Below are 113483 nucleotides of genomic sequence, written 5' to 3' on the forward strand. Positions count from 1 at the left end.
CGAGGCGGCCTGCTCGTACTCCTTGTAGTGACGCGAGACCAGCGTGCCGATCAGCTCGACCAGGTCGGCGGTCGCGGGATCGGCTGTCACGAGGTCGTCTGTCACGGGTTTCGGGGCGGAGCTGCTGGCGGCCATGTACTCCATCGTACCCATTTACTTGACACTATGAAATATCGAGGAGCATGGTTGTTTCAGTAAGTGAAGCAATCAGGAGGCCCCCGCCATGTCTGTCGACACCCCTCAGATCCCCGCCATGAGCCGCGAGTGGCAGCTGACCAGCCGCCCGGTCGGCTGGCCCAAGCCCGAGGACTTCCAGCTCAGCGAGGTGGAGATCGCCCAGCCCGGCGCCGGCCAGGTGCTCGTCAAGAACCTGTACGTGTCCGTGGACCCGTACATGCGCGGCCGCATGAGCGCCGCCAAGTCGTACGTCGCCCCGTACGAGCTCGGCACGGCGATGCAGGGTGGCGCGGTCGGCGTGGTCGTCGCCTCGAACGACGAGGGTGTGGCCGTCGGTGACCATGTGCTGCACTTCAACGGCTGGCGCGAGTACGCCACCTTCGACGCCAAGCAGGCCGTGAAGGTCGACCCTGAGGCCGCGCCCCTGTCGACGTACCTCGGTGTCCTCGGCATGACGGGCCTGACGGCGTACGCGGGTCTCCTGCGCACCCTGTCCTTCAAGGAGGGCGACACGGTCTTCGTCTCCGGCGCGGCCGGTGCCGTCGGCAGCCAGGTCGGCCAGATCGCCAAGCTCCTCGGCGCGGGCCGCGTCGTCGGCTCGGCGGGCTCGGCCGAGAAGGTCAAGCTCCTCGTCGAGGAGTACGGCTTCGACGCCGCCTTCAACTACAAGGACGGCTCCGTCTTCGAGCAGCTCAAGAAGGCGGCCCCCGACGGCATCGACGTCTACTTCGACAATGTCGGTGGCGACCACCTCGAAGCGGCGATCGGCCAGCTCAACCGCGACGGACGCATCGCGATCTGCGGCGCGATCTCGGTCTACAACAACACCGAGGCCGCCCCCGGTCCGCGCAACCTGTCCCGCCTGATCCAGACCCGCGGCCGGATCGAGGGCTTCCTCGTCGGCGACCACTACGACCTCCAGCCGCAGTTCGTGCAGCAGGTCGGCGCCTGGATCCGCTCCGGCGAGCTCAAGTACCGCGAGACCGTCGTCGAGGGCATCGAGAACAACCTGGAGGCGTTCCTCGGGGTTCTGCGCGGCGACAACATCGGAAAGATGATCGTCAAGCTGGGGGAGTGACCCCGGTCACGCTCGTTCCTTCCGGGATTCGGTAATCTCTTTCCGCCTATCGGATCGAATGAGGGAGCACGGGATGCCCATCCAGCAGTCGGACGTCGTCTACACCGCCGTGGCCACCGCGGAGAACGGCCGTGACGGCCGCGTCTCCACGGACGACGGCAAGCTCGACGTCGTCGTGAACCCGCCCAAGGAGCAGGGCGGCAGCGGCGCCGGCACCAACCCGGAGCAGCTGTTCGCCGCCGGCTACAGCGCCTGCTTCCAGGGCGCGCTCGCCGTGGTCGCCCGCCAGGAGAACGCCGACATCTCCGGCTCGACCGTCACCGCGCACGTGGGCATCGGCAAGAACGACGAGGGCTTCGGCCTCATCGTCGAGATCGCCGCCAAGATCCCGAACGTGGACGAGGCCACCGCCAAGTCTCTGGTCGAGAAGGCCCACCAGGTGTGCCCGTACTCCAAGGCCACCCGCGGTAACATCACGGTCACGCTCTCCGTGTGACCGATGCGACCCGGTCCCGGCCCGTACCCCGCGCAAGGGGTGCGGGCCGGTCCCCATAGGGTGTCCCCATGCATGATCTCGGGGCGGGCTTCGGCTACTTGGTGAAGGGCCAGCGCTGGGTCTCCCAGCACGGCAAGCAGTTCGGCACGGGGCTCCTGCCCGGCCTGATCACCCTCGTCCTGTACGCGGCCGCGCTGATCTGCCTGACCCGGTGGGGCGACGACTTCATCACCTGGGCGACCCCCTTCGCCGACGACTGGACCTCGCCGTGGGCCGGCCTGTTCCGCGGCTTCCTGACGGCCGTGCTCTTCGCCCTGGTCCTGCTCCTCGCCGTCCTCACCTTCACCGCCGTGACCCTCCTGATCGGCCAGCCCTTCTACGAGTCCCTGTCGGAGCAGGTCGACCTCGCCGAGGGCGGCCACGCCCCCGAGTCGGGCCTCACGCTCTGGCGTGAACTGTGGATCTCGGCCCGCGACAGCCTGCGCACCCTGGTCCGCGCCGCCGATTGGGGCATCCTGCTCTTCGCCCTCGGCTTCCTCCCGTTCGTCGGCCAGACCGTCGTCCCGGTGATCGGCTTCTTCGTCACCGGCTTCTTCCTCACCGAGGAGCTCACCGCGGTCGCGCTCCAGCGCCGCGGAGTCGATCTGCGTGAGCGCCTCGCCCTGCTGCACGCCCGCAAGGGCCTGGCCTGGGGCTTCGGCACGCCGCTCGCGGTCGCGTTCCTGGTGCCGTTCGTGGCGGTGTTCCTGATGCCGGGAGCGGTGGCCGGCGCGACCCTGATGGCCCGGGACCTGCTCGGCGAGACGACCCCGGAACCGGCGCCCGAGCCCGCCCCGCACCCCACCGGCGACCCGGTCACGCACTGACCCCGAGAGCCCGGTCCGATCCGGGCGGGACACGCTAGCGTCGGGGCATGGAAAAGATCGCCTTCCTCGGCCTCGGTCACATGGGCGCGCCCATGGCCCGCCATCTCCTCGACGCCGGACACCCGTTGACCGTCTGGAACCGCACCCCGGCGAAAGCCGCCCCGCTCGTCGAACGGGGTGCCGTCCTCGCCGACACCCCCGCCGACGCCGTGCGCGACGCCGACGTGGTCATCACGATGCTCGCCACCCCGGACGCCGTGTCCGAGGTCGCCGACGCCATCGCGCCCGAACTGCGGCCCGGCACGTACTGGGCGGAGATGTCGACCATCGGCCCCGACGCCGTACGGCAGCTGGCGGCGCGACTCGGTGACGGGGTGACCCTCGTCGACGCCCCGGTCATGGGCAGCACCGACAAGGCCGAGGCGGGCGAGCTCGGCATCCTGGCGGGCGGCGACGCGGACCGGATCGAAGGCGTACTCGCCCACCTCGGCACGGTCACCCGCACCGGCGCGCCCGGCTCCGGCGCCGCTCTCAAACTCGTCGTCAACACCGCGGTCATCGGCGGCGTCGGCCTGGTCGCCGAGGCCATGGCGCTCGCGGACGCGCTCGGCCTGCCCGAGGACGTCGCGAAGGGCGCCCTCGCCGCGGGCCCCCTCGGCGGAGCCGTCGCCCGCGCCTTCGCGCAGGGCGTGCACTTCGGCTCGGACCTCGCCGTCAAGGACATCGCCCTGGCCACCGAGACCACCGAACTCCCGGCCATGGAAGCCGTGTTGGGCCATTTCAAGCAGGCCGCGGCGGACCCGTCCCTCGTCCACGAGGACATCGCGCGGGCCGTGACCCGTATCCGCGAACGGTAGGCCGGGCCATACTGCGCGCATGAAGACGGCGAACCTGGGTGTGCTCTTCCTGATCGAACTGGCGGCCCTCGCGGCCGTCGGACGCTGGGGCTTCACCCGCGACGTCCCGGCCCCGCTCGCCTGGCTGCTCGGCCTCGGGGTCATCGCCGTGATGATCACTTCGTGGGCGCTGTTCGGGTCCCAGAAGGCGTCGCACAAAACGCGGGGCGCGGGCCGGGTCGCCTTCGAGCTGGTGTGGTTCGGGGCGGGCGCGGCCGCGCTCCTGCTGGCCGGGGCCGTCGGCTGGGCCGTCGCCTACGTCCTGGTGTGCGGGGTGAGCAAGACGCTCGCGGTCGTCTGGCGCCAGTAGCCGCCGCGCACGCGGGAGTTCACCCGGGGCCCGCGTCCCCCGCGTCGCCCTCGCCGCCCTCGATGAGCGCCAGGAAGTCGCGGAACGCGCCCGGCATGTCCACCGACTCGGGGTCCAGCAGCCACTGGTACTGCAGCCCGTCCATCACCGCCACGAGCAGCGGCGCCGCCCGCTCGGGCGTGAGGCCGCCGGGCAGCCGCTCCCCGTATTCGGTGCGCAGCACCGCGGCCATGCTCTCCCGCACGCTCCCGTACCGCTCGGTGAAGTAGGGCCGCGCCGGGTGGTCCTCCGTGACGCTCTCGCCGAGCAGTGCGGAGAACGTCTGCACGATGCTGGGCCGCATCGCGTTGTACTCGACCAGCGAGGCCAGCAGGTCGAGCCGCCACCGGCCGTCCGGCACCGCGTCCCACTGGTCGCGCTCCTCCAGGACCGCGACGAGCAGGGCCTCCTTGGTGCGGAAGTAGTGCAGCAGCCCCTGCTGCGTCAGCCCGACACGCTCGGCCACCGCCCCAAGCGTGGCACCGCGGTACCCGCGCTCGGCGATCACCTCCAGGGCGGCACGGAGGATCTCCGCGCGCCGTTCCTCGCTCCTGGCGGTTCTCGTACCCATGCCGTCACCGTACGACATCGTTTATAACGGCGACATAACGAAACCTACCGATCTACAGGTATTGGGTGCAGGATGGCGGCCAAGGGCCGGACTTCAACGAGGAGGCGCCGCCGTGGCGGAGACCCAGCAGGACCAGGCACGTGAGGCTGTCGTAGAGGCGGCGCTCGGCAAGCTCGACCTCGACACCAAGGCGAATCTCCTCGCCGGGCAGGACATGTGGTCCCTGCCCGCTGTCCCCGGCATCGGCCTCGGTTCGCTGGTGATGTCGGACGGCCCGATCGGTGTCCGCGGCATCCGCTGGACCGCCGACGACCCCTCGATCGCCCTTCCGTCACCGACGGCGCTCGCCGCCACCTGGGACCCCGAACTCGCCTGCAGGGCGGGTCGGTTGCTCGCCCAGGAGGCCCGCCGCAAGGGCGTCCACGTGCTGCTCGCCCCGACCGTCAACCTGCACCGCTCGCCACTGGGCGGCCGGCACTTCGAGGCGTACAGCGAGGACCCGTATCTGACGGGCGCGATCGGCACCGGGTACGTGCGCGGCGTGCAGTCCGGCGGCGTCGGCACCACCGTCAAGCACTTCGTCGGCAACGACGCCGAGACCGACCGCTTCAGCGTCGACAACACCGTCTCCGCCCGCGCCCTGCGCGAGCTCTACCTCGCCCCCTTCGAGGCCATCGTCGAGAACGCCCACCCCTGGGGCATCATGACCGCCTACAACAGGGTCAACGGCACGACGATGACCGAACACCGCTACCTCGTGAACGAGGTGCTCCGCGGCGAATGGGGCTTCGACGGCTTCAACGTCTCCGACTGGATGGCCGCCCGCTCCACCACCGGCGACATCGAGGGCGGCCTCGACGTCGCGATGCCCGGCCCGCGCACGGTCTACGGCCCTGCGCTCGCCGCCGCAGTCCGTGCCGGCGAGGTCGAGGAGTCCACCGTCGACGAGGCCGTGCGCAACGTGCTGCGCCTCGCCGCCCGCGTCGGCATCCTCGAAGGCGCCGAACCCGTGGTCACCGAGGCCCCGGAAGAGATCGACGGCGAGGCACTCGCCCGCGAGATCGCCCGCCGCGCCTTCGTCCTCGTACGCAACTCCGGTGCGCTTCCCCTCCGTTCGGGCGGCAGTGTCGCCCTCATCGGCGCCGCCGCACGCGACGCCCGCGTCCTCGGCGGCGGCTCCGCCACCGTCTTCCCCGCCCACGTCGTCTCCCCGCTCGACGGGCTGACCGCCGTGCTTCCCGAGGGCACGCTCACGTACGCCATCGGCGCCGACCCGAACGAGGAACTGGCCGCCGCGGGGGCCGGGTTCGAGCTGCGCGCCCGCTGCCTTGACGCCGTCGGCGACGTCATCGGCAGCGCGTCCGTGCCCGGCGGCCGCATCCAGTGGATCGGCGCCGACCTGCCCGACGGCGTCACCCACGACACCCTGCACACCGTCGAGATCACCGGCACCTTCACCCCGCGCGCCTCCGGGCCGCACACCTTCGGCACCCAGGGCATCGGCGGCTTCACTCTCACCGTCGCCGGACAGACCGTCTTCGACGGGGAGCAGCCGCTCGCCTCCGCCGCCGACCCGTTCGCGGCGTTCTTCGGCAGCCCCGTCGGCCGCGGAGACGTCGACCTCGTCGCCGACGAGCCCGTCGACGTCTCCCTGCGCTACGTCGTCTTCAAGCCTGAGGGCGCCCCGCTCCAGGCCATCGCGTTCTCGCTGGTGCACCGCGAGCCGCAGCGCGACCCCGACGAGCTGATCGCCGAGGCCGTCGAGGCCGCGCGCGCCGCCGACACCGCGGTCGTCGTGGTGGCCACCACCGAGCGCGTCGAGTCCGAGGGCTTCGACCGCAAGGACCTGTGCCTGCCGGGCCGTCAGGACGACCTCGTCCGCGCCGTCGCCGCCGCCAACCCGAACACCGTCGTGGTCGTGAACTCCGGCTCCCCGGTGGAACTCCCGTGGCGCGAGGACGTCGCGGCCGTGCTCCTGAGCTGGTTCCCCGGCCAGGAGGGCGGCGACGCCCTCGCCGACGTCCTCACCGGAGCCGAGGAGCCCGGCGGCCGGCTGCCCACCACCTGGGGCGCGTTCGAGGACGCACCCGTCACCGAGGTCACCCCCACCGACGGCCGGCTGGCCTACACCGAGGGAGTGTTCATCGGCTACCGCGCCTGGGAGAGGTCGGGCGCCACCCCGTCGTACGCCTTCGGCCACGGCCTCGGCTACACCGACTGGACGTACGAGTCGATCGAGGTGCGGGACGTGGGCGCGACGGCTGTGGTCCGGGTGCGCAACTCCGGTGAGCGGTCCGGTCGCGAGGTGGTCCAGGTCTATCTGGCTCCCGAACAGGCCGACCCCGCCCGCCCGGCCCGCTGGCTGGCCGGCTTCGCGGGAGCCGAGGCGGCACCCGGCGAGAGCGTCGAAGTCACCGTCCCGCTGCCGCGCCGCGCCTACGAGATCTGGGACGAGAACGCCAACGCGTGGGCACACCAGGCGGGCGCGTACGAGGTGGAAGCGGGCCGCTCGGTCATGGACCGGCGCGTGAGCACGCGGATCGAGGCCTGAGCGGATTCGCAGGGTCCGGGTCCAGGTCCGGGTCCGCGTCTGGGGGGGGCGGGCCCGGGGGGTGTTGGTGGTACGGGTTCCGGTTCCGAGGGTTCAGGCGCGGGTGCCGAACCCGTACACCGTCTCCGAACGGAACACCTGACCCGGCCTCAGTTCCGTCGACGGGAACTGGGGCCGGTTGGGGGAGTCCGGGAAGTGCTGGGTCTCCAGGGCGATCCCGGCGCCGGGCGCGAACGGCAGCGTCTCGTCGAAGTGGTCGCCCGTGTACAGCTGGAGCCCCGGCTCGGTCGTCGCGACGGTCAGCGTCCGCCCCGACGCCGGGTCGTGCAGCTCGGCGACCCCCGTCGGCACCTCGGTGACCCCCTTGTCGAGGACATAGTTGCGGTCGTGGCCGAGCCCCGGCTTCCGCGGCTCCCGGAAGTCGAAGGCCGTCCCCGCCACCTCGGTGAACTCACCGGTCGGGATCAGATCCCCGTCCGCCGCGGTGAACCGCGAGGCCGTGATGCGCACCTCGTGCCCGCCCGCCGCGTCACCGGAGCCCGCACCGCCCAGATTCCAGTACGAGTGGTTCGTCAGGTTCACGACGGTCGGCGCGTCGGTCACCGCCTCGTACGCGATCCGCAGCGCCCCGCCCTCGTCGAGCGTGTACGTCGCCGAGACCTCCATGCGCCCCGGGAAGCCCTCCTCGCCGTGCGGGCTCACCCGGTGCAGCCGTACACCGTGCTCCAGCGGGTCCGCGTCCCACACGCGCTTGTCGAAGCCGCGCTCGCCGCCGTGCAGCGCGTTCGTCCCGTTGTTCTGCGCCAGGTGGTAGGTCCGGCCGTCGAGCGGGAAGCGGCCGCCCGCGATCCGGTTCGCGTACCGGCCGACCAGCGCGCCCAGGAACGGCCCCGGATGGGCGAGGTACCCGTCCAGAGAGGGAAAACCGAGCGCCACGTCCGCCGTGGCACCGCCCCGGTCGGGAACCTCCGCCGACTGCACGATTCCGCCGTACGTCAGGACGCGCACCCGCACCCCGCCGCGTTCGAGAGTCCAGCGGTGGACGGGCGTGCCGTCGGGGAGCGTGCCGAAGAGTTCGCTGCGCATGATCGAGACCTTACGCCGGGGAGCCCCCGGTTCAGGTGATCGGCTCCGTGGCCGTCACCCGTCGGTACGCCATCGCCGCGAGCCGCGACTGGCCGTCCTTGCTGGGGTGGAACCAGTCCCAGTGACTCAGCTGCTTCCCGTCGAACCGGTAGTCGAAGACCGCCCCGCCGTCGTACCGGCACCGCTGATCCTTCGCGCACACGTCCGCGAGCACCTCGTTGTACGCCACCACCCGGTCCTGCACCGAGGCCCGGCGCTGCGTCGCCGCTGCCGCGAGGTCGTCCGGGTCGGCCAGCATCGACGAGCAGATGCCGAGCTTCCACACCTGCTTGCCCAGCGGATTCGTCCGGCCCGCCGACCACAGGCGCTTGAGGTCCGGCACGCTCGACACATACACCTGCGCCTTGGGCACCTCGCGCCGCAGCGTGCGCATCGCTTCCTCGAAGTCGGCGCGGAACGTGTCGACCGGCGTCATCGAGGCGGGCGTCGGCCGGCAGGCGTCGTTGGCCCCCGCCATCACCGTCACCAGGCCCGGCGACACCGCGGCCGCCTGCTCCATCTGCGCGGGAAGGTCAGCCATCCGTGCACCGGTGCGCGCGTAATTCCAACTGTGCGTGGCCGCCCGGTGCTTCCCCAGGAGCCGGACCGCGAGGCTGCGCACCCCGGTGTCGGAACCGGTCGCCCACGACACCTCCGGGCAGTCCGCGAGGACCGAGCAGGCGTCGAAGCCCCGCGTGATGGAGTCGCCCACGGCGGCAACGGAGCGCGGGCTCGTGTCCCACCTGGGGGTGGGCTTCGGGGACGGCTTCGTACCCGCCGTACTGCCCTTCGGCTCTGGGGAGTTGTCGCCGATCGCGTCGCATGCGGCGAGGCCCGCGGCACCGAGCAGAACCGCCGTCACACCGGCGACAGCGGCCCGGACGGCAGCTGACCGGTGGCTTCGGATCCGCATCCCGTTGTCCTCTCTCACCGCTTCTGGCCGCCGCCGGCGCCTCTGTCGTCGAACGTGACGCCGCGCACCCTGCCGCGGTTGAGTCCCCGCGGGTGAAACGTCGGCGTTTGAGGGCGCCGGGACCGACGGTACGTCACACTCCTTGCGCCGCCACACGGTAGCCTCGCCCCGTGGCGGCCCGGCCACTGCTGTCACGGCAGCGACAGGACGGTCGGCCGACCCAGTGAAACCCCGCAATACAGCTTCCGCTAAATTACATCACGTCACATCTGTCCCTTTTTTCCTGGTTCCCCTGGTTCAACTGGTCTTTGGGGAAAAATGCTCGGCACGGGCGCGAGGCCGCCGGGGAAGGCGAACCTCGTCCCACACTGGAGGTCCCGGTGACGACACGTGGAGTCCTGTACGTGCACTCCGCACCGCGCGCGCTGTGCCCGCACGTCGAATGGGCAGTCGCGGGCGTGCTCGGCGCGCGTATCAACCTCGACTGGATCCGGCAGCCGGCGGCGCCGGGCACCTGGAGATCCGAGTTCTCCTGGCGCGGTGAGGCGGGCACCGCCTCCAAACTGGCGTCCGCGCTGCGCGGCTGGCAGCTCCTCCGCTTCGAGGTGACCGCGGAACCCTGCGCGACGGCCGAGGGCGAGCGCTACAGCGCCACGCCCGAACTGGGCATCTTCCACGCCGTCACCGGAATCCACGGCGACATCCTCATCCCCGAGGACCGGCTGCGCGCCGCGCTCACCCGTTCCAAGGGCGGCGAGACGGACCTGGAAGCCGAACTCGCCAAGCTCCTCGGCAAGCCCTGGGACGACGAACTGGAACCCTTCCGCTACGCGGGCGAGGGCGCCCCGGTGCGGTGGCTGCACCAGGTGGTGTGAGGCGCTCCGCAGGCTTTCTGCAGGCGTTCTGAACGGTAGTGCTGCGCAGTAGCCGAAGGGGCCCCCACCATCACGGTGGGGGCCCCTTCGGCTACGTACGAGTACGCGGGGGTCAGACCGAGCGGAACGCCAGCACGACGTTGTGTCCGCCGAAGCCGAACGAGTCGTTCAGCGCGGCGATGCGGCCCTCGACGGGCAGCTTGCGGGCCTCACCGCGGACGATGTCGGCGGCAGCCTCCGCCTCCGGGTCGAGGTTCTCGACGTTGATCGTCGGCGGAGCCACCCGGTGGTACAGGGCGAGCACCGACGCGACCGACTCGATACCGCCGGCGCCGCCGAGGAGGTGGCCCGTCATCGACTTGGTGGCGGAGACCGCCATGTGGTCGGTGTCGTCGCCGAAGACCTTGCGCAGCGCCTTGAGCTCGGCCACGTCACCGGCCGGCGTCGAGGTCGCGTGCGCGTTCACGTGCACGATCTCGGCCGGGTCCAGGTCGGTGTTGTCGAGCAGGTTCCGCAGGGCCTGCGAGATGCCGCGGCCGCCCGGCTCCGGCTGGACGATGTCGTGGCTGTCGGCGGAGATGCCCTGGCCGACCGCCTCCGCGTAGACGCGGGCACCGCGCTTGGCGGCGTGCTCGGCGGACTCGAGGATCAGGACACCGGCGCCCTCACCGAGGACGAAGCCGTCCCGGCCGACGTCGTAGGGACGCGAGGCGCCCTGCGGGTCGTCGTTGTTCTTGGACATCGCCATCATGTTGCCGAAGGCGGCGATGGGCAGCGGGTGGATGGCCGCCTCGGTGCCACCGGCGACCACGACGTCCGCACGGCCCGTGCGGATCATCTCGATCGCGTAGCCGATGGCCTCGGCGCCGGACGCGCAGGCGGAGACCGGGGTGTGCACACCCGCGCGGGCGTTCACGGCCAGGCCCACGTTGGCCGAGGGGCCGTTCGGCATGAGCATCGGGACGGTGTGCGGGGAGACGCGGCGTACGCCCTTCTCCTTCAGCACGTCGTACTGGTCGAGGAGCGTCGTCACGCCGCCGATGCCGGAGGCGATGACCGCGCCGAGCCGGTCGGGGGCGACGGCGGGGTCCTCACCGGCCTTGTCGGTGTAACCGGCGTCGGCCCAGGCCTCCTTGGCCGCGATCAGCGCGAACTGCGCCGAGCGGTCCAGGCGGCGGGCCTGCGGGCGCGGGATGACCTCGCTCGGTTCCACGGCGATCTGCGCCGCGATACGGACCGCCTGGTCGGCGGCCCACTCCTGTTCGAGGGGACGGACACCGGAACGACCGGCGACCAGACCCTCCCAGGTGGACGTCGCGTCGCCACCCAGCGGTGTGGTTGCGCCGATACCGGTGACGACCACGGTGCGATTGGTCGGGCTCACAGGAATTCTTTCTCCAACGGATGCGAGGGATTCAGCGGCGCCACCGCCGGGTGGCGGAGCGGCAGCACTAGGCGAGCGGTTGATCAGGCCTGGTGCTTGACGATGTAGTCGGTGGCGTCACCGACGGTCTTGAGGTTCTTGACGTCGTCGTCCGGGATCTTGACGTCGAAGCGCTCTTCGGCGGCGACGACGACCTCGACCATGGACAGCGAGTCGACGTCCAGGTCGTCGGTGAAGGACTTGTCCAGCTGGACGTCCTCGACCGGGATGCCGGCGATCTCGTTCACGATCTCCGCGAGACCGGCGACGATCTCTTCCTGAGTGGCGGCCATGTTGGCGCTCCTTCTTACGTATCCAGAGGGTGTGGCGGCGTTTGTGCCCGGAGTGATCCGGGACGGTCTGCCTAGGGGAGGGTAACGACCGTGGCGGCGTAGACGAGACCCGCCCCGAAGCCGATGACGAGGGCGGTGTCGCCGCTCTTCGCCTTCCCGGTCGCCAGAAGCCGCTCCATCGCGAGCGGAATCGAGGCGGCCGAGGTGTTGCCGGTGGTCTCGATGTCACGGGCGACCGTGACGTGCTCCGGCAGTTTCAGAGTCTTCACCATCGAGTCGATGATCCGCATGTTTGCCTGGTGCGGAATGAAGACGTCCAGGTCGTCCGCGCTGATCCCGGCCGCGTCCAGCGCCTGCTGGGCAACCTTCGCCATCTCGAACACGGCCCAGCGGAACACCGCCTGGCCCTCCTGCGTGATCGCAGGGAACTTGATGTCGCCCTTGCTGTCGAGCGGCAGCTTCGACACATCGCCGACGCGGAACTCGTCCCACGGCACGGTCTGCTTGATCGTCTCGGACTTGTCGCCCTCGGAACCCCAGACGGTGGGACCGATGTGCGGCTCCTGCGAGGGGCCCACGACGACGGCGCCGGCGCCGTCACCGAACAGGAAGGCCGTCGCGCGGTCCTCCAGGTCGGTCAGGTCGCTCAGCCGCTCCACGCCGATCACCAGCACGTACTCGGCGCTGCCCTCGACGATCATGCCCTTGGCGAGGGTCAGGCCGTAGCCGAAGCCCGCGCACCCGGCGGAGATGTCGAACGCGGCAGCCTTGGCGGTGCCGAGCTTGTCCGCGATCTCGGTCGCGATGGCCGGGGTCTGCTTGAAGTGCGACACGGTCGACACGACCACGGCGCCGATCCGCTCCGCGCTGATCCCCGCGTCCGCGATGGCCTTGCCGGAAGCCTCGATCGACATCGCGGCCACGGTCTCCGCGTCGGAGGCCCAGTGGCGCGTCGCGATGCCCGAACGGGAGCGGATCCACTCGTCGGACGAGTCGATCTTCTCGAGGATCACCTCGTTCGGCACGACCCGCGTCGGCCGGTAACCGCCGACGCCCATGATGCGCGCGTACGGGGCGCCCTGACTGGGCTTGATCTTCGACATGCTCTCGGGGCTCCTTGTCAGGCCGTCTGCGTGTCCGCCGCGGCGGAGGTGTGCTCGGCGATCAGGGCGCGGGCTGCGTCGAGGTCGTCGGGGGTCTTGAGGGCGAGGGTCTGCACGCCCGGCAGGGCGCGCTTGGCGAGACCGGTGAGGGTGCCGCCCGGGCACACCTCGACGAGCGCGGTCACGCCGAGCTCCTTGAAGGTCTCCATGCACAGGTCCCAGCGCACCGGGTTGGCCACCTGGCCGACCAGACGCGAGACGACCTCGGCACCGGTGGCGACCGTCCGGCCGTCCTTGTTCGACACGTACGCGACCGTGGGGTCGGCCGGGGTGAGGGCCTGGGCGGCCTCTTCCAGCGTCGCCACCGCGGGAGCCATGTGGCGGGTGTGGAACGCGCCGGCCACCGTCAGCGGCACGACCCGGCGTACGCCCTCGGGCTTGTCGGCCTCGAGCGCGGCGAGCTCCTCGAGGGTGCCCGCGGCCACGATCTGGCCCGCGCCGTTCACATTCGCCGGGGTCAGGCCCAGCTTCTCCAGGTGCGCGGTGGTGACCTCCGGGTCGCCGCCGAGCAGGGCGGACATACCGGTCTTGGTCACGGCGGCCGCCTCGGCCATGGCCAGGCCGCGCTTGCGCACGAGCTGGAGGGCGGCGGTGTCGTCGAGAACCCCGGCGAAGGCCGCCGCGGTGATCTCGCCGACGCTGTGGCCCGCGACGGCGTCAGGAGCGATGTCGCCAAGTGCCGCGGCCGACAGGAGTCCGGCCGCGACGAGCAGAGGCTGAGCGACGGCCGTGTCACGGATCGCGTCCGCGTCGGCCTGCGTGCCGTAGTGGGCAAGGTCGAGCCCGATGGCGTCCGACCACGCGGCGACGCGGTCTGCGGCACCGGGGAGGTCTAGCCAGGGAGTCAGGAAGCCGGGCGTCTGAGCGCCTTGGCCGGGAGCGACGAGTACGAGCACTCTCACACTCTCTCTTGTGGACGGCCACGGCCGCCCGTGGGGACAGGGACGAAGAACCGAAGGGGGAATTGTAGGCCCCCGACAAAAGGCTATGACTGAGGATCCGCGTCGGCCAGGCGCCCCAGGATCAGCGCGATCCGCAGCGTGAACGCCGACCTGACGTCCGAGGGTGACCAGCCGGTGACGTCTGTCACACGTCGGAGCCGGTAGCGGACGGTGTTCGGATGGACGAAGAGCATCCGGGCCGCCCCTTCGAGACTGCTCGCCTGTTCCAGATAGACGCTGAGCGTCTCCAGGAGAGCCGAACCGGCCTCCTCGAGTGGTCTGTAGATCTCCTCCACCAACTGCTCGCGCGCGGCAGGGTCGCTCGCGATCGCCCGCTCCGGAAGGAGATCATCCGCCAGAACGGGGCGCGGAGCGTCCTGCCACGCCCCGCACGCCTTGAGTCCGGCGGCCGCGGCCTGCGCCGACCTGGTCGCGGCGAGCAGGTCGGGAACCACGGGGCCGGCCACCACGGGACCCGCCGCGTAGGGGCCGATCAGCGACTTCGCGACCTGGAGCGGATTGTTGTTGCCGCCGGCGATGACGACGAGGCGGTCGCCGAGTACCCCGGTCAGGACCTGGAGCTTGGCGTGCCGGGCGGCCCGGCGGATCGCCTCGACGGTCAGCTCGCTGTCCCCGTCGGGGGCGGTGCCGAGCACCACGCACACGTGCTCCGGCGAGTTCCACCCGAGCGCCGCGGCCCTGCTGACGGCACCCTCGTCGGCCTCGCCCGAGAGAACCGCGTTGACCACCAGGGACTCGAGCCGGGCGTCCCACGCACCGCGCGCCTCGGCCGCCTGCGCGTAGACCTGGGCGGTCGCGAAGGCGATCTCCCGTGCGTAGACGAGCAGTGCCTCACGCAGGATCGACTCGTCGCCCGGCGCCGCGACCTCGTCGATCGCGGACTCCATGACCTCGATGGTCGTGCGGACCATCTCCACGGTCTGGCGCAGCGTGATGGCTCGGGTCAGCTCGCGAGGCGCGGTGCCGAAGACGTCGGTCGAGATCGCCTGGGGGGTGTCCGGGTGCCGGAACCACTCGGTGAAGGCCGCGATACCTGCCTGCGCGACCAGCCCGATCCAGGAGCGGTTCTCCGGTGGCATCGCCCGGTACCACGGCAGCGTCTCGTCCATGCGCGTAATGGCCTGCGCGGCGAGGCTCCCGGACGACTTCTCCAGGCGCTTCAGGGTCGCGGAGTGCGGGTGGGGGTTCGCATGGCGGTCGCGATGGTCCGGGGCTTCGTTCGCTGAGGGTTCGGGCACGGGGACAAGACTGCCTTATCGGGACGGCTCAGCGGAGTGGAGGGTGCAAGGTGGCCGCGTGGACGTCCCCGTCCGGGTCTACCGTGTACGGCGTGATGGAAGTACGTCGCTCCGGCGACCGGTACCCCGGCGGCGAGCCGGACGCCGGAATCGAGTCGTTCCACGCCTTCTCCTTCGGGCCCCACTACGACCCCGACAACCTGCGCTTCGGATCGATCCTGGCCTGCAACGAGGAACGCCTCGCGCCGGGCGCGGGCTTCGACGAGCATCCGCACAGCCACACCGAGATCGTCACCTGGGTCGTCTCGGGCCGGCTCACCCACCGCGATTCGACGGGGCACGAGTCCGTGGTTGTCCCGGGCGATGTGCAGCGCCTCAGCGCGGGCGGCGGAGTGCGTCATGTCGAGCGCAATGACGGCCCCGACCCGCTCGTCTTCGTTCAGATGTGGCTCGCTCCTGTGGAACCGGGCGGCGACCCGGTCTACGAGGTCGTGCACGGCATCGCCGACTCCACGCCCTACGACGTGCCCGAAGCCGGCTCCCTCCTGCATGTGCGCCGCCTCGGACCAGGGGAGCGCGCCGCCGTCCCGGACGCGGCCCAGGTGTACGTTCATGTCGTCCGCGGTGAAGTGTTGCTCGGCGGTGAGGAGTTGGGGGCGGGCGACTCGGCCAGGATCGCCGAGGAATCCGGCCTCGAAGCCGTGGCGTCAGGACCGGCGGAACTGCTGCTGTGGGAGATGGCCGCCCGCTGAGGCCTCCCTTGCGAACGGCCGCGCGCCCCTCACACGTGACCGCTCAAGACCGACCCCTCACACCTCGGCGAGCACCGCGTCCGTGAAGGGCGGCCACACCTCGGCCGCCCACGGCCCGAAGGCCCGATCGGTCAGCGCCACACACGCGACACCCGCGTCGGGGTCGACCCAGAGGAAAGTGCCCGACTGTCCGAAGTGCCCGAACGTCCGCGGCGACGACGAACTGCCCGTCCAGTGCGGCGACTTGGAGTCCCTGATCTCGAACCCGAGCCCCCAGTCGTTCGGGTTCTGGTACCCGTACCCCGGCAGCACGCCCTTGAGGCCCGGATACTGGACGGTCATCGCCTCGGCGACGGTCCGCGGATCGAGCAGCCGGGGAGCCTGCACCTCGGCGGCGAACCGCGTCAGGTCGTCCACGGTCGACACCCCGTCCTTGGCGGGCGAGCCCTCCAGCGAGGTCGAGGTCATCCCGAGCGGCTCGCATACCGCCTGGTGCAGATACTCCGCGAACGGGATCTCCGTCGCCTTCGCGATGTGGTCGCCGAGCACCTCGAACCCCGCATTCGAGTACAGCCGCCGGGTACCGGGCGCCGACGTCGCCCGGTGCTCGTCGAAGGCGAGCCCGGAGGTGTGCGCGAGGAGGTGGCGCACCGTGGAACCCTCGGGGCCGGCCGGGTCGTCGAACTCGATCGCGCCCTCTTCGTAGGCGACGAGGGCGGCGTAGGCGGCGAGCGGCTTGGTGACCGAGGCCAGCGGGAAGCGGTGGGCCGTCGGACCGTGCGCCCCGAGGACCGTGCCGTCCGCGCGGACGACGGCTGCGGCGGCGGTCGGTACCGGCCAGTTCTCGATCATCGCAAGGCTCTGCATGGCCACGAGCCTAACGGGCCCCGCGAGGACACCTTCCTACGCCCACGAGCTGGGCCGGGCCGTCGCGCGGGCCGAGTCGCATCGACGGACGCCGTCCGGAATTCCTCCCCAATGTGCTTGCTTGGAGTGCACTTCAACGTTCTAGCGTGGGGGCATGACGGTGATGGAGACCACCCCCGCACCCAGCAAGGCCGACGTCTGCGCATCGGCCCCCACCGCTCACCCGCGCCCGGAGGGCCAGGACCACTACACGATCAGCGAGGTCGTGGCCTTCACCGGACTGACCGCCCACACGCTGCGCTGGTACGAGCGGATCGGGCTCATGCCCCACATCGACCGCTCGCACACGGGCCAGCGCCGCTACAGCAACCGGGACCTCGACTGGCTCGCCTTCGTGGGCAAGCTGCGGCTGACCGGGATGCCCGTGGCACACATGGTGCGCTACGCCGAACTCGTGCGGGTCGGTGAGGACACCTTCGAGGAGCGCCGCGAGCTCCTCGAATCGACGCGCAGGGACGTGCTGTCCCGGATCGCCGAACTCCAGGACACCTTGTCCGTACTCGACCTCAAGATTGACTTCTATGCGGGCGCCCGGCGGGCGTCGGAGAGGGCCTGAACCGAATGAGTAGCACGGAGCGGCCGCAGCGGATTTCCACTGTGGAGTTGGGAAACAACGGGCCCTTGGTGGGCGTGCAGGGTCTCGGCTGCATGGGCATGAGCTGGGCCTACGGTCCGACGGACGCCGACGAGGCGCGGGCCACCCTGGAGCGGGGCCTGGAACTCGGTGTCACCTTGTACGACACCGCCGACGCCTATGCCGCCGGCGAGAACGAGAAGTTCCTTGCTCCTTTCCTCAAGGCGCACCGTGACGAGGTGGTGCTGGCCACCAAGTTCGCCCTGGGCGTGGACCCGAGCGACCCCACGAAGCGCGTCATCAACAACGATCCCGAGTACATCCGCGCCTGCATCGACGCCAGCCTTCAGCGTCTCGGCGTCGACACGATCGACCTCTACTACATGCACCGCCGCGATGTGAACGTGCCGATCGAGGAGACCGTCGGCGTGATGGCCGAACTCGTCGCCGCCGGCAAGGTCAAGCACCTCGGCCTCAGCGAGGTCACCAGCGGCGAACTGCGCGCCGCCCAGGCCGTGCACCGGATCGCCGCCCTCCAGTCCGAGTGGTCGCTGTTCAGCCGCGACATCGAGAAGGAGGTCGTGCCGACCGCCGCCGAACTGGGTGTGGCCCTCGTGCCGTACTCGCCGCTCGGGCGCGGCTTCCTCACCGGCTCCTTCGTCAGCGCCGACAAGGAGCTCGGCGCGGACGACTTCCGCCGCCAGCAGCCCCGCTTCACCGGCGACAACGCCGCCGCCAACGCGGCCCTGCTCGCGCCGGTGCGCCAGGTCGCCGAGGCCCATGGCGCCTCCCTCGGCCAGATCGCCCTGGCCTGGGTGCAGCAGCAGTCGGGGGCCTTCGGACTCCCCGTCGTGCCGATCCCCGGCACCCGCAAGCGCAGCCGCATCGAGGAGAACGCCGCGGCCACCCGCATCACCCTCACCGACGCCGAACTCGCCCTGATCGCTCCTATCGCCTCCCAGGTCGCGGGCGACCGCTACGCCGACATGACCTTCACCTCGGCGGGGCGCGAGTAACACCCCGGTGCCACCTGCCCGGTCCGCCGCCGTGGGCATCTCCTGCCCCGGTGGCGGCCGGCCGGCACCTCACGCGAGCCTCAGCGCGAACACCGCGAATCCCGCGGCCAGCAGCCCGGCCAGCGCCCGCCGCGCATGCGTCGCCCGCTTCCAGGGAGCCTCGAAGCCCCGCGTGTACCTGCCGATCAGCACGAGCAGCCCGGCGAAGACCGGAAGCCACGCGATCCTCGCCGCTATCCAGCCCAGCGAGTCCGGAGTCGTCGTCAGCCCGGGTATCGCACCGGCGAAGGAAGCCGGTATCGCCGCTGTCAGCAGCGCCGTCTGGTGCCAGCAAAGGATCGTCATCGCCGAGAGGTTGATGACGACGACCGGCGCCCACAGGGCGGGCCGCCGCAGCAACCGGCCGATCCGGTCCCGCAGGAGCATCGCCGCACCGCTCTGCGCGGCCGCAAGCGCGAGCACCAGCAAAGACGGCGGATGGGAGTTCGTCCGCGCCTCGCCCGGCACTCCCACCATCGACTCCGGGTAGTGGAACGCGAGGAGCAGCGTCGCGAACAGGGCGGCGCCGCCGATCAGCAGCGCCCACGCACCTCGCCTTCCGATCCTCTTCTCGCTCCAGCAGACGCCCAGTTGGTAGGCGAACATCCAGCCGGGGAGCAGGTTGAGCAGGCTCAGCCAGGACGGCATGGCATCCGCGTATGGCCCGTAGCGCAGGAAGTCGATCACCCCTACGGATCCGATCAGCGGTGCCGCCGCCCACGCCCCCAGCTTCCGGGCGGCGCGTACGCAGTACGGCGTGAGCACGGTGATCACCGTGTAGACGCCCACGAACCACAGCGGCTGTATCACCAGCGTCGAGCCCGTGTGCAGGGTCTTCTCCGGCACCCCGAGCGCGTACAGCGCGGGGATCAGCGCGGCGCATACCGCCGTCACCCCGAGGACCGGGCGGCCCAGACGTGCCAGCCGGCCGCGCAGCCAGGCGCTCGTCGACCCGCCCGCCTCCAGTGTCCGCCGGTACGACAGAGCGGATGCGTAGCCCCCTACCAGGAAGAAGATGCCGAGCATCTGCAGCCCCCAGCTGATCGGGGCGAGGACTCCGAAGGAGGACAGCGGGCTCGTGTTGTGCAGCGCGCCCTGGCCGTCGAGGGAGAAACCGCCAAGGAGCCAGTGGCCCATGGGTACGGCGAGCAGCGCGAGTGCGCGCAGTCCGTCTATCGCCCGGTCCCGGTGGGCCGGTGTCTTCGCGTCGATGGCGGACGCGGTCCTGCGCAGAGTCGCGATACTCATGACGTCGCTCCAGTCGCGATACGGGTGAAAGCGCGCAGCGAGTCCGTGCCGGGCGCGAAGTAGCCGGTGTGGCCCTCGGCGTCGTGGGCCGGGATGCGGCGGGCGCCGAAGGAGGGGTCGGTCGGGTCGGTGCCGTGGCCCAGGCCGAACAACTCGACGTTCGGCATGCGGCCGATCCAGTCGCTGTCGTCCCGCGCGGCCCAGACCCGGGCCTTGGTGCGCAGTTCGGCCACCTTGTCCGCGCGCAGGCCCGGGGAGCCGAGCACCACGAGGTCGGACGCGGGCAGTCGGGCGGCGGAGAGTCCGCACACCACCGATCCGTAGCTGTGGCAGAAGACGGAGGGACGCGGCACGCCCGACGCCGTCAGGCCCTGGACGAAGCGGGTCAGCCTCGGCGCGCCCGCCTCGGCGAGCCGGCCGGTGGCGGCGTCCGGCCCCAGGCCGACAGGCGTCGTGTATCCCACCCACGCCACGACCGCCGTGCGGCCGCCCGACGCCTCGTACAGAGAGCGGGCCATCCCCGCAGGGGTGCCGTACGGATCCTTGGCCCGGTCGAACGAGCTCAGGTCGATGTCCGAGCCGGGCACGACGACGGACACATGCTCGGCGCTCGCCAAGTCTCCGAATACCTCGGCCACCTGGCCGCGGCCTCGCGGGTCGAAGGCGAGTATCTGCCGCCCGGGCTTCAGGAGTTCGGTGTATCGGGTGACGAGGAAGCGAGCCTGCGCGTGGTCCTGGGACGTGAGCGAAGGGTCCTCCGCACGTGCCCCGGCCCGGTCACGCTCGCCTTTCAACGCAACGGTGTTGGCCTCGTAGCGAAGATCCGCAGGAACGCCGTCCAGATTGCCGACCACGGTCGGATGCCGCGCGACCAGATCCTGCCGCTCGGTGTCGTCCAACCCGCCGAAGAACGACGCCACCTGGGCCGGCCTCGCGGTCGCCGGATCGGGCAGCCCGACGCCGAGGGCATGATCCGCACGCCAGGATGCCGCGCCGGGCGGCGGACCCGTGAGGGGGCTCTGCTCGCTGCCGACGGCCCAGCCCGTCGTGCCCGCCACGACAGTCGTCGTGAGCGCGGCGGCGACCAGTGTCCTACGGCCGCGTTGCTTCCATGAGCGCAGGCGCATCGCCCGTCTCCCCTCCGTCCGGTGGCGTGACGAGGGGAAGGTAGGAAGACGACGCCCGGCTCCACGTCACACCGGGGAGCCAACTCTCGGGTGATACCCGGGTATTCGGAGGTGCTACTCAGGTAGGGGGTGCGCCGGGAAGACCCGCGCCGACCTGGGCGCGGCGCGTGATACCGAGCCTGGGTCTACTGGTCGCCGGGCGTGACGAGGCCGGTCTCGTAGGCGAAAATCACGGCCTGCGCCCGGTCCCGCAGCCCCAACTTCGCGAGCACACGGCCGATATGGGTCTTCACGGTCTGCTCCGCGAGGACCAGCTTCTGCGCGATCTCCTGGTTGGACAGGCCCCGGGCGATGAGTTCGAGGACCTCTGTCTCGCGTGGCGTCAGACAGTTCAACTCCGGCGAGCGGTCCCTGCGACCGGACGGGCGCTGCCTCGCGATGTCCTCGATGAGCCGGCGCGTGACCGTCGGGGCGAGCAGCGCCTCTCCGGCGGCCACCACACGCACCGCCGCGATGAGGTCGGCCGGCGGTGCGTCCTTGAGGAGAAAACCCGAAGCGCCCGCGCGCAGCGCCTCGTACACATAGTCATCCACGTCGAATGTGGTCAGCATCAGGACCTTGGGACGGTGGATCACGCCCGGCGGAGGGTCGAGGAGCGCGCGGGTCGCCGCGATCCCGTCCATCTCGGGCATCCGCACGTCCATGAGGACGACATCCGGATGGGTGGTCCGGCTGACCTCGACACCCTGCTTGCCGTCCGGAGCCTCGCCCACGACGTCGATGTCGCTCTGCGCGGCCAGCAGAGCGGCGAACCCCGCTCGCACCATGGCCTGGTCGTCGACGATGATCACGCGGATGGTCATGCGGTGCCGAATTCCTTTACGACGAGGGGGAGTCGGGTTCGGCCAGCGGGAGTCGGGCCGCGACGCGGAAGCCTCCCCCGGGCAGTGGGCCCACGTCGAGTGTGCCGCCGACCAACCGTACGCGCTCATGCATCCCGATGAGACCGTGTCCTGTGCCGGTCGTCTCCACGGGTGAAGCGTGCTCGCCCGCCGGGCCGTTGACCACGATCACCAGCAGGGCGTCCTCGTCCTTGGAGACGGAGATCTGAGTCCGGGCACCGGGAGCGTGCCGCACGACATTGGCCAGGGCCTCCTGCACGATGCGGTACGCGGAGAGGTCCACCGCGGGCGGCACATCGGTCAGCTCCCCGACGAGCGCCAGCTCGGGCATCGACAACTCCGCCGGGACACCGCCCCGTACCGTGGCCTCCACCAGTTGCTGAAGTCGGCCGAGACCCGGCTGAGGCGCGCGCTCGCCGCCCGGGGCGTCCTCACTGCGAAGCACCGCGAGAAGACGCCGCATCTCACCGAGCGACTCCCTGGCGCCCGCCGCTATGGAACCGAACTCCTCGCACGCCTCGGGGGTCAGGCCCTGAAGCCGGTACGGCGCGGAGTCCGCCTGCACTGTGATGACCGACATGTGATGAGCCACGACGTCGTGCAACTCCCGCGCGATACGCGCCCGTTCCTCAAGGAGGGTGCGCTGGGAGCGCTCGGCCTCGTTGATCGTCTCCTGCTCGACGAGTCTGCGCTGTGCTTCCCCGCGCTCGCGCAGCAGTGTCCCGAACAGCAGTACCCCACCGCTCAGCACGATCATCAGCACGCTCGTGGCCTGGCTGTCCGAGGGGCGGAACATGTCGAGGACGAGTCCGGACACCACCGTGACCAGCCAGACCCCCAGGACCGTGCGTCTGCCCTCCCGCAGGGACAGGACGAAGCACAGGGCCAGATATCCCACGATGACCATGGGGGTCCAGGGCGCGGCGTGCTGGGAGGCCGATCCCTGGATGACAATCGCCCCGACGATGTCCGCGACGATCACGATGCCCCACGCGAGCAGCGGCCGGCTGACGGCGAGCAGCAGAGGAGCGGCCTGTGCGACCCCCAGGGCGCCGGCGAGACCGCCGGGGACCCCGTAGTCGTTCGACAGGACCTGGGTGGTGACCGGGATCAGCGTGGCGACGAAGCCCAGCGCGAGCACATAGGGGACCAGCCGCAGCCAGCGGCTCGACGAGCGGCTGAGCAGAGGCTCGGCCGGTCCGGCGGGAACGGCGAGCGAGGCCCCGGCCGCCCGCAGCCCGCCGAGGACGGCGGCGAGCACGCGGCGCGGGCCGCCCGGCGGTGCGGCCTTGCCGTCCGGCGGGCGGGGCTCCTGGTCAGGTGCAGTCGATGTGGGGCTCATGGCCTGCTCAGCGTAGGCAACAACCACCCGCGGTGCCGTCATACCGAGGAGCTCACCGGACCCCGTACCCAGGTATGACATGAGGGGCCGACCGACGGACGCCGAACCTCGACGAAGTCACGTGCGCCAAGGGCTGCACCCGGAGCCGGAGCCGCACCCCAATGCCGGGGTCGCTCGCCCCCATGCCGGGCTCGCACCCCGGGGCCGCCCTACAACTCAGCCAGCAGCTCGGCCTTCTTCGTGGAGAACTCGGCGTCCGTGACGAGGCCCGCCTCGTGCAGCTCGCCCAGGTGACGGATGCGGTCGGCGATGTCCGCGGGGTCACGCCGGGCAGGGGAGACGCCGGACGCGGGCACGGCCGAGCCGGCCCTTACGGCCGCGAGGACGGACGCGGCGAAGGGCAGTGACTCGTGCACGGGCCCGTACCCGAGACCGAAGATCACAGCGGCCGGGTCCTGGTCGGCCTGAGCGGGCTGCTCGGACGTGTCGCGGCGCAACAGCCGCAGGTGGCCCTCGAAGACCTCGGGCGAACGCCAATCGACGCCGCTCAGATCCGAGACGGGAAAGCTCTTGTCGCCGGCCTTCCACTTCGCGGACGACGCCCCGGTCCAGAACCATCGGAACGCCACGGACTTACCGTCGAAAGAGGCCTTGCCGTCGTAGGCCTTGAAGTGCAGTGGCGCCTCGGGCGCCGCCACCAGGTAGCGGCCAGCCGGTGCGCCGTCGTCCAGGGCCAGCACGTCGCGCAGTTCGTCCGCGTAGTACTCGGCGAGTGTCTCGCGCTCGGCGGGCAGGACGAGCCGGTAGGGGTCGCACCCCTCCTTGAGCTGTCCCGCGGCCGCGTCCATCAGCGGATCGGCGCCCGGTCTCGGCACGGCGCGCAGGATGACGGTCCCGCGCTTGCCGTGAGTGAGCGTCACCGCCGCGATCGCCTCATAGGGGATGCGGCGCTCACCGAGTGCTTGGAGCAGCTTCGGCGTGCGGATTCCCCGTTCGAAGCGGATGAGCACGGAGTCGGACCCGAACTCCCAGGCGGCATGAAATCCGGCCAGTACGTCACCCATGCGGCTCATCGTATGCGGCACGCGCGCCTCCGTCCCCTGTTGCGTCGTGCCCCTGTTTCACCGATTTCTACGCGCGTCAGGCCGATGTTGTGCCGGAAGATCCGTCACGACAGGTGTCATGCCCGCTCGCACACCGCAGGGTGCGGTACGAACCGATGCCGATGTCGGCGAAGTTGCTGAGGCTCTCCGTCCCCGGCTCGAAATAGCCGGTGTGCCCGCGCGCGCCCGCTGCCGACAGGACCCGGGCGCCGAATCCACGGGAGACGGGGTCGGCGCCGTGACCGATCCCGCCGACCTCCAGGTACGGCACGTCCTGGATCCAGTCGTCGCTGTCCCGCATCGCCCACACACGCGCGTGGGTGCCCAGTTTCGCGGCCTTCTCGGCGCGCATTCCGGGGCTGCCGGCCACCGCTATGTCGCTCACCCGGGAGGGCAGCTTGTGGGCGGCGACACCGCACACCACGGAGCCGTAACTGTGGCAGTACAGGGCCACCGGAGTGCGGCCCGGCAGTGCGCGTACCAGGGCGTTGAGCCGGGTGGCGCCCTCCTTCGCGCGCATCGCGGTGGCCGCGTCGACGCCGAGGCCCGCGGGCGTCGTGTAGTCGGCCCAGGCGATCACGGCGGTGCGTGTGCCGGGTCCGGCGGCGCGCTCCGCGCGGTACAGGGAGTGGGCCATGCCGACCGGCGCCGAGTACTTGCGGACGGTCCGCTGGAACGTGAGGAGGTTGGTGTCGACGCCGGGGACCACGACCGAGACGCGCTGGGCCTTGTCGAGGTCCCCGAAGACCTCGGCGACGCGGCCGGTGCCCAGGGGATCGAAGGCGAGGATCTTGCGGTCGGGGCGCATCAGCGACGCGTACCGGTTCATGCGCTGGCCGGCGTCGTGCTGTCCCGCAGCGGAGAGCCGGTTGTCGTGCGTGCTCTTCCGCGCCACCTTGCGTGCCTGGTCGAGGGCGATGCGGTTGGCGCGGTAGCGCAGCTCCACCGGCGCGCCGTTCATGTTGCCGACGGCGAGCGGGTAGTGGGTGGCGAGCCTGGTGCGCTGTTGGCTCGTGAGTGAGGCGAAGAACTGCGCGAGGCGGGCGGGCGAGCCGTCCGGGTCCGGCAGGGCGCGCCCGTTGAGGTGGCCGTGCTCCCACGCCGTGATGGCGGCGGTGACCGGTGAGGTGACGCCCTTGTGGCGCACGGCGGTCCAGCCGGTGGTCGCCAGCATGACGAACACGACGGCCAGTGCGAGCAGAGCGCGCCAGACGCTGAGTTGCGGGGACGAGTCGAAGGAAGTCACTGCGGGACACCCTAGGAGAACCGCGGACCAACCCGCGAAATCGGTGAGGCAGATCACGTTTCCGGCGGGGCAATTAGCGCAAAACGGGCCTAGCTTGGGTGGTGTCGTCACACTCTGTAGGCGCCGATTGCGTTCTTCGTGCGCGGGAGTGCACGGTCGGTCACTCTGTGCGCCACTTCCCCGCCAACACCGGCCCCAGCTGGTCGAGATAGGACTCCGTGACCTCGCGGATCGACTCGACGCTGATGTCCTCGCCGGCGCCCCACAGTCGCCCGGCCATGCGCATCACGCCACTGAACGCGGCCACTGTCACGCGGGGGCGAAGGTCCGACTCCACGTCGAGGCCCTCGCGCTCGGCGATCACGCGCGAGATCTCCTCCTCCAGCTCTGTGGAACGGCGCAGGTGGACGGCGATCAGGGAGGGGGTTGATTCGATCATCTGGTAGGTGCGCATGTGGAGTTCGACCGGAACGACCTCCTCGATGGGCTCGCCGAGGGTGTCCCAGGCGTCGAGCACGGCACCACGCAGGGCCTCGAACGGGCTGTCGGTCGCGGGGCGTTCGCGCAGGAGGGTGATGAAGCGGGACTCCACCATGTCCTGGACCGCGAACGCGGTCTCCTCCTTGCTGGTGAAGTACCGGAAGAAGGTGCGCTGCGAGACGTCGACAGCCTCCGCGATTTCGTCAACCGTCGTGTGGTCGTACCCCTTTGTGGTGAAGAGTTCCAGCGCGGAGCGCAGCAGGGCCTCGCGGGTGCGCTGCTTCTTGCGTTCCCGCAGCCCTGAACGCGCTTCCTGCGTCTTCACTCGTGCCCCTCTTTACGCCTGTTTGCCCAGCTCAGCTTACCTGTGAGCAACGTGACAGTTACCGACTTGTGAATTGGTTTGTCAACTGTCAGTCGCTGTCATTAGCCTCGAACGCATGACTAGTCAGACCACCGTCGACAAGGCGGACAAGGCTCCGGAGCCCGTGTCCGTTCCGGCCCCGGCCAAGGGGCTTCGCGGCCACCCCTGGCTGACGCTGTTCTCCGTCGCGATCGGCGTGATGATGGTCGCCCTCGACGGCACCATCGTGGCTATCGCCAACCCGGCCATCCAGAAGGACCTCGGCGCCAGCTTCGCCGACGTCCAGTGGATCACCAACGGCTACTTCCTCGCCCTCGCGGTCACGCTGATCACCGCGGGCAAGCTCGGCGACCGGTTCGGTCACCGGCAGACGTTCCTCATCGGCGTCATCGGGTTCGCCGCGGCCTCGGGGGCCATCGGCCTGTCGGACAGCATCGCCCTGGTGGTCACCTTCCGGGTGTTCCAGGGCCTGTTCGGCGCGCTCCTCATGCCGGCCGCGCTCGGCCTCCTGCGGGCCACCTTCCCCGCCGAGAAGCTGAACATGGCGATCGGCATCTGGGGCATGGTGATCGGCGCGTCGACCGCGGGCGGCCCGATCCTCGGTGGGCTGCTCGTCCAGCACGTCAGCTGGCAGTCCGTCTTCTTCATCAACGTCCCCGTCGGCGTCATCGCCCTAGTTCTCGGGCTCCTGATCCTCAAGGACCACCGCGCAGAGAACGCGCCGCGATCCTTCGACATCCTCGGCATCGTGCTGCTCTCCGCCGCGATGTTCAGCCTGGTCTGGGCGCTCATCAAGGCCCCGGCGTGGGGCTGGGGCGACGGCCTGACCTGGACGTTCCTGGCGGCCTCCGTGCTGTGCTTCGCGCTCTTCGCGATCTGGGAGACGCGCGTCAAGGAGCCGCTGATCCCGCTGGCCCTGTTCCGCTCGGTGCCGCTGTCTGCCGGCGTGGTCCTGATGGTGCTCATGGCCATCGCCTTCATGGGCGGCCTCTTCTTCGTCACCTTCTACTTGCAGAACGTGCACGGCATGAGCCCCGTCGACTCCGGTCTGCACCTCCTGCCGCTGACCGGAATGATGATCGTGGGCTCGCCGCTGGCGGGCGCGATGATCACGAAGGTGGGTCCGCGCATCCCGCTCGCGGGCGGCATGCTGCTCACCGCCGTGGCCATGTACGGCATGTCCACGCTGGAGTCGGGCACGGGCAGCGGCTCCATGTCGCTGTGGTTCGCCCTCCTCGGCCTGGGCCTCGCTCCCGTCATGGTGGGCGCCACCGAGGTCATCGTGGGCAACGCCCCGATGGAGCTCTCCGGCGTCGCGGGCGGCCTCCAGCAGGCCGCCATGCAGATCGGAGGAAGCCTCGGCACCGCCGTGCTCGGCGCCGTGATGGCCTCGAAGGTGGACAACGACCTCGCGGGCAACTGGACCGACGCCAAGCTTCCGCCGCTCACGCCCGCCCAGCTGGACCAGGCGTCCGAGGCGGTCCAGGTCGGTGTGGGCCCCGTCCCGAAGGGCACCCCGCCCGAGCTTGCCGAGAAGATCACCTCGGTCGCGCACGACACCTTCATCTCCGGCATGAGCCTGGCCTGCCTGGTCGCCGCGGGCGTCGCCGTCGTGGCGATCTTCGTCGCGCTCCTGACCAAGCGGGGAACGAACGCTGAGGCGGGCGCGGGGGCCGCACACATCTAGCGCCTCAGGGGATGCGCTCATCGGGCCCCCTCGGGGGAAACCCGTAGACCACCCCCGAAGCACCCCCGCACCCACCCCGAAATGCCCTCAGGGAAATCCTGGGGGCATTTCGCTTATCCGAGTGATCTGATCCGCCAGCTCTTCCCGTCTGATCGCCCACCGGTCCAGAGTGCAGACAAGTGACCAGCACGACACGGGGGTTGAACGATATGGGTACGAGGATGCGCGCCGCGATGGGTACGACGCTGCCGATGACGGCCGCGGCCGCTCTGGCGGCCGTCCTGCTGACACCGGTCCATGCCGGGGCCGCCGCCCCGCCGACATCGGGGGACTGCGCGGCGGGGGAGCTGTGCCTGTGGGAGAAGCCGGCGTTCAAGGGGCACCGGCAGACGTACGAGCTGTCCGGGATCGACATCGAGAGCTGCGTCGCGCTGCCGGAGGGGGGCAGCGCACAGGCTCTCGCCAATCGCACCGGACGGCCGGTCACGGCCTACCAGTCCGCCGAGTGCGCCGAGACGGGGGAGTTTCAGACCTATCCCGGCAGCGGCACATGGGCGCCCCAATCCCCTTACCGGGTACGGGCGTTCAAGGTCTGGGAGCGCTGAGATGAAAGAAGGCGAGGTGCGGTGCGGCCCCCGTGGCCGCACCGCACCTCGAACCTCTACGACAGGCGGGACCAGGCCCCTACGCGTCGCCGCCCGCCGGGCCGGGGTCGGCCGCCGAGACGTCGAGGAGCTGGTAGCGGTCGATCGCCTGCTTCAGGACCGAGCGGTCGATCTTGCCCTCGCGGGCCAGCTCCGTGAGCACGCCCACCACGATCGACTGGGCGTCGATGTGGAAGAAACGACGGGCCGCGCCGCGCGTGTCCGCGAAGCCGAAGCCGTCCGCGCCGAGCGACTGGTATGTGCCCGGCACCCAGCGGGAGATCTGGTCGGGCACGGACCGCATCCAGTCGGAGACCGCGACGAACGGACCCTCCGAGCCGGACAGCTTCCGCGTGACATAGGGGACGCGCTGCTCCTCGTCGGGGTGCAGCAGGTTGTGCCGCTCCACCTCGACGGCCTCGCGGCGCAGTTCGTTCCAGGAGGTCGCCGACCAGACGTCCGCCCTGACGTTCCACTCCGCGGCGAGGATCTGCTGTGCCTCCAGAGCCCACGGCACCGCGACACCCGAGGCGAGGATCTGCGCCGGGGTGGTGCCCGAAGTGCCCGGGCTGAAGCGGTGGATGCCCTTGAGGATGCCCTCCACGTCGACATCGGCGGGCTCGGCCGGGTGCTGCAGCGGCTCGTTGTAGACAGTGAGGTAGTAGAAGATGTCCTCGCCGTGCGGGTGCTCGGCGGTGGCGCCGTACATGCGTCGCAGACCGTCCTGCACGATGTGCGCGATCTCGAAGCCGAAGGCCGGGTCGTAGGCGACGCAGGCCGGGTTGGTCGAGGCGAGCAGCTGCGAGTGGCCGTCGGCGTGCTGCAGACCCTCACCAGTCAGGGTCGTCCGGCCGGCGGTCGCCCCCAGCACGAAACCGCGCGCCAGCTGGTCGGCCATCTGCCAGAACTGGTCGCCGGTGCGCTGGAAACCGAACATCGAGTAGAAGACGTAGACCGGGATCAGCGGCTCGCCGTGCGTCGCGTACGCCGATCCCGCGGCGATCAGCGAGGCCGTGCAGCCCGCCTCGGAGATGCCGTCGTGCAGCATCTGGCCCGTCGGCGACTCCTTGTACGCGAGCAGCAGATCGCGGTCCACGGACTCGTACTGCTGGCCGAGCGGGTTGTAGATCTTCGCGCTCGGGAAGAACGAGTCCATGCCGAACGTGCGGTACTCGTCCGGCGCGATCAGGACGAAGCGCCGACCGATCTCCTTGTCCCGCATGAGGTCCTTGAGCAGTCGGACGAAGGCCATGGTGGTGGCGATCGACTGCTGGCCGGAGCCCTTCTTCACGCTCGCGTACGTCTTGTCGTCGGGGAGCGGAAGCGGCTTGGACCGCACGACGCGGGTCGGCACATAGCCGCCGAGCGCGTGCCGGCGGTCGTGCATGTACTGGATCTCCTCCGAGTCGTGGCCCGGGTGGTAATACGGCGGGGCGCCGTCCTCGAGCTGCTTGTCGGTGATCGGCAGGTGCAGACGGTCGCGGAAGCCCTTGAGGTCGTCGACCGTCAGCTTCTTCATCTGGTGGGTCGCGTTGCGGCCCTCGAAGTTGGGGCCGAGGGTCCAGCCCTTGACCGTCTGCGCCAGGATGACCGTCGGCTGGCCCTTGTGCTCCTTGGCCGCCTGGAAGGCCGCGAAGATCTTCTTGTGGTCGTGCCCGCCGCGCCCCAGGTGCAGGATCTGGTCGTCGGTCATGTTCTCGACCATCGCGCGCAGCCGGTGGTCGCCACCGAAGAAGTGGTCGCGAATGTACGAGCCGGGCTCGGTGGCATACGTCTGGAACTGGCCGTCGGGCGTGGTGTTCAGCTTGTTCACCAGGACGCCGTCGCGGTCCTGCGCGAGCAGCGGGTCCCAACTGCGGTCCCAGACCAGCTTGATGACGTTCCAGCCGGCGCCGCGGAACTGCGACTCGAGCTCCTGGATGATCTTGCCGTTGCCGCGGACCGGGCCGTCGAGGCGCTGCAGGTTGCAGTTCACCACGAAGGTCAGGTTGTCGAGGCCCTCGCGGGCCGCGATCGACAGCTGGCCGAGCGACTCCGGCTCGTCCATCTCGCCGTCGCCGAGGAACGCCCAGACGTGCGACGCGGAGGTGTCGGCGATGTCGCGGGCCTGCATGTAGCGGTTCATCCGCGCCTGGAAGATCGCGCCCAGCGGGCCGAGGCCCATGGAGACGGTGGGGAACTCCCAGAAGTCCGGCATCAGTCGGGGGTGCGGGTACGACGACAGGCCGTACGGAGCCTTCGACTTCTCCTGGCGGAACGAGTCGAGCTGGCCCTCGGTGAGGCGGTCCAGGAGATAAGCGCGGGCGTAGATGCCCGGCGACGCATGGCCCTGGAAGAAGATCTGATCGCCGCCCGTGCCGTCGTCCTTGCCGCGGAAGAAGTGGTTGAAGCCCACGTCGTAGAGCGAGGCGGAGGAGGCGAAGGTGGCGATGTGGCCGCCGACCCCGATGCCGGGGCGCTGGGCGCGGGAGACCATCACCGCGGCGTTCCAGCGGGTCGCGTTGAGGATTTTGCGCTCGATCTCCTCGTTGCCGGGGAAGAAGGGCTCGTCCTTGGTCGCGATCGTGTTGATGTAGTCCGTGCTGCGCATCTCGGGCACGGCCACGCGCTTCTCGCGGGCGCGCTCGATCAGCCGGAGCATCAGGAAGCGGGCCCGCTCGCGCCCGCGCTCGTCGACGGCGGCGTCGAGGGAGTCGAGCCATTCCTGGGTCTCTTCGGGATCGAAGTCCGGGACCTGGCTGGGGAGGCCGCCAATGATGATCGGATTGCGATCGGATCCGGAAACCACGCTGTTCCTTCACTGTCGGTCGAGATGTGCAATTGGGGTGCAATGGGGCTGCGCCGCTCCCCATCGTGTACCTCGGGAACGCAATCGTCATCTCTACCGCGAGGTAATCGGAGTGATTCCCCGGGGTTCCCCGGACGGGTGCGGCCAAATCAGAACGATACGCTCATGTGGTTCACCAGTTTCGTGAGGCCGTTCGGCCGAGGTGGACGACGGTCATCCACAGGGTGGGCAAATCCGGCAGATCGGTGTGGCATACATCACCGGCCTGCGGGGATCCTTGACGGAAGATGCGGTGACACCGCCTGGAACGTCACCGTTTCGGCGGTCTCGGGGGCCGGGTACTTGCGCGATCCGCCCCGCCCGTGTGGACTACGGCCAACGCTTCGCGCACGCGCGAAGCCGCAGACAACTTCGTAAACATGATCAGGAGGCAATCCGTGAGCGCGACCGCGGACCACGCGGAGGAGCGGACCAACCCTGCCGCGAGGCTGGGTTTCCAGCCCGAGCAGGTGGTCCAGGAGATCGGCTTCGACGACGACGTCGACCAGGAGCTCCGCGAGTCCATTGAGGAAGTCATCGGCAGCGAGCTCGTCGACGAGGACTACGACGACGTCGCTGACGCGGTGGTGCTGTGGTTCCGCGAGGACGACGGCGATCTGACGGACGCGTTGGTAGACGCCAGCCAGCTGGTCGACGACGGTGCCCCTGTCTGGCTGCTGACCCCGAAGACCGGCCGCGACGGCTATGTCGAGCCGAGCGACATCAACGAAGCCGCGCAGACCGCGGGTCTCTCGCAGACCAAGAGCATCAACGCGGGCAAGGACTGGGCGGGCAGCCGCCTCGTCACGCCGAAGGCGGCCGCCAAGAAGCGCTAGCCGACGAAAGACCCCAGCAGACACTCCGTGCGGCCCCCGCCGACGCCATGACGCGTCGACGGGGGCCGCACGCTTTGCCCGGGCCACGCGCGAGGCCCCCACGCGGGGAGACCGCCTTCGGCGCCTAGGCTGGGCCTCACCCGAACGGCTCCACGGAAGGAAAGCTTGACCATGACGATCGAGGTCGGCACGAAGGCTCCGGATTTCGAGCTCAAGACGCAGCACGGCGAGACCGTGCGGCTCTCGGACTTCCGGGGTGAGAAGAACGTGGTGCTGCTCTTCTACCCGTTCGCCTTCACCGGCGTCTGCACCGGCGAGCTGTGCGCCCTGCGCGACGAGCTGCCGAAGTTCGTCAACGACGACGTCCAGCTGCTCGCCGTGTCCAACGACTCGCCGTTCAGCCTGCGCGTCTTCGCCGAGCAGGAGGGCCTGGAGTACCCGCTCCTGTCGGACTTCTGGCCGCACGGCGAGGCCTCGCGCGCGTACGGCGTCTTCGACGAGGAGAAGGGCTGCGCGGTGCGCGGCACCTTCATCATCGACAAGGAGGGCGTGGTCCGCTGGACCGTCGTCAACGGCCTGCCGGACGCCCGCGACCTCAACGAATACGTCAAGGCGATCGACACCCTCTGACCCCTCAGGGGTCACAAGGGCGTGCTCCGCGCATCTCTCGGGGATGTCCCGGGGATGACACCCTGGGATTCTTCGGGTGCGGAGCCTGTGGCTGCCGGGAACCGGTCACTAGGATCCAGACGTTGATCCGATACCAATGCACGACGGGGCTCCCCGCCCCCGACACCAATGGGAGGACTCGTGGGAGTCAGCCTCAGCAAGGGCGGCAACGTATCGCTGACCAAGGAGGCTCCTGGCCTGACCGCGGTCATCATCGGCCTCGGGTGGGACGTTCGTACCACCACGGGCACGGACTTCGACCTTGACGCCAGCGCCATCCTGACGAACACGGAGGGCAAGGTCAGCAGTGACGCCAACTTCGTGTTCTTCAACAACCTGAAGAGCCCGGACGGCTCGGTCGAGCACACCGGCGACAACACCACGGGTGAAGGCGAGGGTGACGACGAGCAGCTCAAGGTCAACCTCGCCGGCGTCCCGGCCGATGTGGACAAGATCGTGTTCCCGGTCTCGATCTACGACGCCGAGAACCGCCAGCAGTCGTTCGGCCAGGTGCGCAACGCGTTCATCCGCGTCGTGAACCAGGCGGGCGGCGCGGAAATCGCCCGGTACGACCTCTCCGAGGACGCCTCGACGGAGACCGCCATGGTCTTCGGCGAGCTGTACAGGAACGGCGCGGAGTGGAAGTTCCGCGCCATCGGCCAGGGCTACGCCTCGGGTCTGCGCGGCATCGCGCAGGACTTCGGCGTCAATGTCTGAGCCGAGCACGACCGTATGACCGTCCGGCGTCGCACGTGAGTGCGGCGCCGGACGCGCTAGACAACTCAAGCGACATCACACCGGGGAGGATCACGATCATGGGTGTCACGCTCGCCAAGGGGGGCAATGTCTCCCTCTCCAAGGCCGCACCGAACCTCACACAGGTGCTGATCGGACTCGGCTGGGACGCGCGTTCCACCACCGGAGCCGACTTCGACCTCGACGCCAGCGCGCTGCTGTGCAAGGACGGCCGGGTGCTCGGCGACGAGTGGTTCATCTTCTACAACCAGCTCACCAGCCCGGACGGCTCCGTCGAGCACACCGGCGACAACCTCACCGGTGAGGGCGAGGGTGACGACGAGTCGATCCTGATCGACCTGTCCAAGGTGCCGGCGTTCTGCGACAAGATCGTCTTCCCGGTCTCGATCCATGACGCGGACAACCGAGGGCAGACGTTCGGCCAGGTCAGCAACGCGTTCATCCGCGTGGTCAATCAGGCCGACGGCCAGGAACTCGCCCGCTACGACCTGAGCGAGGACGCGTCCACGGAGACCGCGATGATCTTCGGCGAGGTGTACCGGTACGGCGGCGAATGGAAGTTCCGCGCCGTTGGGCAGGGGTACGCGTCGGGCCTTCGCGGCATCGCTCTAGACTTCGGGGTCAATGTTTCGTAAAGCCGTGCGCGGAGCGGGGGAGCCCCGTCCTACCGGCGCGGGGGAGACCCGTACACACCTGATGGGGTAGCCAGTGGTTTTGAAAACCTTCGGCTGGTCGTTCGCAATTACTGCGCTCGGCCTGGTCGCGGCTGTGTTCTACGACGGATGGACAGCATTCGGGGTCGTCGCGATCCTTGCCGTTCTCGAGATCTCGCTGTCCTTCGACAACGCGGTGATCAATGCCGGAATCCTGAAGAAGATGAATGCCTTCTGGCAGAAGATCTTCCTGACGGTCGGTGTGCTGATCGCCGTCTTCGGTATGCGACTGGTCTTCCCCGTCGTGATCGTCGCGGTCAGTGCCAAGCTCGGCCCCATCGAGGCGGTCAAGCTCGCGCTCAACGACAAGGACAAGTACCAGCAGCTGGTGACCGACGCGCACCCGTCGATCGCCGCGTTCGGTGGCATGTTCCTGTTGATGATCTTCCTCGACTTCGTCTTCGAGGAGCGGGACGTCCAGTGGCTGCGCTGGATCGAGCGTCCGCTCGCCAAGCTCGGCAAGGTCGACATGCTGTCGGTCTGCATCGCGATGATCGTGCTCCTGATCTCCTCGTTCACCGTGGCCACGCACGCCCACCAGCACGGCGGCGTCCATGTGGACAAGGCAGAGACGGTGCTCATCTCCGGCATCGCCGGTCTGATCACGTATCTCATCGTGGGCGGGCTCTCCGGCTTCTTCGAGAACCGCCTGGAGGAGGAAGAGGAGCGTGAGCACGAGGCTGAGGAAGAGGCCAGGAAGAGCGGAAAGGCCGCGCCGGCCATAGTGATGGCGGGCAAGGCCGCGTTCTTCATGTTCCTCTACCTTGAGGTCCTGGACGCGTCGTTCTCCTTCGACGGCGTCATCGGCGCCTTCGCCATCACCAACGACATCGTGCTGATGGCTCTCGGCCTCGGCATCGGTGCCATGTACGTCCGTTCGCTCACGGTCTACCTGGTCCGCCAGGGCACCCTGGACGACTACGTGTACCTGGAGCACGGCGCGCATTACGCGATCGGCGCCCTCGCCGTGATCCTCATGATCACGATCCAGTACGAGATCCACGAGGTCATCACGGGCATGATCGGCGTCATCCTGATCGCCTGGTCGTTCTGGTCGTCGGTGCGCCGCAACTCGCGAATCGCGGCCGCTGAGGGAAAAGCGACGGCCTCGGGCGAGAAGACTGAGGTTTCGTCCGGGCTCTGATCCTGGAACGCTGTGAGCGGGGCGGTCTGCGAGGAGAACTCCTCACCGGCCGCCCCGTCGGCGTAACTGGACCACGAAACATGGGCACTTGGGGGCGAAATGTCCTTCTGGGACGGACTGTGGCGGGGGCGTGCGGCGGATTTCGAGTCGGGCAGCGCCGCGTCGAACTCCATCGAACTCACCAAGCGGCACCCGGTCGTCTCGCTCACCAAACAGGGGGCGGCCACCGGAAATCTGCGTATCAACCTGTCCTGGCGGATGCGGACTTCGGACATCGGCGGCCCGGAACGCGAGAGCCTGCTGAGGCACCCCTTCAAGCTGTTCAAGCCCGATGTGGTGCAGGCCCATACGCAGAGCATGGTCAATGTGGACCTCGACCTCGGCTGTCTGTATGAGCTGACCGACGGGGAGAAGGGCGTGGTCCAGCCGCTCGGCAGCTTCTTCGGCGCGCTCAACGCGCCGCCGTACGTGAAGCTCAGCGGGGACGACCGCTTCGGCTCGGCGTCGGGTGAGACGATCTACGTCAATCTCGACCATCGCGAGTCCATCAAGCGACTGCTTGTCTTCGTCTACATCTACGACCAGACACCGGCGTTCGACCGTACGCACGCCCACGTCACGCTCTACCCGAGCAACGGTCCGCGCGTCGAGATCAGTCTCGACGAGCGCGCCCCGCAGGCCCGCTCCTGCGCCGTCGTCACGATCGAGAACGTCAAGGGTGAGCTGATCGTGCGACGCGAGGTGAAGTTCGTGTACGGGTTCCAGGCCGAGCTGGACCGGCTGTACGGGTGGGGCCTTCAGTGGGGCCGGGGGTACAAGTCCAAGGTCGGGGAGCGCTAGGGCATCTCCGGCAGATCAGACGCCGGGGCCCTGTTCCGTCGCCCGATCCGGCCCCGAGTCGCCCGGGGCCGGTCGTGGGCTCAGCGTGAGATGAACTGCGGGCCCTGCGGCGGCAGGGCGAAGTTCGGGTCGGGCAGCGGCTGCACCGGCTGCGGATAGCCGTACGCGGGCTCCGTCGTCGGCACCGGCATCACCAGCGGCGCGGGCTGCGTGGGCGCCGCTGGCGGGTACCCGTACGAGGGCTGGGAGACGGGCTGGGGCGCGGGCTGAGGGAGCGACGCGGCGATGGGCTGCTGCGTGGGCGCCTGCGGATACCCGTAGCCCGAACCCGCATCCGACCCCGAGCCTGATCCCCAATCCGACCCCGACCCCATGAACGAGGTGTCGGGGGCCGGAGGCGGGAACGACGGCTCGGCGGCCGGCATCGGGCCCGGAGGCGACGACGCCTGAAGGTCCGGCGCCGGCTCCGACTCGTCCACCGAGATGCCGAAATCGGTCGCCAGGCCGACCAGACCGTTCGAGTAGCCCTCGCCCAGGGCCCGGAACTTCCAGCCCTCACCGCGCCGGTACAGCTCGCCGCAGATCAGCGCCGTCTCGGCGCCCGTCTCCGGCTTCACGTCGAAGCGGGCGAGGGGCTCGCCCTCCGCGGCCGCGGCGTCGTAGATCAGGATCCGCAGGGCGGGTACACGGTCGAAAGGGACGTCGTCCGCCGAGGCGACGAGGAGGACGCGGCCGACCTCGGGGCCGAGGCCCGCCAGGTCCGACTGGATCGTGTCGGTGAGTCCGTCGGCGACGCGCTTCTTGCCGAGCCGCCAGACCTTGCCCGAGGGGTGCCGGGGCTGGTTGTAGAAGACGAAGTCCTCGTCGGACCGTACGCGACCGTCGGGGCCGAGGAGCAGCGCCGAGGCGTCGACGTCGGGCACGCCCTGGCCGGTGGCCCAGCGCAGCACGGCGCGGACCGCCGTGGCCTCGAGCGGGACGTTCGACCCCTTCAGCATCGCGTGCGTCATGCGGTCATCCTGCCTTCCCTGTCCTGGCCAGGACAACGCGGGGGCCCGAGACTGTGGGACGAGGGACATACTCGACATGGGTGGGTTACCTGAATTTCATGCCCGATGGGAACCCTTGACATGGATCCCTACGTACTATTACCGGCCACTTAAATTCGGGCCAGAGCGGCACGACGGGGGAGTCTCATGCGTCATTTCGGGCATATCGCCCCTGAGGTGCGGCAGCACCTGTTCCACCGGGAGCCCGGTGACTTCACCGCGGACTCGTCGCCCCGCATGCTCGCGGCGGCCCTCGGAGCCACGCTCTACAGCCCGGCCACGCGGCCGCGCCTCGCCGACGACGTCCTCAAGCAGGCGGGCCGGGGTGTCGTCTCGATGGTGCTGTGCCTGGAGGACTCGATCGACGACGCGGAGGTTGCGGACGCCGAGGAGAACCTGGTCGGGCAGTTCGCCGACCTCGCGGCCCGGCCGGACGCGCAGCCTCCGCTGCTGTTCGTCCGTGTCCGCGCCGCCGGACAGATCACCGACCTCGTCCGTCGCCTCGGCCCCGCCGCGCGACTGCTGTCCGGATTCGTACTGCCGAAGTTCACCGAGGAGCGGGGCGTGCCGTTCCTGGAGGCGCTCTCCTCCGCCGAGGCGGCCACCGGACGGCGCCTCTTCGCGATGCCCGTCCTGGAGTCGCCCGAGCTCCTGCACCTGGAGACGCGGGGCGAGACCCTCGCCGGGATCGCCCGTACCGTAGACAAGTACCGCGACCGCGTCCTGGCCCTGCGCCTCGGCGTGACCGACTTCTGCTCCGCGTACGGGCTGCGCAGGCCGCCGGACATGACCGCGTACGACGTCCAGATCGTGGCCTCCGTGATCGGGGACGTGGTCAATCTGCTCGGCCGGGCCGACGGCACCGGCTTCACCGTGACCGGGCCCGTCTGGGAGTACTTCCGTCACCAGGAGCGGATGTTCAAGCCGCAGCTGCGCCGCAGCCCCTTCCTGGAGAGCCGGGCCGTCGAGCTGCGCCAGGCCCTCATCGAGCACGACATGGACGGCCTGCTGCGCGAGATCGAGCTGGACCGGGCCAACGGCCTGCTCGGCAAGACCTGTATCCACCCCTCGCACGTGATGCCCGTGCACGCGCTGTCCGTGGTCAGTCACGAGGAGTACGGCGACGCCCAGGACATCCTGCGGCCCGAGCGCGGTGGCGGTGGCGTCCTCAGATCCGCGTACACGAACAAGATGAATGAAGTGAAGCCGCACCGGGCCTGGGCCGAGCGGACCCTCCAGCGGGCGGAGGTCTTCGGCGTCGCCCGTGAGGACGTCGGCTTCGTGGAGCTGCTCAACGCCGGCCTGCCCGCGTGACGAGCGCGCGAGTCATGATGAAAGCAACGAAAAGGGGCGAAGTGGTCTGGTCGGGGACATGGGTCGCACAGCGGCTCGGGGTCGAGCTCGTCGGTGACGAGGAGATATCCGGGCTGCTGGGCCTTGCCCTGCGCCGCAATCCCAAGCGGGCCCATCTGCTCGTGTCGAACGTCCTCGGCAAGCACGTGCCCCAGTCGCCGGCCGTGGTCTGGCGTGCCGGGTACGACCTCGGTCTGCGGGTGCGCGAGCTGCTCGGCGACGACGCGGCGCGGCAGGCGGTCGTGCTCGGATACGCCGAGACGGCGACGGGTCTCGGGCACTCCGTCGCCGACGGCCTGGGCCTCGCGCCCTATCTGCACTCGACGCGGCGCCCCGTCGACGGGGTGGCGCGCGCGGGCGGCTTCGAGGAGTCCCACTCGCACGCCACCTCGCATCTGCTGCTGCCGGAGGACCCCCGGCTGCTCGCGGGCGACGGGGCGCTCGTCCTCGTCGACGACGAGTTCTCCACGGGCAATACGGTCCTCAACACGATCCGCGCCCTGCACGAGCGCTACCCGCGCGGGCACTACGTCATCGTCGCCCTCGTCGACATGCGTTCGCCCGACGACCGGGGCCGCCTGGCCGACTTCGCCCGTGAGATCGGCGCCCGCGTCGACCTGGTCGCGTCGGCGTCCGGCACCGTCAAGCTCCCCGACGGCGTCCTCGCCAAGGGGCAGGCGCTCGTCGCCCACCACGAGTCCCTCGCCGAGACCCCGACGGAGCGCACAGGGCCGGGCGGCGAGCCGCCCACAGAGCCGGGCAGTGAGCCGGGCAGCGTGACCCGCGTGGACCTCGGCTGGCCCGCGTCCGTGCCCGACGGAGGCCGGCACGGCTTCACGCCGGAGCACCGCGCGGCGCTCGACGCGGCGCTCCCCGCGATGGCCGCCCGCCTGAGCGCGCCCCTGGGGGACGCCCGCCGCGTACTCGTCCTCGGTTTCGAGGAGCTGATGTACGCGCCGCTCGCCCTGGCCCGCGAGGTCGAGAAGAGCACGCGGGCGCAGGTGCGCTACTCCACCACGACCCGTTCGCCGGTCCTCGCCGTCGACGACCCCGGCTACGCGATCCGTACGCGACTCGTCTTCCCCGCCCACGACGACCCGGCCGACGGGCCGGGCGAGCGCTACGCGTACAACGTCGTGGGCGGTGACTTCGACGCGATCGTCGCCGTCGTCGACTCCACCGCGGACACGCCCCAACTGCACGCCCCGGACGGCCTTTTGGCGCGACTCGCCGAGCACACCCCGCGCGTGCTGCTCGCCGTCGTGCCTTCCTACGTCCCCCAGGGGACCGCCCCCGAAAGGCCCCTCGTGTCCCCCACGCTCCCCGAGCCCCTCCGCGGCCCCGCCTTCTCCTCGTACGCGCCCGACGAGGTCGGCTGGCTGCTCCAGGACCTCTCGGACGTCGAGCTGGAGGCGCCGACCGAGGAGCGCGAGGAGGCGATACAGGGCGGTGGCGCGCACTACGCCGAGTCGCTGCCCGTCGAGTACCAGCCGAGCGCCGAGTACCAGGCGCTGTTCCAGTCCGCCCTCGAGGTCTCGGCCGCGCGGATCGCGCAGGCGGTCGGCGTCGTGACCGAGACCGTGCTCGCGGAACGGTCCCCGCGTCCCGTGCTCGTCTCGCTCGCCCGCGCCGGGACGCCCGTCGGCGTGCTGATGCGCCGCTGGGCGCAGGCGCGGCGCGGCCTCGACCTGCCGCACTACGCCGTTTCGATCGTCCGCGGCCGCGGCATCGACGCGAACGCGCTGCGCTGGCTCGCCGCCCACCACGACCCGGCCGATGTCGTCTTCGTCGACGGCTGGACCGGCAAGGGCGCGATCACCCGCGAACTGGCCGAAGCACTCAAGACCCATCAGCGAAATGAGGGCGGCCCCGGGTTCGACCCGGAGATCGCGGTGCTCGCCGACCCCGGGTCCTGCGTGCGTACCTACGGCACCCGCGAGGACTTCCTCATCCCGTCCGCGTGCCTCAACTCGACGGTCTCCGGGCTGATATCGCGTACGGTGCTGCGCGCCGACCTCGTCGGGCCGAACGACTTCCACGGCGGCAAGTTCTACCGCGAGCTCGCGGAGGCGGATGTCTCGACGCACTTCCTCGACACCGTCGAGGCCTGCTTCGACGAGGTCGCCGACGCCGTGGACGCCCAGGTCAAGGAGATGCTCTCCGCCGACCGCGCGCCCACCTGGGAGGGCTGGGCGGCCGTCGAGCGGATCAGTGAGGAGTACGAGATCCACGACGTGAACCTGGTGAAGCCCGGCGTCGGCGAGACGACCCGCGTGCTGCTGCGCCGTGTCCCGTGGAAGATACTCGCCCGCACCGGCGCCGGCGCCGACCTCGACCACGTACGCCTGCTCGCCGAGCAGCGCGGGGTACCGGTCGAGGAGGTCGCCGAACTCCCCTACACCTGCGTCGGGTTGATCCACCCGAAGTACACGCGGGGCGCCACCGGCGCGGACGGCAAGGCGGTGGCCGCGAAGTGAGCGCCACGCCCGTCACCCTGGTCGCCAGTGACCTCGACCGCACCCTGATCTACTCCGCCGCAGCCCTCGGCCTGACCGTGCCCGACGCGCAGGCGCCGCGCCTGCTGTGCGTCGAGGTCTACGAGGGCAAGCCCCTCTCCTACGTCACCGAGGACGCGGCCGAGCTGCTCGGCGAACTCGGCCGCAGCGCTCTCTTCGTCCCGACCACGACCCGCACCCGTGAGCAGTACGGGCGCATCCATCTCCCGGGCCCCGCACCGCAGTTCGCGATCTGCGCCAACGGCGGTCACCTGCTGGTGGACGGCGTTTCCGACCCGGACTGGCGGGCCGCTGTCGACGAGCGGCTGGCCGCGGAGTGCGCGCCGCTCGACGAGGTGAGGGCGCATCTGGTGCGGACGGCCGACCCGGCGTGGCTCCTGAAGGAGCGCGTCGCCGAGGGCCTCTTCGCGTATCTCGTGGTCGAGCGGTCCCTGCTCCCGGAGGGCTGGGTCAAAGAACTCGCGGTCTGGGCGGAGCGCCGCGGCTGGACGGTCTCCCTCCAGGGCCGAAAGATCTACGCCGTGCCGAAGCCGCTCACCAAGAGCGCGGCCATGCACGAGGTGGCCCGCCGCTCCGGCGCCGACCTCACGCTCGCGGCCGGCGACTCCCTGCTCGACGCGGACCTGCTCCTCGCGGCCGACCACGCCTGGCGCCCCGGCCACGGCGAGCTGGCGGACGCGGGCTGGACGGCGCCGCACGTCATGGCCCTGGAGGACCGGGGCGTCGCGGCGGGCGAGACGATCCTGCGGGAGCTGGTCGAGAGGGTCCGGCAGCCGCGTACGTACCCCTGAGGGACCCGTACGTTCACCCGCAGCAACCCCCGCCGCAGCAGCCCCCGCCTCCGCCGCCGGCGGGGCGGGCCGGTGCGGCGGCCGATGTCGTGCCGCCCACGGCGACGGTCGACAGCAGCTTCACCGTGTCGTCGTGGCCGGCGGGGCAGTCCGCGGGGGCCGAGGACTCGGCCATGGGGCGGCTCAGTTCGAACGTGTCGCCGCAGGTCCGGCAGCGGTACTCGTAGCGTGGCATGGGCACAGGTTAGCTGGCCGTGCCCCGCGGGCGTCAGCGTACGACCGTGCCTCGGCCCGCCCCGAGCAGCCCGAGTTCCGCCCGTGTGGGTGCCCCCTCCCAGTCGCCCGGCTGCGCGACCGCGAAGGCGCCCGTCGTCACCGCCCGGTCGAGGCGCCCGGCGGTGTCCTCGCCGTCGAGGAGCGCGGAGAGATAGCCGGCGACGAAGGCGTCACCGGCCCCGACCGCGTCCACGGCGCGCACCGGCCGCGCCGGGACACGTAGCTCACCGTCGGCCGAGTGGGCGATCGCCCCGTCGGCGCCGAGCTTGACGACGACCTCGCGCACCCCGAGATCGAGGAGGTCCTTGACCGGGTCGGGCCCGGGCGCCGCGCACAGCGGCAGCTCGTCGTCGGAGGCGATGAGGACATCGACGTACGGCATCCAGTCGCGCAGTTCCGCGGCAGCCGCCTCCGAACTCCACAGCCGGGAGCGGTAGTTGGCGTCCAGGCTGACCGGAACGCTGTGTTCGCGGGCGAGCCGCAGGGCGCGCCGGCACGCGTCGCGCGCGGAGGTGCTGAGCGCGGGCGTGATCCCCGTCAGATGCAGGACGCGGGGCGGCGGACCCGCGGCGAAGGCCCGCTCGACGCGGTCGGCGTCGAGCCGCGAACCCGCCGAGCCCGCACGGTAGTACTGCACCCGCGTCACCTCGGGCAGCCGCGGCTCGAACAGGATCAGACCCGTAGGGGCGCCGGTGTCACGGGTGACACAGGATGTGTCGACGCCCTCGGCGCGCAGCGTGCGCAGGACCAGTTCGCCCGCCTCGTCGGCGCCGACCGCGCCCGCCCAGCGGACGCTGTGGCCGAGCCGGGTGAGACCGATGGCGACGTTCGACTCGGCGCCCGCCACGGACAGGTCCATCGAGCCGCCCAGCTTGAACGGACCGTGGCCGCGCAGCGCGACCATGGTCTCGCCGAAGGTGAGTACGTCGATGGGGGAGGCGGGGGCCCCGGCTGGAGCGGGGCTCGCCGAACTCGGCGTCGTCATCCGCACACCGCCTTGAACTCGGTCGCCCGCTTGCGCAGTTGACCCAGGTCCCCGCCGTCCGCCGCGTCGCCGATGAGGGGTGAGCCGACCCCGACCGCGATGGCGCCGTTCTCCAGATAGGCGGTCGCCGCCGCTGCGTCGACCCCGCCCACCGGCACGAACGGCGTTCGGGGGAACGGCCCCCGCAGCGCCTTCAGGTACGACGGGCCGCCCATCGCCGATGCCGGGAAGATCTTCAGGGCCGTCGCCCTGGACGCCTCGGCCGCGATGACGTCGGTCGGCGTGAGTACCCCGGCGAGCACGGGCAGGCCCTGCCGCAGCGACTCGTCGACCCCGGCGCCCAGCCCGGGCGTCACAATGAGGTTCGCCCCGGCGGCGGCAGCCTCGCGGGCGGCCTCGGCGGTCAGCACCGTGCCGGCACCGAGCCAGACGTCGTCGCCGAGCTCGGCCCGCGCCCTGCGGATCACGTCGAGGGCGTCACGGCCGCTGAGGGACACCTCCACCAGCGGGATTCCGGCCTCGGCCAGGGCCATGACCGTACGGAACGACGCGTCGGCGTCGCTTCCCCGGACGATCGCCACGAGGCGCTCGGCGCGCAGTGCGGTAGTGAAGTCCATCGTGCTCCTCCTCGGTTCCTTTCATGGTTGGGCGTTTCGTAGGGCGTTTCATGGGTCACCACTCGGCGAACGAGCCGTCCTCGTACCGCCACAGGGGGTTGCGCCAGGCGTGGCCCTTGGCGTCGGCCGCGCGTACGGCCGCCTCGTCGATGTCCACGCCGAGGCCGGGCCGTTCCGTGCGCAGCAGCGAGCCCGCGACGAAGCGGAACGGCTCGCGGTCGGATACGTAGTCGAGGAGCTCGGCGTCCTTGTTGTAGTGGATGCCGATCGACTGCTCCTGGATGAGGAAGTTCGGTGTGGTGAAGGCGACCTGGAGGCTCGCGGCGAGGGCCACGGGCCCGAGCGGGCAGTGCGGCGCGATGTGGGCCCCGTACATCTCGGCGAGCGCGGCGATGCGGCGCAGCTCGGAGATGCCGCCCGCGTGCGAGATGTCGGGCTGCACCACGGCGACGCCTGCCTGGAGCGGGGCGAGGAACTCCCGTCGGGTGAACAGCCGTTCGCCGAGCGCGATCGGGATGTTGGAGGCGTTCACCAGATCGGGGACGGCCTGCATGTGGTCGGAGAGGACGGGTTCCTCGACGAACAGGGGCGCGTACTCGGCGAGCAGGGGGAGCAGCCGGCGGGCGTTCGCGGGGGAGACGCGGCCGTGGAAGTCGAGCGCGAAATCCCGTTCGTCGCCCAGGACTTCACGGGCGGTCTCCGCGCGCAGCAGGCACGCGCGGACCTCCTCGCGGGTGGCGAGCGGCGTCATGCGCCCGGTGGCGTTCATCTTCACCGCCGTGAACCCGGCCTCGACCTGGGCGCTGACCGCGTCCCTGACCTCGCTCGGCTCGTCACCGCCCACCCAGGCGTACGCCCGGATCCGCTCACGCACCGGCCCGCCGAGCAACTGGTGCACCGGCTGCCCGTACGTCTTGCCCTTGATGTCCCACAGGGCCTGGTCGAGCCCGGCGACGGCGGACGACAGGACCGGCCCGCCGCGGTAGAAACCGCCCTTGGTCATGACCTGCCAGTGGTCCTCGATGCGCAGCGGGTCCTGGCCGACCAGGTACTCGGCGAGCACCTCGACGGCTGCCCGCACGGGCTCCGCACGCCCCTCGACGACGGGCTCACCCCAGCCGACGACCCCTTCGTCGGTCTCCACGCGGACGAACATCCAGCGGGGCGGGGCGAGGAAGGTCTCGATGCGGGCGATCTTCACGTAGGGGTTCCTCTCGGGGTGTTACGGGGGTGGGGCGGCGGCGAGGTGTCAGGGATGGCCGCGCCGGGACAGTTCGATCACGTCGAGCATCGCCGCGAACGCGCCGTCCTGGTCGCGCGCGCGGACGCGGTCGGCGACCAGGGCGTGGGCGGGCAGTGGGTGTTCGTGCCGTCCGGCGTGCACGAGCCGGTCCCGTACGACCAGGGCCGGGATGATGACGCGCCGCATCTGCGCGAAGAAGGGGTTGCCGGAGGCGGTGAGGAGCGCCGTGTGGAAGGAGGCGTCGGCGCGCACGGCGAGAACGGGGTCGCTGTCGGTCATGACGGGATCGGCGGTCACGGGTGTCTGCTCGGCGGCGGCCATCGCGCTGAGTGCGGCGTCGAGGGCGGCGAGATCCTCGTCCGTGCGGTGCAGCGCGGCGAGCGCGGCCGCGGCGGGTTCGACGGCGCGGCGCAGCTCGAGGAGATCGGTGAAGAAGGCGCCGGGCGCGCCGGAGTCGATCGTCCAGCGCAGCACATCGCTGTCGAGAAGGTTCCAGTCGTCGCGCGGGCGTATGAACGTCCCCCGCTTCTGCCGGGCGTCCAGGAGACCCTTGGTGGTCAGCACCTTGATCGCCTCGCGCAGCACGGTCTGGCTGACGTCCAGCTCGGCCATCAGCCCCGGCAGATCGAGGAGATCCCCCTCCGCGTACGTCCCGTCGAAGATCCGCCGGGCGAGCGCCTCCACGACGATCCGGTGGACGCCGCGCCCGGTGTACGAGACCCCTGACGTGCTGTCCCGGCTCGGGCTGTCCGTGCGCGGGCTCTCCGTACGAGAGCTGCCCCTGTCCTTGCGCGTCATGGGGGCAGCCTCGCACGTGGACGGGTTATTTATCAATTATTCTCGGCGGTCCGGGACCATCGGTGATTTTGGTGGTCTCGGTGGCGCCGGAGACCTCGGTGGCACCGGGGGCCTTCGTCGCCTCGAGGGTGGGGTGCGGATGCCGGGCGGCGCGGGCGCGGTCCTCGTGGGCGGCGGTTACCGGGTGGCGCGCGCGCCAGTACGGGTTGTCGTGTGGCAGCGTTCCGCTGACGCGCCCGTACATCCCGAAGGCCATGAGCATCACGCCGACCACGAAGCTGAACAGTACGTTCTGGATCTTGAACGCGAGGAAGTTGTAGTCGGTCTGGAGCAGGGCGAGGTTCACGAAGCCGCTGAGGATGAACAGGATGCCGACGGTCATGTTGATCGTCGAGGCGACGTTCCGTCCGATGACCATGCCGACGAACAACAGAGCGCCGAAAAGGATCGACAGGACGCTGAGGGCACCGTTGGTGTTCAGGCCGGTGACCTTGTCGCCGCCGGTGTCGAAGAATCCGATCTGGTCGATGAGGCCCAGGATGCCGAAGGCGACCAGCACGAGCCCCATCAGGCCCGCGCCTATCCGGTAGACCTTGCTGAGTCCGTGGTCGACGGGCAGATGATCGTCGAGAACGACACGCGGATGCCGGAGCCGGGGGGCTGGGCGAATTTCGGGTACATGCGTGGCCATGATCGCCTCCTTTGCACGTACGTACCTCAAGGATCCGCCCGTAGCCCCGAGGGCGCCAACAGGGACGGGGCCCGGAGGCCAGGCAGGAGCGCGGCAGTTCAGGAGGGGGCGCCGCGGTCCTCCCTGATCTGCGCGACGACGCGGGCGACCGTCTGCCGGACGGCCTCCGTCTCCGTGAGGAAGTGCCAGTAATCGGGGTGGCGGCCCTCAAGAGCGGCGACGGCGCGGTCGAGGCGGGCCACGGAGTCGTCGAGGGGGCGGGCGTGCCGCGGCTCGGGCGTGCTGCGTCCCGACATGGCGAGCCGCTGCGCGTCGCGGATGGCGAACCGCGTCCGGTCGATCTCCTGCTGCGGGTCCTTCGCCACGGCGTTCAGCCGGTGCAGCCGGTCGGAGGCGGCGGACACGTCCTCGTCCGTCGTGTTCAGCAGGGCCCGCACCGTCGACAGGAGCGACGTCGCGTCCGGCCAGCGCTGCTCGTCCCGCGCCGCACGCGCCTCGGCCAGCTTCCGCTCCGCCTGCCGTACGTTCTCCGCGGCGCGCTCCGGCACATGCTGGAGGTCCTGCCAGCACTGGGCCGAGAACCGTCTGCGCAGCTCGCTCAGGACGGGCTCGACCTGCCCGGCCCGCGTGGTCAGGGCCTGCGCGCGCGTCCGCAGTGAGACGAGGCGGCGGTCGATCTCGGCGGCGCGCTCCGGCAGCCGCTGGGCCTCGGCCCGCACGGCTTCCGCATCCCGCGCGACCCGCTCGGCGCGCTCCAGGGTCTCCGGCACGCCGTGCCGGCCCGCGCCCTGGTTGAGCCGGGTGAGCTCGGGGCCGAGGGCGGCGAGGCGGGCGGCGAGATCGTCGGCCTTGAGCCCGGCGCCGCGCACGGCGTCCAGTGAGTTGCTCGCCGCAAGGAGCGCCTGCCGCGCCCGCTCGACGGCGGGGGCCAGCCGCGCCAGCTGCGTCTCGGCCTTCCCGAGCAGCGGCCCGAGGCCCTGCGAGAACCGGTCGAGGTCCAGCTTCACCTTGCTCAGCTCGTCCTTGGCGCGGCTGAGCTCGGCGCGTGCCCGCGAGGCGACCGAGGCCTCCAGGTCGTCCCGGTCGAGGTCGTGCGCGTCCACCGCGGTGATGTACTGCAGGCTGGCCTCGTCGATGCGCCGGCCGAGGGCCTCGAAGTCGGAGACGGTGCGGCGCGCGGCGGGCGAGTCGTCGACGGCCGTGATGGTCTCGATGGAGATCCGCAGATCGCGCTGGGCGGTGTCGAGTTCGTAGAACGCGGCCGCGGCGGCGTCCTTGGCGGCCTGCGCCTCCGCCCGCTGGCCCTCCCCGCGCCCGAACCAGCGCCGGGTGCCGCCCCCGGCGAACGCGGCCGGCGCCGCAGCGACGACTACGGCGACGAGAGGCAGCGGAAGCAGGACGAGCCCGAGCAGATCGCGAAGCGCGGCGCGCGGTCGCATGGACGACGCATACGGCCGCATCGGTGGTGTCGCCGTCACTACCCTCTCCCGTGCTGCCCTCGGCCGTGCACTCATCCGCCCTGCCCGCTGTCATTCTCCCACCGGTTAATGACGAACACACGGGCCGGATAGTTCGCTCTGGGCCCCGGGACTTTGCCGGACGATACGGGTTTGCGGGGTACCGCCACGGGCAAGGTAGGCTGTCGAATCATCCCGGGCGCGTAGCTCAGTGGTAGAGCGCTGCCCTTACAAGGCAGATGTCGGCGGTTCGAAACCGTCCGCGCCCACCTGGGAAAAGACCCCCGGCCGTTTACGGTCGGGGGTCTTTGACATCCAGGGCTCACATCAACGCCCATGGTCACTCACGGTCGAGCCGCCGCCTGAGCAGCCGATCCATGTGGCTGACAGCCTCGCGCTGCGTGTCCTGCTCGACGTGCGTGCACACGTTCATCGTGACCGCGATCTGACTGTGTCCGAGGACCTCCATCACGACGCGGGGCGCCACGCCTGCAGCGGTTGGCAGGGTCTCGGTGCCGTGCCGGGCGTCATGCAGCCGGATCACACACAGGCCGGCGTTCGCGGCGACACGGGACTCATCAGGCACCACGGGTCTCGATCCGCAAGACTGAGACCAGCAGGAACACCCGGCGCCTGGAGCCACCCGCACATGCCGGCGCGGCTACTACGCGCTAGAACCATTAACGTGGCGGAGCACTGGGATAGCCCAACTAGTTTAGGAAAATGAATTTAGCCAAATGGGGTTAGACCGGGGGGTTTGGCTACAGTCTCCGACTGCTGAAGGGCCTCCAGTGCCTCGTGTGTGGAGTTACCGAAGCGGGTCCGGCCGAGTATCAGACGGTCAGGCCTGTTTCGCTTCAGCTCTAGCCTGGGGGCGTTACTGATTCGATCGTCGAATGGCAGAGATCAAGGCGGCTCGCATTTGCTGCGACAGCAGAAATGGCACGTAGAGTCGCCTTATTCATGCTGTCGCCACGGCGTATGGAAGTGAATCGGCCCGCGTCCTGATGAATTGGCCAAGGGGTCAATTGAATGTTTCGAAATCCCTCTCGCGTCGAGGAAGCGACCGGTGCATGTAGTGTCGCCTTCAACTTTGAGAACGGCGAAGGAACCTGCCGCGGCGCCACTGTTGCGGCAGATTTTAATCCGCTCCCGTCCCCGCCGGAGGCGCACATTGGTATGTTGCGTCCGGCAACGGCCGCAGCGCCGGAATTTCAGGCCTAACGGTAACCAGATTTTCCAATGAGTGGGCACCTCATAGGCAACTGAAGTTGCTGGGGAGGGTCGGCTCACCGCTCATCCGCAGCAGGTCAGAGGGGTCAGAGGGGTCTGGTTGTAGTCACGGGAATATCCTGCCCGCTTCATCAATCAACCCAGGAGTTGCTCAGCAATGCTCCCAAAGTGAATGTGGTCAGGCTAATGCTCGCCACTGGTGTTTGCAACCCTAGATGCACCCGTGGAGTGGCTGAGCTAGCCTGCTGTTGTCCGGACTGACACTCCTCCAGTCGCCGAGTTGAAGCGCAGGCAAAGGAGAGTTTCATGCGAAGGAAAGCAGCACTCGGTGCCGCCGCAATAGCCGCACTCATCGGAGGAATTACCGCCGGCTCGGTGGGGTCGGCCTCCGCTGTCCCGAATGAATCATGTCAGGTCGCCGGAGGGACCCTGACAGGCGCGGGTTTCGCTCCCAACGGAACATTCACCGTTTCGCCCGGAGGGATGAGCGTGCCTTCCTCTTCTGACGGCCGTATCACGACGGCTGTCACAGGCGCAGGGCCTTTCTCTGTAGGTTCCGCGTCCTGTGCGGGAGGAGGGGATTCCGCAGGAAGCGCAGCTGGGGCGTCCGCTGTCGCAGCAGCCGGAACGAGCGCAGCAAAAGCGGCCATAAGTGGAGGCGCCTCCCCGGCGCAGGCGAGGGCGCAGGCCACAGCCGCTGCACAAGCCAAGGCGCAGAGCCTCGGTCTGCCGGCAACGGTGGTCAACCAGACAATCAACCAAATCAACCAAATAATTGATTCAACAATCAACGGGAATGTTAGTCAGGGCAATGCCTCGGGTGGCGGGACCACGGGCCAGCCCACGGGCCAGCCCACGGGCACGGGCACCGGTACGGGCACCGGCACGGGTACGGGCACCGGCACGGGTACGGGCACCGGCACGGGCACCGGCACCGGCACCGGCACCGGTACCGGCACGGGCACGGGCACGGGCACGGGCACCGGCACCGGTACCGGCACGGGTACGGGCACCGGCACGGGTACGGGTACGGGCACCGGTACGGGCACCGGCACCGGCACCGGCACCGGTACGGGTACGGGCACCAGCACCGGCACGGGCACGGGCACCGGTACGGGTACGGGCACCAGCACCGGCACGGGCACCAGCACGGGTACGGGCACGGGTACGGGCACGGGCACGGGCACCAGCACGGGCACCGGCACCAGCACGGGTACGGGCACCGGCACGGGTACGGGCACCGGCACGGGTACGGGCCAGCCGGGCGCGACCACGCAGCCGGTCGCGCAGACAGTCCAGTAGCCTGCGTCTTGGCAAAAGAAACCCCTGCTCGATGAGCAGGGGTTTCTCCGTTCTCGGAGCATGAGCGCGGGAGCGTGGGGCGCTGCTGGTGACCGAGCCCCAGGTGCCCTGCGGCAGCGCTCCGTTCCTGGGCCGTCTGTGGGCCGTGCGAAGGGGCTCGGCAGTGACCGACTCGACAACCAGTGACAGGTCAGCTACCGAGGCGCACCAGGAACGGGCAGGTCATGGACCCCTGACCGTACTCGTTTCCCCCATGGGGTAGCCGTCAGGCAAGATGGGGCGCTTCTCATCACGTGACTCAGCACCTCGCACCCCGGGCCCGCGTGCCACAGCTGTGCCACATAACGCGGTCAACCACGGTCAACGACGGTTCGTATCAGCCGAGATGCGCTGGTGACGTGCGCGTCCCAGTGTGCGTGACTGATCCGGCGCCTTTGATCCGGCACGGGTTGCGCTCGATCAGTCCGTCGTCGACGGCCGTGTGCAGGATCGCGCGGAGGTACGCCTTGGCGACGCTGGCCGCGCCGACCCCCGCCACAATCAGGTCTGTACGCCGGCGCCGTACCTGCAGGTGGTGATCTCCCGCAGCGGGACCGCGCGGTACGTCGGCAGGATGAATCGGTTGTGTACGCCGGTGTTGCGCTCCCGCGTGGTGGTCGCATAGTCGCGGTCCTTGGACCAGCCCTCCGCGAAGCCACTACGGCATCCTCACCAACCCGGACGTCGGCCCGTACGTCGCGCGCTGCACCGGCTGCCAGGCCCAGTACCCCGGCCCATGGGTCATGCCGCAGGGCGCACGCATGCTTTTCGAGTGGGCGCAGGACCAGGGGCGAGCGTGTGCCACTCCCGCGCCATGTCGGGCGGGGACTCACGGGGAATCGGGGCGCTTGGCGGGCGCGCAACCGGACCCCGGCCCGGGTCAGGAAGGTGCAGGTCACTCGCACGATCACCCCACCTCGCTCCTAAGCGGTGGTCCACACCCGACGGGTGGGATCATCCGTGGATGGCAGACGCTCAACTCCCCCCGGGGTGGACCCTTCAGCAGATCGCCGACGTATCCGGGGACCAAGAGGCTGTTGTCCTGGACCCGAACAGGGCGGTGAAGTGGGTGGCCTTCGACGGAGCCGACGAGGTGCTGCAACCAGAAATCGTGCTCGGGTTCCACGGTCTGTGCCTCGTGAAGCCAGTCCGCGACGACGACTGGTACATGGGCAGCCTGTACGAAGACGGCAGCATCGACTGTTGGACAGCCTACGGCGACCTGTACGAGGCACTACGCGGCCTGTAGGCGCACGGGCCGAGTGTCCGACTGCGCTACAACGACCCCACACCGAGGCGGACGTCCATGGACTCCGGCGAACAGTTCACACAGGTCAAGGACCGTTGAGCCGCAGCCCATCGGGTCGGACGCATTGCTTCGGCACGAAGCGGTCGTGTGCCACAGCCGTGCCACATCGTGCGGTCAACCACGGTCAATGACGGCTGGGCGCAGTCGAGATGGGCCGTTCACCGGGGCTGCCGCTACGGCTGGGGTGACCTGGGCACTCGGCTACCGACCACGTCCGCTCGACGGGCGCACACGCCTGCGTGCGCACGGTCGCGTCCCCCTTGGGTTGGTACGTGCATAGAAGGGGCGTTATGTGTCATGTGAAGGAGTTGTGAAGTGGTCTTCCGTTATGTGGGCTCGGAGGAGCGTGGAATGTCTGCGTGGGGTGGGTGTGTTGCCGTCTCGCGGTGCGCGTGACGTCGTAACTTCCGTCACTCCGCGGGGGTTTCACGCATCCTTCACGTGCATGGACGTAGGCTTCACGTTATGGCCACGACTTCCGAACCCGCGACCGTGCGGCCTGCCGCCGAGGTGAACGAGCAGATACGTGCCCTTTGGCTGCGCGCCGGGGGGCGGTTGAGCGCGGAGGAACGGGTGGAGTACGAGGCGCTCGTGGTCGAGTGGGCCGCCGCCATGCGCGAGGCGGCTTGAGTGTCGCTGGGGGTGATCCGCTGGGGTTCGGTCACTCCGGGGTGTCGGCCTCGTGGGTCCGCTTGAGGCGCATGCGGGCGTCCACCTTGTCCGGGCCCGATATGTCCTTCCAGTAGCGGTGGCACGTCACGAAGACCGCCAGCTCGCGCTCCCGCTGTCGTAGCTTTTCGACCTCTGCCTGCTCGTCCGGGGACCAGCCAGGGGATGCGGGGCGCTCGCGCTTGCGCCAGCCGTGGTCGTCGTTGAACCCGTCGAGGGGGTCCACCGACCAGGGAAGCCGCTTGAGGAGGGTCAGGAGATCCGCCCTGACCTGGTGCAGCTCCTCCTGGCCCGCCAGGAGGTCACTCGGGAAGTCATAGGTCGCTGCCACGCGGCAATGCTACGCCTGTTCGATTTCTTGAGGCGAGCGATGGCGGGCGTGTTCATTCGTACGTGTGTTTCGAACGTAGGTTCTTTGCGAAGGCGTGCGTGGGGGCGGCGGAGCGCGCGAGACTGGAGGCATGTGCCGCAGCATCAAGACCCTTCGCCCGCCCGTCCTCCCCGAAGAGGCCACCGAGGAGGAGATCCGGGCCGCAGCCCTGCAGTACGTGCGCAAGGTGTCCGGCTTCCGGGCGCCCGCCGCGCACAACAAGGAGGTGTTCGACCGGGCCGTCGACGTCGTCGCCCAGGCGACCGCCGAGCTGCTCGACGGGCTCGAAATCCGTGGCCAGGGACGCCAGTTGGCCCAGGAGCCGGCCGCCTAGGCGAGGGGCCGAGCCAGGTCCCGGGGCGAGCCTGGGACGGGCCGCGGGTAGGTCAGCTCGCCCGTTCCGCCGCCGGTCGCCGCATCAGGAACGCCGCTCCCGCCCCCGCCGCGAACAACGCGAGCAGTGACACCCCCGTGGCCAGCCAGCTCGCGCCGAGCCACTGGCCGCCGAAGTAGCCGAGGGCCACGCTGTAGCCCGCCCAGGCCACGCCCGCGAGGGCGGACCACGGCAGGAACTCGCGGACCCGGCGATGAGCCGTGCCCGCCGCGAACGAGACGATCGAGCGGCCCGCCGGGGCGAAGCGGGCGATGACCACGAGGATGCCGCCGCTGGAGCGCGTCAGCGCCCCGCCGAGACGTTCCTGGGCCCTGGTCAGGCGGCGGGAGCGGGCGATCGCGCGGTCGAGACGTTCGCCGCCGCGCCAGGCGATGCGGTACGCGACCAGGTCGCCCAGTACCGACGCCGTGGCCGCCGAGAGGATCAGCGCCAGGATGGACGGCACCTCGGGCGGCACCTGCCCGGCCGCCGTCCCCGTGCCGGCCGCCGCGGCGGTCGCCGCGGTGATGATCAGGACGCCGCTCGGCAGGACGGGCAGGAACACGTCGAGCAGTACCGAGAGGGCCACCACCGCGTAGATCCACGGACCGCCGGTCAGCGACCCCACACTCTCCAGCACCGCGACTCCCCGTGATCCGTGTTCGTGCATTCCCCGGTCAGCGACTGACGCCGCGATGTCGCGGGGAGCGGCAGGGGCGGCTGATGACAGCTGTACAGCGTACGCCTCGGTTGTGGCTGGAGGGTCACCAGGGGCTCAGGTGTTCTCCACATCGTGTTCACCCGGGTGCCGCGTCGCACGCGCGGTACGCCCCGGTAACCCCGTACGAACTACGGAGCGGGAGGACCCGCGAGCGGGAGAGCGTGAGCTGGAGGAGCGGACGATGGCGGCAGGAATCGTGGCGGGAGCGGTGGCGGCGGCCGTGCTCGCGGCCGGCGGCGGGGTGGCCGGCAGCGGGGCGGGCGGCAACGGAATCGCGGGCCACGGGACTGCGGGCGGCTGGTCGGCGGGCCGTGGGGCGGCGGAGCCGGCTCGCTACGGGGTGCGGGAGGCGGCGCGGTTCTCGCCGCCCAACGCCTTCGTGACGTCGCCCGCGGTCACGTACGACATGAAGCTCGTGCCTGCCGGGGCGCGGATCGAGGTCGTTCAGCGTGGCGGGCACGGTCGCATGAGCGTGAGCGTGCGGGTCGAGGGGCTGGCCGCGGGGCGCGCGTACGGCGCGCATGTGCACCAGGGGGAGTGCGGCGGGGATTCGGCCGCGGCGGGCGGGCACTACCAGCACCGCGAGGATCCGGTGCGGCCGTCGAAGGACCCGGCCTATGCGAACCCGGAGAACGAGGTCTGGCTCGACTTCACCACGGACGCGCACGGTGCGGGGGCGGCGACCGCGTGGCAGGGCTGGGAGTTCAGGCCTGGAGGGGCGCGGTCCGTGGTGCTGCACGGGATGCCGGGCGGAGCGGGCGCCCGGATCGCGTGCTTCACGGTGCCGTTCGAGTCGCCGGGTCACCGGGGGAGCTGAGGGGATACCGGCACTCGCGCGCCGGCACCCCCCCATCAAGCAGTCGAGCCATCAAGCAGTCGAGCCATCAAGCAGGCAATGCATCAAGCAGGCAATGCATCAAGCCGCAGCAGGCTCCGGCTCGGACGCCGAAGCCGAAGCGGCCGGCGTCTGAGCCTTGCTCTCGCCGCGTGCCGTGAAGAGCCGGTCGAGGCCGAGTGCCCCGGAGCCGGTGAAGACCAGGAGCAGCATGGCCCAGCAGAACATCGCGGACGGTTCGCCGCCGTTCTGGAGCGGCCACAGGGCCTCCGGCTGGTGGACCTTGAAGTACGCGTAGGCCATCGAGCCGGAGGCTATGAAGGCCGCGGCGCGGGTGCCGAGGCCGAGGGTGACGAGGGCGCCGCCGACGAGCTGGATGACGGCCGCGTACCAGCCGGGCCAGGTGCCGGTGGGGACGGTGCCGCCGCCCATCGCTCCGCCGAGGACGCCGAAGAGCGAGGCGGCGCCGTGGCAGGCGAAGAGCAGGCCCACGATGATGCGGAACAGGCCGAGGGCGTAGGGCTGGGCGCTGTTGAGACGTCCAGTCATAGGGGGACTCCTTGTGTCGGTCGGGGACGAACCGATGGAGGCCACAGGTTAGGGGACCCTAATCAACGCTTGCAAGTTCAACATTTGGCCATGACTGGCACCCCGTGCCGGGTTCTGCACGGTCCTCGGCGGCCGTCCGCAGGGCCGCTCGCGCGACCGCGTCCGCGTCCGACAGGGTCACCGAATCCACCCCCGGGCGGGCCCCCGCCGCGGTCACCCAGTGCACCCCCTCCGTGGGCACGCCGACCGCGAACCGCCGTGCGTGTGGCCTGCCCTGACGGTCGATCAGGCGGTACGGGCGCGGCGTCACGTCCACCCCGCCCGTCACGTAACCGTCGAGTGTGTGCGGCCGGACGTGGCCCGTCTTCAGGAGCCCGGCGAGCAGTTGGTCGCCGGTGCGCGCCACGTCCGTCTCCGGCAGGCGCGCCTCGACGAGTGTGGTGGCTCTCACGGATGATCCGGGCACATCGGGCGAGTGCGCGACGAACGCGCCGTCTTCGGTCCGCACGTCGAGGCGCGGCCCGATCACCGTCAGGACGCCGGACTCGACGAGCGCGGTCATCTCCTCGATGCGCCGCCGGGGCGGGCCGATCGACAGGAAGGCGTTGAGCGGGGTGTACCAGCGGTCGAGGTGGTCGCGGCGCGAGCCGCCGCCGATCCCGCCGTGGTCGACGGCCTGGCGCAGTTCGTTGCGCAGGTCGCGCAGTACGTCCAGGGCGGCCTTCACGGGGCCGTCCACGTTGCCGAGCGCGGCGTGCGCCGCGTCCTCGCGCAGATGGGCCAGGAGCCAGGTCCGCCACGCGTCGGGCGAGCCGAAGCTCAGCTCCGCGTGCGGCCGGGAGATGCGATCCCAGGACCAGCGGACACCCTCCGGAATCCCGAACTCGTACAGGACGTCGGCCTCTTCGGAGCTCTGGTGCGGCGCGGCGAGGAAGCCTTCGCGGAAACCGGCGTCCCCCGCGCCCGCGCGGCGCAGCAGTGTCTCGTAATAGACGGTCTCCACCTCCTTCGCGACGAGTGGCCAGATCTCGCCGAGGAAGTCCGGCGCGTCCCCCGAGTCCGCGCGCTTGCGGAAGCGCGCGATGGCCTCGGCGGTGAGGACGGCCGGTTCGTGACGCCCGTACGCGCCCTTGGCGTTGTCGCCGCGCGCCTGGTACGGGATGCCGCGGCGCGAACCGGCGTACAGACGCGGCTCGCGGCCCGAGGGCTTGTACCGCAACTCCCCTGCGGACGTGCGGCGGTAGCGTCCGCCGCGGCCCTCGGTGAGCAGCGCCATGTGGTCGAAGAAGTTGAGGCCGAGGCCCCTCAGCACGACGGCTTCACCCGGGGCGAGGGCGGAGAGGTCCAGGTCGGCCGGGTTGGCGGGCGGCACATGGCGCAGGCCGTGGTGGAGCGCGTACTCGGTGAGGCGCGTCTGCGCGGGGCTCGCCGCCACGGGCAGATGGCCCTGGGCGAGGACGACGGCGGACAGACCGGTCAGTTCCTGCCCGTTGTCGAGTACGAGGGTCTGGCGGCCGTCGTCCGCGTCGTCGAGGCGCACGGCCCGCGCCCGGTGCACCTGAACGCGTAGGGCGTCGGGCGCGCAGCCCACGGTGTCGGCGAACACCCATTCCAGGTATTCGCCGTAGAGGGCGCGGGACGGGTAGTCGTCGGGGCCGAGGGGGAGTCCCTGGCGCTGGGCCCACTCATGCAGGCTCGGGCCCCGGCGTATCGGCCCCGAGCAGTCCACGCTGTCGTCGGTGAACAGCGTGACCTGTGAGGCGACGGTGTTCATCAGGAGTTCGGGTGCCTGTGATGTCCGCCAGACGCTGCCCGCTCCCGGCGGCGCAGGATCGACGACGTGGACGGTGAGGCGGGCACCGGGCGGCAGGAGCTCGCAGGCGGAGGCACAGAGTCGTTCGAGGACGCTGGTGCCGCGCGGGCCCGCGCCGACTATCGCTGCGGCCGGCGCCGAGCACACTGCGGACAAAGAGGGACTCCAGGGGCATGTGGGGCTGCTGGAAGCGGAACGTTCGCTCATCATGCCGGGTCGCCCTGTCAAGGGAAGAGCGGAGTCCCGGTGTGCGCCGTATCTTCACCGGGCGGCCCCCTGGGCGACAGGCCTGGTCACGCACGGTCATTCACGACATTCACTCAGTACGGCCACTGACTCAATACGGTCACTGACCCGGTGCGGTCTATCACTCACTCACTCGGCACGGTCATTCACTCATCACGATGTCCGCCGCCTCCCGCAGCCTGGGCTTTCCGCCCGGCACCGGCTGTGCCTCCTGGAGCCGTAGGCGCGCCCCGCGACCTCGCAGCGTCAGTGTCATCAGCTGGTTGCCGAACCAGGGCCCGCCCGTCTTGCGCCACGAGACCGGGGGAGTGGTGAGCCGGCCGTGCCGGGCGAAGCGCCGTCCGAGGGCGCGTCCGAAGGCGCTCCAGCCGAGGCGGAATCCGAGCTTTATCGAGCCGGGGATGGAGTTGTGCAGCGGCGAGCAGGTCAGCTGGAGGACGCGCGCGGTCGGGGCCGGTGCGCCGTCGGGCCAGGCGGGTTCGGCGACGTACGCGTGGTGGACGTCGCCGGAGAGCACGCACACCGTCGCGGGCGCGCCCTCGCCGCCGCCCGCCTCGGCGATCAGCGCCGTCAGCGCGTCGAACGACGCGGGGAACGCGGCCCAGTGCTCCAAGTCGGCCCGCCTGCGCAGCTTTTCGCCGAACCGGGCCCACCGCGCACCGCGCTCGCCCCTGCACAGCGCGGCGTTCCACCCCTCGGCGTCGTGCACGAGATGCGGCAGCAGCCAGGGAAGTGACGTCCCGACGAGGAGATGGTCGTACGCGCCGGGGGACTCCAGCGACTGCTCCCGCAGCCACGCCGCCTCCGTCGGATCGAGCATCGACCGGTCCGACTCGGCCAGCACGCGGGCGGCCCGTGTGTCGACCATCAGGAGCCGTACGCGGCCGAAGTCACGCCGGTAGCTCCATCGCACGGAGGTCGCGTCGGCGTCGGCGCGGGCGGCGAACTCCCTGAGCACGTCCGTCCCGTCGGGGTCCGCGCGCACCGCCGCGTATACGGGGTCGGCGGCCAGTTCGCGGGGCGCCAGATTGCCCAGGTGCTGATGGACCCAGTACGACATGAGGCCGCTGAGGATCCGCTCGTTCCACCAGTCGGTGGCCCGTATCTCCGCGAGCCAGGAGGCGCTGGTGTTCCAGTCGTCTATGACGTCGTGGTCGTCGAAGATCATGCACGAGGGGACGGTGGACAGCAGCCAGCGCACATCGGGGTCGAGCCAGGACTCGTAATAGAGCCAGGTGTACTCCTCGTAGTCCGCGACCTGGTTGCCCGGGGCGTCGCGCAGGTCGCGGCGGGCCGCGAGATAGCGGCGGGTCGCCGGTGACGTCTCGTCCGCGTAGACCTGGTCGCCGAGCAGGAGCAGTACATCGGGGCGCTCGGCGTCGGGCGCGGCGGCGAGTTCGGTGGCCAGCGTGTCCAGGGCGTCCGGGCCGACGGGGTCGTGGTCGTCGGCGGGCGGCGCGGCCCAGCGGCACGAGCCGAACGCGATACGGACGGGGCGGGCCGCGTCGTCGTACGCGGGCGTGCGGATCGTGCTCGGTGGAAAGGGCGAGTCGGCGAGCGGCCAGACCTGGACGCCGTCGAGCAGCACCTCGTAGGCCGTCGCGCTGCCCGGCGCGAGGCCGGTCACCGGGATCAGCGCGTAGTGGTGGCCGCAGATCTGGAACGTGCGGGCACGGCCGGACGAGCCGTCCGCGCAGCGCACTTCGGCGGTGCACGGACGGCTCGCCTCGACCCAGACGGTCGCCGACGACTCGTCCACGTATCTCAGCAGCGGTCCAAGTCGCAGCCGTGCCACGTGATCAGCCTCCTCAGTCGCCCCGTACGGTACGGAACGACGGAGGCCGGTGGGGAGGTTCCGGGAAGCCGGGATCCAGGTCTTCGGCCCCAGGGGTCAGCAGCCGCTGAGGTACGAGGTCAGCGCGCTCTTCTCGGCGGAGTCCACCGAGAGGTTGTAGTAGTGCTTCACCTGCACCCACATGCGGACATAGGTGCACTTGTACGCGGCGCGCGACGGCATCCACTTGGCCGGGTCCTGGTCGCCCTTGGACTGGTTGACGTTGTCCGTGACGGCGATGAGCTGGGGCCGCGTGAGGTCGTTGGCGAAGCCCTGGCGCTGGGCGGTCGTCCAGGCGTTGGCGCCGGACTTCCAGGCCTCGGAGAGCGGGACGATGTGGTCGATGTCCACATCGGCCGCCGCGCTCCAGGTCGCGCCGTCGTACTCGGAGTACCAACTGCCGGACGTGGCCGCGCAGCTGGAGTCCTGCGAGACGTTCGTGCCGTCGCGCTTGAGGACGACCTCACGGGTGTTGCAGGCGCCGGACTGGGTGATCCAGTGCGGGAAGAGGTCGCGGCTGTAGCCGTCGGAGGAGCCCTCGGTCTTGACCGTGAGCTCGGAGAGGTACGTGCGGGCGGTGGCGCCGCTGACCGGAGTGGGGGGAGCGGCCTGCGCCGCCGGGCCGTTCAGCAGGGTGAGAGCGGAGACGACGGCGGTGACGGCGCCGAGTGCGGCGGTGCGTCGACGCGCGTAGAACATGCGCATGTGAACTCCCTTGAAGTGGGGGGAAGTTGGCCGAGCGGGCCCGGCCATGCTGGCGCTCCGGAGTTTCCGGGAGATGTGCGCCGAGTGACAGGGTCGCGTCAACGACGCGTACACATCAAGGGGGTGGACGTGACTTCCGGGGGAGCGGGCGTGAAGTGGGGTGTGTGCCGGGGGTACCGGGGCGGCGTGTCCGGGCGTGACGCGGGTCATGCCGATTCGCTCAGCAGTTCGCGTACGATGGATGGCGCAGAAGGGGAGTAGCTCTTCGCCGGACCGTCGACATACTGCTCAGCTCGTTCTGAGCCGGCGCCCGGAGGCAGGATCCGTACACCCGGTCCGGCCAGCGAGACCTTCGGCAAAGCAGTGATTCAACTGCGTGCACACCTGTGTACGCACCTGAGCGCTGCCGTGCCGAGGTGTCGTGAAGGACTACGTAACTCTCGGCGGGGCAGCCCGACCGATTGAGGAATCTTGATCAGCATCAGCGTGATGGCGGTCGTCTTCGGCATCGTCTTCCTGGCCGAACTCCCCGACAAGACCGCGCTCGCCGGACTCGTCCTCGGCACGCGCTACCGCGCCTCGTACGTCTTCGCCGGTGTCGCCGCCGCCTTCGCCGTCCATGTCGCGCTCGCCGTCGCCGCGGGCAGCGTCCTGACCCTGCTGCCGCAGCAGCTCGTGCACGCCCTGACCGGTGTGCTGTTCCTCGGTGGCGCGGCCGTCCTCCTGATGAAGAAGGACGAAGAGGAGGAAGAGGTCCGCAAGCCCAAGGACCAGAGCTTCTGGAAGGTCTCCGGCGCGGGCTTCATGCTCATCCTGATCGCGGAGTTCGGTGACCTGACGCAGATCATGACCGCGAACCTCGCCGCCCGCTACGACAACCCGCTCTCCGTCGGCCTCGGCGCCGTCCTCGCCCTGTGGGCCGTCGCGGGCCTCGGCATCGTCGGCGGCAAGGCGCTGATGAAGCGGGTGCCGCTCGCGCTCATCACGAAGATCGCCGCGGTCCTGATGCTCGGCATGGGTGTGTGGAGCCTCTACGAAGCGGTGGCGTAAGCCATGGATCCGGCCCTGACCAGGGCCGCTGGCGTAGTCGCCGCCCTGTTTTGTACAGTTGAGGAACAAAGTGGCTCCCGCCCATTCACCCTGACCGGTGGGCGGGGTCACCTTGTTCCTACGCCTGGAGGACCCTGCCGATGACGGCCACCACTGTTCTGTCCGCCCGCGCCCTTCTGCTCGACATGGACGGCACGCTGGTCAACTCCGACGCGGTGGTCGAGCGCTGCTGGCACCGCTGGGCGGCCCTCCACGGGCTCGACGCCGTCGAGGTGATGAAGGTGGTCCACGGCCGCCAGGGCTACGCGTCCATGGCGCTCCTCCTGCCCGACCGTCCCATGGCCGAGAACCACGCCGAGAACGCGCGCATGCTCGCCGAGGAGACCGCCGACGTCGACGGTGTCGTCCCCGTGCCGGGCGCCGCACGGTTCATGGCCTCCCTGCGCGAGGGCGGTCTCGCGCACGCCCTGGTGACCTCGGCCGACGTGGCCCTGTCCACCCGCCGTATGGCCGCCGCCGGCCTCACCCAGCCCGACCTGCGCATCACCGCCGAGAGCGTCGGCGCCAGCAAGCCCGACCCCGAGGGGTTCCTCAAGGGCGCCGCCGAGCTGGGCATCGACCCGGCCGACTGCATCGTCTTCGAGGACTCGGAGGCCGGGATCGCCGCCGGCCGCGCCGCCGGGATGCGCGTCGTCGGCGTCGGCCCCCGCGCGGGCGCGCACGGCCCCACGGTGGTCGTGGACGACCTGACGCAGGTGCGGGTCGAGGCGGGTGCCGCCGGAGAGATCCTGCTGCACATCGGCTAGCTCGCACCCCTATATCGGCTGGCCCCACACCTATATCGGCCGGCCCCACACCCCTGTATCCGTATCGGCGGGCCAGGCGCCGCACCATCCGCCTGGCCCGCGCCGCCGTACCCCTCCTGAGCGCCCCGGCCTCAACAGGCCAAACCGGGACTGAACCACCATCCTGGTACATGGCAGAGCCCCCGCCGGCAGTGTCCGGCGTGGTGTCTCAGGAGGTGTCCATGACCCAGGACGCTAGCGGGGGCCTTCCCCGCACGGACCTGACGGCAGGCCCCGGCGTTGACCGCACCAGCTCCACGATCGGCGGCGGCCACGCCCCCCGCAGCGTGATGGTCTCGATCGGTGCGCTGCTGCTCGGCATGCTTCTCGCGGCGCTCGACCAGACCATCGTCTCGACGGCGCTGCCGACCATCGTGAGTGACCTCGGCGGCCTTGAACACCTGTCCTGGGTCGTGACCGCGTACCTGCTGGCGTCGACGGCCGCCACGCCCCTGTGGGGCAAGCTCGGCGACCAGTACGGCCGCAAGAAGCTCTTCCAGATCGCCATCGTGATCTTCCTGATCAGCTCGGCGCTGTGCGGCATGGCGCAGAACATGCCGCAGCTGATCGGCTTCCGCGCCCTCCAGGGACTGGGCGGCGGCGGACTGATGGTCCTGTCCATGGCGATCGTCGGCGACATCGTCCCGCCCCGTGACCGGGGCAGGTACCAGGGCCTGTTCGGTGCCGTCTTCGGCGCGACGAGCGTGCTGGGCCCGCTGCTCGGCGGGCTCTTCACCGAACACCTCAGCTGGCGCTGGGTCTTCTACGTCAACCTGCCCATCGGCGTCGTCGCGCTCGTCGTCATCGCGACCACGCTCCACATCCCCGTACGCTCCGCCAAGCACACGATCGACTACCTCGGCACCTTCCTGATCGCCGCCGTGGCGACCTGCCTGGTCCTGGTCGCCTCGCTCGGCGGAACGACCTGGGCCTGGGACTCGGCGCAGATCATCGGCCTCGCTGTCCTCGGTGTGGTCCTCGCGGGGGTGTTCGTCCAGGTCGAGCGGCGGGCCGCCGAGCCGGTCCTGCCGCTGAAGCTGTTCCGCATCCGCACGTTCACGCTCTCCGCGGTGATCAGCTTCGTCGTCGGCTTCGCCATGTTCGGCGCGATGACGTATCTGCCGACGTTCCTCCAGGTCGTCCAGGGCATCTCGCCGACGCTGTCGGGCGTGCACATGCTGCCGATGGTCATCGGACTGCTGCTCTCCTCGACGGCGTCCGGCCAGATCGTCAGCCGTACGGGCCGCTGGAAGGTCTTCCCCGTCGTCGGCACCGGCGTCACCACCCTCGGTCTGCTCCTCCTGCACCAGCTCGACGAGAACAGCTCGACGGGCGAGATGAGCGCCTACTTCTTCGTCTTCGGCCTGGGCCTCGGCCTCGTCATGCAGGTCCTCGTCCTGATCGTGCAGAACGCCGTCTCGTACGAGGACCTGGGCGTCGCCACCTCCGGCGCGACGTTCTTCCGCTCCATCGGCGCCTCCTTCGGAGTCGCGATCTTCGGCACGATCTTCTCGAGCCGCCTGGGCGACAAACTCGCGGACGCCCTCGCCGGCCGCAGCCTGCCGCCCGGCGTCGACGTGAACGCGCTCCAGTCGGATCCACGAGGCATCGGCGGCCTGCCGCCCGCCGTACGCGGACCGGTCCTGCACGCCTTCGCGTCGTCCATCACGGACGTCTTCCTCTACGCCGCCCCGGTCGCCCTCGTCGCTTTCGTACTGTCCTGGTTCCTGCGTGAGGACACGCTGCGCGGCTCGGTCACCGCGCCGGACGCGACGGAGACCCTGGCCAGCAACCCCGTACAGCGCTCATCGCGCGACGAGGTGGCGCGGGCCCTGTCGGTGCTCGGCACCCGGGAGGGGCGCCGCGAGATCTACGAGAAGATCACCGAACGCGCGGGCTACGACCTGCTGCCCGCCGCGAGCTGGCTCCTGCTGCGCATCAAGCGGTACGGGTGGGCGGAGCCGGCGGCGCTCGCCGAACACAGCGCCGTACCGCTGCCCGTGATCATCGCGGCGGCCCGGCAGGTGGAGGAACGGCGCCTCGCCACGCGCGTGGGCGTCGACCTCGTCCTCACCGACGAGGGCCGCGAGGTCGCCGCGCGGCTGTCCGCGTCCCGCGAGGAGTCGCTCGCCGAACTGCTGGGCGACTGGTGGGGCCCGGACCGCCCGACGGACCTGGTGAAACTGGTGGAGGAGCTCAATGCGGAGCTGTGCGGGTCGGACGCGGAGCGCCCGCACGACGGCCTGGCGGCCGGCCCCTGACGCCACGGCTCGGGCGCTTCGGGCTCGGCTCGTCATCAGGCTCGTCAGAGGAGCTTCTTGGTGAACCAGTGCTCGGCGAACTCCTCGTCGTTGTGCGGGGCCGTCTCCTGGTAGCCGTGGCGCGCGTACAGCATGCGGGCCTCCACCAGGTCGCCCCGCGTGTCGAGCACGACCCGCTCGGCGCCGAGATTCCTCGCGGAGCTCTCGACCTCCGCGAGCAGCACGGAGCCGCCGCCCTTCCCGCGCATCTCCGGCCGTACGAAGACGCGCTTCAGCTCGCCGGTCGAGGCGTCGATCATCCGCACGCCCGCGGTCCCGGCGGGCTCGCCCCGGTACCGCGCGACCAGCAACACCCCGCCCGGCGCCGCGAGATAGGCACCCGTGTCGGCGGCGACCTCGCGCTCCAGCTCGTCGGGGTCGGTCGTGTGCCCCTCGTGCAGCAGGTACCAGCGGTCGCTGACCTCCGTGTAGTACGCGCGCCACAGCTCCGCGGCGACGGCGGAGTCGAACGGCTCAGGGGTGACGGTCCACGGCGAGTTCATGCGGGCATTGTCGGCGAAGGGGCGGCGCCGGACGCAAGCGGGTTTCGACCTGTACAGGAACCCGGGGTTCGGACATGCTCTGTTGCTGTGACCGACGTACCTGTGACCGACGTGGCAATGACCGACGCGACCTGCGCCGAGGCGGGCGCCGACGAGATCAAGGCGCTGCTCAACGCTCTGCGCGGACAGCGCCGCCACATCCTGGGCATCATCGACGGGCTCGGCCCCGAGGCGCTGCGGCGGCCCGTGCTGCCGTCCGGCTGGTCGTGTCTGGGGCTGGTCCAGCACTTGGCGCTCGACGTCGAACGCTTCTGGTTCCAGGCGGTCCTGACGGGTGACCAACCCGTCATCGACAGCCTCGACGCCACCGAGGACGCCTGGCAGGTCGCCCCGGACGTGCCGGCGGCCGACGTCCTCGAGCGGTACCGCCGCGAGACGGACCGCGCGGACGCGATCATCACCGCCACACCCGCGGACGCGCCCCTCGCCTGGTGGCCGCACCACCTCTTCGGACCGCCGCACCTGCACAGCCACCGGGACGTCGTGCTGCACGTCATCACCGAGACCGCCTGCCACGCCGGACACCTGGACGCCGCCCGCGAACTCATCGACGGGCGGCGCTGGTTGGTGCTCACGGAGGATCGTGAGGCGGACCGACCCTAGGCCGCTACGACTTGGGCGAAGCCTGCTGCGCCACCTCGAACGACCACACCTGGGACCCGCTGGCCGCAGGCTTCGGACGGTCCGCGCCGCCCTGGTGGGCCTCCTTCATGGAGCCCTCCATCCACGCGGTGAACGACGCCTCGTCGCGCCACCGCGTGTACACCAGGTAGTCGTCCGTGCCCTCGATCGGGCGCAGCAGCTCGAACCACTCGAAGCCGTCCGAGTTCTCCACCGCGCCCGCGCGCGAGGCGAAGCGCTTCTCCAGGGTTTCCCGCTGTTCGGCCGGGACGGTCAGGACGTTGATCTTCACGATGCTCATGGCACCCATCCTCGCGCACCGGCGCGTGAGATCGGCGTCAGGCCCCGTGCGCCCCGCGTCGCTCGTGCCAGTCGCGGACGATCTCCTCGACGTCGTACGGCTTCAGGCCGAGCGGCGGGCCCGGCGGGGGCTTGAACATCATGTCGCGGATCTTGTCGTTGATGTCCGTGATGATCTTGCGGACGATCCGTTCGGAGGAGGCCTGTGCCGCCTCGGCGAGTGCGTCCTCGGCCTCCTTGCGCAGGGCGAGCGACGGGGGCAGCACGGAGAAGCCCTCGCGGGCCATCTTCTGCTTGATCCACCAGTTCTCGTCGTACGTCGTGTCGGCCGTGCTCGGCAGCGGCTTGCCGGCTCCGGCGAGGTGGGAGAAGTCTCCTGCGCGCTCCGCGTCGCGGATCTGCTTGTCGACCCATGACTCGAAGCTGACGTCGGGTGGCTTGCGTTCGGTCATGGGCCCATTGTCCCAGAGGGCATCCCGTAGGGGCAGGGGACAACTTAGGATGCGGCGTCGGCGGACCCGGTACCGACGGGCCGCGAAAGACCGAAGGAGCTGTGCGGGTGCTGGAGCTGACCATGGCCTCCGTCGCGGGGGCGGACGCGGGTGCGACGGCCGGGATGCTGATGGCCGACGCGCCGAGCGAGCCGGGAGCCGTGCTGCGCGTGGGGCGTGACCGGAACGTGTGCCGGCTCGCGACGCCCGACGACTGGCTGTTCGTCTCGCGCGTCCATCTGGAGTTCCGCTGCGGGCAGGACGGCGCCTGGTCCGTGTTCTGGCTGCGCGGCTCGCACGACGAGCCCTCGTCCGAGGTGCGCCTCACGCTGACGGGCGGGGAGCCGCGGCCCCTCGTGTACGGAGGGGCCGCGGCTCTCGCGCCGGGTGCGTCCGGTGAGGTCGTGGTCCTGGACCGCAATGAGCCCCGCAGCGTCAACGTGGGCTTCTACCACGAGATTTGATGATCCGTCAGGCTGTCAGGGTGTTAGAGCGTCAGGGCGTCAGGAACGGGCACTACGGCAGTACGCGGGCCAGCGCGAAGCCGTCGTAACCCTTGCTGCCCACCGTCTGGACCGCCGTGCCATCCAGCTTCGGGTGGTCGGCGATCATCTGGAGCGCGGCGCGGGTGCCGCGGATGTCGGGGGCCGCACCGGAGTCGTCCGTCACGCGGCCGCCACGCACCACGTTGTCGACGATGATCACGCTGCCGGGGCGGGTCAGGCGCAGCGCCCACTCGACGTAGTGCGGGTTGTTGGCCTTGTCGGCGTCGATGAAGACGAGGTCGAAGGGGTCGGGGTGGTCGGCCGCGACGCCGGGCAGCGAGTCGAGGGCGGGGCCGACCCGCACCTCGGCGATCTTGTCGAGGCCGGCGCGGGCGAGATTGCCGCGGGCCACCTCGGCGTGCCGGGGGTCGTACTCGAGGGTGACGAGGACGCCGTCGGCGGGGAGGGCGCGGGCCAGCCAGATCGTGCTGTACCCGCCGAGCGTGCCGATCTCCAGGACGCGGCGCGCGCCCTGGATCTGGGCGATCAGGTGGAGGAACTTGCCCTGGTTCGGGGCGACGGCGATGTGCGGGAGGCCCGCCGCCTCACTGTCCGCGAGGGCCGCCGTCAGGGCCTCGTCGTCGGGGGCGAGGAGTCCGGTCAGGTAGTCGTCGACGGCGGTCCACTGCTCTTCGGATGCATGCTCAGCCATGGCCCCATGATGGGCGTACGGGGCGGCGGGCCGCACGGGATTCAGCCGGGCGGTGGCGGGGCGTGCACGGGCGGCGGGGGCGGCACCGGCCGACGGGAGCGCGGGCGGAACCAGAGGACGGCGGTCACCAGCAGGAGCAGGGCCACGGGCAGCGCAGCGGTGAGCAGCCACACCGGGACGCCCCCGGCGGTGAGGATTTCGTCGTCCCACACGACGCTGCGGTGCGTGGCGTCGCTCGCGGTGCGCTGCAGTTCGTGGTCGTCGTAAATGCGTGACGGCTGCGGGAAATCCTGGGTGAGCGCGGTCAAGTACCGCTCGCCGCCCGCGAATTCGGGCAGTGGCCCGCCGGACCTGGCCGGAATCCGGCCCGCGTACGTGACCTCCGGGGCGTCGCCGCCGATCGTGGAGCGCGGCTCCATGCGGTGGGCGGAGAGCACGTACAGGCGCAGGTGCTGTTCGGTGCGGGCGAGCTTCGACAGCCGCATGGGGTAGACGAGTCGGTCGCTGGCGAAGGTGAGGTGGAGCGGGTCGAGGGCGCCGCCGAGCACGCTGTCGCCGTCGGCGGGCGCGAGGCGGATCGCCACGTACTCCCAGCCCTGGTCGACGTACGGGCGCAGCGCGTTGTCGAGGCGGTCGGGGAGCTGGAAGCCGTTCTCGTCGAGCCAGCCGGCGAGTGCGCCGGGGTCGGTCGCGGTGAGGCGGGCGACGTCGAACGGTCCGAGGTGCTCGCGGCCCACCACCTCGACGGGGCCGCCGGGTGCGGGGGTGCCGGCCGTGGCGCCGTCGCCGCTCCCGCCGTCGAACGGCCAGTCGTCGGCGCCGGGCCAGAAGTGGTGCCGGGTCCGCTCGACCGGTGCCGTCACGTCGCTCAGCTGCGAGAAGAGCCCGGGGTCGCCGAGTTCGACCGACGCGCGGTGCGGTACGGGCATGATCCAGGCGGCGTCGCGCACGTTGCCGCTCACCGACAGGCTCATCACGATCTGCTCGCTGTGCCCGTCCCAGCGCACCGCGGACGTCTCGTCGTACACGGTGAGGTCCGTGCCCGCGGGCGGCACCATCGCGCCGCATCCGCACGCGTACGCCGGCGACACGAGCGCGGCGATCTGGAACGCCATGAGGGCCAGGGCTGTCAGCAGTGCCCTGGCCCTCATGGTCAGTGGTTGTGCGGTTCTCATGCCGGCCCCCGATGTCGCGCCCTGTGTGTCCGTGCCGTGTGCGGCGAAGGAGCAGACGGGGCGCGGGGGAGCGCGGTTGCGGGTGTTACGCGGCTGTAGCGGTCGCGGTCTGCGGCAGGTCGCCGGGCTCGACCGCGGGCGGCGAGCCCGGCAGCGGGCGGCGCGCCGACTCGGTCATGAACCACACCGCGATACCGCCGATGACGGCCGCGGCCATCATGTAGTACGCGGGCATCATCATGTTCCCGGTGGCCCCGATGAGGGCGGTGACGACCAGCGGGGTCGTGCCGCCGAAGAGCGAGACGGAGACGTTGAAGCCGATCGACAGGGAGCCGTAGCGCACCCGGGTCGGGAAGAGCGCGGGCAGCGCGGACGGCATCGCCGACGTGAAGCAGACCAGGAGCAGGCCGAGCGCGCCCATGCCGAGGGCGATGGCCCACAGGGAGCCCTCGCGGATCAGCAGCAGGGCCGGGACGGACAGCGCGAGGAACCCGACACAGCCCGCGGCGATCACCGGGCGGCGGCCGACACGGTCGGAGAGCGCGCCCGCGAACGGCTGGACGATCATCATCAGCGCCATCACGGCCAGGACCACCAGGAGGCCGTGCGTCTCGTCGTAGTGGAGCTCACTGGTGAGGTAGCTCGGCATGTACGACAGCAGCATGTAGTCGGTGACGTTGAAGACGAGGACCAGGCCGACGCACAGGAGCAGCGCCTTCCACTGGCCGGCGATCATGTCGCGCACCTTGACCTTGGACCGGGCCTTCTCCGACTCGTGCGCGTTCTTCAGCTCGGCCGCGAACGCCGGGGTCTCCTCCAGCCGCATGCGCAGATAGAGGCCGATGATGCCCATCGGGCCCGCGATCAGGAACGGGATGCGCCAGCCCCAGGAGAGCAGGTCGTCCGAGGAGAGCAGCGCCGTCATCAGCGTCACGAGGCCCGCGCCGCCGATGTATCCGGCGAGCGTGCCGAATTCCAGCCAGCTTCCGAAGAAGCCGCGCTTCTTGTCGGGCGCGTACTCGGCGATGAAGGTGGACGCGCCGCCGTACTCGCCGCCGGTCGAGAAGCCCTGCACCAGACGGGCCAGGAGCAGCAGGATCGGTGCCCAGACACCGATCGTCGCGTACGACGGGATCAGGCCGATCGCGAACGTGCCCGCCGCCATCATGATCATGGTGACGGCGAGGACCTTCTGCCGGCCGACGCGGTCGCCGAGCGGCCCGAAGACCATGCCGCCGATCGGGCGGACGAGGAACGCCGCGGCGAAGGCACCGAACGTGGCCAGGAGCTGGGCCGTGGGGTTGCCCGACGGGAAGAAGACCTTGCCGAGGGTGACGGCGATGTAGCTGTAGACACCGAAGTCGAACCACTCCATCGCATTGCCGAGCGCCGCCGCCTTGACCGCGCGCTTGACCAGCGCTGGATCGGTGACGGTGACCTCGGGGGAGGCGCCCTTCGCTGGGGCGTTGGTCCTGGATGCGACGGTTAGAGCACTCGACAAGGGTCTGCTCGCCTGCTTTCAACGGGGACAGGGACATGTCCGCGTGGGGACGGACGAAGCCGCCCACGGCGGGGCGGCCAGAAATCGACCATAGGGGCATTCGCGATCATTACGGGTAGTGTTCGAACCGTCGCGCACCGTGGGAAAAGTGGGTCCGGCCAGGCATGACGCCCCGGCCCAGGCGCGACGCAAACGGACAGATCTGTGAGCTTTGTCGCGGCCCTCGACCGCAACCACGCAGACCCCGCATGCCCCGCATCATCGTCTTCCGGTCAAAAACCGGTGGACGCTCAGGTGAAGCGGGGGTTGCCTGCGTCTCACCCCGGGGGTAGTGCGAGCCTCTTGGGACAGTACGCATGGCGGGAGGGCCGACGGCGCGTGGCAAACGTGGAGCATGGACCGGGCAAAGCCTTGGTGGCGGGGGCCGCGACAGCGCGGTTGGGCATGGTCCGGGCGGGCCTCTGGCTGATCGCCGCCGTGCTCGCGGTGCGGCAGGTCGTGGCCGTCCTGAGCACCCCGAGCGGGGAGCGGCTCACGGACCTGGAGACCTGGATCGGTCCTGAAGGCGTCCTCCACGTGAAGGGCTCCCTCTACGATGCCGACCGGTTCACCGGTACCCCGTTCGGGGGACTGGTGCTGAAGCCGCTCGCGCGGGGCGCCGAGCAGGCGCTGGGCTGGGCCTGGACCTTCGGGACGCTCGGCCTCGTCGTCGTCCTCGGTCTCGTCGCCGCGCGCGCCCTGCCCAAGCCCGTCACCCGGCGTACCTCGCTCCTCGCCGCCCCGGTCGCGGTCAGCCTCCTGATGCTGTCGCTGCCGGTGCGCAACACCCTGCATCTCGGCCAGACCAGCATCATCCCGGTCCTCCTCGTCCTGCTCGGCTGCTTCGCCGCCCGCGGCGAGAAGAGCTCGGGGCTGCTCATCGGCATCGGCGCCGCCCTCCAGCCGACCGTCCTCCTCTTCGCGCCGCTCCTGTGGTTCACCGGGCGGCGGCGCGCCGCCGTCTCCTCGGGCGTCACGTTCGCGGCGTGCACGCTCCTCGCGTGGGCCGCGATGCCGCACGACTCGTGGACGTACTGGGTGCACCACCTTGCGGGAGCGGGCCTCGGTTCGAGCCCCGACGGGCTCGCCAACCAGTCGCTGCACGGCGCACTCCTGCGCTTCGGCCTGGAGGGCCCCCTCGAGATCGGGCTCTTCCTGCTCCTCGGCGCCGCCGTCGCGGTCGTCGGACTGCGGCGCGCGGTGCGCTACGCGCAGGACGGACAGCTCCTCCTCGCCGTCGCCCTCACCGGCTGCGTCGCCGTCGCCGTGTCGCCGACGACCTGGCAGCACCAGCTTCTGTGGGTGCTGCTCGCCGTGGTCGGCCGCGTCGGCAAGAAGGCGTCCGACCGGTACGTGTGGCCGGTCGCGGTCATTCTCGTGATGACGCTCCCCGCGAGGATGCTGCTGCCGGGCACGGCGCTCGCGGATCCGCTGCGCGACAACGTTGTGCTGATCGCCGCGGTCGCCGCGGCCACGCTCGTCCCGTTCCTGTCCCGCACCGCGCCCGAGTACCGCGCGCCCATCCCCACCGAGTACGCGAAGCCCGTCCCGTCGCGCTGGTCACGGGTCCCGCTCATGCCGTTCTGGCGCCGGGTCCTGACCCGTCCGAACCTGCTGCTCGAACTGCTTCTGATCCGCGTCGGCTACTACGCGTACCAGCAGGTCAGGCTCGCCGCCACGGGCGGCACGACCACCGGGGGCCGGGCCACCGCCGAGGCGCACGGCACGCAGGTCCACTCCCTGGAGAAGTTCCTCCACATCGACATCGAGCACTGGGTCAACCACGCGGTGGTGCACGTCCCGTGGCTCAAGTCGTTCTTCAACTTCTACTACGAGTCGTTCCACTTCATCGTGCCGCTGACCGTCCTCGGCATCCTCTACGTCCGCAGGCCCGCCCAGTACCGCTGGGCCCGCTCGGCGCTCGGCTTCGCCACGGTGCTCGCCCTGATCGGCTTCTGGTTCTACCCGCTGGCGCCGCCACGGCTGATGCCCGCGCTCGGCTTCATCGACACGCTGCACGGAGTCCAGGACTTCTCCAAGCCGGACTACGGCACGCTGACCGCGCTCACCAACCAGTACGCGGCCATGCCCTCACTGCACTTCGGCTGGTCCCTGTGGTGCGGGCTCGTCATCGCGACCCTCGCCCCGAAGTGGTGGATGAAGGCGATCGCACTGCTGCACCCCCTGTTCACCATCTCCGCGATCATCGCGACCGGTAACCACTGGGTGCTCGATGCCGTGGGCGGCGCGACGGTCGTCGGCGCGGGCTTCGGGCTCACGTACCTGCTGTGCGGCCCGCGCGCCCGTCTCACGAGCGGGGCCGTCCCGGAGCAGTCGAAGGGCGAGGTCGGCCACGCGCGGCTGCCGGCCGAACATCATCGGCCCTGAAGAGGGGGGTCAGGCGTCTTCCGACTGGTGCCGGTGACCCTGAAGATGCCGGGCCCGCAGCGCCGCCTCCGTGGCGAAACGATGCTCGGGGTCCGTGAGCCGGTCGCCGAAGTGCGCGTCCAGATTGCGCAGCCGGTAGCGGACCGTCTGGGCGTGCACTCCCAGGATGTCGCCGACGTGGTCGGCCGTGCCGCGCGTGGTCAGCCACACCCGCAGCGTGTCGATCAGCCGGCCCCGGCGGCTGCCGGTCAGGCCGGACAGCGGGGCGAGTTCGCGGGCGGCGAGCCGGTCGAGGAGCGCCGGGTCCGACAGCAGCCACAGCGTCGTCAGACGGTCCGCGCAGCGCAGCGCACCGCGGGTGCGTCCCTCGCCGTCGGAGTGCCCGGAACCGGGCGCGTAGCGCGGCGCGGTGCTTGTGTCGCAGGGAGGCAGGGAGGCAGGGAGGCAGGGAGGCAGGGGCGTGGCGTAGGGGGACGGACCCTGCCTCCCTGGGTCGGCGTGCGGCCGCCCGCGGTCAGCCGGTGCTGACCTGAAGTTCCTTGACGCCGTTGAGCCAGGCGGAGCGGAGCCTGCGCGGGTCGCCGCTCAGGCGCAGGTCCGGCATGGCGTCGGCCACGGCGTTGAAGATGAGGTTGATCTCGAGCGTGGCCAGCGACTTGCCGAGGCAGAAGTGCGGGCCTCCGCCGCCGAATCCGAGGTGCGGGTTCGGGTCGCGGGTGATGTCGAACGTATCGGGGCGGTCGAAGACGTCGGGGTCGTGGTTGGCCGACGAGTAGAAGATGCCGACCCGGTCGCCCTTCTTGATCTGCGCTCCGCCGAGCTCCGTGTCCTGGGTCGCGGTGCGCTGGAAGGAGACCACGGGGGTCGCCCAGCGGACGATCTCCTCCGCCGTCGTCTCCGGGCGCTCCCGCTTGAACAGCTCCCACTGGTCCGGGTTGGTGAGGAAGGCGTGCATGCCGTGCGTGATGGCGTTGCGCGTCGTCTCGTTTCCGGCCACCGCGAGCAGGATCACGAAGAAGCCGAACTCGTCCGAGGAGAGGTTCCCCTCGTCCCCCGCCGCCACCAGCTGGCTCACGATGTCCTTGGCCGGGCACTCCTTGCGGGCGGCGGCCAGGTTCATGGCGTAGCTGACGATCTCCATGGCGGCCTCTGCGCCGACCTCCTCGGTGATCGCGTACTCCGGGTCGTCGTACGCGGCCATCTTGTTGGACCAGTCGAAGATCTTGGTGCGGTCGTCCTGGGGGACGCCGATCAGCTCGGCGATGGCCTGGAGCGGGAGTTCGACGGCGACGTTCGTGACGAAGTCGAAGGAGCCGTCGGGCGCGGCGTTCGCGAGCGCCGTCTCGACGATGGAGCCCGCACGGTTGCGCAGGGCGTCCTCGAGCGAGCGGATGGCGCGGGGCGTGAAGCCGCGCTGGACGATCTGCCTCACCCGGGTGTGCTCCGGCGGGTCCATGTTGAGCATGATCAGCTTCTGGACCTCGATCTGGTCGCGGCTGATCGACTCGTTGAAGCGGATGACGGCCGTGTTGAGGTTCGAGGAGAACAGCTCGGGGCGCGTGGAGACGTACTTGACGTCCGCGTGCCGGGTCACGGCCCAGTAGCCCGAGTCGCCGAAGCCGGATATGCCGGTCGGCTGGGCGATCCACCGGACCGGTTCCGTCTGCCGCAGCTGGGCGAACTCGGGGAAGGGGACACGGTGTTGGAGGAGGTCGGGGTCGGTGAAGTCGAACCCTTCGGGCAGCGCTGGGCACGGCATGGGCAACTCCCGGTGACGGTCTGACGGGGCGTCAGCTTGTCGGCACGGTAGTAACGGGTTCTACAAGTGGCAAGACCCGTGGTAGGCCCGATTGCGCGTGCGGTTACGTGCACGACCCTTGCGTACCGGGAGTAGCACCGTCGAGACTGCACGGAGAACTGGTACGCGTTCTAGTTCTTACGTCTTCTGGTTCGGTCCGGGAATGTGTGGAGAGGACGACAGCTCATGGCCGCGGAACCCGTCATCGTCGAAGCCGTACGTACCCCGATCGGCAAGCGCGGAGGCGCGCTCGCCAATCTTCATCCCGCGTATCTCCTCGGCGAGACGTACCGGGAACTGCTCGGCAGGACCGGCATCCACGCCGACTGCGTCGAGCAGATCGTGGGCGGCACGGTGACCCACGCGGGCGAACAGTCCATGAATCCGGCACGCACGGCCTGGCTCACCATGGGCCTGCCCTACGAGACGGCGGCCACGACCGTCGACTGTCAGTGCGGCTCCTCGCAGCAGGCCTCGCACATGACCGCCAACATGATCGCCGCCGGTGTCATCGACATCGGCATCAGCTGCGGGGTCGAGGCGATGTCGCGGGTACCGCTCGGCTCCGGCTCCAAGCACGGTCCCGGCAAGCCGTTCCCCGAGGAGTGGAACGTCGACCTGCCCAACCAGTTCGAGGCCGCCGAGCGCATCGCGCGCCACCGCGGACTGACCCGCGAGAACGTCGACTCGCTAGGTCTCATCTCCCAGGAACGCGCCGCGACCGCGTGGGCCGAGGAGCGCTTCAAGCGCGAGACGTTCGCCGTGCAGGTGCCCACGAACGAGGACGAGCAGGCCACCGGGCAGGGCATGTGGCGGCTCGTGGACCGGGACGAGGGCCTGCGCGACACGACCATGGAGGGCCTTGGCGGGCTCAAGCCGGTCATGCCGACCGCCGTGCACACCGCGGGCAACTCCTCGCAGATATCCGACGGCGCCTCGGCGATCATGTGGGCGTCCAAGCGGATGGCGCGCGCCCTGAAGCTCAAGCCGCGCGCCCGGATCGTCGCCCAGGCTCTCGTCGGCGCCGACCCGCACTTCCACTTGGACGGGCCGATCGACGCCACGCGCGCCGTGCTCGGCAAGTCGGGCATGTCGCTCAAGGACATCGACCTCGTCGAGATCAACGAGGCGTTCGCGTCCGTCGTGCTCAGCTGGGCGCAGGTCTTCGAGCAGGACCTGGCGAAGGTCAACGTGAACGGCGGGGCCATCGCCCTCGGCCACCCCGTCGGCGCGACCGGCGCCCGGCTCATCACCACCGCCCTCCATGAACTGGAGCGCCAGGACAAGGAGTTCGCGCTGATCACGATGTGCGCGGGCGGCGGACTGGCGACGGGCACGATCATCCAGCGGCTGTAGCGGGGCCCGCTCCTGGGCGGCCCGGAACGCACGACGAAGGCGGCACCCTCCCACGGGGGGAGGATGCCGCCTTCTCAGGCCGGCTGGGAGCCGGCCGGGCTCAGTACGAGCCGGCGGACTGCCAGTGGGACCAGGCGCCACAAGGGCTGCCGTAGCGCTCGTTCATGTAGTTGAGGCCCCACTTGATCTGGGTCTCGGGGTTGCTCTTCCAGTCACCGCCGGCCGAGGCCATCTTGTTCGCGGGCAGGGCCTGGACCAGGCCGTAGGCGCCGGACGACGCGTTCGTCGCGTTGACGTTCCAGCCGCTCTCGTGGGACACGATCTTGTCGAAGCACGCGAACTGTTCGGCGCTCATCTTCTGCTGGGCGATCGCCTTCGGCGAAGAGGTGGCCGCGGCGTTCGACGCCGGGGCGGCGGCCATGACCATGCCGGCCGTGGCGGCAGCCAGGGCGACACCGGCGAGGGCCTTCTTCGGAGCGGCGATGCGGCGGAGGATGGTGGCGGACAAAGCGTGATCCTTCCGTGGGGGGCAGGGGCCGCTTCGCACGCCCTGCGGCGTACAGAGGCGCCGGGGCCCTGGCGGGGGCTGTCGGCGCCTTGCGACTCCTCCAGAGAAACAGGCCCGGACCACGGTGGCAATCACCCCTTTTACTAGTTGGGGTCGCATGTGGTCGAAATGCCCCCTGGGTGACCTGGCTCTCATTGCCCAGGTCGGAGGGTGTTTTGGTGGGGACGCGTCAAGCGACCGCGTCTACGGCCGCGCCTCGTAGGTGACGTGGGTCACGTGGGGTGCTTCACAGCGCGGGCACGTTTCGGTGACGCAGCGCGCGCGAAGCCCTACGGCTCGGCGCCCTCGAAGGTGACCGGGGCCTCGAACGCGGCCCGGCGCGTGGCCCGCCGCAGCGCCCTCAGGAGCGCCGGGCCGACGGTGACGGTGAGGACGACGGTCAGGGCCGCCCGGCCCAGGTCCCAGCCCAGCGACGTGGCCAGGCAGTAGGCGAGGAAGCGGACCAGGTTCTCGTGCAGCGGGGCGCCCGCCTGGAACGCGACGCTCGACGACAGCGAGTCCAGGAACGGCCAGCCGGCCAGGTTCATGACGGTGCCGTACGCGAACGCGGCGAGGAACCCGTACGCCGCCAGCATCAGCACCTCGGCGCGGCCGCGCAGCCGGTCCGGGCCGGGGAGCAGCCCCGCGCCCATCGTGAACCAGCCCATCGACAGCATCTGGAACGGCATCCACGGACCGACCCCGCCGGTGAGCAGCGCGGACGCGAACATGGTCACGGACCCGAGCACGAACCCGAAGCCCGGCCCGAGCACCCGCCCGCTCAGCACCATCAGGAAGAACATCGGCTCGATCCCGGCGGTCCCCGCCCCGATCGGGCGCAGCGCCGCGCCCGTCGCGGCAAGCACCCCGAGCATCGCCACCGCCTTGGGCCCGACCCCGCCCTCGGACACGGCGGCCGCCACCACGCCCACCAGGAGGACGAGCAGCCCCGCGAACAGCCAGGGCGCGTCCTGCGCATGCGCGCTGACCTGCGACGAAGGGCCCGCGAGCAGCGGCCACCCGAAGGCGGCCACCCCCACGGCACTCACGAGGAGCAGGGCCACCACGGAGCGGGGGCCGAGACGTACGGCGCGGACCTGGCGGTCGGGGCGCCCGGTCCTGGGTGCGGTCTTCATGCCCTTTCCTCCGGCCCGCCCGCGGACTCCAGGGCCTCGCGGACCTGGGCCACCGTGAGCCACCGGCCCGGGGCCAGGGCCTTGGCGACCTGGGGGGAGAAGGCGGGGGAGGCCACGACCACCTCGGGCGTGGGTCCGTTCGCCACGATCTCGCCGTCGGCGAGGACGGCGACGCGGTGGGACAGCTCGGCGGCCAGTTCCACGTCGTGCGTGGCCAGGACGACGGCGTGCCCCTCGGCCGCGAGGCCGCGCAGGACCGTGATCAGGCGGGCCTTCGCCGCGTAGTCGAGGCCGCGCGTCGGCTCGTCGAGCAGGAGCAGCGGAGGGCGGGCCGTCAGCACGATCGCCAGGGCGAGGGTGAGGCGCTGGCCTTCCGAGAGGTCACGGGGGTGGGTGTCGTCCGCGATGCCGGGCAACAGCCGCGAGACCAGGGCGCGGCAGGTGCCCGGACCCGCGCCCGCGTCATGGTCGGCAGCGGCGCACTCGGCGGCCACCGTGTCCGCGTACAGGAGGTCCCGGGGTTCCTGCGGGACCAGGCCGACGCGACGGATCAGCTCGCGCGGGCCCGTGCGGTGCGGGACCACCCCGCCCACCAGGGCCGTGCCGGACGACGGGCGGACCAGGCCGACCAGGGTGGACAGGAGAGTGGACTTGCCGGCGCCGTTGCGGCCCATCAGGGCGACGATCTCGCCGGGCCCGACCGTGAGGTCGACGTGGCGCAGCGCCTCGACGCGCCCCCGCCGCACCGCGAGCCCCGCGACCTCGGCGACGGCGGCCACCTCGGGCCGCTTGCGGGTGCGGCGCAGCGGGGACCGGCGGGAGTCGGGGGAGGCGGTGGTCTGCGGCTGCTCATGAGGCTCGCGCGGCTCGTGCCCCGCCAGGCGCTCCCGCAGCTCCCCGGACCTGCGCCGCGCGTCCCGCACCGTCAGCGGCAGCGGTGACCAGCCCGCGAGGCGGCCCAGGTCCACGACCGGCGGGAACACCGGCGATACGGCCATGATCTCGGCGGGCGCGCCGAGCAGCAGGGGCTCGCCGGGTCCTGCGAGGAGCGCGACCTGGTCCGCGTACTGCACGACCCGCTCAAGCCGGTGCTCGGCCATCAGGACCGTCGTGCCGAGGTCGTGCACGAGGCGCTGCACCACCGCGAGGACCTCCTCCGCGGCGGCCGGGTCGAGCGCGGACGTCGGCTCGTCGAGGACCAGGACCCGCGGGTGCGGGGTGAGGACGGAGCCGATGGCGACGCGCTGCTGCTGCCCGCCGGACAGCGTCGCGATGGGACGGTCGCGCAGATCGGCGAGGCCGAGCAGGTCGAGTGTCTCCTCGACGCGTCGCCGCATCACGTCGGGCGCGAGCCCGAGCGACTCCATGCCGTACGCGAGCTCGTCCTCGACCGTGTCGGTGACGAAGTGCGAGAGCGGGTCCTGCCCCACCGTGCCCACCACGTCGGCGAGTTCGCGCGGCTTGTGCGTACGGGTGTCGCGTCCGGCCACCGTGACGCGCCCGCTCAGCGTGCCCCCGGTGAAGTGCGGCACGAGCCCGCTCACCGCGCCGAGCAGCGTCGACTTGCCGACGCCCGAAGGGCCCACGAGCAGCACCAACTCGCCCTCGGGTACGTCGAGTTCGATGTTGCGGACCGTGGGTGTCGCGGCCCCGTCGTACGTCACCGAGACGTCCTCGAACCGGATCATGAAGCCTCCTTCGAGGGCGCTTCGGCGAGCGGCGGCGCGGGCGCCACGAACGCGGGGAGCAGTCCGAGCAGCACCCCGGCCGCGGGCCACAGCGGCAGCGCCGGCGCGGCCAGCGGCACGACGCCGGGCGCCAGGGCCGAGGGATCGTAGGAACCGGCCCGGATCATCACGGCGGCGACGGCCGCCCCCGACGCGGCGACGAGCCACGCCCGCACGCCCCACACGTCGGGCCGGTACCGGGTGCGGACCGAGCGGCGCCCGCCGAGCCAGAGCCCGCCGAGCGCGGCCGCCACCCCGGCGAGCAGCACGGGCAGCCCGTACCGCGCGCCGTCCGCGGTCAGCAGCCCGTACGTACCCGCGCACACCCCGACCAGGCCGCCCAGCGTCAGCACCGCGGTGGCCCGGCGCACGGCGGCCGGGACCTCGGCCGTGCGCCCGTACCCGCGCGCGTCCATCGCGGCGGCCAGCGCCACCGACCGCTCAAGTGCGCCCTCGAGGACGGGAAGACCGACCTGCGCCAGGCCCCGCAGCCCCTTGTCGGGCCGGCCGCGCAGCCGGCGCGCGGCGCGCAGCCGCCGCACATCGGCGATCAGGTTCGGCGCGAACGTCATCGCGACGACGACGGCGACCCCGGCCTCGTACAGCGCGCCCGGCAGGGATTTGAGGAGGCGGGCCGGGCTCGCGAGGGCATTCGCCGCGCCCACACAGATCAGCAGCGCGGCCAGCTTCAGGCCGTCGTACAGCGCGAACACCAGGCCCTCGACCGTGACCCGGCCCCCGATCCGCACCCCCTGCGCCCACTCGGGCAGCGGCACCTCGGGCAGCGTGACGAGCAGGTGCGTGCCCGGGATCGGCGACCCCAGGAACACCGCGAACACCAGCCGGATCCCGATCACCGCGAGCCCCAGCTTCACGAACGCCCCGTACGAGCGCGCCCACGGCGCCGACGTGCGCCGCGCGGCCACCACGTACCCGGCCACCCCGATGAGCAGCGCGAGCAGCAGCGGATTCGTCGTCCGGGACGCCGCCGTGCCGAGCCCGAGCGCCCAGAGCCACCAGGCGCCTGGATGCAGCGCGTTCGAGCGGTGGGCCCGGGGCGCGGCGAGCGGACGACGGCGCGCGGACGGCCCCGTCCCCGGGTCGCGCGCGAGGCGCGTACGCGGGGCGGGGTGCGGTGAACCTGCGCCGGTGCTGCTCATCGAATCGTCGTGTCCGTGTCTGTGGTCAGGTGCCTGCGTCAGCCGTGGCTGCCTCAGCCGCGCCGGCGGCGGGCCTGCCAGGCCGCGGCCGCGCCGAGCACGACGACGGCGGCGCCGCCCGCGATCAGGCCGACGGAGGGGCCACCGCCCTCGGAAGCCGCGTCCTTGGACCTGCCCGGCCCGGCCCCCTCGGAAGTCCCCTTGGAGGAAGACACCTGCTCGCCGCAGCCCGTCTTCGGGAAGCCGGCGATGGAACACAGCAGCGCCTGGTTGTTGTAGCGCAGCGGCTTCGCGACGGCGGCGAGTGCCTCCGCGCTGGTCGCGTCGTCCGCGACGCGCGCACACGCCGTACGCGGCTTCGGCGGCGTCTCACCGGACGGCGCGTCCTGCGCCGTGCCGAAGTCGAGGACGAGCGCCACCCGCTTCTCGCCGCCCTTCGCGGGAGTATCCGCGCAGATGGCGTCGAAGGAAGCAGCCCCGCGCGGCTTCGCCGAGTCCTGCGAGTCCTCGCTCACGGAGAACCGGAACCCCTGCACATCGCCGTCCGACGGGCGGGCCGTCGACGGGCCCTGCGACGCGTACACCCAAGCGGAGCCGTCGCGGTCCCAGAACGACCAGTAGCGATAGCCGGTCGCCTGCGCCTGGCCCGCCCCCGCGATGAGCGCACACAGCACGCCCGATATGAGAACGGCCAGGTTTCGGCGGCGGTACGTGGTCACAGCTGCTGCTTCTTGCGGCCGCTGAACAGGAAGCCGATGCCGATACCGGCGACGGCCGCGACGGCGACGACGTACCAGACGCTGATGCCGCCGCCGTCGTCCTTCTTCTTCTCGTCGGCCGTGGCGGCCTTCGTGGAGGACGGCGCGGGGCCCGTCGCGTTCAGGGCCTTGACCAGGTCCGTGCCGCCGAAGTCACGCGGGTCGTTGCCCGTCGCGTGCGCGGCGAAGATCAGCTGGGCGTAGGCGGCCGGACCGGACTGCTCGGCCCAGTCCCCGGCGTTCTTCTCCAGCCAGGCGTACGGGTCCTTCGTGTACTTGACGCCCTCGGCGGCCGCGATCGAGGTGACCGCGTCAGCGGTGTTGCCGTAGTCGGGCTGCGACTTGGTGCTGCCCGGGGTGACGGCCTTCAGGTACAGGCGGGTGCTGAGCTGGCCCTGGAGGTAGACGGCGGCGTTGTGCGCGAGGTCCCCGGCCGTCTTGCCGTCCTTGCAGACGTAGCTGTCCGGGGCCTTGCCCTTGCCGGGCGCCATGCCGGTCCCGAGCGCGCCGAGCACGCCGGCTGCGGTGGCGTCCGCGTTGGCGGCCAGTTTGCCCTTCTTGTCGGGCTGATAGGCGAGCGCGCCGCCGTCGTTGCCGTTGGAGCAGGGGAGCGCGAGCGCGGCCAAGGCGTCCTGGCCGGTCTTGCCGCGGCCCGACTTCACGTCGGCGGGCTTCTCACCGGCCGCGACGAGCGCGCCGATCACGACGGCGGTCGAGTTGGCGTCGCTGTCCATGCCGACGTTGTAGCCCCAGCCGCCGTCGCCGTTCTGCGCCTTCTTCAGCCAGTCCACGCCGCGGGTGACCTCGCCCTCGCGGCCGCCGACCGCGACGAGGGCCTGCACCGCGGCGGCCGTGCTGTTGCTGTCGACGAGCGTCTTCTTGTCGCACTCCTTGCCCGGCTCGGCGCGGAAGGCGGCGAACCCGCCGTTCGTGCACTGCTGCCCGGTCAGCCAGTCCACGGCCTTGTCGGCGGGCTTCACACCGACGGTGTCCTGCGCGACCAGCGCGATCGACTGCCGCCAGACACCGTCGTACGTCGGGTCGGCCTTCCCGTAGAGCCCGGAGGGGATCGCCACCGAGGGGGACGCGGAGGGCGCGGAGCCGTCCGCGAGGGCGGCCGGGGCGGTGGCCATGCCGATGACGGCGGTGGCCGCCACGAGCGCGGCGCTGCGGCGAATGTTCATGGTGGGGCGGGTGCCTCTCCCTGCGGGGAGCCGGGCGGCACGGCACACGCGGGCACCGGGCGGCTCCGGCTCCGTATGCCTCGACGGTGCCGGCCACCGGCGGTGCCGGTGACGCGAGCCGGTCACGCGCCGCACGGGGTAGTCCGGCTCACCACCTACGTGGTTCACGGTTGCGGGGTCAGCGCCGGATTCGCACCGGCTTCCCCCCGTGCGCGCGTGATGACGACCTGCCCACTGTACCGGCCCGTAGGGGGCCTCCCCTGGGGCACCCGAAAGGGCCGGGGCGGACCTGATCCGCCCCGGCCCTTTCCGGACGGGAGTGCCTAGCGGATGTCGACCGGCCCGTCGTCGCCCGGGCGCTTCGGGCTGTCCCCGCCGTCCACCGGGCTCGATGCCGCCCCCAGGTACCGCTGGATCTCCATCTCGCCGCCGCTCTTCTTGGCGTCGCCGTCCGGTGCGCCCAGGTTGCGGCGGACCGAGTCGAGGATGGTCAGCCCCTGGCCGACGAGTCCGGCCGCGATCTCACCGAGGCCGTCCGCGCCGTTGAGCACGTTCACGTTGGCGCCCTTGAGACCGCCGGCTGCCTCCTTCACGATCTGCGGCAGCTGGTCGATCAGCATCCGGTCGAGCGCGACCCGGTCGTACGACGCCGCGGCCGCGGCCTGGATCTTCATCCGCTCGGCCTCGGCGATGGCCATGACGCGGATCCGCTCGGCGTCCGCCTCCGCGGGCTTCACGACCTCGGCCACCAGCTGCTGCTGGCGCAGTTCGGCGGCCCGCTCGGCCAGTTCGGTGCGCGCCGCGAGGACCTCCTGCTCGGCGTGCGCCTGGGCCAGCGGCCCGGCCTGGGCGGCCGCCGCCTGCGCGCGGTCCACCTCGGCCTTGTACTCGGCCTGGACGACGGCGGTCTGCCGCGCGTACTCGGCCTGGTTGCGCTGGGCCTCCTGCTCCGCCTGGGTCGAGGCCTGGGTGGCCTGCGCCTGGGCGATCTGGGCCTGCCGCTGGATGGCCGCCTTGTGCGGGGCGGACATCGCGTCGATGTAGCCGGTGTTGCCGTCGTCGATGGACTGGATCTGGAGCGAGTCCACGATCAGTCCGATCTTCGCCATCTCGGCCTTCGAGGTGTCGAGCACCTCGGCGGCGAGCTTCTGCCGCTCCGTGACGATCTCCTCGACCGTCATCGAGCCGATGATGGAGCGCAGGTGACCGGCGAAGATCCGGCCGGTCAGGATCGACATCTGATCCTGGTCGGACAGGAACCGCTGGCCGGCGTTGACGATGGACTCCGTGTCGTTGCCGACCTTGAACGCGATGACGGCGCGCACGGTCAGGGCGATGCCCTGCCGGGTCACGCACTTCTCGACGACCTCGGCCTCGGACATGGCCAAGGACAGAAAGCGGGTCTTGCGGAAGACGGGCAGGACGAATTTTCCATGGCCCGTCACGACCCGGAACGGCGCTCCCCCAAGTCCCCGCCTGCCACCCGAGATCAGCATCGCCTCATCGGGAGCGGGAACGCGATATCCGAACATCCTTCAGTCTCCTTAGCGGGCGTCACCCGTGTCGCCGGAGCCGTCGGTCCGCTCGTCGTCGAGCGACGGATCGCTCCAAGCCATGACGACGACCTGGCGGGCGCCGCGGGACTCGATCACCAGGACCGTCGACCCGCGCTCCATGGGTTCGTCGGACCACGCGAGAAACGTCTCGCTGCCGCCCCGCACCCGCACCAGTACCTCGCCCGGGCCGTCGGCTCCGCGCGTGGCGATGACCAGCTTCCCCGTACAGCCGACCACGGCCTCGTCCGGCGCCATCGGTGGCCGCCCCCTTGTCGGTCCAGTTCTGAGATGCCAGACATTACGCCTGTTGCCACCCGCCGACCATGCGACGGAAGGCCCGCCGGGCAGGCTGTTTCGCACACCCGGTAAAGATCGCGCAACGCCGGTAAAGCACAGGTCAAGTGCGTAGGTCAGACCGGTGCATACGTCACAGGGTCGCTCCCGGCGACTGCCTCCGCGCGGCCGAGTTTCACCAGTCGGCGCAGATGGGCCTCGGCCTCCGAGACCGCGATGGTGCGCGACCCGTAAGGGATCTGTTCCCACGGCCGGTTCCACTCCATCCGCTCGGCGAGCTGCCAGGGGGTGAGCGGGGTGGCGAGCAGGGTGAGCAGGCCGGTGAGGCGCTCCTCGTGGTGGTCGAGCAGCTCCCGTACGCGGGCGGGGGCGTCGGTGAACGTGTGCTGATGGGCCGGGAGCACCTCGGCGGGGGCCAGGCGCCCGACGCGTTCCAGCGAGTCCAGGTAGTCGCCGAGCGGGTCGGTGACCGTGGCGTCGTCGGGGTCCTCGTAGAGGCCGATGTGCGGGGTGATGCCGGGGAGCAGATGGTCGCCGGAGAAGAGGCGGCCGTTGCCCGCGAGCCCGGCGGGGTGGTCCTCCTCCAGGTGCAGGCAGACATGGCCCGGGGTGTGGCCGGGCGTCCAGATCGCGCGCAGGCGGCGGCCCGGCAGGTCGAGCAGATCGCCCGGGGTGATGGTGCGGTCGGGGAGCGCGGGGGCGAGGCCCGGGAGGCTGCGGGCCCGGCCCGAGTCGCGGGCGGCGATCAGGGGCGCCATGTGCTCCTCGGGGGCGCCGGCCGCGGCGAGCTTCGCGGCCATGAACGCGTACCAGCGCTCCGGCGGGTTCTCCCGGGTGCGGCGCACCACGGAGACATCCGCCTCGTGCATGGCGATCCAGGCGCCGGACGCCTCGCGCACCTTGGCCGACAGGCCGTGGTGGTCGGGGTGGTGATGGGTGATCAGGACTCCCGTCACCTCACCGACGCTCGTGCCGCAGGCGGCGAGGCCCTCGGTGAGCGCGTCCCACGACTCCGGGTCGTCCCAGCCGGTGTCGATGAGGACGGGCCCGCGGTCGGTGTCGAGGAGGTGGACCAGGGTGAAGCCCAGCGGGTTGTCGGGGATCGGCACCCGAAGGGACCGGACGCCTCCGCCGTGGTCGGTCACCTGCGTCATCGGGCCCCACCTCTCGTACGACGACCTCGAACTCCCGCCACTGTAATAGAACTTGTTCCAATGGTCGCCCGGGTCGACTTGTTGCACGACGGTCGCCGTGCCGATCCGTGGACTCCTGGAACTGGAACTGGTATCAGTTTCCAGAGGTTCTGATGCAGTGTCAGAAAACTTCCCGCGAGAGGCGGTCGGTCATGACCGGGCATGAGGAACGGCTTGAGCACGAGTTCGTGGAGCACGGACAGCTCTACATCGGCGGGGAGTTGACCCAGCCGTCCGGCACGGACGTCATCGAGGTGATCTCCCCGCACACCGGCGAGGTCTTCGGGCGCGTGCCGCACGCCGCGCCCGCCGATGTCGACCGCGCGGTCGCCGCCGCCCGCAGGGCGTTCGACGAGGGACCCTGGCCGCGGCTCCCGCTCGACGAGCGGATCGCGGTCGTCACCCGGATCAAGGACGCGATCGCCGTACGGCACGAGGAGATCGCCCGCCTCATCTCCTCCGAGAACGGCTCCCCGTACTCATGGAGCGTCCTCGCGCAGGCCCTCGGCGCGATGATGGTGTGGGACTCCGCGATCACCGTCGCGAAGAGCTTCACGTACGAGGAGACGCGCGACGGTGCGCTCGGGAAGATCCTCGTGCGGCGCGAGCCGGTCGGCGTCGTGGCGGCCGTGGTCCCGTGGAACGTCCCGCAGTTCGTGGCCGCCGCCAAGCTCGCGCCCGCGCTGCTCGCAGGCTGCACCGTCGTCCTCAAGCCGTCGCCGGAGTCGCCGCTCGACGCGTATCTGCTCGGCGAGATCGCGAAGGAGGCGGGCCTTCCGGAGGGGGTCCTGTCCATCCTTCCCGCGGACCGCGAGGTCAGCGAGTACCTCGTCGGGCACCCCGGCGTCGACAAGGTCTCCTTCACCGGATCCGTGGCCGCGGGCCGGCGCGTCATGGAGGTCGCCTCGCGCAACCTCACCCACGTCACCCTCGAACTCGGCGGCAAGTCCGCGGCCGTCGTCCTGCCGGACGCGGACCTCGCGACGACCGTCCCCGGCCTCGTCCAGTCCGCCTGGATGAACAACGGCCAGGCCTGCGTCGCCCAGACCCGCATCCTCCTGCCCCGCTCGCGCTACGACGAGTTCGCCGGAGCCCTCACGGAGGCGGCGGCCGCGCTCGTCGTCGGCGATCCGCTCGACCCGGCGACCCAGGTCGGCCCGCTGGTCGCCGAGCGCCAGCAGCGCCGCTCCCTCGACTACATCCGCATCGGCCAGGAGGAAGGCGCCAAGATCCTCACCGGCGGCGGCCGTCCCGCCGGGCTCGACCGCGGCTGGTACGTGGAGCCGACCCTCTTCGGCGGCGTCGACAACTCGATGCGCATCGCCCGCGAGGAGATCTTCGGCCCCGTCATCTGCCTGCTGCCGTACGGCGACGAGGCCGAGGCGGTGAAGATCGCCAACGACTCCGACTACGGGCTCAGCGGCAGCGTGTGGACGGCCGACGTCGCGCACGGCATCGACGTCGCACGGCAGGTGCGCACCGGCACGTACAGCGTGAACACCTTCAGCCTCGACATGCTCGGCCCCTTCGGCGGCTACAAGAACTCCGGTCTCGGCAGGGAGTTCGGGCCCGAGGGGTACAGCGCCTTCCTGGAGCACAAGATGATCCATCTGCCGGCCGGCTGGGAGGCGTGATGGGGGACCGCTGGCACGTAGAGGTCGACCGGGGCGTGTGCATCGGCTCGGCCCAGTGCGTCCACCACGCCCCGGACGCCTTCCGTCTCGACTCCGGCAGGCAGTCCCGCCCCCTGGAGGCGGAGAGCGACGCCAACGAGAAGATCCTGGCGGCGGCGGAGGGCTGCCCCGTGGAAGCCGTCATGATCACGCTCCTCGGCAGCGGCGAGCCGGTCTTCCCGCCGGAAGACTAAAAAAAATCCCCTTTGGTGGGTTGCGTCATGACATGGGCGGTCTATTGTGGTAATTGGCCTATGAGGCGAGTGAGGGAGTCCCACCGGAGTAGCCGACTGTGGCGTGACGCAAACGGCATCCGCCGTGGCCGACGTCGACGGTAGGGCTGAGAGGCCGGAAGGCAGTAGCAGAGCCGGACGGCGACCCCTAACACCTGATCCGGACCATGCCGGCGCAGGGAACCCGTCTCGTAGGTTTTTCGCGTGCCCCGGTGCCGCTCGCGGCCCCGGGGCCGGTTTCCCGCCGGGGCGCCTACTTCTTCGCGTCCGGTGTGGTGAGGTCGATCAGCCGGCACACCGTCTCGATGTCTATCTTCACCTGTGCGATCGAGGCGCGCCCCGACAGCCAGGTGATGAGCGCCGAGTGCCAGGTGTGCTCGATGACGCGGACCGCGGAGAGCTGCTGCGGCGTCGGGTCGTCGAGTTCCATGGCGTCCAGGATGATCGCCGTCGTCTGGCGGGAGACCTGGTCGACCTCGGGGCTCACGCTGCGGTCGGCGAAGGTCAGGGCGCGCACCATCGCGTCGGCGAGGTGCGGCTCGCGCTGGAGCGCGCGGAAGGCCCGCATCAGGGTCTCCGCGACCCGCTCCGAGGGCAGGTCGGACGAGGGTGGGCGCTTGCGGACCGTCGCGTGCATGTGCTGGAGCTGGTCCTGCATCGTGGCCACGAGGAGATGCACCTTGGACGGGAAGTACCGGTACAGCGTGCCGAGCGCGACCTGCGAGGACTCGGCGACCTCACGCATCTGCACCGCGTCGAACCCGCCGCGGCTGGCCAGCTGGGCGCTTGCGTGCAGGATGCGGCGGCGGCGCGCCTCCTGGCGCTCGGTGAGGGGCGGCGACGCCGGATGTGCTGTCTTCGCTTCCGCTGTCATGTGTCCCGTTCCGTGGCTGTCAAGCCGTAATCCGGTGCTTTCGAGAGGCTCATCATGGCAGGGGAGCGGGGGCTCCGTCGTGGCGCGAATCACCTGATCCGAGCGTTACAGCGAGGCTACCTGCCGGTAGATTCTGTGCTCCTTGAAGGATCAAAGAGCCGACAACTCTGAAACTTGTTCTAGATTACCGCCCACGCGTAGTCTCGCGTGAACGTGCCGCGAGAAGGGGGCCAGGAGTGACCGCTGAGGCCATGGAGGCGGGCCCCCGGGCCGGGTCCTCCGCCGACGGTGACCGTCCGTTGCGCATCGCTCTCCTTACGTACAAGGGGAACCCGTTCTGCGGCGGGCAGGGCGTCTACGTACGCCATCTGTCCCGCGAACTCGCCCGGCTCGGGCACCAGGTCGAGGTCATCGGCTCCCAGCCGTACCCCGTGCTCGACGAGGGCGAGGACCTGTCGGGGCTCCGGCTCACCGAGCTGCCCAGCCTCGACCTGTACCGAAGCCCCGACCCGTTCCGTACCCCCAAGCGCGACGAGTACCGCGACTGGGTGGACGCGCTCGAGGTCGGCACCATGTGGACCGGCGGCTTCCCCGAACCCCTCACGTTCTCGCTGCGCGCCCGGCGCCATCTGCGGGCGCGGCGCGGCGAGTTCGACATCGTGCACGACAACCAGACGCTGGGCTACGGCCTGTTGGGCGGGCCCGCCGCGCTCGGCGCGCCCCTCGTCACCACGATTCACCACCCCATCACCGTCGACCGGCAGCTGGAGATCGACGCCGCGCCCGACTGGAAGCGGCGCGCCTCCGTACGGCGCTGGTACGCGTTCACGCGGATGCAGAAGCGCGTCGCCCGCCGCCTGCCGTCCGTGCTCACCGTCTCCGGGACCTCGCGCCAGGAGATCGTCGACCACCTCGGCGTGCGCCAGGACCGGATCCGCGTCGTGCACATCGGCGCCGACACCGACCTGTTCTCGCCGGACCCCTCGGTCGCCGAGGTGCCGGGCCGCATCGTGACGACGTCCAGCGCCGACGTCCCCCTCAAGGGGCTCGTCTTCCTCGTCGAGGCGCTCGCCAAGCTCCGCACCGAGAACCCGGCCGCCCACCTCGTCGTCGTCGGCAAGCGCGCCGAGGACGGGCCCGTCGCCGCGGCCATCGAGAAGTACGGCCTCGAAGGCGCCGTGTCCTTCGTCAAGGGCATCACCGACGCCGAACTCGTCGACCTCGTACGGTCGGCGGAGGTCGCCTGCGTGCCCTCCCTGTACGAGGGCTTCTCGCTGCCCGCGGCGGAGGCCATGGCCACCGGCACCCCCCTGGTCGCCACCACCGGCGGAGCGATCCCCGAGGTCGCCGGGCCCGACGGGGAGACCTGCCTCGCGGTGCCCACCGGCGACGCGGGCGCGCTGGCCACCGCGCTCGGCAGACTCCTGGACGACCCGCGGCTGCGGGCGCGGCTCGGCGCCGCCGGACGCGAACGCGTCCTCGGGAACTTCACCTGGGCCCGCGCGGCGCTCGGCACCGCCGAGCTCTACCGCGAGTCCATCGCCCGCTCGGCCGGCCGGACCACCGGCGCCGCGGCCACCCACCCTCTCGAACGTGCAGGATCCGACCGCGAAAGCAGGGCCACGTGCTGACCGTCGACTTCACCCGCTTCCCGCTCGCCGCAGGCGACCGCGTCCTCGACCTCGGCTGCGGAGCCGGGCGGCACGCGTTCGAGTGCTACCGGCGCGGGGCCCAGGTGGTCGCCCTCGACCAGAACGGCGAGGAGATCCGCGAGGTCGCCAAGTGGTTCGCCGCGATGAAGGAGGCCGGTGAGGCCCCCGCGGGCGCCACGGCCACCGCCATGGAGGGCGACGCCCTCAACCTCCCCTTCCCGGACGCCTCGTTCGACGTCGTCATCATCTCCGAGGTGATGGAGCACATCCCCGACGACAAGGGCGTGCTCGCCGAGATGGTCCGTGTCCTCAAGCCGGGCGGCCGCATCGCCATAACCGTGCCCCGCTACGGCCCCGAGAAGGTCTGCTGGACCCTCAGCGACGCCTACCACGAGGTCGAGGGCGGCCACATCCGCATCTACAAGGCGGACGAACTCCTCGGCAAGATGCGCGAGGCGGGCCTCAAGCCGTACGGCACCCACCACGCGCACGCCCTGCACTCGCCGTACTGGTGGCTGAAGTGCGCGTTCGGCGTCGACAACGACAAGGCGCTGCCCGTGCGGGCGTACCACAAGCTCCTGGTCTGGGACATCATGAAGAAGCCGGCGCTCACCCGGGTGACCGAGCAGCTCCTCAACCCGGTCGTCGGCAAGAGCTTCGTCGCGTACGCCACCAAGCCGCACCTGCCCAAGGCCGAGGCGTGACGAGCCCGGAGAAGACCGAACACCTCGTCCTGCCCGGCGTACTGACCGCCGAGCAGGCCGCCGCGACCGTCCGCGGGCTCCTCGCCGTGCAGCGCGAGGACGGCGCCATACCGTGGTTCCGCGGCCACCACCTCGACCCGTGGGACCACACCGAGGCCGCCATGGCCCTCGACGCGGCCGGCGAGCACGACGCGGCCGAGCGCGCCTACGACTGGCTCGCCCGCCACCAGAACGAGGACGGCTCCTGGTACGCGGCCTACGCCGACGGCGACGCCGGTGACATCACCGACCACGGCCGCGAGACGAACTTCGTCGCCTATGTCGCCGTGGGTGCCTGGCACCACTACCTCTCCACCGGCGACGACGCCTTCCTCGACCGCATCTGGCCCACCGTGTACGCGGCCATGGAGTTCGTCCTGCGGCTCCAGCAGCCCGGCGGGCAGATCGGCTGGAAGCGCGAGCCGGACGGGACACCCGTCGACGAGGCGCTCCTGACCGGCAGTTCGTCCGTGCACCACGCGCTGAGGTGCGCCCTCGCCATCGCCGAAGAGCGCGAAGAGCCGCAGCCCGACTGGGAGTTGGCGGCCGGCAGCCTGCGGCACGCGATCCGCCGCCACCCCGAGCGGTTCCTCGACAAGGACCGCTACTCGATGGACTGGTACTACCCCGTCCTCGGCGGCGCCCTCACCGGCAGCGAGGCCGAGGAGCGCATCCAGGCGTCCTGGGACCGCTTCGTCGTCCCCGGGCTCGGCGTGCGCTGCGTCGTCCCCAACCCGTGGGTCACCGGCGGTGAGAGCGCCGAACTCGCCCTCGCCCTGTGGGCGGTGGGCGAGTCCGACCGCGCTCTGGAGATCCTCCAGTCGATCCAGCACCTGCGCGACCCGGAGTCGGGCCTGTACTGGACCGGCTACGTCTTCGACGACCGGGCGGTCTGGCCGAGGGAACTGACCGCGTGGACAGCCGGTTCGGTGCTGCTCGCCGTCGCCGCGCTCGGCGGCGACGAGGCCACCTGCTCGGTGTTCGGCGGCCGCCTCCCGGCGGGCTTCGAACCGGACTGCTGTGAGGGAAGCCCCGCTCAGTAGCGGCGCAGCCGGCCGGCGACGAAGTGCCCGACGAACAGGTACACCAGCGCCGCCAGGCCGTAGCCCGCGACCACCCGCGCCCATTCGTCGTCGAACGTGAACAGGTCGTGCGACCAGCCGGCTAGCCACAGGGCCGCGTCGTGGATGAACTGCACCAGGTCGTTGCCGCGGTTGGCTTCCAGCAGGTACATCAGGATCCACAGGCCGAGGATGGCGGCCAGGATGTCTGCGACGACCATCACGATCGTCGCGGCTTGGTTGGTGCCTCGCGTTGCTTGGCTGGGAGACATGAAGCACTGGTTACCGCTCCACGGCGGGTGAAACCCGTACGGGCTCGCCCGAGTGGCACGGCCCTGGAGCAAGGGGGACGCTGCCAGGGAGCAGCAGCACCGCGCCCTGGAGGTTTGTCGTGACCGGTTCCCCCCTGCCCATACGCCGCGCCGTCGTGGCGCTCACCGTCAGCTCAGCGCTCCTCGTGGGCGGGACGGCGTGCAGCAGCAACGACACGACGAAGGCCAAGGCGTCAGCCACCGTGGCCGCGGATGTGGCGGAACCGACCGCCAGCAGCTCCGCCGAGAAGCAGAAGTTCGCCAAGACGCGCTTCGTGGCCAACGCGGGGCTCGCGGCCGGCGCGACCTACCAGTGGATCGTGAAGCCGTACCGCAAGGGCAAGTTCAAGAAGGGCGCCCACGGGCGGAAGCTCGCCCTCGTCAAGGCGGGTGTCGCGGGCGCGTTCGCGTACAACAGGCTGAAGGCGGCCGTGAAGAACGCGAAGGGCGACCCGCTGCTCTCCAAGGCCGTCGCGCCGCTCACGGCCGGCATCGACAAACTGAAGGACCTGCCGTCCAAGCTGCGCAAGGGCGACGGCGCCGCCGTCAACTCCTTCGACGATGTCATCAACTCGGTGAAGGACGCGGGCAAGAGCGCGGGCGCCGAGGTGAAGGACAAGGTGCCGTCGGCGAAGGAGCTGTCCTCGGGCTCGTAGCGCCGACTCTCCAACTGCACTCGCGGAGCTACGAGTTGAGCTCGGCCAGGATCCGCAGTGTGTGCGGGTCCGGGGCCAGGACGAGCAGGTCGGTGACCGGGCCCTTGCGCCACAGCTCAAGCCGTTCGGCGATGCGCCCGCGCGGGCCGACCAGCGAGATCTCGTCGGCGAAGGCGTCCGGCACGGCCAGCACGGCCTCCTCGCGCCGTCCCGCGAGGAAGAGCTCCTGGACCCGGCGGGCCTCGTCCGCGTACCCCATGCGCGCCATCAGGTCCGCGTGGAAGTTGCGCTTGGCGTGGCCCATGCCGCCGATGTAGAAGCCCAGCATCGCCTTCACCGGCAGCAGCCCCTCCGCGACGTCGTCGCAGACCGTGACGCGGGCCATCGGCGCGATCGCGAAGTCCTCCGGGAGGTCCGTGAGGGACGCCTCGTACGCGTCCGTGCGCGTCGGTGACCAGTACAGCGGGAGCCAGCCGTCCGCGATACGGGTCGTCTGTGCGATGTTCTTCGGACCTTCGGCGCCGAGCAGGATCGGCAGATCGGCGCGCAGGGGGTGCGTGATCGGCTTCAGCGGCTTGCCGAGGCCGGTGGCGTCCTCGCCGCGGTACGGGTGCGCGTGGAAGCGGCCGGCCACCTCGACCGGGCCCTCGCGCCGCAGGACCTGCCGCACCACGTCCACGTACTCGCGGGTCGCCGTGAGCGGGGACCTCGGGAACGGCCGCCCGTACCAGCCCTCCACCACCTGCGGCCCCGACAGGCCGAGCCCCAGCATCATGCGGCCGCCGGACAGATGGTCGAGGGTGAGCGCGTGCATCGCAGTCGTCGTGGGCGAGCGGGCCGCCATCTGCGCGATCGCCGTGCCCAGGCGGATGCGCGAGGTGTGCGCCGCGATCCACGTCAGCGGCGTGAACGCGTCGCTGCCCCAGGACTCGGCGGTCCACACCGAGTCGTAGCCCAACCGCTCGGCCTCCTGGGCGAGTTCGAGGTGGCGCGGGTCGGGACCGCGGCCCCAGTAGCCGAGCGCGAGTCCGAGTCGCATGGCCGCTCCCATTTCTGACGCACTGTCAGTTCGTGGTTCCGGGGCGACTGTACGACAACGGCCCCCCACCCGGAAGACGGGTGAGGGGCCGTGACGCGGAAGCCGGGGCGACGTCAGCCGCGCTGGATCCCGGTCGTGTCCTGGAGGACGCCGCGGCGGCCGTCCTGCGTCTGGGCCACCAGGCCGGGGCCGCGCTGCTCGACGGCCAGGTACCACGTGCCGGGCGCCAGCTCGGCGATCGGCGTCGGGGAGCCGTCCTCGGCGTACAGCGGACGCGGCACCGGCACCGCGAACCAGAACGGCGAGAAGTCACCGGCCGGGGCCTGCGCGGCCTGCGGCGCGGGCGCCGCCTGCTGCGGCTGGGCGGCACCGAAGGGCTGACCCGGCTGACCCGGCTGGCCGGGCTGGGCGCCGTAGGGCTGGCCCGGCTGCTGGGCGCCCGGGTAGCCGTAGCCGCCGGCAGGCTGCGCGCCGTACGGCTGCGGGGCCTGCGGGCGCGGGGCGCCGACGAGGGCACCCTTCAGTGCGGGCACGAGCGGCGTCGCGACAGCGGCACCCGCGAGCGCGAGGGTCGCGATGAGGCCGAGGATCACGCCCGTACCGGCACCGAAGCCGCTGTCCGAGCCCTGGCCGCTGTTGTTGAAGCCGCCGGCCGGGTCGAAGATGTTCCCGAGCGCGCTCCACGCGGAGAAGACGGCGAGGGCGATACCGAACTGGCCGAGGTCGAGACCGGCGACCTTCGGCACGGTGGGCAGCCCCCGGGCGACGACGATCAGCACCGCGGCGAAGATGCCCGCGAGAAAGACGCTCATCAGGAGCGGCGCGCTTTCCCAGGCGTTCGGGAAGTCGGCGCCGCTGGAGACCCCGTCGATCGAATAGATGTCGAGGAACGAGGCGATGAACAGCAACACCGCTGCACCGATCACCACGCCGTCGCCTCGAGTGAGGGAGCGGATATTCACTTCAGGTCGGTCCTTCGTCAGTCGTCCGGTCGTCGGCGGAGGCGTCGCTGTCGCTGCTGTGCCGTGCGAAGCGCGGGGGTGGCCCCACATCGTAGGGAGACACTATCGTCCGCGCGGCGGAGGTGTCTGCCGAGATCCGCAGGGTGAGAACTACCCGCGCAGGAAACTCACGATTCCGTCAGACATCCCCTGCGCCGCCTTCTGCCGCCACGCGCCGCTCGTCAACAGAGCCGCATCCTTCGCGTCACGCATGTTGCCGCACTCGATGAACACCTTCGGCACGGTCGAGAGGTTGAGGCCTCCCAGGTCCTTGCGCACGTCGAGGCCGGTGCCGTCGCCGATGTAGTTGGAGGGGGCCGAGCCCGTGGCGCGCAGGAAGTTGCCCGCGACGCGTTCGCCGAGATCGCGCGAGGGGCCTGCGATCGCCGTGGTGTTGGCGGAACCGGAGTTCAGGGATGCGGGAAGGATCACATGGAAGCCGCGGTTGCCCGCCGCGGAGCCGTCGGCGTGCACGGAGATGACGGCGTCCGCGTGCGCGTTGTTGCCGATCCGGGCGCGCTCGTCCACGCACGGGCCCCAGGAGCGGTCGCCGTTCTGGGTCAACTCGACGGTGGCGCCCTGCTGTTGGAGCAGGGTCCGCAACCGGCGCGAGACGTCGAGGGTGAACTGGGCTTCGGTGTAACCGGCGTTGGTGGAGGTGCCGGTCGTGTCGCATTCCTTGCGGTTCGTCCCGATGTCGACGAGCCGGTTGATCTCCGCGGCGTGCTGGAAGTTGCCCGGATTGTGACCCGGGTCGATGACGACGACCTTGCCCTTGAGGGGGCCGGATCCGGCGGGCTTGGCCGAGGAGGCGGGCGGCTTCGACTTCGACGGGGTGGCGCTGGGCGACCCGCCGCCCTTCTTGCCGTCGTCGGACTTCGACGGGGAGGGGGACGTGGTGTCCGTGCCCGCCGTCGACGACCGGCTCGCGGCGGGCAGGGTCTTCGCGGGCTCGTTCTCGCCCGGGCCGCCCGCCACCTGCCAGATCAGCCACCCGGCGAGAGCTGTGGGCACGAGCGCGGCGAGCGTCACGGTCAGCGGACTGCCGCTGAACCGGCGCGGCCGCCGGGGGCCGTCCCCGTCGCCGTCGAAGAAACCGTCGCTGTCCGGGCCTACGTATGACACGTGGGTGAGCCTAACGGTCCTTCTTCAGATCCCGGTGCCCGTTCGGCGCAGGACGCGCAGGGATTCCGTCGCCGAGACCTCTGTGAACGCGCCGGATTCCAGGGCCCGGAGGTAGATGCGGTACGGGGCCTGGCCCGTCCACTCGTCGATCTTGACCGGGAACACGTCGTGGATGAGGAGCAGGCCGCCCTCGGCGACGTGCGGGGCCCAGCCCTCGTAGTCGGCCGTGGCGTGCTCGTCGGTGTGGCCGCCGTCGATGAAGACGAGGCCGAGCGGGCCGCCCCAGACGGCGGCGACCTGCGGGGAGCGGCCCACCAGGGCCACGACGTGGTCCTCCAGGCCGGCCGCGTGCAGCGTGCGCCGGAACGTGGGGAGGGTGTCCATGCGGCCGACGACCGGGTCCACGGTCTCCGGGTCGTGGTAGTCCCAGCCCGGCTGCTGCTCCTCGCTGCCGCGGTGGTGGTCCACGGTGAGCGCGCTCACGCCGGCCTGGCGGGCCGCGTCGGCGAGCAGGATCGTGGAGCGCCCGCAGTATGTGCCGACCTCCAGGAGCGGCAGGCCCAGCGCGGCGGCCTCGGCGGCGGCCGCGTAGAGCGCCAGCCCTTCGCCGAGAGGCATGAACCCCTTGGCGGCCTCGAAGGCGGCGAGGATCTCCGGCTTGGGCGCCGCGCTCATGGGTTCCCCTGTCGTAGGCGTGGGTGAGGTCCGCTCATGTTGCCGTACGCCCCCGATGCCGGCTGAGGCGGGGCGTACGGGGGAAGAGCCTGTGTCTGCGCCCCGGCCGGGCGCGGCGCAGGCACAGGCTCTGGCCCGGGTCAGGGGTGATCGGGGGGAGCCGCGGGTCAGCAGCTCTGCCAGAGGCGGGTCATGACGCGGACGCCGAACCGCAGGCCCTCCAGCGGGACGCGCTCGTCGACGCCGTGGAAGAGGCGGCCGTAGTCCAGGTCGTGCGGCAGCTTGAGGCCCTTGAAGCCGAAGCAGCGGATGTCCAGCTTGGTGAAGGCCTTGGCGTCGGTGCCGCCCGGGTTGCAGTACGGGACGGGGTGGCCGTCGGGGTCCTCGGCGCGCACGGCCTCGCACATGGCGTCGACGAGCGGGCCGTCGAACGTCGTCTCCATAGCGATGTCGTGGTTGACCCATTCGCGCCGCACGGACGGCAGGAGCAACTCGTCGATGGTGTCGACGAGTTCCTGCTCGTGGCCGGGCAGGAAGCGGCCGTCGACGCGGGCGGTGGCCTTACCGGGGATGACGTTCGTCTGGTAGCCGGCGGTGAACATGGTGGGGTTCGCGGAGTTGCGGAGCACCACCTGCATGAAGTCGGCGACCGGTCCCAGCTTGGCGAGCTCGGCGTCGAGGTCGCCCGCCTCGAAGTCGATCTTCACACCCTTGAGTTCGGCGGCCTCGGCCAGCAGGGCCCGCACGGGCTCGATGAGGCGGATCGGGAACGTGTGGCGGCCGATGCGGGTGAGGGACTCGGAGAGGTCGGTGACCGCGTTCTCGTCGTTGGGGGACGAGCCGTGGCCCGCCCGGCCCGTCGCCGTGAGCTCCATCCAGGCCATGCCGCGCTGGGCGTTCTCGATCGGGTAGATGCGCTGTGTGTCGTCGAGCGCGTACGAGAATCCGCCGCCCTCGCCGATCGCCTCGGTGACGCCCGCGAAGAGCTCCGGGTGGTGCTCGACGAGCCAGTGCGCGCCGAACTTTCCGCCCGCCTCCTCGTCGGCGAGGAACGCGAGGACGATCTCCCGCGAGGGGCGGGTGCCGGTGCGGGCGAAGTGGCGGGCGGTGGCCAGCATCACGGCCACCGTGTCCTTCATGTCGATCGCGCCGCGGCCCCACAGGTAGCCGTCGCGGATCTCGCCGGAGAAGGGCGGCACCTGCCACTCGGCGGCGTCGGCGGGCACGACGTCGAGGTGGCCGTGCACGAGGAGGGCGCCGCGGGTGCTGTCCGCGCCGGGGATACGGGCGATGACGTTCGCCCGGCCCGGCGCGCTCTCGACGAGGGTCGAGTCGATGCCGGCCTCGGCGAGGCGGGCCACGACCCAGTCGGCGCAGGCGCGCTCGTCGCTCGTCGGGTTGGACGTGTCGAAGCGGATCAGCTCCGCGCACAGTCCGACGACCTCGGCCTGAGCCTCTTCGGATGCGGGGGTCAGGGCGCTGGGGGTGTTCATGCCGCTCCCACGGGGGTCGCTTCGGGGGCGGCGGGGACGGTGTCCTCGTCGTCCAGTGTGGAGGTGCCGTACGGCCGCACGAGGCCGAGGAGGCCGAGGACGGAGTACAGGACGAAGGCGGTGGCGAGCGAGTTGAGCGCCGGGATGCCGACGGTCACGTACTTGCCGACGCAGAACGCGGCGATCCAGATCACGATCGACAGGGGCACCCAGGTCGGCGACGACGCGGGCAGCGTCCCGGCCTCGCGGGTCTCGTCGAGCGGCTTGCGCATGCGGCGTACGACCCAGTACTCGGCCACGATGATGCCGCCGATGGGCGGGATGGCGACGCCGAGCACGGACAGGAACTCGGTGAAGTGGGTCATGATGCCGACGGCCGAGAGCAGGGTGCCCGCGAGGCCGAGCGCGACGGTGACGGCGCCGCGGTGCAGGCGCTTGCCGAAGACGACCTGGAAGAAGTTGACGACGCCGAGCGAGGAGCCGTACAGGTTCCAGTCGTTGATCTTCGCGGTGGACATCAGGACCACGATCACACCGAAGGCGCCCGAGGTGGAGAGCACGATGTGCGACACCTCGCTGGACTTCACCAGGTGGCCGAGCAGCACGCCCGTGAGGCCGACGATGTACTCGGAGAGGATCATCGACGAGGCGCTCTGCAGGAAGACGTGCGAGCCCTTGCGGTTGTAGCGGGTCATCTCGGGGGAGACGATCGCGCCGGTCATGTAGCCGCCCGCGATGGCGGTGGCCGCGACGGCGAGCGGGATCGTTTGACCCGGCGCCGGCGAGCTGATCAGATCGCCGATGGAGTGGTCCATCAGGGCGTTCGTGACCGACCAGGCGACGAGGGCGAAGAAGAGCGGCGTGACGATCTTCGCGAAGAGCGCCATGTAGCGGAAGCCGAAGATGACCAGGACCGTGATGGCGAGGCCGGCGGCCACGCACCACATCCAGGACGGGCCGCCGACGAGCGCGGACACGCTGTTGCCGAAGATCGTGTTCTGCACGCCGAACCAGCCGACGAGGCTGACGGCGATAACGAAGCTGACCAGCGCGGAGCCGTTGCGGCCGAAGCCGATCCAGCGGGTGAGCATCGGGGTCGCGAGGCCCTCGCGCATGCCGGCCAGGCCGATCGCGAAGATCACCACTTCGAGGATGACAGCGCCGAGCGTGAAGGCGAGGAACGCGTTCCCGAAGGTCATGCCGACGCCGATGGTGGCGCCCAGCGTGAACTGCGAGATGGAGCCCGACTGGGCGAGCCACTGGAGCAGCATCGTCCAGAAGCCGAGGCGCTGGTCGCGCGGGACGCGGGAGAGCGAGTAGTCGTCGCTGCCCAGGTTCTTGCCCGGCTTCTGAGCTGTGGTGGCGGTCATGAGGACTCCCGGGGCTCACGGCTCTCACGGCCGAGCGTCTGAAGGTGGGACAGGGAGCCGTAGCGGCTCACGAGGTTGTCGAACTCCGCCTCGTCGTAGAAGTCGAGGCGGCCGCCCCCGTACGCCTTGGCCGTCTCGACGGCGAAGCGTGAGGCACTGGCGATGTCGGTCTCGTGGCTCGCGCCGGTCTGGCAGCCGGGGACCGCGGCGGCAGAGGTGACCGCGAGGCCGACGACCGGAGCGGGCGTCGCCGTGGCCGGCTGGAGGATCGAATTGATGTGATGTGCCCCGTTACCGTACGGCGTGATGTCCTGTGTGGTCACCGGGTATGTGACCAAGGGCTCACCCGTGACGACCGCGAGCAGCTCGCCGAGCGCCTCGCTGACCCGCAGCACCCACCCCTCCTTGACGGTGGGGGACAGGGCCAGGCCCTTGTGGTTGATGATCCGGTTGCCCTTGGTGGTGTCGATGGAGAGCACGGCCTCCATCTCGCCGGTGACCTCGTGCCGGTTCATCGTGGCGATGTCGACCGGGGAGTCCATGAAGGGGACCGGGTCGTGCGGTGCGGTGGGCGCGTCCGGGCAGATGTGCGTGGCGACGATGACGTCACCCGGCAGCACGTCGCCCTTGCGGCGCATGTTGAGCAGCTTGGCCGCGGTGGCGAGCGCGGCGGCGGCGCCGTCCGCGTCGGAGACCAGACCAGTCATCTCGGGCCGGGCACCGACGCCGCCGAGGCGGCCGACCACGCCGAGCGTGCGGGACGAGCCGCCGCTCGTACGCCCCGAGCTGCCCGGGATCCGTACCAGCACGAAGTCGGTCGAGCCGCGCTCGCCGGTGACGGTGGTGACCTCGGCGCCGGAGCCCTGCGGGCCCGCGACCGAGTCGAGGTACTCCACGGCGCGTTTGCCGTCGGCGTTCGGGTCGTCGAGGAGTTCGACGATGTCTAGGACGTACTTCAGCATGGGCGGCCTCTCTCGCTCCCGACACTCACTCCAGGTCGGGTGGTGCTGACAGCAGATTCGGGATCGGTTAGCGTTGTCTGCAACTGTTTCCCGTTATCTGCAATTAAGGTCTGAATGCTGAGATGCCCGGACCTTGAGAGGTGTGGCGATGAGTGAGATCCCGCTGGACCGCAGGACGCCCACCGGCGCGCTGCAGACGGTCGACCGGGCCCTGCTCGTGCTGCTCGCCTTCGAGCGGACACGGCCGGACTGGGGCGTGACCGAGATCGCGGCGGAGTTCGGCTGGGACACCTCGGTGGCGCAGCGGCTCCTGTCCACGCTCGCCGGACGCGGCTTCCTGGTCTCCGACCCGGCGACGCGCCGCTACCGGATGGGTCCCGCCGTGCTGCGGCTCGGCCGGATGTGGGAGCGCTCGGGCTCGCTCGAACTGCTCGCCGCGCCCGTCCTCGAGGAGCTGGGCCGGGCGACCGGCGACACCGTCCTGTTCTGTCTGCCGGACAGCTTCCACATGCGCTGCGTCGCGGCCGTCGAGGGCGAGTCGGGGCCGCTGCGCTACTACCCGCTGGTCGGCGAGCTGTATCCGGCGCACGCCGGAGCCACAGCCAAGTCGTTCTACGCGTTCCTGCCCGACGAGCAGCGCCACCGGCTCTTCCGTGGCCGCCCCATGGCCCGCTTCACCGACCGCACGGTCACCGACCCGGACGAGCTGGAGCGGGAGCTGGTACAGGTGCGCGCCCAGGGGTACGCCTGGACGGTCGGCGAGTACGACGCCGGGATCGCCACGGTTGCCGTGCCGGTCTTCCTCGGCCGCGAGCCTTACGGCAGCCTCAGCCTCGGCGGCGCCAAGGAGCGCTTCGCCGACGGGCCCGACGGTCGCCTCGACGCCCTGCGCAGGGCGGCGAGCCTCCTGGAGAAGCGGCTCACCCACCCTCCGCAGCGCACGCGCAAGCCGCGCGCCCCGCAGTCCTGAAGCCCGCAGTCCTGAAGCGCCCAGTTCTGAAGCCCTCCAGCCCTGAATCCGCCGGTCCTGAAGCCCCATGCCCTGAGGCCCTCCGGCCCTTAACCCCCCGGCCCTGAAGTGCCGAGCCACCCCTGAGGAGTTACTCCCTTGAACCTGCTGCTGCTCTCCAACTCCACCCAGTACGGCCGTGGTTACCTCGCACACGCCCTGGACACCGTCACCGGCTTCCTGCCCCCGAAGGCCCGGCTCGCGTTCGTGCCGTACGCCCTCGCGGACCACGACACGTACACGGACCGGGTGCGGGGCGCGCTCGAAGGCGCCGGGATCGGCGTGCGCGGTGTGCACGAGGGTGACGACCCGGTGGCCGAACTCGCCGCCGCCGACGCCGTGTTCATCGGGGGCGGCAACTCCTTCCGGCTGCTGAGCGCGCTCTACCGCACCGGCCTGCGCGACGCCCTGATCAAGGCGGTCGGCGGCGGCCTGCCCTACATGGGCGCGAGCGCCGGCACGAACATGGCGGCGCCCAGCCTGCGCACGAGCAACGACATGCCGATCGTGCAGCCCCCGTCGTTCGAGGCGCTCGGCCTCGTCCCCTTCCAGATCAACCCGCACTACCTGGACCCGGACCCGGCCTCCACCCACAAGGGCGAGACCCGCGAGGAGCGCCTCACGGAGTTCCTGGAGGAGAACGACGTGCCGGTGCTCGGCCTGCGTGAGGGGTCCTGGCTGCGGGTGAACGGCGGACGCGCCGCGGTTCAGGGCGAGCGTGCTGCCCGCCTCTTCACCCGCGACGCGTCCCCGAAGGAGCTGTCGGTCGGTTCCGATGTCTCCGAACTGCTCAGCTGCGAACCGCGGTTCGACTCTCCGGCGCGATGAGCTCAAGGGCCAGGTCGACGTCGACCGGCCGGTCCTCGCCGTGGTGCGTCGCCGCGGAGGCCCGCGGCGCGTGCCCGGTGGCCGTGGCGGCCAGCACGTACGAGCCGCCGGCCGGGACCTCCAGGGCGTAACGGCCCGTGTGGTCGGTCAGCGCGGCGCCCGCCTGGCGGCCGCGCCGGTCGATGAGCGTGACCTTGGCCCGGGAGACGGGCAGGCCCGCCGCGTCGAGCACCTGGCCGCGGAATCCTCCGAGTACCTCCTCGGCGCGCTCCAGCGCGGCGTCCTCCTCGCTGCTGGCGCGCAGCTGCGGCTTGGTCGCCTGGCGCCGCTTCGGCAGGAAGACGGCGAGCAGGACGCCCATGGCGACCGCGGCGGTGGCGATCAGGAACGAGACGCGGAAGCCGTGCATGGTGGGCACGGCCGCACCGCCGACGTGGTTCGCCGTGTTGGCGAGGACCATGCCGATCACGGCGCTCGACACCGAGGTGCCGATGGACCGCATCAGGGTGTTGAGACCGTTGGCCGCACCTGTCTCGGACGCGTCGACGGCGCCGATGATCAGGGCGGGCAGCGAGGAGTACGCGAGTCCGATGCCGGCGCCCACGACCACCGAGATGACGATGGTCTGCCAGGCGGCGCTCATCAGGCCGAGGCCGGCGCCGTAGCCGATCGCGATGATCAGCATGCCGAGGATCAGGGTGGTCTTCGGGCCGTACTTCGCCGACAGGCGGGCGTACACGGGGGCCGTGAACATCATCGTGAGGCCGAGCGGCGCCACGCACAGGCCCGCGACGACCATCGACTGGCCGAGTCCGTAGCCGGTGGCCTTCGGCAGCTGGAGGAGCTGCGGCAGGACGAGCGAGATCGCGTAGAACGCGACACCGACCATGATCGAGGCGAGGTTGGTGAGGAGCACCTCGCGCCGCGCGGTGGTGCGCAGGTCGACGAGCGGGGCCTTGAGCTTCAGCTCCATCACGCCCCACAGCACGAGCACGACGAGGGCCGCGCCGAACAGGCCGAGCGTCATGGGGTCGGTCCAGCCCCAGTCGCTGCCCTTGGTGATCGGCAGCAGGAGGAGGACGAGTCCGGCCGACAGGCCGATCGCGCCGAGGACGTCGAAGCTGCCCTCGGCCTTGACGGAGCTCTCCGGGACGAAGAAGAGGGTGAGCAGGATCGCGACGACGCCGAGGCCCGCCGCGCCGAAGAAGAGGGCGTGCCAGTCCGCGTGCTGGGCCACGAGGGCCGCCAGCGGGAGCGCGAGTCCGCCGCCGACGCCGATGGAGGAGCTCATCAGGGCCATCGCGGACCCGAGCTTCTCGCGCGGCAGCTCGTCACGCATCAGGCCGATGCCGAGGGGGATGGCGCCCATGGCGAAGCCCTGAAGGGCACGGCCCACGATCATCACGATGAGATCGCTGGTGAAGCCCGCGACGAGCGAGCCGACGACCATGATCGCGAGGCTCGTGAGGAGCATCCGGCGCTTGCCGTAGAGGTCGCCGAGACGGCCCATGATCGGGGTGGAGACGGCGCCCGCGAGGAGGGTCGACGTCAGGACCCAGGTCGCGTTGGAGGGGGCGGTGCCGAGCAGGACCGGGAGGTCCTTGATGACCGGGACGAGGAGCGTCTGCATCACCGCGACGGTGATGCCGGCGAAGGCGAGTACGGGGACGACTCCGCGTATTCCGCGTTGTGCGGTCGGCCGTTGGGTCGTCTGCGTCATTGCGTAGTGCCTCCGGAGGCAGTGAGTCAAAGGGGTCGCGCTGGCGGCGGGTTTCGCGCTGCGGGTATGTGGAAGATGAACCCGTTACCTGGGGCGACTATTCCGACGGGCGTCGTACGAGGGGAAGTCTTGAAGGTCTTTACCTTTTGATTACACGTCTCGCCCGCCATCTGACCTTCCGTCAGATTGGAACGTGTTCTACCGTGCGCCGCATGGGCATCGCGATCACGCAGGAGCAAGAGGAGCTGTCCGACGCCGTGCGCGGCTGGCTCGCACGCGCCGTACCGCCCGAGGAAGTGCGCAAACTGCTCGACGCCCCCGCCGCCCCCGCGGGCCGCCCCGCCCACTGGGACGGACTCGCCGGACAGGGACTGCTCGGTCTCCATCTTCCCGAGGAGTACGGCGGCGGGGGCGGCGACCTCGTCGACCTCGCGGTCGTCCTCGAAGAGGCGGGGCGGGCCGCGCTGCCCGGCCCGTTCGTGGCCGGCGCCGCCGCCTCACTGGTCCTGTGCCACGCGGGCGCCGCCGGCCTCGCCGCGTCCCTCGCGTCCGGCGACCGCATCGGCGCCGCCGCCCTCGGTACGGGAACGCTGACCGCCGTCACCGTGTCCGACGGGCTCGTCCTCGACGGGGTGGCGCCGCCCGTCCTCTCCGGCGGCGACGCCGACCTGCTCCTCCTGGCCGCCGAGTCCGCGACCGGGACCGTATGGGTCGCCGTCGACACGGACACCGCCGGAATCGGCGTCCGCGTCCACGAGAGCGCCGACCCCACGCGCCCCACCGCGGAGATCACCGCCCGGGGCGCCCTGGTGCCGGCCGCCCGGATCCTCGCAGTCGACACGGCCACCGTGCGTGACCTGGTCTCCGTCGTCCTCGCGGCCGACGCGTGCGGCGTCGCGGCGTGGGCGCTGCACACGGCGGCGGAGTACGCGAAGGTGCGGGAGCAGTTCGGGCGGCCGATCGGACAGTTCCAGGGCGTCAAGCACCTGTGCGCGGACATGCTGGTCCGGGTCGAGCAGGCGCGGGCGCTGGTGTGGGACGCGGCGCGGGCGGCGGGGGGCGGTGCTGAGGGGGCCGACGACGGCGCGGCGCGTGAGCTGGTCGTCTCTCTCGCCGCCGGGGCCGCGCTCGATGCCGCGTACTCCTGTGCCAAGGACTGTGTGCAGGTCCTCGGCGGGATCGGGTTCACCTGGGAGCACGACGCCCATCTCTATCTGCGGCGGGCCGTCGTCGCGCGGCAGCTGCTCGGCGCGGGGGACGCGCACCGGCTGCGGGCGGTGCGGCTCGCGGAGGGCGGGGCGCGGCGCGAGCTGCGTCTGGAGCTGCCCGCGGAGGCGGAGGCGTTCCGGGCGGGGGCCCGCGAGGCCGTCGAGGGGATGCGCGGCCTCGACCCGGCCGCGGCCCGCCGGGCCCTCGCGCCCACGGGGTACGCCGCGCCGCACCTGCCCGAGCCGTACGGCCTCGGCGCGGGCCCCGTCCAGCAGCTCGCCGTGCAGCAGGAACTCGCCGCCGCGGGCGTCCGCGTCAGCGACCTCGGCATCGGGACCTGGGTCGTCCCCTCGCTCCTCGCCTACGGCACCCCGGAGCAGCGGGACCGCTATCTCCTGCCCACCTTGCGCGGCGAGGTCATGTGGTGCCAGCTGTTCTCCGAACCCGGCGCCGGTTCCGACCTGGCCTCGCTGCGGACGAAGGCCGAGCGCACCGAGGACGGGCGTTGGCGCGTCAACGGGCAGAAGGTGTGGACGAGCGCCGCCCAGTGGGCCGACCACGGGATCCTGCTCGCCCGCACCAACCCGGACGCCCCCAAGCACAAGGGCCTCACCTACTTCGTCGTCGACATGAAGCGGACCGAGGGCATCGACGTACGGCCCCTGAAGGAGATCACCGGGGACTCGCTCTTCAACGAGGTGTACTTCGACGACGTGCTGCTCCCCGAGGACGCGGTGGTGGGGCAGGTGGACGACGGCTGGCGCGTCGCCCGGAACACGCTCGGCAACGAACGGGTCCACATGGCCGACCAGTTGACCTTCGACACGGGCCTGGAGGCGCTGATCGCCCGCGCCGGAACGCTCGACGGCGCGTACCGGGCGCGGATCGGCGCGCTCGCCACGGAGGCGCACGCCCTGGCCTGCATAGGGCTGCGCACGACGATGCGGCAGGTGGCCGGCGCGGAGCCGGGCCCGGGGGCTTCGGTGAGGAAGCTCGTGCAGACGCCGCATCAGCAGAAGGTCGCCGAACTCGCCCTGGAGCTGCTCGGTCCCGAGGGCGCCCTGAGGGAGGGAGCGGGGGAGCGGGCGCTGCACGGGTTCCTGATGTCGCGCTGCCTGACGATCGCCGGCGGCACGACACAGGTGCAGTTGAACGTCGTGGCGGAACGGATCCTGGGTCTGCCTCGGGACTGAGGCTCGGCGACCCGGGCCGTATCGTCGCCGCGTGGAGCTACGTCACCTCTCAGGATTCGTCGCCGTTGCCGAGGAGCTGCACTTCGGCCGCGCAGCGGAACGGCTGCACATCGCGCAGTCGCCGCTCAGCCAGCAGATCAAGCTGCTCGAGCGGGATCTGGGCGTCAAGCTGTTCGACCGGACCACCCGGACCGTGCGGCTCACCGCGGCCGGGCATGCGCTGCTCGGGCCCGCCCGGCATCTGCTCGCCGAGGCGTCGGCGGTGCGCAGGACCGTGCAGGCCGCGCACCTCGGGGAGGTGGGGCGGGTCACGGTCGGGTTCGCCGGGGCGAGCAGCTACTCCGCGCTGCCGCTGCTCACCCGCGCCGTCACGTCCGAACTCCCGGGTATCGAGCTGGTGTTGGAAGGTCAGACCTATACCGGCGAGGCGCTCGGAAGGATCGCGGACGGGTCCCTCGACGTGGGGTTCGTGGCGCTCCCGGTCCGGCGCGGAATCACCGCGCGCGTCGTGCGGATGGAGCGGCTCGTGCTCGCGCTGCCCGACAGTCATCCGCTCGCCCGGCAGGACGAGGTCCACTTCGCCGAGCTGGCGCACGAGCCGTTCGTGACGTTCCCCGTCGCCCGCGGCTCGGCCGTGCGGGAGGCCATGGTGCAGGCCTGCCACGAGGCCGGGTTCGCGCCCCGGATCGCGCAGGAGGCACCGGACTCGTACAACATGCTCGCCCTCGTCGGCGCGGGTGTCGGGCTCGCCGTCGTCGTGGCGTCCGCGCGCGCCATCCATCTGGAACACGTCGTGTTCAGGCCGCTGGTCGGGGACGACGTGCCGGTGCTCCCCATCGCCCTCGGCTGGCGCACCGGAAACCGCTCGGCGCCCCTCCAGGCGGTCCTGCGCGTGGCGGAGGAGGTCCTGCCGACGCCCCCGGACGCGCCCGACGCCCGCGGATGATCCCCCATATTTTGATGGATGACGTCTGACTGGAGGTCGGTATTGGTCTTGGACACATCCTAATGAGCGGGTGCAGAGTGATCCACGTCTCGCGACGGAGCGATGAGCGCCGGGCGTGGAGCGTGGACGGGCACCGGCCGCTCGGTGGCCCCGCCCCCTCCGGCCCGTCCCCTCCCAGCGGGATGCCGCTACGAGAGGACGCTCGTCATGTCGCACGACGCCCCAGTCCCCGGGGTCAGCGCAACACAGGCCCGTGATGCCCGCCGCGCCGGTGTCACCGCCTTCGTCGGCACCACCATCGAGTGGTTCGACTTCTACATCTACGGCTCCGCGTCCGCTCTGGTCCTCGGCAAGATCTTCTTCGCCGAGGCATCGCCGGCCGTAGGCACCCTCGCCGCCTTCGCCACCTTCTGGGTCGGCTTCCTGGCCCGCCCGCTCGGCGGCGTGATCTTCGGCCACTTCGGCGACCGCTACGGCCGCAAGAAGGCCCTCGTCACCACGCTCACCATGATGGGCGCCGCCACCTTCTGCGTCGGTCTGCTCCCGGGCTACGCCCAGATCGGCGCCGCCGCGCCCGTCCTCCTCGTGCTGCTGCGCATGATCCAGGGCGTCGCGATGGGCGGCGAGTGGGGCGGCGCCGTCCTCATCGCCACGGAGTACGCCCCGCCCAAGCGCAAGCTCCTGTACGGGGCGTTCGCCCAGCAGGGCTCGCCGGTCGGCAACCTCCTCGCCACGCTCGCCTTCCTCGGCATCGCCCAACTCCCGGACGCCGCCTTCGAGTCCTGGGGCTGGCGCGTCCCGTTCCTCTTCTCCGCCGTACTCGTCGCCGTCGGCCTGTTCATCCGCCTGCGGCTCGCCGAGACCCCCGAGATGGCGGCGGCCCTGGAGCGCAAGCAGACGTCCAAGCTGCCCATCAAGGACGTCCTGACCCGCTCGCCGATGCTGGTCCTGCTCGGTGTGCTCGCCGGCACGGCCGGGGTCGCGATCACCTACGTCAAGACGACGTTCGCCCTGTCCTGGGCCACCTCCGACCTCGGCTTCGACCGCACGTCGTTCCTGACCGTCATCTCGCTCGCGCTGGTCGTCCAGGTCGTCGTGCAGCCCTTCGGCGCCGTCCTCGCGAGCAAGTGGCCTGTGCGCAAAGCCGTGTTGTGGATGCTGCTGCCCGAATTCGTCGTGCTGCCGCTGATGTTCGTCCTCGTCGGGACCGGCAACTTCTGGCTGGCCGTTCTCGGCATGGGCCTCGCCACCTTCCCGCACGCCATGTACTACGCGGCGCTCGCCGGCATCCTCGCCCGGGTCTTCCCCGTCGAGGTCCGCTACACGGGCATGTCCCTCTCGTACCAGCTGTGCACGACGCTGTTCGCCGGGACGGCGCCGATCGTCTCCCAGTACCTGCTCAACGCCACCGGCTCGATCTGGCCCGTCGTCGCGCTCGGCCTCGGCTACACCCTCGTGACCCTCGCCGGTGTCCTGCCGCTGCTCGCCCGTACCGCCGCCGCGCCGGAGCCGGCCGCCGTCACCACCCGCACCGCCTCCCACGCCTGACCCGGAGTGATCCCCCGATGAACTACGCCGACCGCGACCCCGCGCTGCGCCCCTTCCTCGACCGTGTCCTGTCCGCCGACGACCGGGCCCGCGTCGAGCCCCTCCTGACCGAACTCGGCGCGCTCGCGGCCGGTGACCTCGACCGGCAGGCCGCGCTCGCCGACGCCAACCCGCCCCGTCTGGTCCAGTACGCGCCCGGCGGCGAACGCGTCGACGAGATCGAGTACCACCCTGCCCACGACCGCGCCGCCGCCATCGCCTACGAGGAGTTCGGGCTCGCCGCGATGTCGCACCGTCCCGGCGTCCACGGCTGGCCGTCCAAGGTCCCGCACACCGTCAAGTACGCCCTGTCCTACCTCTATGTGCAGTCCGAGTTCGGCATGGCCTGCCCGCTGTCCATGACGGACTCGGCCGCCCGCATCCTGCGCCTGTTCGACCCCGAGCGGTACGCGGCCGAGATCGCCGCGCTCTCCTCCACCGACCCCGGGCTGCGGGCCACGGGCGCGATGTTCATGACGGAGAAGCAGGGCGGCACGGACGTCGGCCTGACGGAGACCGTGGCCACCGACCGGGGCGCGCACTGGACGCTCACCGGCAAGAAGTGGTTCGCGTCCAACCCCGGCGCCGACGTGATCCTCACCCTCGCCCGCGTCCCCGGCCAGGGCGAGGGCACCCGCGGCCTCGGCATGTTCCTCGTCCCGCGCCTGCGCCCCGACGGCACCCGCAACGCGATCCGCATCGACCGCCTCAAGGACAAGCTCGGCTCGAAGTCCATCGCGAGCGGCGAGGTCACCCTCGAAGAGGCGTACGCGACCCCCGTCGGCCAACTCGCCAACGGATTCCGGCAGATGGCCGAGATGCTCAACGTCTCCCGCCTGTCCAACGCCATGCGTGCCACCGCTCTGATGCGCCGCGCCGTCCGCGAGTCCGTCGACCACACCCGCGTACGCCACGTCTTCGGCAAGCCGCTCTTCGAGCAGCCCCTGATGCGGGCCACGCTCCTGCCGATGATCATCGACACGGAGGGGGCGCTCGCGCTCGTCCTGGAGGCGGCCGCCCGCCTGACGGCCGCAGACGAAGGAGCCCCCGACGGTGAAGGAGGGGCGGCCCGCGAGCTCGTCCGCGTCCTCACCCCGCTCGCCAAGCACACCCTGTGCAAGCGCGCCCGGACCGTGACCGGCGAGGCCATGGAGATCCGCGGCGGCAACGGCTACATCGAGGACTGGGTCAACCCCCGGCTCGTGCGCGACGCGCACCTCGGCTCCATCTGGGAGGGCTCCTCGAACGTCATCGCGCTCGACGTGCTGCGCTGCATGCGCCGCCAGGGGGCCCACCGCACCCTCGCCGACACGTACGGCGGACGGGCGGAGACGCGGGCCCGCTGGGAGCTGCTGCGCAAGAAGGGCGACGCGCTCCTCGAACTCCCCGCCGATGAGCAGGAGATGAGGATCGGCCGGTACGCCGACGAGCTCACGCGCGCAGTCATGGAGACCCTCCTGTACGACCAGGCCGCCCACGAGACGGAGACCACCGGCAACGGCCGCGCCCTCCTCGTCGCCCGCACCTGCACCGCGCTCCTCGACGACCCGGACACCCCGCCCCGCGCCGCACTGGACCACCTGGCCGAACTGGCCGAGGGTGGACAGGTCGCGCCCGGCACGGCACAGAAGACCCCGGCGAAGGAGAACACTGTGAAGGAGCCCGCCGCACATGCCTGAGCAGCCCCGCCCCGCCGCCCCGCTGGCCGGCATGAAGGTCGTGGACCTGTCCAAGATCCTCGCAGGGCCCTACGTCACCATGTCGCTCGCCGACCTCGGCGCCGACGTCATCAAGGTCGAGCACCCCGACGGCGGCGACCCGACGCGCGCCTGGGGACCGCCCTTCAACGGCCCCGACGCGACCTACTACCTGGCCGCCAACCGCAACAAGCGCTCCGTCACCCTCGACCTCAAGTCCCCCGAGGGGCAGGAGGCCGTCCACCGCATGCTCGCCGACGCGGACGTGATGGTGGAGAACTTCCGGCCCGGCAGCTCGCTCGCCCGCGTCTTCGACTACCGCGAACTCAGCGAGCGCTACCCGCGGCTGGTCATCCTCCACATCTCCGCGTTCGGCGACACGGGCCCGCTGCGCGACGAGCCCGGCTACGACATGGTGGCCCAGGCGTCGGCCGGCCTGATGTCCCTGACCGGCGAACCCGACGGCCCGCCCGTCAAGGCCGGCTACGCGATGGGCGACCTCGGCGCCGCCCTCTTCGGCCTCATCGGCGTCAACGCGGCACTCGTCGAACGCGAGCGCACGGGCCACGGCCAGTACGTGACGACCTCCCTGTACGAGTCCCAGCTCGCCCTGCACATCAACTGGGCGACCGGCTACTTCGCCACCGGGGAGCGCCCCACCCGCCTCGGCTCCGGCCACCCGAGCCTCGTCCCGTACCAGGCCTACCCGGCGTCCGACGGGCACTTCGTGATCGCCGTCGGCAGCGACGGCCTCTTCCGCAAGCTGAGCGAGGCGCTCGGCCACCCGGAGTGGGCCGACGACCCGCGCTTCGCCACCAACCGGGCCCGCGTCACGCACCGCACGGCCCTCAACGCCAAGGTGGAGTCCGTCCTCGTCGACGACACCGTGGCCAACTGGTGCGCCCTGCTGAAGCCGCGCGGCGTCCCCGTCGCGCCGATCCGCACCCTCGACGAGGTCTACGACTGCCCGCAGACCGAGGCGCTCGGCATGGTTCAGAAGGTCGACCATCCCGATGTGGGCCCGCTCCAGCAGGTCGCCTTCCCCGTCACCTTCCGCGGCGAGCGCCCGGCGGTCCGCACCGCCCCGCCCACCCTCGGCCTGCACAGCCGGGACATACTCACCGAACTCGGCTACGACGAGTCAGCCATCGACCGCCTGCTCGACCACCCTCAAGGAGCCTGATCATGCCGTTCGCCGCCCTCGACCCCGTCGACCCGCTGAACCTCGAAGCGCTCTTCACCGACGAGGAGCGGGCCGTGCGCGACACGGTCCGCCAGTACCTCGACGACAAGGTCGAGCCGCACATCGCCGACTGGTTCGAGAGCGGGGAGCTGCCCGCCCTGCGCGAACTCGCCCGCGAATTCGGCAAGATGGGCCTGCTCGGCATGCACCTGGAGGGCTACGGGTGCGCCGGCATGTCGGCCCGCGCATATGGCATCGCGTGCCGCGAGCTGGAGGCGACGGACTCGGGCCTGCGCTCCTTCGTGTCCGTGCAGGGGTCCCTGGCCATGTTCGCGATCCACCGCTTCGGCTCCGAGGAGCAGAAGCAGGAGTGGCTGCCGCGCATGGCGGAGGGCGAGGCCATCGGCTGCTTCGGTCTGACCGAGCCCGACCACGGCTCCGACCCGTCGTCCATGACGACGCGCGCCCGGCGTGACGGCGACGACTGGATCCTCGACGGCCGCAAGATGTGGATCACGAACGGCTCGGTCGCGGCCGTCGCCGTCGTGTGGGCGCAGACCGAGGGCGGGGTGCGCGGCTTCGTCGTGCCCACCGACACCCCCGGCTTCTCGGCGCCGCTGATCAAGCACAAGATGTCGCTGCGGGCGAGCGTGACCAGCGAGCTGGTCCTCGACGGCGTACGCCTGCCCGCGTCCGCCCAGCTCCCTGCGGCGCGCGGCGTGGGCGCGCCGCTGACCTGCCTGAACGAGGCGCGCTACGGCATCGTGTGGGGCGTCACCGGCGCCGCGCGCTCGGCCTGGCAGACGGCCGCCGACTACGCGGGCCAGCGCGAGCAGTTCGGCAAGCCGATCGCCGCGTTCCAGCTCACGCAGCAGAAGCTCGTCGACATGGCGCTCGAACTCCACAAGGCGACGCTGACGGCGCTGCGCCTGGCCGACCTGAAGGACTCGCCCGCCGGTGTCCACCCGGCGCAGATCAGCTTCGGCAAGCTGAACAACGTCCGCGAGGCCATCGAGATCTGCCGCACCGCCCGCACGATCCTCGGCGCCAACGGCATCTCGCTGGAGTACCCGGTGATCCGTCACGCCAACAACCTTGAGTCCGTGCTGACGTACGAGGGCACGACGGAGATGCACACCCTGGCGCTCGGCCAGGCGCTCACGGGTCACGCGGCCTTCCGTTAAGAGGTTCCTCCTGCCACTATCTGACGCATCGTCAGATAGTGGCAGGAGGGTTCCACAGCCATGAGGTCGTACATAGTCGGCGTCGGAATGACCAAGTTCGAGAAGCCCGAGAGTCGCGACTGGCAGTACTGGGACATGGTGAAGGAGGCGGGCGCGGCCGCCCTCGCGGACGCCGGCGTCTCCTACGAGGACGTGGAGCAGGTCCCCGTCGGCTACTGCTTCCAGGCCTCGACCGCCGGGCAGCGCGCGGTCTACGAACTCGGCCTGACCGGCGTCCCCGTCTACAACGTCAACAACAACTGCGCGACGGGTTCGAGCGCGCTGATGCTCGCCCGCCAGTTCGTCGAGGGCGGCCTCAACGACTGCGTGCTGGCGCTCGGCTTCGAGAAGATGCAGCGCGGCGCGCTCGGCGGAGGGGCCGATGGTGGTGACTTCAAGACGTCACCCGTAGCCAGGCACTACGGCATCATGGCCGCGAAGCACGGCTTCGAGATGTCCCCGCCCACCGCCCAGATCTTCGGCGACGCGGCCCGCGAGCACATGGAGAAGCACGGCACGACCGAGGCCCAGCTCGCCGCCGTCGGGGCCAAGAACCACCGGCACTCCGTGAACAACCCGTACGCCCAGTTCCAGGACCCGTACACCGTCGACGAGATCCTCGCCGCGAAGACCATCCACGCGCCGCTCACCAAGCTTCAGTGCTCACCCACCTCGGACGGCGCGGCGGCGGCCGTCGTCGTGTCGGAGCGGTTCGTCGAACTCCACGACCTGGGCGACAAGGCCGTGGAGATCGCCGCGCAGGCCATGACGACCGACACGGGGGAGTCCTTCGCCTCCGGCTCCTGCATCGACGTCGTCGGCCAGCCCATGTCACGCGCCGCCGCCACCCGCGTC

General features: G+C 70.9%; 106 protein-coding genes, 1 tRNA gene, 2 pseudogenes and 2 riboswitches (2 of these 111 only partly in view). Of the genes and pseudogenes, 49 read left to right on the top strand and 60 right to left on the bottom strand.

All coding sequences use genetic code 11. The annotated features are described in order from the left end of the window. On the bottom strand, window positions 1-135 hold the 5' portion of the coding sequence (locus OG698_RS31110) for a MarR family winged helix-turn-helix transcriptional regulator (RefSeq protein ID WP_406106948.1). It extends 342 nt beyond the left edge of the window; only the first 135 of its 477 coding nucleotides appear in the window; the start codon lies at window positions 133-135; its stop codon lies beyond the left edge, outside the window. Between the two features lie 88 nt (window positions 136-223). On the opposite strand from OG698_RS31110, the gene OG698_RS31115 reads away from it, so the two are divergent. From OG698_RS31115 to OG698_RS31135, 5 genes are all read left to right on the top strand, one after another. After that, entirely contained in the window at window positions 224-1255 is a 1032-nt protein-coding gene (locus OG698_RS31115) for an NADP-dependent oxidoreductase (RefSeq protein ID WP_406106949.1), read from the top strand. 73 nt (window positions 1256-1328) lie between these two features. After that, window positions 1329-1751, top strand: coding sequence for an organic hydroperoxide resistance protein (locus tag OG698_RS31120; RefSeq protein WP_100591911.1), 423 nt, complete (start codon window positions 1329-1331; stop codon window positions 1749-1751). 68 nt (window positions 1752-1819) lie between these two features. Then, the gene (locus OG698_RS31125) at window positions 1820-2617 is read left to right on the top strand and encodes an EI24 domain-containing protein (RefSeq protein ID WP_406106950.1); all 798 of its coding nucleotides are present in this window, start codon (window positions 1820-1822) and stop codon (window positions 2615-2617) included. Between the two features lie 47 nt (window positions 2618-2664). Further along, window positions 2665-3474, top strand: a complete 810-nt coding sequence (locus OG698_RS31130) for an NAD(P)-dependent oxidoreductase (protein WP_399979833.1) — start codon at window positions 2665-2667, stop codon at window positions 3472-3474. A gap of 19 nt (window positions 3475-3493) precedes the next feature. Continuing rightward, window positions 3494-3823 (top strand): YrdB family protein, encoded by a 330-nt coding sequence (locus OG698_RS31135; RefSeq protein ID WP_406106952.1) that lies wholly within the window; start codon window positions 3494-3496, stop codon window positions 3821-3823. 19 nt (window positions 3824-3842) lie between these two features. Here OG698_RS31135 and OG698_RS31140 read toward each other — a convergent pair whose 3' ends face one another. Further along, window positions 3843-4451 (bottom strand): TetR/AcrR family transcriptional regulator, encoded by a 609-nt coding sequence (locus tag OG698_RS31140; protein WP_406106953.1) that lies wholly within the window; start codon window positions 4449-4451, stop codon window positions 3843-3845. Between the two features lie 94 nt (window positions 4452-4545). Between OG698_RS31140 and OG698_RS31145 the strand changes: the two genes are divergently transcribed. After that, window positions 4546-6984, top strand: coding sequence for a glycoside hydrolase family 3 protein (locus OG698_RS31145; protein WP_406106954.1), 2439 nt, complete (start codon window positions 4546-4548; stop codon window positions 6982-6984). Window positions 6985-7077: 93 nt separating this feature from the next. Here the strand turns inward: OG698_RS31145 and OG698_RS31150 are convergent, their stop codons facing one another. Together OG698_RS31150 and OG698_RS31155 are read right to left on the bottom strand one after the other, a co-directional pair. After that, the gene (locus OG698_RS31150; RefSeq protein WP_406106955.1) at window positions 7078-8070 is read right to left on the bottom strand and encodes an aldose epimerase family protein; all 993 of its coding nucleotides are present in this window, start codon (window positions 8068-8070) and stop codon (window positions 7078-7080) included. Window positions 8071-8101: 31 nt separating this feature from the next. Beyond that, entirely contained in the window at window positions 8102-9022 is a 921-nt protein-coding gene (locus OG698_RS31155; protein ID WP_406106957.1) for an SGNH/GDSL hydrolase family protein, read from the bottom strand. A gap of 380 nt (window positions 9023-9402) precedes the next feature. On the opposite strand from OG698_RS31155, the gene OG698_RS31160 reads away from it, so the two are divergent. Further along, a complete protein-coding gene (locus OG698_RS31160; protein WP_356272725.1) occupies window positions 9403-9897 on the top strand; it encodes a DUF3145 domain-containing protein in 495 nt (164 codons plus the stop codon). A gap of 112 nt (window positions 9898-10009) precedes the next feature. Here OG698_RS31160 and OG698_RS31165 read toward each other — a convergent pair whose 3' ends face one another. The 5 genes from OG698_RS31165 to OG698_RS31185 all read right to left on the bottom strand — a co-directional run bounded on the left by OG698_RS31165 (window position 10010) and on the right by OG698_RS31185 (window position 14976). After that, window positions 10010-11281 carry a beta-ketoacyl-[acyl-carrier-protein] synthase family protein gene (locus OG698_RS31165; protein WP_399979817.1) on the bottom strand — a complete coding sequence of 424 codons (1272 nt, stop codon included), beginning with the start codon at window positions 11279-11281 and terminating at the stop codon, window positions 10010-10012. Window positions 11282-11364: 83 nt separating this feature from the next. After that, window positions 11365-11613 (bottom strand): acyl carrier protein, encoded by a 249-nt coding sequence (locus OG698_RS31170; RefSeq protein WP_100591921.1) that lies wholly within the window; start codon window positions 11611-11613, stop codon window positions 11365-11367. A gap of 71 nt (window positions 11614-11684) precedes the next feature. After that, window positions 11685-12716, bottom strand: a complete 1032-nt coding sequence (locus tag OG698_RS31175; protein ID WP_399979814.1) for a ketoacyl-ACP synthase III — start codon at window positions 12714-12716, stop codon at window positions 11685-11687. Window positions 12717-12733: 17 nt separating this feature from the next. After that, complete coding sequence (locus tag OG698_RS31180) at window positions 12734-13672, bottom strand: ACP S-malonyltransferase (RefSeq protein WP_100591923.1); 939 nt, start codon at window positions 13670-13672, stop codon at window positions 12734-12736. A gap of 89 nt (window positions 13673-13761) precedes the next feature. Beyond that, on the bottom strand, window positions 13762-14976 hold the full coding sequence (locus OG698_RS31185) for a PucR family transcriptional regulator (RefSeq protein WP_406106959.1): 1215 nt from the start codon (window positions 14974-14976) through the stop codon (window positions 13762-13764). 95 nt (window positions 14977-15071) lie between these two features. Here OG698_RS31185 and OG698_RS31190 point away from each other — a divergent pair, with 95 nt between their 5' ends. Further along, window positions 15072-15728 carry a pirin family protein gene (locus tag OG698_RS31190; protein WP_406111391.1) on the top strand — a complete coding sequence of 219 codons (657 nt, stop codon included), beginning with the start codon at window positions 15072-15074 and terminating at the stop codon, window positions 15726-15728. A 57-nt stretch (window positions 15729-15785) separates the two neighbouring features. On the opposite strand, the gene OG698_RS31195 is transcribed toward OG698_RS31190, so the two are convergent. After that, on the bottom strand, window positions 15786-16601 hold the full coding sequence (locus OG698_RS31195) for a serine hydrolase domain-containing protein (RefSeq protein WP_406106960.1): 816 nt from the start codon (window positions 16599-16601) through the stop codon (window positions 15786-15788). Between the two features lie 148 nt (window positions 16602-16749). Here OG698_RS31195 and OG698_RS31200 point away from each other — a divergent pair, with 148 nt between their 5' ends. Further along, entirely contained in the window at window positions 16750-17211 is a 462-nt protein-coding gene (locus tag OG698_RS31200; RefSeq protein ID WP_383091659.1) for a MerR family transcriptional regulator, read from the top strand. 5 nt (window positions 17212-17216) lie between these two features. Next, on the top strand, window positions 17217-18245 hold the full coding sequence (locus OG698_RS31205; RefSeq protein ID WP_406106962.1) for an aldo/keto reductase: 1029 nt from the start codon (window positions 17217-17219) through the stop codon (window positions 18243-18245). A gap of 69 nt (window positions 18246-18314) precedes the next feature. On the opposite strand, the gene OG698_RS31210 is transcribed toward OG698_RS31205, so the two are convergent. The 7 genes from OG698_RS31210 to OG698_RS31240 all read right to left on the bottom strand — a co-directional run bounded on the left by OG698_RS31210 (window position 18315) and on the right by OG698_RS31240 (window position 26057). Beyond that, on the bottom strand, window positions 18315-19532 hold the full coding sequence (locus tag OG698_RS31210) for an acyltransferase (RefSeq protein ID WP_406106963.1): 1218 nt from the start codon (window positions 19530-19532) through the stop codon (window positions 18315-18317). Next, window positions 19529-20659 carry an alpha/beta hydrolase gene (locus OG698_RS31215; RefSeq protein WP_406106965.1) on the bottom strand — a complete coding sequence of 377 codons (1131 nt, stop codon included), beginning with the start codon at window positions 20657-20659 and terminating at the stop codon, window positions 19529-19531. Before OG698_RS31215 ends, OG698_RS31210 begins: the two co-directional genes overlap by 4 nt. 185 nt (window positions 20660-20844) lie before the next feature. Continuing rightward, window positions 20845-21522, bottom strand: coding sequence for a response regulator transcription factor (locus tag OG698_RS31220; protein ID WP_326775912.1), 678 nt, complete (start codon window positions 21520-21522; stop codon window positions 20845-20847). 16 nt (window positions 21523-21538) lie between these two features. Beyond that, a complete protein-coding gene (locus tag OG698_RS31225; protein ID WP_406106967.1) occupies window positions 21539-22903 on the bottom strand; it encodes a sensor histidine kinase in 1365 nt (454 codons plus the stop codon). A gap of 209 nt (window positions 22904-23112) precedes the next feature. Then, complete coding sequence (locus OG698_RS31230; RefSeq protein WP_406106968.1) at window positions 23113-23967, bottom strand: DUF4429 domain-containing protein; 855 nt, start codon at window positions 23965-23967, stop codon at window positions 23113-23115. Between the two features lie 76 nt (window positions 23968-24043). Next, window positions 24044-25252 carry an alpha/beta hydrolase family protein gene (locus OG698_RS31235; protein ID WP_406106969.1) on the bottom strand — a complete coding sequence of 403 codons (1209 nt, stop codon included), beginning with the start codon at window positions 25250-25252 and terminating at the stop codon, window positions 24044-24046. 160 nt (window positions 25253-25412) lie between these two features. Further along, complete coding sequence (locus tag OG698_RS31240) at window positions 25413-26057, bottom strand: TetR family transcriptional regulator (RefSeq protein WP_406106970.1); 645 nt, start codon at window positions 26055-26057, stop codon at window positions 25413-25415. A gap of 115 nt (window positions 26058-26172) precedes the next feature. Here OG698_RS31240 and OG698_RS31245 point away from each other — a divergent pair, with 115 nt between their 5' ends. Together OG698_RS31245 and OG698_RS31250 are read left to right on the top strand one after the other, a co-directional pair. Next, window positions 26173-27783: a DHA2 family efflux MFS transporter permease subunit gene (locus OG698_RS31245; protein WP_406106972.1), complete on the top strand. Its 1611-nt coding sequence runs from the start codon at window positions 26173-26175 to the stop codon at window positions 27781-27783. Window positions 27784-28016: 233 nt separating this feature from the next. Then, window positions 28017-28388 (top strand): peptidase inhibitor family I36 protein, encoded by a 372-nt coding sequence (locus tag OG698_RS31250; protein WP_100592554.1) that lies wholly within the window; start codon window positions 28017-28019, stop codon window positions 28386-28388. A 79-nt stretch (window positions 28389-28467) separates the two neighbouring features. Here the strand turns inward: OG698_RS31250 and aceE are convergent, their stop codons facing one another. After that, window positions 28468-31215 (bottom strand): pyruvate dehydrogenase (acetyl-transferring), homodimeric type, encoded by a 2748-nt coding sequence (aceE, locus tag OG698_RS31255; RefSeq protein ID WP_399980561.1) that lies wholly within the window; start codon window positions 31213-31215, stop codon window positions 28468-28470. A 437-nt stretch (window positions 31216-31652) separates the two neighbouring features. Here aceE and OG698_RS31260 point away from each other — a divergent pair, with 437 nt between their 5' ends. The 6 genes from OG698_RS31260 (at window position 31653) to OG698_RS31285 (ending at window position 36212) form a co-directional block, all read left to right on the top strand. After that, the gene (locus tag OG698_RS31260) at window positions 31653-32090 is read left to right on the top strand and encodes a DUF3052 domain-containing protein (RefSeq protein WP_100591937.1); all 438 of its coding nucleotides are present in this window, start codon (window positions 31653-31655) and stop codon (window positions 32088-32090) included. 171 nt (window positions 32091-32261) lie between these two features. Then, a complete protein-coding gene (locus tag OG698_RS31265; protein WP_100591938.1) occupies window positions 32262-32720 on the top strand; it encodes a peroxiredoxin in 459 nt (152 codons plus the stop codon). 180 nt (window positions 32721-32900) lie between these two features. Next, the gene (locus OG698_RS31270; protein ID WP_100591939.1) at window positions 32901-33476 is read left to right on the top strand and encodes a TerD family protein; all 576 of its coding nucleotides are present in this window, start codon (window positions 32901-32903) and stop codon (window positions 33474-33476) included. Between the two features lie 98 nt (window positions 33477-33574). After that, window positions 33575-34150 carry a TerD family protein gene (locus OG698_RS31275; RefSeq protein WP_100591940.1) on the top strand — a complete coding sequence of 192 codons (576 nt, stop codon included), beginning with the start codon at window positions 33575-33577 and terminating at the stop codon, window positions 34148-34150. 73 nt (window positions 34151-34223) lie between these two features. After that, entirely contained in the window at window positions 34224-35372 is a 1149-nt protein-coding gene (locus OG698_RS31280) for a DUF475 domain-containing protein (RefSeq protein WP_406106974.1), read from the top strand. Window positions 35373-35471: 99 nt separating this feature from the next. Further along, window positions 35472-36212, top strand: coding sequence for a Tellurium resistance (locus OG698_RS31285; protein WP_100591942.1), 741 nt, complete (start codon window positions 35472-35474; stop codon window positions 36210-36212). 80 nt (window positions 36213-36292) lie between these two features. Here the strand turns inward: OG698_RS31285 and OG698_RS31290 are convergent, their stop codons facing one another. Further along, entirely contained in the window at window positions 36293-37222 is a 930-nt protein-coding gene (locus tag OG698_RS31290; protein ID WP_406106976.1) for a TerD family protein, read from the bottom strand. A gap of 186 nt (window positions 37223-37408) precedes the next feature. On the opposite strand from OG698_RS31290, the gene OG698_RS31295 reads away from it, so the two are divergent. From OG698_RS31295 to OG698_RS31305, 3 genes are read left to right on the top strand one after another with little or no spacing between them, the layout of a single operon-like run. Then, window positions 37409-38575, top strand: coding sequence for an HpcH/HpaI aldolase/citrate lyase family protein (locus tag OG698_RS31295; RefSeq protein ID WP_406106978.1), 1167 nt, complete (start codon window positions 37409-37411; stop codon window positions 38573-38575). 14 nt (window positions 38576-38589) lie between these two features. Continuing rightward, window positions 38590-41091: a phosphoribosyltransferase gene (locus OG698_RS31300; RefSeq protein WP_406106980.1), complete on the top strand. Its 2502-nt coding sequence runs from the start codon at window positions 38590-38592 to the stop codon at window positions 41089-41091. Continuing rightward, window positions 41088-41921 (top strand): HAD family hydrolase, encoded by an 834-nt coding sequence (locus OG698_RS31305; RefSeq protein WP_406106981.1) that lies wholly within the window; start codon window positions 41088-41090, stop codon window positions 41919-41921. Before OG698_RS31300 ends, OG698_RS31305 begins: the two co-directional genes overlap by 4 nt. A 13-nt stretch (window positions 41922-41934) precedes the next feature. Here the strand turns inward: OG698_RS31305 and OG698_RS31310 are convergent, their stop codons facing one another. The 7 genes from OG698_RS31310 to OG698_RS31340 form a co-directional block, all read right to left on the bottom strand. Further along, window positions 41935-42156, bottom strand: coding sequence for a zinc ribbon domain-containing protein (locus OG698_RS31310; protein WP_326775924.1), 222 nt, complete (start codon window positions 42154-42156; stop codon window positions 41935-41937). Between the two features lie 33 nt (window positions 42157-42189). Beyond that, the gene (locus OG698_RS31315) at window positions 42190-43182 is read right to left on the bottom strand and encodes a sugar kinase (RefSeq protein WP_406106983.1); all 993 of its coding nucleotides are present in this window, start codon (window positions 43180-43182) and stop codon (window positions 42190-42192) included. Beyond that, on the bottom strand, window positions 43179-43799 hold the full coding sequence (locus OG698_RS31320; RefSeq protein WP_406106984.1) for a bifunctional 4-hydroxy-2-oxoglutarate aldolase/2-dehydro-3-deoxy-phosphogluconate aldolase: 621 nt from the start codon (window positions 43797-43799) through the stop codon (window positions 43179-43181). Before OG698_RS31320 ends, OG698_RS31315 begins: the two co-directional genes overlap by 4 nt. A gap of 55 nt (window positions 43800-43854) precedes the next feature. Further along, complete coding sequence (dgoD, locus tag OG698_RS31325; protein ID WP_406106986.1) at window positions 43855-45000, bottom strand: galactonate dehydratase; 1146 nt, start codon at window positions 44998-45000, stop codon at window positions 43855-43857. Between the two features lie 48 nt (window positions 45001-45048). Further along, entirely contained in the window at window positions 45049-45840 is a 792-nt protein-coding gene (locus tag OG698_RS31330) for a FadR/GntR family transcriptional regulator (RefSeq protein ID WP_406106988.1), read from the bottom strand. 25 nt (window positions 45841-45865) lie between these two features. Further along, window positions 45866-46531, bottom strand: coding sequence for a DUF4383 domain-containing protein (locus OG698_RS31335; RefSeq protein ID WP_406106989.1), 666 nt, complete (start codon window positions 46529-46531; stop codon window positions 45866-45868). A 98-nt stretch (window positions 46532-46629) separates the two neighbouring features. Then, the gene (locus OG698_RS31340; protein ID WP_406106991.1) at window positions 46630-47970 is read right to left on the bottom strand and encodes a hypothetical protein; all 1341 of its coding nucleotides are present in this window, start codon (window positions 47968-47970) and stop codon (window positions 46630-46632) included. A 215-nt stretch (window positions 47971-48185) separates the two neighbouring features. Between OG698_RS31340 and OG698_RS31345 the strand changes: the two genes are divergently transcribed. Beyond that, window positions 48186-48257, top strand: a tRNA-Val gene (locus OG698_RS31345). Window positions 48258-48328: 71 nt separating this feature from the next. Here OG698_RS31345 and OG698_RS31350 read toward each other — a convergent pair. Then, window positions 48329-48562, bottom strand: a pseudogene (locus OG698_RS31350) (site-specific integrase); the annotation flags it as partial. A gap of 1397 nt (window positions 48563-49959) precedes the next feature. On the opposite strand from OG698_RS31350, the gene OG698_RS31355 reads away from it, so the two are divergent. From OG698_RS31355 to OG698_RS31365, 3 genes are all read left to right on the top strand, one after another. After that, window positions 49960-50523: a hypothetical protein gene (locus OG698_RS31355; protein ID WP_406106992.1), complete on the top strand. Its 564-nt coding sequence runs from the start codon at window positions 49960-49962 to the stop codon at window positions 50521-50523. Window positions 50524-51526: 1003 nt separating this feature from the next. Then, window positions 51527-51811 carry a hypothetical protein gene (locus tag OG698_RS31360; RefSeq protein WP_406106994.1) on the top strand — a complete coding sequence of 95 codons (285 nt, stop codon included), beginning with the start codon at window positions 51527-51529 and terminating at the stop codon, window positions 51809-51811. 525 nt (window positions 51812-52336) lie between these two features. Further along, window positions 52337-52501, top strand: a complete 165-nt coding sequence (locus OG698_RS31365) for a hypothetical protein (RefSeq protein ID WP_165914432.1) — start codon at window positions 52337-52339, stop codon at window positions 52499-52501. A 31-nt stretch (window positions 52502-52532) separates the two neighbouring features. On the opposite strand, the gene OG698_RS31370 is transcribed toward OG698_RS31365, so the two are convergent. Next, entirely contained in the window at window positions 52533-52871 is a 339-nt protein-coding gene (locus OG698_RS31370) for a hypothetical protein (RefSeq protein ID WP_406106996.1), read from the bottom strand. A gap of 130 nt (window positions 52872-53001) precedes the next feature. Here OG698_RS31370 and OG698_RS31375 point away from each other — a divergent pair, with 130 nt between their 5' ends. Continuing rightward, window positions 53002-53244, top strand: a complete 243-nt coding sequence (locus OG698_RS31375) for a DUF2277 domain-containing protein (RefSeq protein ID WP_100591958.1) — start codon at window positions 53002-53004, stop codon at window positions 53242-53244. Window positions 53245-53296: 52 nt separating this feature from the next. Here OG698_RS31375 and OG698_RS31380 read toward each other — a convergent pair whose 3' ends face one another. Further along, the gene (locus OG698_RS31380) at window positions 53297-53923 is read right to left on the bottom strand and encodes a DedA family protein (RefSeq protein WP_406106998.1); all 627 of its coding nucleotides are present in this window, start codon (window positions 53921-53923) and stop codon (window positions 53297-53299) included. Between the two features lie 262 nt (window positions 53924-54185). Between OG698_RS31380 and OG698_RS31385 the strand changes: the two genes are divergently transcribed. Next, window positions 54186-54821 carry a superoxide dismutase family protein gene (locus OG698_RS31385; protein WP_406107000.1) on the top strand — a complete coding sequence of 212 codons (636 nt, stop codon included), beginning with the start codon at window positions 54186-54188 and terminating at the stop codon, window positions 54819-54821. A 99-nt stretch (window positions 54822-54920) separates the two neighbouring features. Here OG698_RS31385 and OG698_RS31390 read toward each other — a convergent pair whose 3' ends face one another. The 4 genes from OG698_RS31390 to OG698_RS31405 all read right to left on the bottom strand — a co-directional run bounded on the left by OG698_RS31390 (window position 54921) and on the right by OG698_RS31405 (window position 59986). Continuing rightward, window positions 54921-55388 carry a DoxX family protein gene (locus tag OG698_RS31390; protein ID WP_406107001.1) on the bottom strand — a complete coding sequence of 156 codons (468 nt, stop codon included), beginning with the start codon at window positions 55386-55388 and terminating at the stop codon, window positions 54921-54923. 58 nt (window positions 55389-55446) lie between these two features. Continuing rightward, on the bottom strand, window positions 55447-57408 hold the full coding sequence (locus OG698_RS31395) for an FAD/NAD(P)-binding protein (RefSeq protein ID WP_406111393.1): 1962 nt from the start codon (window positions 57406-57408) through the stop codon (window positions 55447-55449). 181 nt (window positions 57409-57589) lie between these two features. Continuing rightward, window positions 57590-59242: an alkaline phosphatase D family protein gene (locus OG698_RS31400; protein ID WP_406107002.1), complete on the bottom strand. Its 1653-nt coding sequence runs from the start codon at window positions 59240-59242 to the stop codon at window positions 57590-57592. A 96-nt stretch (window positions 59243-59338) separates the two neighbouring features. After that, window positions 59339-59986, bottom strand: coding sequence for an HNH endonuclease family protein (locus OG698_RS31405; protein ID WP_399980510.1), 648 nt, complete (start codon window positions 59984-59986; stop codon window positions 59339-59341). 471 nt (window positions 59987-60457) lie between these two features. On the opposite strand from OG698_RS31405, the gene OG698_RS31410 reads away from it, so the two are divergent. The 3 genes from OG698_RS31410 (at window position 60458) to OG698_RS31420 (ending at window position 64142) form a co-directional block, all read left to right on the top strand. Continuing rightward, the gene (locus OG698_RS31410) at window positions 60458-61036 is read left to right on the top strand and encodes a TMEM165/GDT1 family protein (RefSeq protein ID WP_399980508.1); all 579 of its coding nucleotides are present in this window, start codon (window positions 60458-60460) and stop codon (window positions 61034-61036) included. 134 nt (window positions 61037-61170) lie between these two features. Further along, complete coding sequence (locus OG698_RS31415; RefSeq protein WP_406111395.1) at window positions 61171-61842, top strand: HAD-IA family hydrolase; 672 nt, start codon at window positions 61171-61173, stop codon at window positions 61840-61842. Between the two features lie 329 nt (window positions 61843-62171). Next, complete coding sequence (locus OG698_RS31420) at window positions 62172-64142, top strand: DHA2 family efflux MFS transporter permease subunit (protein WP_406111397.1); 1971 nt, start codon at window positions 62172-62174, stop codon at window positions 64140-64142. Between the two features lie 44 nt (window positions 64143-64186). On the opposite strand, the gene OG698_RS31425 is transcribed toward OG698_RS31420, so the two are convergent. Beyond that, window positions 64187-64684 carry a GNAT family N-acetyltransferase gene (locus OG698_RS31425; protein WP_406107004.1) on the bottom strand — a complete coding sequence of 166 codons (498 nt, stop codon included), beginning with the start codon at window positions 64682-64684 and terminating at the stop codon, window positions 64187-64189. Window positions 64685-64801: 117 nt separating this feature from the next. On the opposite strand from OG698_RS31425, the gene OG698_RS31430 reads away from it, so the two are divergent. Then, the gene (locus tag OG698_RS31430) at window positions 64802-65347 is read left to right on the top strand and encodes a DinB family protein (protein WP_406111399.1); all 546 of its coding nucleotides are present in this window, start codon (window positions 64802-64804) and stop codon (window positions 65345-65347) included. A gap of 4 nt (window positions 65348-65351) precedes the next feature. Here OG698_RS31430 and OG698_RS31435 read toward each other — a convergent pair whose 3' ends face one another. Together OG698_RS31435 and OG698_RS31440 are read right to left on the bottom strand one after the other, a co-directional pair. Continuing rightward, window positions 65352-65666 carry an antibiotic biosynthesis monooxygenase gene (locus OG698_RS31435; protein WP_100591968.1) on the bottom strand — a complete coding sequence of 105 codons (315 nt, stop codon included), beginning with the start codon at window positions 65664-65666 and terminating at the stop codon, window positions 65352-65354. A 37-nt stretch (window positions 65667-65703) separates the two neighbouring features. Then, window positions 65704-66117, bottom strand: a complete 414-nt coding sequence (locus tag OG698_RS31440; protein ID WP_383091050.1) for a DUF1992 domain-containing protein — start codon at window positions 66115-66117, stop codon at window positions 65704-65706. A gap of 107 nt (window positions 66118-66224) precedes the next feature. On the opposite strand from OG698_RS31440, the gene OG698_RS31445 reads away from it, so the two are divergent. After that, the gene (locus tag OG698_RS31445) at window positions 66225-66620 is read left to right on the top strand and encodes a hypothetical protein (RefSeq protein WP_329573601.1); all 396 of its coding nucleotides are present in this window, start codon (window positions 66225-66227) and stop codon (window positions 66618-66620) included. A 52-nt stretch (window positions 66621-66672) separates the two neighbouring features. On the opposite strand, the gene OG698_RS31450 is transcribed toward OG698_RS31445, so the two are convergent. From OG698_RS31450 to proP, 3 genes are all read right to left on the bottom strand, one after another. Further along, window positions 66673-67353 (bottom strand): O-methyltransferase, encoded by a 681-nt coding sequence (locus tag OG698_RS31450; RefSeq protein WP_406107006.1) that lies wholly within the window; start codon window positions 67351-67353, stop codon window positions 66673-66675. A 41-nt stretch (window positions 67354-67394) separates the two neighbouring features. After that, window positions 67395-68504: a DUF2330 domain-containing protein gene (locus OG698_RS31455; RefSeq protein WP_406107008.1), complete on the bottom strand. Its 1110-nt coding sequence runs from the start codon at window positions 68502-68504 to the stop codon at window positions 67395-67397. A gap of 109 nt (window positions 68505-68613) precedes the next feature. Then, entirely contained in the window at window positions 68614-70029 is a 1416-nt protein-coding gene (proP, locus tag OG698_RS31460) for a glycine betaine/L-proline transporter ProP (RefSeq protein ID WP_399980489.1), read from the bottom strand. 378 nt (window positions 70030-70407) lie between these two features. Between proP and OG698_RS31465 the strand changes: the two genes are divergently transcribed. Beyond that, window positions 70408-72456 carry a bifunctional glycosyltransferase 87/phosphatase PAP2 family protein gene (locus OG698_RS31465; RefSeq protein WP_406107010.1) on the top strand — a complete coding sequence of 683 codons (2049 nt, stop codon included), beginning with the start codon at window positions 70408-70410 and terminating at the stop codon, window positions 72454-72456. Window positions 72457-72465: 9 nt separating this feature from the next. On the opposite strand, the pseudogene OG698_RS31470 reads toward OG698_RS31465, so the two are convergent. Continuing rightward, window positions 72466-72801: pseudogene (locus OG698_RS31470) on the bottom strand (helix-turn-helix domain-containing protein); the annotation flags it as partial. A 169-nt stretch (window positions 72802-72970) separates the two neighbouring features. Continuing rightward, entirely contained in the window at window positions 72971-74215 is a 1245-nt protein-coding gene (locus tag OG698_RS31475) for a cytochrome P450 (protein WP_406107012.1), read from the bottom strand. Window positions 74216-74440: 225 nt separating this feature from the next. Between OG698_RS31475 and OG698_RS31480 the strand changes: the two genes are divergently transcribed. After that, entirely contained in the window at window positions 74441-75610 is a 1170-nt protein-coding gene (locus tag OG698_RS31480) for a steroid 3-ketoacyl-CoA thiolase (protein WP_406107013.1), read from the top strand. Between the two features lie 100 nt (window positions 75611-75710). On the opposite strand, the gene OG698_RS31485 is transcribed toward OG698_RS31480, so the two are convergent. The 9 genes from OG698_RS31485 to OG698_RS31525 form a co-directional block, all read right to left on the bottom strand. Then, the gene (locus OG698_RS31485) at window positions 75711-76118 is read right to left on the bottom strand and encodes a transglycosylase SLT domain-containing protein (protein WP_406107015.1); all 408 of its coding nucleotides are present in this window, start codon (window positions 76116-76118) and stop codon (window positions 75711-75713) included. A gap of 329 nt (window positions 76119-76447) precedes the next feature. Next, entirely contained in the window at window positions 76448-77293 is an 846-nt protein-coding gene (locus tag OG698_RS31490; RefSeq protein WP_406107017.1) for an ECF transporter S component, read from the bottom strand. Next, window positions 77290-78981: an ABC transporter ATP-binding protein gene (locus tag OG698_RS31495; protein WP_406107019.1), complete on the bottom strand. Its 1692-nt coding sequence runs from the start codon at window positions 78979-78981 to the stop codon at window positions 77290-77292. The genes OG698_RS31490 and OG698_RS31495 overlap by 4 nt, the downstream gene beginning before the upstream one ends. After that, window positions 78978-80180, bottom strand: coding sequence for an energy-coupling factor transporter transmembrane component T (locus OG698_RS31500; protein WP_406107021.1), 1203 nt, complete (start codon window positions 80178-80180; stop codon window positions 78978-78980). Before OG698_RS31500 ends, OG698_RS31495 begins: the two co-directional genes overlap by 4 nt. 53 nt (window positions 80181-80233) lie before the next feature. Continuing rightward, entirely contained in the window at window positions 80234-80899 is a 666-nt protein-coding gene (locus tag OG698_RS31505) for an SCO2322 family protein (RefSeq protein WP_406107023.1), read from the bottom strand. Beyond that, the gene (locus OG698_RS31510; RefSeq protein ID WP_406107025.1) at window positions 80896-82122 is read right to left on the bottom strand and encodes a prenyltransferase/squalene oxidase repeat-containing protein; all 1227 of its coding nucleotides are present in this window, start codon (window positions 82120-82122) and stop codon (window positions 80896-80898) included. Before OG698_RS31510 ends, OG698_RS31505 begins: the two co-directional genes overlap by 4 nt. 136 nt (window positions 82123-82258) lie before the next feature. After that, a riboswitch (cobalamin riboswitch) is annotated at window positions 82259-82328 on the bottom strand. A 117-nt stretch (window positions 82329-82445) separates the two neighbouring features. Then, a complete protein-coding gene (locus OG698_RS31515; protein ID WP_406107027.1) occupies window positions 82446-83654 on the bottom strand; it encodes an SPFH domain-containing protein in 1209 nt (402 codons plus the stop codon). Window positions 83655-83666: 12 nt separating this feature from the next. Further along, window positions 83667-83933 carry a hypothetical protein gene (locus OG698_RS31520; RefSeq protein WP_406107029.1) on the bottom strand — a complete coding sequence of 89 codons (267 nt, stop codon included), beginning with the start codon at window positions 83931-83933 and terminating at the stop codon, window positions 83667-83669. A gap of 155 nt (window positions 83934-84088) precedes the next feature. Beyond that, entirely contained in the window at window positions 84089-85126 is a 1038-nt protein-coding gene (locus OG698_RS31525) for an MBL fold metallo-hydrolase (RefSeq protein WP_406107031.1), read from the bottom strand. 191 nt (window positions 85127-85317) lie between these two features. On the opposite strand from OG698_RS31525, the gene OG698_RS31530 reads away from it, so the two are divergent. Continuing rightward, complete coding sequence (locus tag OG698_RS31530) at window positions 85318-86799, top strand: aldehyde dehydrogenase (protein ID WP_406107032.1); 1482 nt, start codon at window positions 85318-85320, stop codon at window positions 86797-86799. After that, window positions 86799-87032, top strand: a complete 234-nt coding sequence (locus OG698_RS31535) for a ferredoxin (RefSeq protein ID WP_406107034.1) — start codon at window positions 86799-86801, stop codon at window positions 87030-87032. Before OG698_RS31530 ends, OG698_RS31535 begins: the two co-directional genes overlap by 1 nt. 61 nt (window positions 87033-87093) lie before the next feature. Continuing rightward, window positions 87094-87270, top strand: a riboswitch (TPP riboswitch). Between the two features lie 54 nt (window positions 87271-87324). Here the strand turns inward: OG698_RS31535 and OG698_RS31540 are convergent. Beyond that, the gene (locus OG698_RS31540) at window positions 87325-87945 is read right to left on the bottom strand and encodes a TetR family transcriptional regulator (protein WP_100592000.1); all 621 of its coding nucleotides are present in this window, start codon (window positions 87943-87945) and stop codon (window positions 87325-87327) included. Between the two features lie 236 nt (window positions 87946-88181). On the opposite strand from OG698_RS31540, the gene OG698_RS31545 reads away from it, so the two are divergent. From OG698_RS31545 to OG698_RS31555, 3 genes are read left to right on the top strand one after another with little or no spacing between them, the layout of a single operon-like run. Further along, the gene (locus OG698_RS31545) at window positions 88182-89576 is read left to right on the top strand and encodes a glycosyltransferase family 4 protein (RefSeq protein ID WP_406107036.1); all 1395 of its coding nucleotides are present in this window, start codon (window positions 88182-88184) and stop codon (window positions 89574-89576) included. After that, window positions 89570-90301: a class I SAM-dependent methyltransferase gene (locus OG698_RS31550; RefSeq protein ID WP_406107038.1), complete on the top strand. Its 732-nt coding sequence runs from the start codon at window positions 89570-89572 to the stop codon at window positions 90299-90301. Before OG698_RS31545 ends, OG698_RS31550 begins: the two co-directional genes overlap by 7 nt. Continuing rightward, window positions 90298-91383, top strand: coding sequence for a prenyltransferase (locus OG698_RS31555; RefSeq protein ID WP_406107039.1), 1086 nt, complete (start codon window positions 90298-90300; stop codon window positions 91381-91383). Before OG698_RS31550 ends, OG698_RS31555 begins: the two co-directional genes overlap by 4 nt. Here the strand turns inward: OG698_RS31555 and OG698_RS31560 are convergent. Continuing rightward, window positions 91377-91673 carry a hypothetical protein gene (locus OG698_RS31560; RefSeq protein ID WP_266564765.1) on the bottom strand — a complete coding sequence of 99 codons (297 nt, stop codon included), beginning with the start codon at window positions 91671-91673 and terminating at the stop codon, window positions 91377-91379. The two genes, OG698_RS31555 and OG698_RS31560, sit on opposite strands and share 7 nt — an antisense overlap. A 119-nt stretch (window positions 91674-91792) precedes the next feature. On the opposite strand from OG698_RS31560, the gene OG698_RS31565 reads away from it, so the two are divergent. Then, window positions 91793-92368 carry a hypothetical protein gene (locus OG698_RS31565; RefSeq protein ID WP_406107041.1) on the top strand — a complete coding sequence of 192 codons (576 nt, stop codon included), beginning with the start codon at window positions 91793-91795 and terminating at the stop codon, window positions 92366-92368. A 28-nt stretch (window positions 92369-92396) separates the two neighbouring features. Here OG698_RS31565 and OG698_RS31570 read toward each other — a convergent pair whose 3' ends face one another. From OG698_RS31570 to OG698_RS31600, 7 genes are all read right to left on the bottom strand, one after another. Next, the gene (locus tag OG698_RS31570; RefSeq protein ID WP_406107043.1) at window positions 92397-93407 is read right to left on the bottom strand and encodes an LLM class F420-dependent oxidoreductase; all 1011 of its coding nucleotides are present in this window, start codon (window positions 93405-93407) and stop codon (window positions 92397-92399) included. Window positions 93408-93520: 113 nt separating this feature from the next. Next, entirely contained in the window at window positions 93521-94369 is an 849-nt protein-coding gene (locus tag OG698_RS31575) for a hypothetical protein (protein ID WP_406107044.1), read from the bottom strand. Between the two features lie 150 nt (window positions 94370-94519). Continuing rightward, complete coding sequence (locus tag OG698_RS31580) at window positions 94520-95533, bottom strand: N-acetylmuramoyl-L-alanine amidase (protein WP_406107045.1); 1014 nt, start codon at window positions 95531-95533, stop codon at window positions 94520-94522. Between the two features lie 24 nt (window positions 95534-95557). Beyond that, on the bottom strand, window positions 95558-96208 hold the full coding sequence (locus OG698_RS31585; RefSeq protein ID WP_406107047.1) for a class I SAM-dependent methyltransferase: 651 nt from the start codon (window positions 96206-96208) through the stop codon (window positions 95558-95560). A gap of 167 nt (window positions 96209-96375) precedes the next feature. Further along, entirely contained in the window at window positions 96376-97701 is a 1326-nt protein-coding gene (locus tag OG698_RS31590; RefSeq protein ID WP_406107048.1) for a M20/M25/M40 family metallo-hydrolase, read from the bottom strand. Next, on the bottom strand, window positions 97698-99071 hold the full coding sequence (locus OG698_RS31595) for a cytosine permease (protein WP_375986006.1): 1374 nt from the start codon (window positions 99069-99071) through the stop codon (window positions 97698-97700). The genes OG698_RS31590 and OG698_RS31595 overlap by 4 nt, the downstream gene beginning before the upstream one ends. Then, on the bottom strand, window positions 99068-100033 hold the full coding sequence (locus OG698_RS31600) for a DUF1177 domain-containing protein (RefSeq protein ID WP_406107050.1): 966 nt from the start codon (window positions 100031-100033) through the stop codon (window positions 99068-99070). Before OG698_RS31600 ends, OG698_RS31595 begins: the two co-directional genes overlap by 4 nt. A gap of 148 nt (window positions 100034-100181) precedes the next feature. Here OG698_RS31600 and OG698_RS31605 point away from each other — a divergent pair, with 148 nt between their 5' ends. Together OG698_RS31605 and pepE are read left to right on the top strand one after the other, a co-directional pair. Next, window positions 100182-101003, top strand: coding sequence for an IclR family transcriptional regulator (locus tag OG698_RS31605; RefSeq protein WP_406107051.1), 822 nt, complete (start codon window positions 100182-100184; stop codon window positions 101001-101003). A 138-nt stretch (window positions 101004-101141) separates the two neighbouring features. Continuing rightward, a complete protein-coding gene (gene pepE / locus OG698_RS31610) occupies window positions 101142-101870 on the top strand; it encodes a dipeptidase PepE (protein ID WP_406107052.1) in 729 nt (242 codons plus the stop codon). Here the strand turns inward: pepE and OG698_RS31615 are convergent. Beyond that, window positions 101833-103590: an MFS transporter gene (locus tag OG698_RS31615; RefSeq protein ID WP_406107054.1), complete on the bottom strand. Its 1758-nt coding sequence runs from the start codon at window positions 103588-103590 to the stop codon at window positions 101833-101835. The genes pepE and OG698_RS31615 overlap by 38 nt on opposite strands. Window positions 103591-103802: 212 nt before the next feature. On the opposite strand from OG698_RS31615, the gene OG698_RS31620 reads away from it, so the two are divergent. The 7 genes from OG698_RS31620 to OG698_RS31650 all read left to right on the top strand — a co-directional run. Then, the gene (locus OG698_RS31620) at window positions 103803-105992 is read left to right on the top strand and encodes an acyl-CoA dehydrogenase (RefSeq protein ID WP_406107055.1); all 2190 of its coding nucleotides are present in this window, start codon (window positions 103803-103805) and stop codon (window positions 105990-105992) included. Between the two features lie 31 nt (window positions 105993-106023). After that, window positions 106024-106938 carry a LysR family transcriptional regulator gene (locus OG698_RS31625; RefSeq protein ID WP_326775999.1) on the top strand — a complete coding sequence of 305 codons (915 nt, stop codon included), beginning with the start codon at window positions 106024-106026 and terminating at the stop codon, window positions 106936-106938. Window positions 106939-107145: 207 nt separating this feature from the next. Then, the gene (locus OG698_RS31630) at window positions 107146-108486 is read left to right on the top strand and encodes an MFS transporter (protein ID WP_406107057.1); all 1341 of its coding nucleotides are present in this window, start codon (window positions 107146-107148) and stop codon (window positions 108484-108486) included. A gap of 17 nt (window positions 108487-108503) precedes the next feature. Beyond that, on the top strand, window positions 108504-110204 hold the full coding sequence (locus OG698_RS31635; protein WP_406107059.1) for an acyl-CoA dehydrogenase family protein: 1701 nt from the start codon (window positions 108504-108506) through the stop codon (window positions 110202-110204). After that, window positions 110197-111405 (top strand): CaiB/BaiF CoA transferase family protein, encoded by a 1209-nt coding sequence (locus OG698_RS31640; protein ID WP_399980387.1) that lies wholly within the window; start codon window positions 110197-110199, stop codon window positions 111403-111405. The genes OG698_RS31635 and OG698_RS31640 overlap by 8 nt, the downstream gene beginning before the upstream one ends. 2 nt (window positions 111406-111407) lie before the next feature. Next, entirely contained in the window at window positions 111408-112589 is a 1182-nt protein-coding gene (locus OG698_RS31645; protein ID WP_406107061.1) for an acyl-CoA dehydrogenase family protein, read from the top strand. A 60-nt stretch (window positions 112590-112649) separates the two neighbouring features. Beyond that, window positions 112650-113483, top strand: partial view of a lipid-transfer protein gene (locus tag OG698_RS31650; protein WP_399980381.1) — the 5' portion only. It continues 357 nt past the right edge of the window; the window shows 834 of its 1191 coding nt (coding positions 1-834); the start codon lies at window positions 112650-112652; its stop codon lies off the right edge, out of view.

Source organism: Streptomyces sp. NBC_01003, assembly GCF_045162695.1.
Classification (GTDB): Bacteria; Actinomycetota; Actinomycetes; order Streptomycetales; family Streptomycetaceae; genus Streptomyces.

Excerpts from the sequence above, each read along its gene's own strand:
- OG698_RS31115 (WP_406106949.1), top strand. The coding sequence starts at position 224 with ATGTCTGTCGACACCCCTCAGATCCCCGCCATGAGCCGCGAGTGGCAG.
- OG698_RS31120 (WP_100591911.1), top strand. The coding sequence starts at position 1,329 with ATGCCCATCCAGCAGTCGGACGTCGTCTACACCGCCGTGGCCACCGCG.
- OG698_RS31125 (WP_406106950.1), top strand. The coding sequence starts at position 1,820 with ATGCATGATCTCGGGGCGGGCTTCGGCTACTTGGTGAAGGGCCAGCGC.
- OG698_RS31130 (WP_399979833.1), top strand. The coding sequence starts at position 2,665 with ATGGAAAAGATCGCCTTCCTCGGCCTCGGTCACATGGGCGCGCCCATG.
- OG698_RS31135 (WP_406106952.1), top strand. The coding sequence starts at position 3,494 with ATGAAGACGGCGAACCTGGGTGTGCTCTTCCTGATCGAACTGGCGGCC.
- OG698_RS31140 (WP_406106953.1), bottom strand. The coding sequence starts at position 4,451 with ATGTCGTACGGTGACGGCATGGGTACGAGAACCGCCAGGAGCGAGGAA.
- OG698_RS31150 (WP_406106955.1), bottom strand. The coding sequence starts at position 8,070 with ATGCGCAGCGAACTCTTCGGCACGCTCCCCGACGGCACGCCCGTCCAC.
- OG698_RS31155 (WP_406106957.1), bottom strand. The coding sequence starts at position 9,022 with ATGCGGATCCGAAGCCACCGGTCAGCTGCCGTCCGGGCCGCTGTCGCC.
- OG698_RS31170 (WP_100591921.1), bottom strand. The coding sequence starts at position 11,613 with ATGGCCGCCACTCAGGAAGAGATCGTCGCCGGTCTCGCGGAGATCGTG.
- OG698_RS31175 (WP_399979814.1), bottom strand. The coding sequence starts at position 12,716 with ATGTCGAAGATCAAGCCCAGTCAGGGCGCCCCGTACGCGCGCATCATG.
- OG698_RS31190 (WP_406111391.1), top strand. The coding sequence starts at position 15,072 with ATGGAAGTACGTCGCTCCGGCGACCGGTACCCCGGCGGCGAGCCGGAC.
- OG698_RS31200 (WP_383091659.1), top strand. The coding sequence starts at position 16,750 with ATGACGGTGATGGAGACCACCCCCGCACCCAGCAAGGCCGACGTCTGC.
- OG698_RS31205 (WP_406106962.1), top strand. The coding sequence starts at position 17,217 with ATGAGTAGCACGGAGCGGCCGCAGCGGATTTCCACTGTGGAGTTGGGA.
- OG698_RS31210 (WP_406106963.1), bottom strand. The coding sequence starts at position 19,532 with ATGAGTATCGCGACTCTGCGCAGGACCGCGTCCGCCATCGACGCGAAG.
- OG698_RS31215 (WP_406106965.1), bottom strand. The coding sequence starts at position 20,659 with ATGCGCCTGCGCTCATGGAAGCAACGCGGCCGTAGGACACTGGTCGCC.
- OG698_RS31220 (WP_326775912.1), bottom strand. The coding sequence starts at position 21,522 with ATGACCATCCGCGTGATCATCGTCGACGACCAGGCCATGGTGCGAGCG.
- OG698_RS31225 (WP_406106967.1), bottom strand. The coding sequence starts at position 22,903 with ATGAGCCCCACATCGACTGCACCTGACCAGGAGCCCCGCCCGCCGGAC.
- OG698_RS31230 (WP_406106968.1), bottom strand. The coding sequence starts at position 23,967 with ATGGGTGACGTACTGGCCGGATTTCATGCCGCCTGGGAGTTCGGGTCC.
- OG698_RS31245 (WP_406106972.1), top strand. The coding sequence starts at position 26,173 with ATGACTAGTCAGACCACCGTCGACAAGGCGGACAAGGCTCCGGAGCCC.
- OG698_RS31250 (WP_100592554.1), top strand. The coding sequence starts at position 28,017 with ATGGGTACGACGCTGCCGATGACGGCCGCGGCCGCTCTGGCGGCCGTC.
- OG698_RS31265 (WP_100591938.1), top strand. The coding sequence starts at position 32,262 with ATGACGATCGAGGTCGGCACGAAGGCTCCGGATTTCGAGCTCAAGACG.
- OG698_RS31275 (WP_100591940.1), top strand. The coding sequence starts at position 33,575 with ATGGGTGTCACGCTCGCCAAGGGGGGCAATGTCTCCCTCTCCAAGGCC.
- OG698_RS31285 (WP_100591942.1), top strand. The coding sequence starts at position 35,472 with ATGTCCTTCTGGGACGGACTGTGGCGGGGGCGTGCGGCGGATTTCGAG.
- OG698_RS31290 (WP_406106976.1), bottom strand. The coding sequence starts at position 37,222 with ATGACGCACGCGATGCTGAAGGGGTCGAACGTCCCGCTCGAGGCCACG.
- OG698_RS31295 (WP_406106978.1), top strand. The coding sequence starts at position 37,409 with ATGCGTCATTTCGGGCATATCGCCCCTGAGGTGCGGCAGCACCTGTTC.
- OG698_RS31300 (WP_406106980.1), top strand. The coding sequence starts at position 38,590 with ATGATGAAAGCAACGAAAAGGGGCGAAGTGGTCTGGTCGGGGACATGG.
- OG698_RS31310 (WP_326775924.1), bottom strand. The coding sequence starts at position 42,156 with ATGCCACGCTACGAGTACCGCTGCCGGACCTGCGGCGACACGTTCGAA.
- OG698_RS31315 (WP_406106983.1), bottom strand. The coding sequence starts at position 43,182 with ATGACGACGCCGAGTTCGGCGAGCCCCGCTCCAGCCGGGGCCCCCGCC.
- OG698_RS31320 (WP_406106984.1), bottom strand. The coding sequence starts at position 43,799 with ATGGACTTCACTACCGCACTGCGCGCCGAGCGCCTCGTGGCGATCGTC.
- OG698_RS31330 (WP_406106988.1), bottom strand. The coding sequence starts at position 45,840 with ATGACGCGCAAGGACAGGGGCAGCTCTCGTACGGAGAGCCCGCGCACG.
- OG698_RS31335 (WP_406106989.1), bottom strand. The coding sequence starts at position 46,531 with ATGGCCACGCATGTACCCGAAATTCGCCCAGCCCCCCGGCTCCGGCAT.
- OG698_RS31340 (WP_406106991.1), bottom strand. The coding sequence starts at position 47,970 with ATGCGACCGCGCGCCGCGCTTCGCGATCTGCTCGGGCTCGTCCTGCTT.
- OG698_RS31360 (WP_406106994.1), top strand. The coding sequence starts at position 51,527 with ATGGCAGACGCTCAACTCCCCCCGGGGTGGACCCTTCAGCAGATCGCC.
- OG698_RS31365 (WP_165914432.1), top strand. The coding sequence starts at position 52,337 with ATGGCCACGACTTCCGAACCCGCGACCGTGCGGCCTGCCGCCGAGGTG.
- OG698_RS31375 (WP_100591958.1), top strand. The coding sequence starts at position 53,002 with ATGTGCCGCAGCATCAAGACCCTTCGCCCGCCCGTCCTCCCCGAAGAG.
- OG698_RS31385 (WP_406107000.1), top strand. The coding sequence starts at position 54,186 with ATGGCGGCAGGAATCGTGGCGGGAGCGGTGGCGGCGGCCGTGCTCGCG.
- OG698_RS31390 (WP_406107001.1), bottom strand. The coding sequence starts at position 55,388 with ATGACTGGACGTCTCAACAGCGCCCAGCCCTACGCCCTCGGCCTGTTC.
- OG698_RS31395 (WP_406111393.1), bottom strand. The coding sequence starts at position 57,408 with ATGAGCGAACGTTCCGCTTCCAGCAGCCCCACATGCCCCTGGAGTCCC.
- OG698_RS31405 (WP_399980510.1), bottom strand. The coding sequence starts at position 59,986 with ATGCGCATGTTCTACGCGCGTCGACGCACCGCCGCACTCGGCGCCGTC.
- OG698_RS31420 (WP_406111397.1), top strand. The coding sequence starts at position 62,172 with ATGGTCTCGATCGGTGCGCTGCTGCTCGGCATGCTTCTCGCGGCGCTC.
- OG698_RS31425 (WP_406107004.1), bottom strand. The coding sequence starts at position 64,684 with ATGAACTCGCCGTGGACCGTCACCCCTGAGCCGTTCGACTCCGCCGTC.
- OG698_RS31430 (WP_406111399.1), top strand. The coding sequence starts at position 64,802 with ATGACCGACGCGACCTGCGCCGAGGCGGGCGCCGACGAGATCAAGGCG.
- OG698_RS31435 (WP_100591968.1), bottom strand. The coding sequence starts at position 65,666 with ATGAGCATCGTGAAGATCAACGTCCTGACCGTCCCGGCCGAACAGCGG.
- OG698_RS31440 (WP_383091050.1), bottom strand. The coding sequence starts at position 66,117 with ATGACCGAACGCAAGCCACCCGACGTCAGCTTCGAGTCATGGGTCGAC.
- OG698_RS31450 (WP_406107006.1), bottom strand. The coding sequence starts at position 67,353 with ATGGCTGAGCATGCATCCGAAGAGCAGTGGACCGCCGTCGACGACTAC.
- OG698_RS31455 (WP_406107008.1), bottom strand. The coding sequence starts at position 68,504 with ATGAGGGCCAGGGCACTGCTGACAGCCCTGGCCCTCATGGCGTTCCAG.
- OG698_RS31475 (WP_406107012.1), bottom strand. The coding sequence starts at position 74,215 with ATGCCGTGCCCAGCGCTGCCCGAAGGGTTCGACTTCACCGACCCCGAC.
- OG698_RS31480 (WP_406107013.1), top strand. The coding sequence starts at position 74,441 with ATGGCCGCGGAACCCGTCATCGTCGAAGCCGTACGTACCCCGATCGGC.
- OG698_RS31490 (WP_406107017.1), bottom strand. The coding sequence starts at position 77,293 with ATGAAGACCGCACCCAGGACCGGGCGCCCCGACCGCCAGGTCCGCGCC.
- OG698_RS31495 (WP_406107019.1), bottom strand. The coding sequence starts at position 78,981 with ATGATCCGGTTCGAGGACGTCTCGGTGACGTACGACGGGGCCGCGACA.
- OG698_RS31500 (WP_406107021.1), bottom strand. The coding sequence starts at position 80,180 with ATGAGCAGCACCGGCGCAGGTTCACCGCACCCCGCCCCGCGTACGCGC.
- OG698_RS31510 (WP_406107025.1), bottom strand. The coding sequence starts at position 82,122 with ATGAACATTCGCCGCAGCGCCGCGCTCGTGGCGGCCACCGCCGTCATC.
- OG698_RS31515 (WP_406107027.1), bottom strand. The coding sequence starts at position 83,654 with ATGTTCGGATATCGCGTTCCCGCTCCCGATGAGGCGATGCTGATCTCG.
- OG698_RS31520 (WP_406107029.1), bottom strand. The coding sequence starts at position 83,933 with ATGGCGCCGGACGAGGCCGTGGTCGGCTGTACGGGGAAGCTGGTCATC.
- OG698_RS31525 (WP_406107031.1), bottom strand. The coding sequence starts at position 85,126 with ATGACGCAGGTGACCGACCACGGCGGAGGCGTCCGGTCCCTTCGGGTG.
- OG698_RS31530 (WP_406107032.1), top strand. The coding sequence starts at position 85,318 with ATGACCGGGCATGAGGAACGGCTTGAGCACGAGTTCGTGGAGCACGGA.
- OG698_RS31535 (WP_406107034.1), top strand. The coding sequence starts at position 86,799 with ATGGGGGACCGCTGGCACGTAGAGGTCGACCGGGGCGTGTGCATCGGC.
- OG698_RS31540 (WP_100592000.1), bottom strand. The coding sequence starts at position 87,945 with ATGACAGCGGAAGCGAAGACAGCACATCCGGCGTCGCCGCCCCTCACC.
- OG698_RS31560 (WP_266564765.1), bottom strand. The coding sequence starts at position 91,673 with ATGTCTCCCAGCCAAGCAACGCGAGGCACCAACCAAGCCGCGACGATC.
- OG698_RS31570 (WP_406107043.1), bottom strand. The coding sequence starts at position 93,407 with ATGCGACTCGGACTCGCGCTCGGCTACTGGGGCCGCGGTCCCGACCCG.
- OG698_RS31585 (WP_406107047.1), bottom strand. The coding sequence starts at position 96,208 with ATGAGCGCGGCGCCCAAGCCGGAGATCCTCGCCGCCTTCGAGGCCGCC.
- OG698_RS31590 (WP_406107048.1), bottom strand. The coding sequence starts at position 97,701 with ATGAACACCCCCAGCGCCCTGACCCCCGCATCCGAAGAGGCTCAGGCC.
- OG698_RS31595 (WP_375986006.1), bottom strand. The coding sequence starts at position 99,071 with ATGACCGCCACCACAGCTCAGAAGCCGGGCAAGAACCTGGGCAGCGAC.
- OG698_RS31600 (WP_406107050.1), bottom strand. The coding sequence starts at position 100,033 with ATGCTGAAGTACGTCCTAGACATCGTCGAACTCCTCGACGACCCGAAC.
- OG698_RS31605 (WP_406107051.1), top strand. The coding sequence starts at position 100,182 with ATGAGTGAGATCCCGCTGGACCGCAGGACGCCCACCGGCGCGCTGCAG.
- OG698_RS31615 (WP_406107054.1), bottom strand. The coding sequence starts at position 103,590 with ATGACGCAGACGACCCAACGGCCGACCGCACAACGCGGAATACGCGGA.
- OG698_RS31620 (WP_406107055.1), top strand. The coding sequence starts at position 103,803 with ATGGGCATCGCGATCACGCAGGAGCAAGAGGAGCTGTCCGACGCCGTG.
- OG698_RS31630 (WP_406107057.1), top strand. The coding sequence starts at position 107,146 with ATGTCGCACGACGCCCCAGTCCCCGGGGTCAGCGCAACACAGGCCCGT.
- OG698_RS31635 (WP_406107059.1), top strand. The coding sequence starts at position 108,504 with ATGAACTACGCCGACCGCGACCCCGCGCTGCGCCCCTTCCTCGACCGT.
- OG698_RS31640 (WP_399980387.1), top strand. The coding sequence starts at position 110,197 with ATGCCTGAGCAGCCCCGCCCCGCCGCCCCGCTGGCCGGCATGAAGGTC.
- OG698_RS31645 (WP_406107061.1), top strand. The coding sequence starts at position 111,408 with ATGCCGTTCGCCGCCCTCGACCCCGTCGACCCGCTGAACCTCGAAGCG.